Source organism: Pseudomonas sp. W22_MBD1_FP4, assembly GCF_052113765.1.
In the GTDB taxonomy this organism is placed as follows: Bacteria; Pseudomonadota; Gammaproteobacteria; order Pseudomonadales; family Pseudomonadaceae; genus Aquipseudomonas; species Aquipseudomonas sivasensis.
In genome coordinates this window covers 281,574-396,916 of sequence record NZ_JBGQOI010000001.1, presented here as the reverse complement: position 1 = coordinate 396,916, position 115,343 = coordinate 281,574, and the positions used below count along the sequence as shown (strand labels likewise).

At 58.0% G+C, this 115,343-nt stretch carries 96 protein-coding genes and 2 pseudogenes (2 of these 98 cut by a window edge); 42 read left to right on the top strand and 56 right to left on the bottom strand.

Features of this window, described 5'->3' with window-relative positions:
* Together arnA and arnC are read right to left on the bottom strand one after the other, a co-directional pair.
* Nucleotides 1–1,210, bottom strand: the 5' portion of a protein-coding gene (arnA, locus tag ACEN2T_RS01895) for a bifunctional UDP-4-amino-4-deoxy-L-arabinose formyltransferase/UDP-glucuronic acid oxidase ArnA (protein ID WP_442116194.1). The gene continues 782 nt to the left of window position 1, outside the view; 1,210 of the gene's 1,992 nt are visible here — the first part of the coding sequence; its start codon is at nt 1,208–1,210; its stop codon lies off the left edge, out of view.
* Nucleotides 1,207–2,238, bottom strand: a complete 1,032-nt coding sequence (gene arnC / locus ACEN2T_RS01890; protein ID WP_032885656.1) for an undecaprenyl-phosphate 4-deoxy-4-formamido-L-arabinose transferase — start codon at nt 2,236–2,238, stop codon at nt 1,207–1,209. The genes arnA and arnC overlap by 4 nt, the downstream gene beginning before the upstream one ends.
* Nucleotides 2,239–2,649: 411 nt before the next feature.
* Between arnC and ACEN2T_RS01885 the strand changes: the two genes are divergently transcribed.
* The gene (locus ACEN2T_RS01885; protein ID WP_442116193.1) at nt 2,650–3,462 is read left to right on the top strand and encodes a M949_RS01915 family surface polysaccharide biosynthesis protein; all 813 of its coding nucleotides are present in this window, start codon (nt 2,650–2,652) and stop codon (nt 3,460–3,462) included.
* 108 nt (nt 3,463–3,570) lie between these two features.
* Nucleotides 3,571–4,485 (top strand): site-specific integrase, encoded by a 915-nt coding sequence (locus ACEN2T_RS01880; RefSeq protein WP_032885654.1) that lies wholly within the window; start codon nt 3,571–3,573, stop codon nt 4,483–4,485.
* A 226-nt stretch (nt 4,486–4,711) separates the two neighbouring features.
* Here the strand turns inward: ACEN2T_RS01880 and ACEN2T_RS01875 are convergent, their stop codons facing one another.
* Together ACEN2T_RS01875 and ACEN2T_RS01870 are read right to left on the bottom strand one after the other, a co-directional pair.
* Nucleotides 4,712–5,569, bottom strand: coding sequence for an SDR family oxidoreductase (locus ACEN2T_RS01875; protein ID WP_442116192.1), 858 nt, complete (start codon nt 5,567–5,569; stop codon nt 4,712–4,714).
* A gap of 119 nt (nt 5,570–5,688) precedes the next feature.
* Nucleotides 5,689–6,897 carry a multidrug effflux MFS transporter gene (locus ACEN2T_RS01870; RefSeq protein WP_099602487.1) on the bottom strand — a complete coding sequence of 403 codons (1,209 nt, stop codon included), beginning with the start codon at nt 6,895–6,897 and terminating at the stop codon, nt 5,689–5,691.
* Between the two features lie 146 nt (nt 6,898–7,043).
* Between ACEN2T_RS01870 and ACEN2T_RS01865 the strand changes: the two are divergent.
* Together ACEN2T_RS01865 and ACEN2T_RS01860 are read left to right on the top strand one after the other, a co-directional pair.
* Nucleotides 7,044–7,799: pseudogene (locus tag ACEN2T_RS01865) on the top strand (MCP four helix bundle domain-containing protein); the annotation flags it as partial.
* Nucleotides 7,794–8,657: a methyl-accepting chemotaxis protein gene (locus tag ACEN2T_RS01860; protein ID WP_407692698.1), complete on the top strand. Its 864-nt coding sequence runs from the start codon at nt 7,794–7,796 to the stop codon at nt 8,655–8,657. The pseudogene ACEN2T_RS01865 and the gene ACEN2T_RS01860, both read left to right, overlap by 6 nt.
* A gap of 132 nt (nt 8,658–8,789) precedes the next feature.
* Here the strand turns inward: ACEN2T_RS01860 and ACEN2T_RS01855 are convergent, their stop codons facing one another.
* Nucleotides 8,790–9,239: a DUF4019 domain-containing protein gene (locus tag ACEN2T_RS01855; protein WP_442116191.1), complete on the bottom strand. Its 450-nt coding sequence runs from the start codon at nt 9,237–9,239 to the stop codon at nt 8,790–8,792.
* Between the two features lie 946 nt (nt 9,240–10,185).
* Here ACEN2T_RS01855 and ACEN2T_RS01850 point away from each other — a divergent pair.
* Nucleotides 10,186–11,001: a DUF1206 domain-containing protein gene (locus ACEN2T_RS01850; protein ID WP_032887308.1), complete on the top strand. Its 816-nt coding sequence runs from the start codon at nt 10,186–10,188 to the stop codon at nt 10,999–11,001.
* A gap of 108 nt (nt 11,002–11,109) precedes the next feature.
* Nucleotides 11,110–11,241 (top strand): DUF2256 domain-containing protein, encoded by a 132-nt coding sequence (locus ACEN2T_RS01845; protein ID WP_081797726.1) that lies wholly within the window; start codon nt 11,110–11,112, stop codon nt 11,239–11,241.
* A gap of 164 nt (nt 11,242–11,405) precedes the next feature.
* Here the strand turns inward: ACEN2T_RS01845 and ACEN2T_RS01840 are convergent, their stop codons facing one another.
* Together ACEN2T_RS01840 and ACEN2T_RS01835 are read right to left on the bottom strand one after the other, a co-directional pair.
* A complete protein-coding gene (locus ACEN2T_RS01840; RefSeq protein ID WP_442116190.1) occupies nt 11,406–12,464 on the bottom strand; it encodes an HD-GYP domain-containing protein in 1,059 nt (352 codons plus the stop codon).
* Nucleotides 12,449–15,346, bottom strand: a complete 2,898-nt coding sequence (locus ACEN2T_RS01835; protein WP_442116189.1) for an ATP-binding protein — start codon at nt 15,344–15,346, stop codon at nt 12,449–12,451. Before ACEN2T_RS01835 ends, ACEN2T_RS01840 begins: the two co-directional genes overlap by 16 nt.
* Before the next feature lie 239 nt (nt 15,347–15,585).
* Here ACEN2T_RS01835 and ACEN2T_RS01830 point away from each other — a divergent pair, with 239 nt between their 5' ends.
* Together ACEN2T_RS01830 and ACEN2T_RS01825 are read left to right on the top strand one after the other, a co-directional pair.
* The gene (locus ACEN2T_RS01830) at nt 15,586–18,591 is read left to right on the top strand and encodes a PAS domain S-box protein (protein ID WP_442116188.1); all 3,006 of its coding nucleotides are present in this window, start codon (nt 15,586–15,588) and stop codon (nt 18,589–18,591) included.
* Nucleotides 18,588–19,217: a response regulator gene (locus tag ACEN2T_RS01825; protein ID WP_442116187.1), complete on the top strand. Its 630-nt coding sequence runs from the start codon at nt 18,588–18,590 to the stop codon at nt 19,215–19,217. The genes ACEN2T_RS01830 and ACEN2T_RS01825 overlap by 4 nt, the downstream gene beginning before the upstream one ends.
* A 15-nt stretch (nt 19,218–19,232) precedes the next feature.
* On the opposite strand, the gene ACEN2T_RS01820 is transcribed toward ACEN2T_RS01825, so the two are convergent.
* The 10 genes and pseudogenes from ACEN2T_RS01820 to ACEN2T_RS01775 form a co-directional block, all read right to left on the bottom strand.
* Nucleotides 19,233–20,309, bottom strand: coding sequence for a protein-glutamate methylesterase/protein-glutamine glutaminase (locus ACEN2T_RS01820; RefSeq protein WP_442116186.1), 1,077 nt, complete (start codon nt 20,307–20,309; stop codon nt 19,233–19,235).
* A complete protein-coding gene (locus tag ACEN2T_RS01815; RefSeq protein ID WP_442116185.1) occupies nt 20,306–20,818 on the bottom strand; it encodes a chemotaxis protein CheD in 513 nt (170 codons plus the stop codon). Before ACEN2T_RS01815 ends, ACEN2T_RS01820 begins: the two co-directional genes overlap by 4 nt.
* Before the next feature lies 1 nt (nt 20,819).
* Complete coding sequence (locus ACEN2T_RS01810) at nt 20,820–21,623, bottom strand: CheR family methyltransferase (RefSeq protein WP_442116184.1); 804 nt, start codon at nt 21,621–21,623, stop codon at nt 20,820–20,822.
* The gene (locus tag ACEN2T_RS01805) at nt 21,620–22,147 is read right to left on the bottom strand and encodes a chemotaxis protein CheW (RefSeq protein WP_442116183.1); all 528 of its coding nucleotides are present in this window, start codon (nt 22,145–22,147) and stop codon (nt 21,620–21,622) included. The genes ACEN2T_RS01810 and ACEN2T_RS01805 overlap by 4 nt, the downstream gene beginning before the upstream one ends.
* Nucleotides 22,148–22,225: 78 nt before the next feature.
* On the bottom strand, nt 22,226–22,738 hold the full coding sequence (locus ACEN2T_RS01800) for a chemotaxis protein CheW (protein WP_442116182.1): 513 nt from the start codon (nt 22,736–22,738) through the stop codon (nt 22,226–22,228).
* A gap of 3 nt (nt 22,739–22,741) precedes the next feature.
* The gene (locus tag ACEN2T_RS01795; protein WP_442116181.1) at nt 22,742–24,865 is read right to left on the bottom strand and encodes a methyl-accepting chemotaxis protein; all 2,124 of its coding nucleotides are present in this window, start codon (nt 24,863–24,865) and stop codon (nt 22,742–22,744) included.
* A 23-nt stretch (nt 24,866–24,888) separates the two neighbouring features.
* Entirely contained in the window at nt 24,889–27,021 is a 2,133-nt protein-coding gene (locus ACEN2T_RS01790) for a chemotaxis protein CheA (protein WP_442116281.1), read from the bottom strand.
* A 16-nt stretch (nt 27,022–27,037) separates the two neighbouring features.
* Nucleotides 27,038–27,355, bottom strand: coding sequence for an STAS domain-containing protein (locus tag ACEN2T_RS01785; RefSeq protein WP_442116180.1), 318 nt, complete (start codon nt 27,353–27,355; stop codon nt 27,038–27,040).
* A gap of 30 nt (nt 27,356–27,385) precedes the next feature.
* The gene (locus ACEN2T_RS01780) at nt 27,386–27,754 is read right to left on the bottom strand and encodes a response regulator (protein WP_442116179.1); all 369 of its coding nucleotides are present in this window, start codon (nt 27,752–27,754) and stop codon (nt 27,386–27,388) included.
* An 11-nt stretch (nt 27,755–27,765) separates the two neighbouring features.
* A pseudogene (locus tag ACEN2T_RS01775) lies at nt 27,766–28,368 on the bottom strand (methyl-accepting chemotaxis protein); the annotation flags it as partial.
* A gap of 1,028 nt (nt 28,369–29,396) precedes the next feature.
* On the opposite strand from ACEN2T_RS01775, the gene ACEN2T_RS01770 reads away from it, so the two are divergent.
* The 5 genes from ACEN2T_RS01770 to ACEN2T_RS01750 all read left to right on the top strand — a co-directional run bounded on the left by ACEN2T_RS01770 (nt 29,397) and on the right by ACEN2T_RS01750 (nt 33,134).
* Complete coding sequence (locus ACEN2T_RS01770; protein ID WP_122757319.1) at nt 29,397–29,861, top strand: thiol-disulfide oxidoreductase DCC family protein; 465 nt, start codon at nt 29,397–29,399, stop codon at nt 29,859–29,861.
* Nucleotides 29,862–30,015: 154 nt separating this feature from the next.
* Nucleotides 30,016–30,576, top strand: coding sequence for a GTP cyclohydrolase I FolE (folE, locus tag ACEN2T_RS01765; RefSeq protein ID WP_032887313.1), 561 nt, complete (start codon nt 30,016–30,018; stop codon nt 30,574–30,576).
* A 36-nt stretch (nt 30,577–30,612) separates the two neighbouring features.
* Complete coding sequence (locus ACEN2T_RS01760; RefSeq protein ID WP_442116178.1) at nt 30,613–31,323, top strand: SDR family NAD(P)-dependent oxidoreductase; 711 nt, start codon at nt 30,613–30,615, stop codon at nt 31,321–31,323.
* Between the two features lie 469 nt (nt 31,324–31,792).
* On the top strand, nt 31,793–32,311 hold the full coding sequence (locus ACEN2T_RS01755; protein ID WP_122681001.1) for a cysteine hydrolase family protein: 519 nt from the start codon (nt 31,793–31,795) through the stop codon (nt 32,309–32,311).
* Between the two features lie 100 nt (nt 32,312–32,411).
* Entirely contained in the window at nt 32,412–33,134 is a 723-nt protein-coding gene (locus ACEN2T_RS01750) for a hypothetical protein (RefSeq protein WP_442116177.1), read from the top strand.
* 100 nt (nt 33,135–33,234) lie between these two features.
* Here the strand turns inward: ACEN2T_RS01750 and ACEN2T_RS01745 are convergent, their stop codons facing one another.
* Nucleotides 33,235–33,777, bottom strand: coding sequence for a cytochrome b/b6 domain-containing protein (locus tag ACEN2T_RS01745; protein ID WP_122757316.1), 543 nt, complete (start codon nt 33,775–33,777; stop codon nt 33,235–33,237).
* Nucleotides 33,778–33,978: 201 nt separating this feature from the next.
* Here ACEN2T_RS01745 and ACEN2T_RS01740 point away from each other — a divergent pair, with 201 nt between their 5' ends.
* The 7 genes from ACEN2T_RS01740 to ACEN2T_RS01710 are packed head-to-tail and all read left to right on the top strand — an operon-like array spanning nt 33,979 to nt 40,273.
* The gene (locus ACEN2T_RS01740) at nt 33,979–34,656 is read left to right on the top strand and encodes a thermostable hemolysin (protein ID WP_032887326.1); all 678 of its coding nucleotides are present in this window, start codon (nt 33,979–33,981) and stop codon (nt 34,654–34,656) included.
* A complete protein-coding gene (locus ACEN2T_RS01735; protein ID WP_442116176.1) occupies nt 34,646–36,127 on the top strand; it encodes an AMP-binding protein in 1,482 nt (493 codons plus the stop codon). Before ACEN2T_RS01740 ends, ACEN2T_RS01735 begins: the two co-directional genes overlap by 11 nt.
* Nucleotides 36,124–36,798: an iron-containing redox enzyme family protein gene (locus ACEN2T_RS01730; protein WP_122753329.1), complete on the top strand. Its 675-nt coding sequence runs from the start codon at nt 36,124–36,126 to the stop codon at nt 36,796–36,798. Before ACEN2T_RS01735 ends, ACEN2T_RS01730 begins: the two co-directional genes overlap by 4 nt.
* On the top strand, nt 36,785–37,594 hold the full coding sequence (locus ACEN2T_RS01725) for an SDR family oxidoreductase (RefSeq protein ID WP_032887333.1): 810 nt from the start codon (nt 36,785–36,787) through the stop codon (nt 37,592–37,594). The genes ACEN2T_RS01730 and ACEN2T_RS01725 overlap by 14 nt, the downstream gene beginning before the upstream one ends.
* Nucleotides 37,591–38,235, top strand: coding sequence for a tetratricopeptide repeat protein (locus tag ACEN2T_RS01720; RefSeq protein WP_095184773.1), 645 nt, complete (start codon nt 37,591–37,593; stop codon nt 38,233–38,235). Before ACEN2T_RS01725 ends, ACEN2T_RS01720 begins: the two co-directional genes overlap by 4 nt.
* 11 nt (nt 38,236–38,246) lie before the next feature.
* Entirely contained in the window at nt 38,247–38,909 is a 663-nt protein-coding gene (locus ACEN2T_RS01715; RefSeq protein ID WP_032887337.1) for a response regulator, read from the top strand.
* A complete protein-coding gene (locus tag ACEN2T_RS01710) occupies nt 38,906–40,273 on the top strand; it encodes an ATP-binding protein (RefSeq protein ID WP_442116175.1) in 1,368 nt (455 codons plus the stop codon). Before ACEN2T_RS01715 ends, ACEN2T_RS01710 begins: the two co-directional genes overlap by 4 nt.
* A gap of 105 nt (nt 40,274–40,378) precedes the next feature.
* Here ACEN2T_RS01710 and ACEN2T_RS01705 read toward each other — a convergent pair whose 3' ends face one another.
* Genes ACEN2T_RS01705 through ACEN2T_RS01695 form a run of 3 tightly spaced genes read right to left on the bottom strand, consistent with a single transcriptional unit; the run spans nt 40,379 to nt 43,386 of the window.
* A complete protein-coding gene (locus ACEN2T_RS01705) occupies nt 40,379–41,017 on the bottom strand; it encodes a dTMP kinase (RefSeq protein ID WP_122757313.1) in 639 nt (212 codons plus the stop codon).
* A 3-nt stretch (nt 41,018–41,020) separates the two neighbouring features.
* A complete protein-coding gene (locus tag ACEN2T_RS01700) occupies nt 41,021–42,406 on the bottom strand; it encodes an LLM class flavin-dependent oxidoreductase (protein ID WP_442116174.1) in 1,386 nt (461 codons plus the stop codon).
* Nucleotides 42,407–42,429: 23 nt separating this feature from the next.
* Nucleotides 42,430–43,386 (bottom strand): ABC transporter substrate-binding protein, encoded by a 957-nt coding sequence (locus ACEN2T_RS01695; protein ID WP_032887343.1) that lies wholly within the window; start codon nt 43,384–43,386, stop codon nt 42,430–42,432.
* A 299-nt stretch (nt 43,387–43,685) separates the two neighbouring features.
* Here ACEN2T_RS01695 and ACEN2T_RS01690 point away from each other — a divergent pair, with 299 nt between their 5' ends.
* Nucleotides 43,686–44,555, top strand: coding sequence for an isocitrate lyase/PEP mutase family protein (locus ACEN2T_RS01690; RefSeq protein ID WP_032887345.1), 870 nt, complete (start codon nt 43,686–43,688; stop codon nt 44,553–44,555).
* Between the two features lie 10 nt (nt 44,556–44,565).
* Here the strand turns inward: ACEN2T_RS01690 and ACEN2T_RS01685 are convergent, their stop codons facing one another.
* Nucleotides 44,566–45,669: an aryl-sulfate sulfotransferase gene (locus tag ACEN2T_RS01685; RefSeq protein ID WP_122681010.1), complete on the bottom strand. Its 1,104-nt coding sequence runs from the start codon at nt 45,667–45,669 to the stop codon at nt 44,566–44,568.
* 63 nt (nt 45,670–45,732) lie between these two features.
* Nucleotides 45,733–46,707: an ABC transporter substrate-binding protein gene (locus tag ACEN2T_RS01680; protein WP_442116173.1), complete on the bottom strand. Its 975-nt coding sequence runs from the start codon at nt 46,705–46,707 to the stop codon at nt 45,733–45,735.
* Between the two features lie 32 nt (nt 46,708–46,739).
* Between ACEN2T_RS01680 and ACEN2T_RS01675 the strand changes: the two genes are divergently transcribed.
* On the top strand, nt 46,740–47,849 hold the full coding sequence (locus ACEN2T_RS01675) for a GlxA family transcriptional regulator (RefSeq protein WP_442116172.1): 1,110 nt from the start codon (nt 46,740–46,742) through the stop codon (nt 47,847–47,849).
* A 184-nt stretch (nt 47,850–48,033) separates the two neighbouring features.
* Here the strand turns inward: ACEN2T_RS01675 and ACEN2T_RS01670 are convergent, their stop codons facing one another.
* Nucleotides 48,034–49,389: a methyl-accepting chemotaxis protein gene (locus ACEN2T_RS01670; protein WP_095184780.1), complete on the bottom strand. Its 1,356-nt coding sequence runs from the start codon at nt 49,387–49,389 to the stop codon at nt 48,034–48,036.
* Nucleotides 49,390–49,569: 180 nt separating this feature from the next.
* Between ACEN2T_RS01670 and ACEN2T_RS01665 the strand changes: the two genes are divergently transcribed.
* Together ACEN2T_RS01665 and ACEN2T_RS01660 are read left to right on the top strand one after the other, a co-directional pair.
* Nucleotides 49,570–49,950 (top strand): RidA family protein, encoded by a 381-nt coding sequence (locus ACEN2T_RS01665; RefSeq protein WP_122757308.1) that lies wholly within the window; start codon nt 49,570–49,572, stop codon nt 49,948–49,950.
* Nucleotides 49,951–50,019: 69 nt separating this feature from the next.
* Nucleotides 50,020–51,999 carry a peptidase U32 family protein gene (locus ACEN2T_RS01660; protein ID WP_032887361.1) on the top strand — a complete coding sequence of 660 codons (1,980 nt, stop codon included), beginning with the start codon at nt 50,020–50,022 and terminating at the stop codon, nt 51,997–51,999.
* Here the strand turns inward: ACEN2T_RS01660 and ACEN2T_RS01655 are convergent.
* Nucleotides 51,977–52,882, bottom strand: coding sequence for a DMT family transporter (locus tag ACEN2T_RS01655; RefSeq protein ID WP_095184782.1), 906 nt, complete (start codon nt 52,880–52,882; stop codon nt 51,977–51,979). The genes ACEN2T_RS01660 and ACEN2T_RS01655 overlap by 23 nt on opposite strands.
* A gap of 109 nt (nt 52,883–52,991) precedes the next feature.
* On the opposite strand from ACEN2T_RS01655, the gene ACEN2T_RS01650 reads away from it, so the two are divergent.
* Nucleotides 52,992–53,426, top strand: a complete 435-nt coding sequence (locus tag ACEN2T_RS01650; RefSeq protein ID WP_032887368.1) for an Lrp/AsnC family transcriptional regulator — start codon at nt 52,992–52,994, stop codon at nt 53,424–53,426.
* Here the strand turns inward: ACEN2T_RS01650 and ACEN2T_RS01645 are convergent.
* From ACEN2T_RS01645 to ACEN2T_RS01620, 6 genes are all read right to left on the bottom strand, one after another.
* Nucleotides 53,423–58,018 carry a hypothetical protein gene (locus tag ACEN2T_RS01645; protein ID WP_442116171.1) on the bottom strand — a complete coding sequence of 1,532 codons (4,596 nt, stop codon included), beginning with the start codon at nt 58,016–58,018 and terminating at the stop codon, nt 53,423–53,425. The two genes, ACEN2T_RS01650 and ACEN2T_RS01645, sit on opposite strands and share 4 nt — an antisense overlap.
* Before the next feature lie 147 nt (nt 58,019–58,165).
* Nucleotides 58,166–59,626, bottom strand: a complete 1,461-nt coding sequence (xylB, locus tag ACEN2T_RS01640; RefSeq protein WP_442116170.1) for a xylulokinase — start codon at nt 59,624–59,626, stop codon at nt 58,166–58,168.
* 16 nt (nt 59,627–59,642) lie between these two features.
* A complete protein-coding gene (locus ACEN2T_RS01635) occupies nt 59,643–60,635 on the bottom strand; it encodes a LacI family DNA-binding transcriptional regulator (RefSeq protein WP_099602468.1) in 993 nt (330 codons plus the stop codon).
* 21 nt (nt 60,636–60,656) lie between these two features.
* Nucleotides 60,657–61,589 carry an ABC transporter substrate-binding protein gene (locus ACEN2T_RS01630; protein WP_442116169.1) on the bottom strand — a complete coding sequence of 311 codons (933 nt, stop codon included), beginning with the start codon at nt 61,587–61,589 and terminating at the stop codon, nt 60,657–60,659.
* Nucleotides 61,590–61,623: 34 nt separating this feature from the next.
* Entirely contained in the window at nt 61,624–62,601 is a 978-nt protein-coding gene (locus ACEN2T_RS01625; RefSeq protein WP_032887379.1) for an ABC transporter permease subunit, read from the bottom strand.
* Nucleotides 62,594–64,126 carry a sugar ABC transporter ATP-binding protein gene (locus ACEN2T_RS01620; protein WP_095184789.1) on the bottom strand — a complete coding sequence of 511 codons (1,533 nt, stop codon included), beginning with the start codon at nt 64,124–64,126 and terminating at the stop codon, nt 62,594–62,596. Before ACEN2T_RS01620 ends, ACEN2T_RS01625 begins: the two co-directional genes overlap by 8 nt.
* 248 nt (nt 64,127–64,374) lie before the next feature.
* Between ACEN2T_RS01620 and ACEN2T_RS01615 the strand changes: the two genes are divergently transcribed.
* From ACEN2T_RS01615 to ACEN2T_RS01600, 4 genes are all read left to right on the top strand, one after another.
* Nucleotides 64,375–64,983, top strand: a complete 609-nt coding sequence (locus ACEN2T_RS01615) for a hypothetical protein (protein ID WP_241150156.1) — start codon at nt 64,375–64,377, stop codon at nt 64,981–64,983.
* Nucleotides 64,984–65,232: 249 nt separating this feature from the next.
* Nucleotides 65,233–66,591, top strand: coding sequence for a sensor histidine kinase (locus ACEN2T_RS01610; protein ID WP_442116168.1), 1,359 nt, complete (start codon nt 65,233–65,235; stop codon nt 66,589–66,591).
* Entirely contained in the window at nt 66,576–66,959 is a 384-nt protein-coding gene (locus ACEN2T_RS01605; RefSeq protein WP_032887385.1) for a response regulator, read from the top strand. Before ACEN2T_RS01610 ends, ACEN2T_RS01605 begins: the two co-directional genes overlap by 16 nt.
* Before the next feature lie 9 nt (nt 66,960–66,968).
* Entirely contained in the window at nt 66,969–68,216 is a 1,248-nt protein-coding gene (locus ACEN2T_RS01600; RefSeq protein ID WP_032887387.1) for an EAL domain-containing response regulator, read from the top strand.
* A gap of 5 nt (nt 68,217–68,221) precedes the next feature.
* Here the strand turns inward: ACEN2T_RS01600 and ACEN2T_RS01595 are convergent, their stop codons facing one another.
* The 3 genes from ACEN2T_RS01595 to ACEN2T_RS01585 form a co-directional block, all read right to left on the bottom strand.
* Nucleotides 68,222–68,356 (bottom strand): hypothetical protein, encoded by a 135-nt coding sequence (locus tag ACEN2T_RS01595; protein WP_256583459.1) that lies wholly within the window; start codon nt 68,354–68,356, stop codon nt 68,222–68,224.
* An 11-nt stretch (nt 68,357–68,367) separates the two neighbouring features.
* Nucleotides 68,368–68,580, bottom strand: coding sequence for a hypothetical protein (locus tag ACEN2T_RS01590; protein ID WP_032887388.1), 213 nt, complete (start codon nt 68,578–68,580; stop codon nt 68,368–68,370).
* Nucleotides 68,581–68,648: 68 nt separating this feature from the next.
* Entirely contained in the window at nt 68,649–69,194 is a 546-nt protein-coding gene (locus ACEN2T_RS01585) for a hypothetical protein (RefSeq protein WP_032887390.1), read from the bottom strand.
* A gap of 432 nt (nt 69,195–69,626) precedes the next feature.
* Here ACEN2T_RS01585 and ACEN2T_RS01580 point away from each other — a divergent pair, with 432 nt between their 5' ends.
* Both ACEN2T_RS01580 and ACEN2T_RS01575 read left to right on the top strand, forming a co-directional pair.
* Complete coding sequence (locus tag ACEN2T_RS01580; protein ID WP_032887392.1) at nt 69,627–71,036, top strand: circularly permuted type 2 ATP-grasp protein; 1,410 nt, start codon at nt 69,627–69,629, stop codon at nt 71,034–71,036.
* Nucleotides 71,037–71,039: 3 nt separating this feature from the next.
* The gene (locus tag ACEN2T_RS01575) at nt 71,040–71,990 is read left to right on the top strand and encodes an alpha-E domain-containing protein (RefSeq protein ID WP_032887395.1); all 951 of its coding nucleotides are present in this window, start codon (nt 71,040–71,042) and stop codon (nt 71,988–71,990) included.
* Between the two features lie 386 nt (nt 71,991–72,376).
* Here the strand turns inward: ACEN2T_RS01575 and ACEN2T_RS01570 are convergent, their stop codons facing one another.
* The 4 genes from ACEN2T_RS01570 to ACEN2T_RS01555 all read right to left on the bottom strand — a co-directional run bounded on the left by ACEN2T_RS01570 (nt 72,377) and on the right by ACEN2T_RS01555 (nt 81,437).
* Nucleotides 72,377–72,805, bottom strand: a complete 429-nt coding sequence (locus ACEN2T_RS01570; RefSeq protein ID WP_164558433.1) for a hypothetical protein — start codon at nt 72,803–72,805, stop codon at nt 72,377–72,379.
* Between the two features lie 108 nt (nt 72,806–72,913).
* On the bottom strand, nt 72,914–77,317 hold the full coding sequence (locus tag ACEN2T_RS01565) for a hypothetical protein (RefSeq protein WP_442116167.1): 4,404 nt from the start codon (nt 77,315–77,317) through the stop codon (nt 72,914–72,916).
* Nucleotides 77,318–77,535: 218 nt separating this feature from the next.
* Entirely contained in the window at nt 77,536–79,791 is a 2,256-nt protein-coding gene (locus tag ACEN2T_RS01560; protein WP_442116166.1) for an ATP-dependent DNA helicase, read from the bottom strand.
* The gene (locus tag ACEN2T_RS01555; protein WP_339481215.1) at nt 79,788–81,437 is read right to left on the bottom strand and encodes a VRR-NUC domain-containing protein; all 1,650 of its coding nucleotides are present in this window, start codon (nt 81,435–81,437) and stop codon (nt 79,788–79,790) included. The genes ACEN2T_RS01560 and ACEN2T_RS01555 overlap by 4 nt, the downstream gene beginning before the upstream one ends.
* Nucleotides 81,438–81,624: 187 nt before the next feature.
* Between ACEN2T_RS01555 and ACEN2T_RS01550 the strand changes: the two genes are divergently transcribed.
* Nucleotides 81,625–81,849 (top strand): YgdI/YgdR family lipoprotein, encoded by a 225-nt coding sequence (locus ACEN2T_RS01550; protein WP_122681023.1) that lies wholly within the window; start codon nt 81,625–81,627, stop codon nt 81,847–81,849.
* A 609-nt stretch (nt 81,850–82,458) separates the two neighbouring features.
* Here ACEN2T_RS01550 and ACEN2T_RS01545 read toward each other — a convergent pair.
* The 8 genes from ACEN2T_RS01545 to ACEN2T_RS01510 all read right to left on the bottom strand — a co-directional run bounded on the left by ACEN2T_RS01545 (nt 82,459) and on the right by ACEN2T_RS01510 (nt 93,111).
* Nucleotides 82,459–83,883, bottom strand: coding sequence for a polyurethane esterase (locus tag ACEN2T_RS01545; RefSeq protein ID WP_442116165.1), 1,425 nt, complete (start codon nt 83,881–83,883; stop codon nt 82,459–82,461).
* 40 nt (nt 83,884–83,923) lie between these two features.
* The gene (locus tag ACEN2T_RS01540) at nt 83,924–85,261 is read right to left on the bottom strand and encodes a TolC family outer membrane protein (RefSeq protein WP_179178992.1); all 1,338 of its coding nucleotides are present in this window, start codon (nt 85,259–85,261) and stop codon (nt 83,924–83,926) included.
* 2 nt (nt 85,262–85,263) lie between these two features.
* Nucleotides 85,264–86,565, bottom strand: a complete 1,302-nt coding sequence (locus tag ACEN2T_RS01535; RefSeq protein WP_122753309.1) for an HlyD family type I secretion periplasmic adaptor subunit — start codon at nt 86,563–86,565, stop codon at nt 85,264–85,266.
* Nucleotides 86,562–88,313, bottom strand: a complete 1,752-nt coding sequence (locus ACEN2T_RS01530) for a type I secretion system permease/ATPase (RefSeq protein WP_442116164.1) — start codon at nt 88,311–88,313, stop codon at nt 86,562–86,564. Before ACEN2T_RS01530 ends, ACEN2T_RS01535 begins: the two co-directional genes overlap by 4 nt.
* A 101-nt stretch (nt 88,314–88,414) precedes the next feature.
* Nucleotides 88,415–88,783 (bottom strand): AprI/Inh family metalloprotease inhibitor, encoded by a 369-nt coding sequence (locus ACEN2T_RS01525; RefSeq protein ID WP_032891485.1) that lies wholly within the window; start codon nt 88,781–88,783, stop codon nt 88,415–88,417.
* A 49-nt stretch (nt 88,784–88,832) separates the two neighbouring features.
* Nucleotides 88,833–90,266 carry a serralysin family metalloprotease gene (locus ACEN2T_RS01520; protein WP_032891484.1) on the bottom strand — a complete coding sequence of 478 codons (1,434 nt, stop codon included), beginning with the start codon at nt 90,264–90,266 and terminating at the stop codon, nt 88,833–88,835.
* 367 nt (nt 90,267–90,633) lie between these two features.
* Nucleotides 90,634–91,737: a DmpA family aminopeptidase gene (locus tag ACEN2T_RS01515; protein ID WP_179178994.1), complete on the bottom strand. Its 1,104-nt coding sequence runs from the start codon at nt 91,735–91,737 to the stop codon at nt 90,634–90,636.
* Nucleotides 91,738–91,746: 9 nt separating this feature from the next.
* Nucleotides 91,747–93,111: an APC family permease gene (locus ACEN2T_RS01510; protein WP_442116163.1), complete on the bottom strand. Its 1,365-nt coding sequence runs from the start codon at nt 93,109–93,111 to the stop codon at nt 91,747–91,749.
* 198 nt (nt 93,112–93,309) lie between these two features.
* Here ACEN2T_RS01510 and ACEN2T_RS01505 point away from each other — a divergent pair, with 198 nt between their 5' ends.
* On the top strand, nt 93,310–94,095 hold the full coding sequence (locus ACEN2T_RS01505) for a helix-turn-helix transcriptional regulator (RefSeq protein WP_032891481.1): 786 nt from the start codon (nt 93,310–93,312) through the stop codon (nt 94,093–94,095).
* Between the two features lie 63 nt (nt 94,096–94,158).
* Here ACEN2T_RS01505 and ACEN2T_RS01500 read toward each other — a convergent pair whose 3' ends face one another.
* The 5 genes from ACEN2T_RS01500 to ACEN2T_RS01480 all read right to left on the bottom strand — a co-directional run bounded on the left by ACEN2T_RS01500 (nt 94,159) and on the right by ACEN2T_RS01480 (nt 98,620).
* Nucleotides 94,159–94,623, bottom strand: a complete 465-nt coding sequence (locus tag ACEN2T_RS01500; RefSeq protein ID WP_442116162.1) for a M10 family metallopeptidase C-terminal domain-containing protein — start codon at nt 94,621–94,623, stop codon at nt 94,159–94,161.
* A 222-nt stretch (nt 94,624–94,845) separates the two neighbouring features.
* Nucleotides 94,846–95,925 (bottom strand): polyamine ABC transporter substrate-binding protein, encoded by a 1,080-nt coding sequence (locus ACEN2T_RS01495; protein ID WP_032891479.1) that lies wholly within the window; start codon nt 95,923–95,925, stop codon nt 94,846–94,848.
* A 60-nt stretch (nt 95,926–95,985) separates the two neighbouring features.
* Entirely contained in the window at nt 95,986–96,327 is a 342-nt protein-coding gene (locus tag ACEN2T_RS01490; RefSeq protein ID WP_032891477.1) for a cupin domain-containing protein, read from the bottom strand.
* Nucleotides 96,328–96,354: 27 nt separating this feature from the next.
* Nucleotides 96,355–97,761: an NAD(P)/FAD-dependent oxidoreductase gene (locus tag ACEN2T_RS01485; protein ID WP_442116161.1), complete on the bottom strand. Its 1,407-nt coding sequence runs from the start codon at nt 97,759–97,761 to the stop codon at nt 96,355–96,357.
* A gap of 49 nt (nt 97,762–97,810) precedes the next feature.
* On the bottom strand, nt 97,811–98,620 hold the full coding sequence (locus ACEN2T_RS01480; RefSeq protein WP_095184808.1) for a helix-turn-helix transcriptional regulator: 810 nt from the start codon (nt 98,618–98,620) through the stop codon (nt 97,811–97,813).
* Nucleotides 98,621–98,876: 256 nt separating this feature from the next.
* Between ACEN2T_RS01480 and ACEN2T_RS01475 the strand changes: the two genes are divergently transcribed.
* On the top strand, nt 98,877–99,149 hold the full coding sequence (locus ACEN2T_RS01475) for a DUF1652 domain-containing protein (protein WP_032891472.1): 273 nt from the start codon (nt 98,877–98,879) through the stop codon (nt 99,147–99,149).
* 11 nt (nt 99,150–99,160) lie between these two features.
* Here the strand turns inward: ACEN2T_RS01475 and ACEN2T_RS01470 are convergent, their stop codons facing one another.
* Nucleotides 99,161–101,608, bottom strand: a complete 2,448-nt coding sequence (locus ACEN2T_RS01470; RefSeq protein WP_442116160.1) for a UvrD-helicase domain-containing protein — start codon at nt 101,606–101,608, stop codon at nt 99,161–99,163.
* Nucleotides 101,609–101,827: 219 nt separating this feature from the next.
* Between ACEN2T_RS01470 and ACEN2T_RS01465 the strand changes: the two genes are divergently transcribed.
* Complete coding sequence (locus ACEN2T_RS01465) at nt 101,828–102,523, top strand: pirin family protein (RefSeq protein WP_099602454.1); 696 nt, start codon at nt 101,828–101,830, stop codon at nt 102,521–102,523.
* A 62-nt stretch (nt 102,524–102,585) separates the two neighbouring features.
* Here the strand turns inward: ACEN2T_RS01465 and pgm are convergent, their stop codons facing one another.
* The 4 genes from pgm to ACEN2T_RS01445 form a co-directional block, all read right to left on the bottom strand.
* Entirely contained in the window at nt 102,586–104,229 is a 1,644-nt protein-coding gene (gene pgm, locus ACEN2T_RS01460) for a phosphoglucomutase (alpha-D-glucose-1,6-bisphosphate-dependent) (protein ID WP_442116159.1), read from the bottom strand.
* A 96-nt stretch (nt 104,230–104,325) separates the two neighbouring features.
* Nucleotides 104,326–105,732 carry an aminotransferase-like domain-containing protein gene (locus ACEN2T_RS01455; protein ID WP_032891468.1) on the bottom strand — a complete coding sequence of 469 codons (1,407 nt, stop codon included), beginning with the start codon at nt 105,730–105,732 and terminating at the stop codon, nt 104,326–104,328.
* Nucleotides 105,729–107,147, bottom strand: coding sequence for a hypothetical protein (locus ACEN2T_RS01450; protein WP_442116158.1), 1,419 nt, complete (start codon nt 107,145–107,147; stop codon nt 105,729–105,731). The genes ACEN2T_RS01455 and ACEN2T_RS01450 overlap by 4 nt, the downstream gene beginning before the upstream one ends.
* A 707-nt stretch (nt 107,148–107,854) precedes the next feature.
* Complete coding sequence (locus ACEN2T_RS01445) at nt 107,855–108,877, bottom strand: zinc-dependent alcohol dehydrogenase family protein (protein ID WP_032891466.1); 1,023 nt, start codon at nt 108,875–108,877, stop codon at nt 107,855–107,857.
* Between the two features lie 247 nt (nt 108,878–109,124).
* Here ACEN2T_RS01445 and ACEN2T_RS01440 point away from each other — a divergent pair, with 247 nt between their 5' ends.
* The 7 genes from ACEN2T_RS01440 to ACEN2T_RS01410 form a co-directional block, all read left to right on the top strand.
* Nucleotides 109,125–110,039, top strand: coding sequence for a LysR substrate-binding domain-containing protein (locus tag ACEN2T_RS01440; RefSeq protein WP_010210548.1), 915 nt, complete (start codon nt 109,125–109,127; stop codon nt 110,037–110,039).
* Between the two features lie 348 nt (nt 110,040–110,387).
* A complete protein-coding gene (gene hxsD / locus ACEN2T_RS01435; protein WP_442116157.1) occupies nt 110,388–110,687 on the top strand; it encodes a His-Xaa-Ser system protein HxsD in 300 nt (99 codons plus the stop codon).
* Nucleotides 110,684–112,171, top strand: coding sequence for a His-Xaa-Ser system radical SAM maturase HxsB (hxsB, locus tag ACEN2T_RS01430; protein WP_442116156.1), 1,488 nt, complete (start codon nt 110,684–110,686; stop codon nt 112,169–112,171). Before hxsD ends, hxsB begins: the two co-directional genes overlap by 4 nt.
* Entirely contained in the window at nt 112,171–113,406 is a 1,236-nt protein-coding gene (hxsC, locus tag ACEN2T_RS01425) for a His-Xaa-Ser system radical SAM maturase HxsC (RefSeq protein ID WP_034103417.1), read from the top strand. The genes hxsB and hxsC overlap by 1 nt, the downstream gene beginning before the upstream one ends.
* Nucleotides 113,403–114,011: a His-Xaa-Ser repeat protein HxsA gene (gene hxsA, locus ACEN2T_RS01420; RefSeq protein WP_034103419.1), complete on the top strand. Its 609-nt coding sequence runs from the start codon at nt 113,403–113,405 to the stop codon at nt 114,009–114,011. The genes hxsC and hxsA overlap by 4 nt, the downstream gene beginning before the upstream one ends.
* Before the next feature lie 50 nt (nt 114,012–114,061).
* Entirely contained in the window at nt 114,062–114,475 is a 414-nt protein-coding gene (locus ACEN2T_RS01415) for a hypothetical protein (protein WP_029612449.1), read from the top strand.
* Nucleotides 114,476–114,757: 282 nt separating this feature from the next.
* A protein-coding gene (locus ACEN2T_RS01410; protein WP_034103424.1) for a DUF5710 domain-containing protein crosses the window boundary here: on the top strand, nt 114,758–115,343 show its 5' portion. Its footprint extends 92 nt past the window's final position; 586 of the gene's 678 nt are visible here — the first part of the coding sequence; its start codon is at nt 114,758–114,760; its stop codon lies beyond the right edge, outside the window.

Here is a 115,343-nt window from a genome sequence, read left to right as displayed (position 1 = left end):
TGCGGGTGTATTCGATCGGCGTGGCGATGGCCACCAGCGGCAGGACCACGTCGCACTTCTTGATGTGGTACTCGATCCACTCGGTGTGGATGCTGATATCGCCTTCGACGTAATGGAAGTTCGGGTGGCTGCGCAGGCGCTCAATGGCGTCGGAGCCAATGTCCAGGCCGTAGACTTCATAACGGTCGTCACGCAGCAGACGCTCGGACAGATGGTTACCGATAAAACCGTTCACGCCCAGGATCAGCACGCGGGTACGACGTGGCTTGCGGCCGGACTCGGCACCGCGCAGCACGGAGCCGTCGACCAGGCCCAGTTCGTTGGCCAGGGAAGGGCCGGCCAGGTACAGGCCGTTGTCGTTGCGCTGGCCGAACTTGACCACCAGGGAGTCTTCGCCACAGGCGATGCGCAGCGGGTTGACGCTGATCACCCGGCCCGGCGCCAGGCCTTCGTTGCCCTTGACCACCTCGGCTTGCCACACGATCAGCTTGTGTTCGCCCACGGCACAGAATGCGCCTGGATACGGTTGAGTCACGGCGCGAACCAGGTTGAACAGGGTTTCAGCCGGGTGTTTCCAGTCCAGCTTGCCGTCTGCGGCCGTGCGGCGACCGAAGTAAGTGGCTTGGCTTTCATCTTGTGCGGTTTCAGTCAGCTTGCCTTCGGCCAGTTGCGGCAGGACATCACGCAGCAGGTTGCTGGCGGCTTCACGCAGCTTGGCATGCAGGGTCAGGCCGGTGTCGCTACGCTCGATGGTGACTTTTTGCTGGGCGAGGATCGCGCCGGCATCCGCACGCTTGACCATGCGGTGCAGGGTCACGCCGGTTTCGGTTTCGCCGTTGACCAGCACCCAGTTGGCCGGGGCGCGGCCACGGTACTTGGGCAGCAACGAACCGTGCAGGTTGAACGCACCTTTACGGGCGGTGGCCAGCAGCGGCTCGCTCAGCAGGTTGCGGTAGTAGAAAGAGAAAATGTAATCCGGGTTCAGCTTGGCGATGCGCTCAATCCACAGAGGGTGGTTGGCGTCCTCTGGCGCATGCACCGGGATACCGTTGCGGGCGCACAGTTGGGCAACGGAGCCGTAGAAGTTGTTTTCCTTGGGGTCGTCGGCATGGGTAAACACAGCAGCAATTTCGTAGCCGGTATTGAGCAGCGCTTCAATGCCTGCACAACCAATATCGTGGTACGCGAATACAACAGCTTTTGAACTCATGACTGAACCTGATCGGCGGAAGTGGAAGTATGGGAAGACACCAGGCCGTCAACGACGACCACAGGAGCCGGTGCTGCCGGTTGGTTGCGCAGCACTTTTTCGATAAAGAAGCGTGGGCGGGCGCGCACATCGCTGTACATGCGGCCCAGGTATTCACCCAAGAGGCCCATGCCGATGAACTGGCCACCGGTGAAGACGAACAGCACCGCGAATAGCACGAACAGGCCGTCGCCCGCCCAGTCGGCACCGAAGGCCAGGCGCAGAACGATCAGCGCGAAGGCAAACAGCATGCCCAGGGCCGCCAGGCTGAAGCCGACAATAGACAGCAGGCGCAGCGGCGTGGTGGTCATGCAGGTCAGCAGGTCGAACATCAGGCTGATCAGGCGCATGGCGCTGTATTTGGACTCACCGTGTTCGCGCTCGGCGTGGTGCACCAGGATTTCCGTGGTGTGGCGGGCGAAGCCGTTGGCGAGGATCGGGATAAAGGTGCTGCGCTCGCGGCAGGCGAGCATGGCGTCGACGATGGTGCGGCGGTAAGCGCGCAGCATGCAGCCGTAGTCGGTCATGGCCACGCCGGTAGAGCGCTGCACGGCAAGGTTGATCAGGCGTGACGGCCAGCGGCGAAACGCCGAGTCCTGGCGATTGTTGCGCACGGTGGCGACAACGTCGTAGCCGAGGGCGGCTTGCTCCACCAGGCGCGGGATTTCTTCGGGAGGGTTCTGCAGGTCGGCATCGAGGGTAATCACCACTTCGCCCTGGCACTGTTCGAAACCCGCCATGATCGCGGCATGCTGGCCGTAGTTGCGGTTGAGGATCACAGCCACCACGTTGCTGCCGTCTTCTGCGGCAGCGTCTTCCAGCAGTTGGGCCGAGTTGTCACGGCTACCGTCATCCACCAGGATGATTTCGTATTCGTAGGCCAGTTGCCTGCACGCCGCGGTGGTGCGACGCAGCAATTCAGGCAGGCTTTCTTCTTCGTTGTAGACCGGGATAACGATCGACACGCGATGAATAGGGTAGGGTTTCAAAGATTTATGACCTCGGGGTTAGAGCAGCGTGGCGCGTTAAAACGCCCGCAATCATTGGATACAAACGCCGTGCAGCGGTTAGGAACCGCTAAAAATCGAATTCTAATCAAGAGGTTAGTTCAAAAATGTGAATGTCGCCTTAAGCTTCCGTATTTAAGATTAAGCTCAAAAATGTAGGAAAGGTATGAAGTGGAAGTCGAAAATTCGTTTATTTGACAGCCAGACAGCCAGGGTTCAGCTAAACATGAGGGCGCTAAGGGGGGGCTGGATCGCGGTGAAACAGGAGCGGCATGCAACGCATTTACTACAGCGTGGGCGAGCACAAACAGGCTTCGACCACGATTGAAGAATCTTCTCTGCAATGGCCCTCAAGTGCCGGTAAAGTAACGCGTCTCTTGCCAGGGTAATCGGATGAATAGCGTGCAGCGTTTACGCGGCCAGTTGCGGCCAGTATTGATGGGGTTGTTGATGAGCGTGGCGTGTGTCACGACCGTTCGCGCCGATGAAAGCGTGGCGTTGACCAGCCTCGATCAGGTGCCGGATGGCGTGGAAGTACGTGGCAAGCAGATCGCCGCTTACACCTGGGACGACCGCCAGGGCAAGAATCTGCTGGTGCTGGCTGAACAAGTCAGCGAGCGGGATGACGACGGCACCCAGTCGTCCTTTGTGTATGCCGCTCAGTACCTGATCGACGGTAACCGCCCCAAGCGCGTGTGGATGCTCTACGACGATGTGCAGCATTGCGAATTTGACGCGGCGTTACGTTTCGACCAAGCCGCGACCAAGGTCACCGACCTGTCTGGCGATGGCATCACCCAGGCCACTGTGGGCTATTCGCGCACCTGCACCAGCGACGTCAGCCCCAATGAGTTCAAGCTGATCATGCATGTGGGCAAGTCGCAGAAGTACCGTTTGCGCGGTGTCGACCGCTACGGCGCCGCCTGGTGGGATGAAGAGGCCGGGGCGTTGCGCGGGATGCCGCTGCCCAAGGATTGCAGCACCGCTGGGCAACAGGCGCTCGTCAGCCAGTACAAGGAGCAGGGCACCGAATTGCCGTTACCCGGCTGCTATGGCGATGAGAAGGATTTCGCCAATGCGCCCGAGGCGTATCTCACGTTCATGCGTCAGCATTGGTTCGCACTGATGCAAAAGCAGGACGCCGAATGGAGCCAGGCCCAGACCCAGCCCCAGGAACCCACGGAGGACGAAGAAACCGCCCCATGATTTGGTAAGAGGGCCTGTGCTGCGCTAGACTCGGCCCTCGCCAATTCACTAAATACCTTGATTTAACAATGGCTTGTTCGAGGTATTTAATCCAAAGGCTGATCTATTTTGACTGAGCATATCCGCAACCCGCTGACCCTCTACCTCACCCGCCTGGCCCCCTCCAGCCAACTCACCATGCGCTACGTGCTGCAGGACGCCGCCGACCGCCTGGGCTTCGAGGATATCAACCTTGAAGACATCGACTGGCACCTGCTGCAACCCGAACACGTCATCGCCCTGGTAGCCGCCCTGCGCGAAGACGGCTACGCGCCCAACACCTCATCGTTATATGTAAATGCGGTGCGCGGGGTGATGAATGAAGCGTGGCGCATGAGCCTGATCAGTCAGGAACATTTGTTGAGAATGCGCACGGTCAAGCCAGCGCCCGGTACGCGTCTTGGCCAGGGCCGTAACCTGCGGCGCACGCTGATCCGCGAAATGATGGAAGTCTGTGCCGCCGACCCCAGGCCACAAGGCCTGCGTGATGCAGCGGTCATCGGCATCCTCTACGGCTCGGGCATGCGCAAGTCGGAGTCGGTCAACCTGGATCTCGCGCAGATCAACGTTGAGGAGCGCAGCTTGCGGGTCATTGGCAAAGGCAACAAAGAGTTGATCAAGTACGCGCCGCAATGGGCATTTGCCAAGTTGCAGGCCTGGCTGGCGTTTCGGCGCGAGCAGTTAAAAGAGGGCGAGCAGGACGACAGCTTCCTGTTCAATCGCATCCGCCGGGGTAGCCATATCACCCGGGAACGCATTACTAAACACGCGATTTACTACATTGCCCGGCAGCGAGGGGAACAGGTTGGGGTGAAGATCATGCCCCATGACTTCCGTCGCTCGTTTATCACGCGGGTGATCGAGGAGCATGACCTATCGATCGCGCAGAAGCTGGCGCATCACACCAACATCCAGACCACCGCCAGCTATGACGTGCGTGACGACAACGAACGCCGCCGAGCCGTAGATCGGTTCGACCTGTAGTGAGCGGGCTTGCTCCGCGCCGGCTTGCATAGCAGCCCCCAAGTTTATTGGGTCTGCTTCGCAGCCCAGCGCGGGGCAAGCCCGCTCACCACAAAAGCCTGATCATCACAAAAGCCCGATCACCACAAAAAGCCCTGTCACCAGGAACAGAGAGGTCACCACAGGCGCTCAGTTCATCAAGGCGCTCGCCACAGGGAGGATGTTCAGCCTTCGAGCGCCTTCAAGGCTAGAGGATGGGTTTCCCCCCGGTAACCGCATAGCGTGAACCGGAGATGTAGCTGGCTTCATCCGAGGCAAGCAGCACATAAATCGGCGCCACTTCCACCGGTTGGCCAGGTCGGCCCAGTGGTGTTTCGCTGCCGAAGCTCTTCACGTCTTCATCGGTCATGGTCGCCACGATCAGCGGCGTCCAGATCGGTCCGGGGGCCACACTGTTGACGCGAATGCCCTTGCTGCCCAGCAACTGCGCCAAACCGCCGGTGAAGTTGGCAATCGCGCCCTTGGTGGCGGCGTAGGCCAGCAGGGTCGGTTTGGGCATGTCAGAGTTGACCGAACTGGTGTTGATGATCGAACTGCCAGCCTTCATATGGGGCAGGGCGGCCTTGCAGATGCGAAACATCGCCGTGATGTTGATATCGAAGGTCTTCACCCATTCCTCGTCCTCGATCTCTTCGAGGGTTTCGTGGGTCATCTGGAACGCAGCGTTATTGACCAGCACATCGATGCGACCGAACTGTTCGACGGTGCTGTCGACCAGTGCCTGGCACTGGACTTTCTGTGCAAGATCGCCGGGCAGTAACAGGCATTGGCGACCGGCCTCTTCCACCCAGCGTGCGGTTTCCTTGGCGTCTTCGTGCTCGTCCAGGTAGGCGATGGCAACGTCTGCACCTTCACGGGCAAACGCAATGGCAACCGCGCGACCGATGCCGCTGTCGGCCCCCGTGATCAGCGCGATTTTGTTGGCCAGCCGACCAGAGCCTTTATAGCTTTGCTCGCCACAATCGGGATACGGGTCCATTTTTCTCTGGGAGCCTGGGACCGATTGGGCTTGAGGGGCGAAAGGCGGGCGTGGGTAGTCAGTCATCTCAATCTCCATAGGTTCCTAAGGGTGCTATGGAGTTAGTAATTTCTTGGCCGGCGATAGTTGTGCTGGATCCTGCCCAGGGCCGACGAGTGGTTAACGCCGAGCCCTGTTGTTACCCCTCAGGAGGAGGGCGGGGCACTCGCCAAGTGGGCGGGCAAACGGCGCAATGTCCAGATCACCGTGAGCATCGCCGCGACGGCGCACATCGCAATGCCGATGATCATTGGCGCCGGGGTGTGGTCGGCAAAGACACCAACAAGGGTCATGGACACTGCCCCTGTGATCATCTGAATCGCGCCAAGCAAAGCGGATGCAGAACCCGCCACCGCGCCATGGTCCTCCAGGGCCAATACCCCCGAGGCAGGCAACAGCAAACCAAGGAAGCCGAAGCCGATAAACAGCAACGTCATCATCAGGACCAGGCTATCAACCCACAGCGTGGTGACCGCCAGCAGAAGCATCACTGCAGCCACCGCCGTAACTGACCAAAGTATCAACGGCACCAGACCGAAGCGTGCGCTCAGGCGCGCCGTCAGCTGGCTCATAGCGAAAAATGACGCCGCATTCAGGGCAAAACACAGGCTGAATTGCGTGGGTGTCAGGCCGAAATACTCGATGTACACAAAGGGCGCGCTGCCAATAAAAACAAAGAACGTTGCCAACCCAAAGCCGCAGACCACCGACAATCCGATAAACACAGGATCGCGCAGCAGAGCCCCATAACTGCTGAATGCAGTGCCCAGGGTTTTACCCATACGACGCTCGGGCGGGTGGGTTTCGGGCAATTGCACGGCCGTCATCACCAGGCACAACACGGCCACCACCGCCAGCACGGCGAACACTTCGCGCCAACTCCAGAGCGCAATCACCACACTGCCAGCCAGCGGGGCAAGAATTGGCGAGACACTCATCACCAGCATCAGCAATGACATCAGCCGCGCGGCTTCATGGCCGGTGTACAGATCGCGAACGATAGCCCGAGGGATCACCATGCCGGCGCACGCACCAAATGCTTGCAGGGCACGAAAGCCAATCAGCACTTCAATGGTCGGCGCCAGGGCGCAGCCGATACTGCCGATGGCAAAAATCAGCAGCCCGGCATAAATCGGCGGTTTGCGTCCGAATACATCGCTGATGGGGCCGTAGAACAGCTGGCATACCCCCACGATCACAAAGAACACGGTCAGGCTCATCTGTACGGCGGCCGGCGAGGCGTGCAGGCTCGCGCCAAGGGTTGGCAGCGCAGGTAGATAAATGTCGATGGCGAACGGGCCAACGGCCGTGATCAACCCCAGGAGCAGGGCCAAGTGGGCAATACTTCGAGACATGGGCATTTCCGGGCGGAGCAAAGGATGGCCAGCTTAAGGGATCCTCGCAGATCCGCAAACTTAGGCTTCACTAACCAGTGACTGCTGCCGATAACGTTAATAGAGGTTGGGTTCCCAACCCGCGGCCAAGGTATGGGGATACCCGCATGACGATCAAACTACGCTTGATGCTGTTGATAGCGACCGGGTTGCTTACCGCCCTGGTCATGAGCCTGGCCAGTTACCTGGGCAACACGCGGATGGGCGAGGCTGTGCAGGCCAACGAGGTCGCCATGACGGTACTGCGCAACCACATGGAAGCCGACATGATGCACGACGCCCTGCGCGCCGACGTGTTGTCGGCCATGTTGGTGGGCTTGGGGAAAAGCGCCAGTACCAAGGCCGAGGTGACGAGTTCGATCAAGGAACATTCAGAGCACTTCCGGGAGGTGCTGGGGGACAATCTCAAGTTGCCCCTGGATGACATCCTTAAAGCCAGTCTGGAAAAAATCAAACCCAGCCTCGATACCTATATAAGCGCCGGCGAACGTATCGTCGCGCTGGCGTTGGAAAATCCCGAAGCCGCTCGCGCAGAACTGGAGAGTTTCAACACTGCGTTCAGCCGTCTGGAAGACCAAATGGCGGCGCTGAGTGAGCTGATCGAAACCAATACCCAGCAGACCGGCGCAAGCACTCAGCACGCAATCAGTAATGCGAACTTCACCCTGGGCACGGTGTTGATTGCCAGCGTATTGCTGCTGTTGGCTCAGGGCCGCTGGGTCATCCTGAGCATCATGGGGCCGCTGCAGACCGCCAGCCGCATTGCGGCGAGTATCGCCAGGGGCAACTTGAGCGAGCCGATTGTTGAACCTAAGCGCAATGATGAAGCCGGTGCGCTGATTCTTAGCCTTGCCACCATGCAGCGCGACTTGCGCGGCATGATCGAAGTGGTGCGCAGCAACGCTCATGGCGTCAATGGCATGAGCGAGCAACTGAGCCACGGCTGCCATGAAGTCGCCGGCAGCAGCCAGCAGCAAAGCGCGGCCGCCAGCACCATGGCCGCTGCTGCGAGTGAAATGACGGCGAGCATCGAAGAAATCACCCGGCACGCCGGCCGCGCCCTGGACATGGCCAATCAGGCTGAAGCCTTGGCCAAGGACGGCGGTCGCGTCATTCACCAAGTGGTCAAGGACATGGACGGTATTGCCCGTTCAGCCCAGCAATCGGCTCAGGTGATCCGCACGCTGGACAAGGAGTCCGAGGCGATTTTCAGCATTATCCAAGTCATCAAAGGCATCGCCGACCAGACCAACTTATTGGCCCTCAACGCCGCGATTGAGGCTGCCCGCGCGGGAGAACAAGGCAGGGGATTTGCGGTGGTCGCCGATGAAGTGCGCAGCCTGGCGGGTCGCACCAGCGCTTCGACCCAGGAAATTGCCAGCATGGTCGGACGCATCCAGCAAAATACTCGGGAAGCGGTGACCAGCATGGAGGAGGGCGTCACTCAAGTGGATAAAGGCATGGCGGTGACCGCAGAAGTAGAACGGGCAATCCGCGAGATTCTGCAGGCCACGTTGAACACTACGGAGTTGGTGAACGACATTTCGCGCACCATCGGGGAACAAAGCCTGGCCAGCAATGAAATCTCCCATCAGGTGGAGATGATCGCTGGCATGTCGGAAAACAACAGCCGCGTGATCGGGCAAACTGCCTCAACTACGGATGAACTGGCCAATCTAGCAGGCAAACTGTCGCAATCTGTGGACCGTTTTCAGCTCTAACAGGGGTAGCGTAGGAATGACTCACATATAACTCAACTAAATAGATATTTAGTTGAGTTATATCATTATCGAATAATCGGGGCAGGGCCGGGCTAGGGGGATTTCTTAGTACCGTCACCGAAAACAATGCTCTTATGGACGAAATACCCGACGATTCCCCCAGTGCTTGTCGTCGTCGCGCATGATCACTTTCTCTTGAACAGAGGTCGTGGAAAATATCGAGGCAAACTCGATCACCGCATAATTTCCGGCAGGCGCGTCAGGTAGCTGATCGATAAAACCAATCGCAATAGGTTCTCGCTTCTGGAATGAACCCAGCCCCAGTCGCAGGCCTTTGAGGCTACTGGCCCACATCAACTTAGAGGTTTTGGCTTGCAGCACGGGACTGACTGCGGGCCAAGTCATTTCGGCTGTGCCCGCATCAAGTAACCCCAAAAATCCCACAGCTGTATCGAAAACACGCTGTTGCTGTTGCGGCGTTCCAGGATCGGTTGCAGTGACATTAGGCATGTTGTTGTTGAAGCTGACGTCGCAGCCACCGAGCATCGTGAGTATGAACACCATGACTGCAAGCGACTTCATGCAAAACCTCCAAGGCACTGACATCCGTTGGAACGAGTAAAGATGACGCTTAAGGGGGTTGCCATCAGCTAGGCGGAAAATGCTGGGGTGGTGTGTGAATTCTGCAGGCCTACGGCTGGCATTCAGAAACATATGGTTACGCATAATGTATATTATGTTAAACAGGATATTACGTAGAGATGCTCATCGGCCATATATCCCTCAACGTCTACTGTCCCTTTCCCAATTTTCTGCACTCACGTTGAATGGCGTCCATCAGGCATCAGTCAATTTCCAAAAAATGCCGATGCGATCGCCAAGCTGCAGGCTGTCACCGCTTCCAGCCGTCCATTTGTCAGCGTCTGGTACTGCCAACGATATTTTGCCTGGTTGGCACGTAGCTAGAATCTTGAGCAAAGCTTCTGGGGCTTGCTACGCCGAAACCACACACCTCGGGCGCCTTCTAAACTCACCAGTGTATTCGGCGTTCTGAACTGGGCATACGCACGAGTAACCAGAAAGTCAGGGCTGTCGGCCAACAGTTGATCAAAGCGCCGTAAGTGCTCGGTTTTTTTCATTCTGCAGCTGACGCTTGGGCTCTTGTATCAATGGGGCAACGCCCATGCGATTACGAAGAATCCCGGACATGCGCAACGAGGTAGCCTGGCCGATGGACGCTGCCGCCAATGGCGTTAAGGAAAACCGGTCGAAGCACCCTTCCCATCCCTTGCCCCAGCTTTCGTTGAGGGATGCACATTGCCCGAAGTCAACAGCAAGTGCCGGACGTTTGTATTCCTTACAGTGAGTGACACTCAAAACTGTAGGCCCAAAAGACCCGCGTGGGCGAGGCAATCTCGACTGCGGCCGGCGTTGGGGATTTTTAAATCACTTCACCCTTCGACTTGGTAATAGAACCCCACCCAGCGATAGGGGTCTGCTCTTGTATCAGATATCAGGAATACATCGAATGTCCGCGCAACATAGCCTGGTAATACTCGCTCGGGGAGGCTACGCCGCTCGGGGATTGCTTTATTTGATCATCGGTATCTTCGCACTGCTGGCAGCACAAGATTCGACGAAACCGAAGGACAGCCACAAAAGCCTGGAAGCACTGCTAAGCCAACCTTTTGGCTATTTTCTAGTTGGCCTTGTGGTGGCTGGCCTCCTCGCATTTGCGGCGTGGCGCATCCTGCAAGCTACACGCGATGTCGATCATCATGGCAAGAAATTCAAAGGGTTGGTGATTCGAGCTGGTCTGTTCGCGGGAGGTATGTTCAACGGCGCTCTAGCGTTTTTTGCGTTGGGCCTACTCATTAGCGGTATTAAAAGCTCGGGCGATTCTGGAGGGCAAACCAAAGACTGGTTAGCGCATCTCTTGTCATGGGATCACTCGAATGTGTTGGTATACCTGATCGCACTCGTTCCGCTTGGGGTTGGTATTGCTCACATCATCAAGGGATGGAAAGCGTCATTCGAGAGATATTTTGAGGCCGATGAAGACGTCATGCGATACGTCCGCCCGGTATCACGATTCGGACTAATCGCCCGTGGAGTCGTATTTTTAGAAATTGCGTTGTTACTGGCCATCAGTGGTTCCACTTATCAAGCCATGGATCCACCTGGTATGAAGGAATCGCTGGATGCGCTCCAAAATCTACCTGCTGGTTGGTTGATTTTGATGGTGATGGCCTTGGGGCTGATTGCCTTCTCGGTGTACAGCTTCTCTGAAGCCTTTTGGCGCAAGATCAACATGGATGTGCCGGGAGTACCGAGCAAGGATTGATGAGAAACGGAAGTCTCACGGCCATGGGGAGCCTTACTCGCACCAGGGCCACGATCTTGGCGGGTTATCCACGAGATCTATTGATCGCACCAGCCGGTAGTAATATCCGTGAAAAAGAGTGAGCTTCCCGTAAAAACCTGCGTGATCTGTGGTCTTCCCTTCACTTGGAGGAAGAAATGGGCGCGCTGCTGGGACGAGGTCCGTTATTGCTCGGAGCGCTGCCGGCGCAGCAAACGTTGACCAAAAAAGGGCCGTCACAGGCCCTCTTGTATTCAAGCTACATGAAACAATTTACGCCTACTCCCTCCTCCCTTCTGCGCAACGACACTTAGCTAGTAGCTCCGAGTTTTTGCCCGATCAAGTAATTTATCTGGCGGCCCTCCATTGAGATTTTAATCACGCACTCAATCGTCGTGAGTTGAAAGGCGTAACTGTTCGACCTCGTCAAATAAATTACAGAAGACATCTACTAACAAAGGATCAAAGTGGCTTCCAGCTTGCTCAATGATGTAACGCCTTGACTGCTCGACATCCCATGCCTGCTTGTAGGGACGGTGCATTCGCAGGGCGTCATAGACATCGCAGATTGCGACGATTCTTGCGGACAGTGGGATTTCCTCATGCTGTAACCCATTAGGGTAGCCAGTGCCATCCCAGCGCTCGTGATGTGCCAACGCAATTTCCGCGGCTAGATCTGTAACCGGAGAACCATTCAGATCATGCAGAATCTCGTAACCAATTTGTGAGTGTTGCTGCATAATTTCTCGCTCCGCAGGCGTAAGCGATCCACGCTTTTGTAAAATGGCATCTTCTATGCCTATTTTTCCGACATCATGCATCGGTGCCGCCATACGGATCAGTTCACACCATTGGGCAGGCATGCCGATGGCTTTGGCCAGCATCGCGGCAGAGTTTCCAATACGCCTGATATGACTACCGGTGTCGTCGTCACGATAACTGGCTGCTCGGCTCAAGCTACTGATGATTGCGTTGTAGCTGGACGCCAACTGGGCCGTACGCAACTCCACCTTGCGCTCCAGTTCGCAATTCGCATCGCGTAAGAGTCTTGCCGCCTGCGCCAACTCCAGGCAACTGCGCACTCTCAATAATACTTCGGGCAAGTCAATGGGTTTGGAAATAAAGTCATTGGCGCCTCTTTCAAGACCTTTGCGCCTGTTTTGCGGGTCATTCAAAGCCGTTACGATAATGATGGGTGACTCGGTACGGTTGCGTTCTTTGAGACGCTCAAGAATTTCAAAGCCATCCGGGTCCGGCATATCCAAATCCAGCAATACCAAGTCCCAATCACTTGAGAGCAACCAGTCGAGGCCTTCGGCAGAGTTGGAAAAGGTACTGATGTTATCAAGACCAAAGGCTCGCAAACACGACTCTAATAGCCGAAGATTAGTGGCAACATCATCAATAATAACGATTTTACTTTCAGATTTTATTTTGGAAAACATAAATCCGTAACTCCCATTGTTATCGCAAGAACCACACTACGAACATTGACTGGCTCCAACGGAGGTACCAATACGGCCTGACACTCCAGCTCTTTCGTTATTTCTTTACCTTTAGATGTGCCCACGGCGATGATTGACATCCGGTTCGGTACAATATTTTTCCGCAGATTTTTTATAAACGCACTCAACACACTCTCTGGAGCTTGCGTCGCCAAAATTAAGACATTCACCAAAGAGTACTGAAGGTTAAGTTCAGCCTGCAGTAGCGTGCTGACCTGCTCCAGTTCCACATAGCCAGTTAACGCCTTATAGATTAGCTCACCCTGCTCAAGATCATCGCTCACCAACAACACTTTCGGCAAGGCAGACTGTGTAGCGCCTGTTGCATCGACTGGCACCGAATATTCAGCCGAACATAACTCAATCCAAAAAGTGCTCCCTCGCTCCAGTTCACTTTTGAAGCCCATGCTACCGCGCATCAAGTGTGCCAAATCCCTACACAGCGCCAGCCCAATCCCAGTTCCCTGTATGGATGAGTTTTCCTTGCCAAGTCTCTGAAAAGGATTGAAAAGCTCACTCTGAAGAGCCGCACTAATCCCGATACCTGTATCTATTACATAGAGCTGAAATAGCGATTCATTATCAACTTTACGCGCACCTAGCGTAATATTTCCATGGGGTCGATTGTATTTAATGGCATTGGATAAAAGGTTTATAAGCACTTGTTTGAGCCGCCGTTTATCCGCCCATACCTCCCAAGAATCTGGTACATCCTCAATGTGCAGGGTCTGGCCATGGTCCAGAACTTGCTGTTGAACCATATCAGCACAACTATGCAACAAGGCCAGCACCGGTATCGGCTTCATACCCAGCAGCGGCTTTTCAGCCTGTAAACTGGAGAGGTCAAGAAGATCATCAACCAACTGCATCAAATGTTCACTGGCATCGATGATTTCATGCAGGTTAGTGGCATGTTGAGACGGTTCGGCGGGGAGTTGCATAAGGCCCAATTGGGCAAAACCATAAATAGCATTCAACGGAGTGCGCAGTTCATGACTCATACTAGAAATGAACTTGGATTTAGCGGTGCTCGCAGATTCCGCCTCCAGCGTCTTTTCCCTTAGATCCAATTGAGTTCGTTTGAGAGTCGTAATATCAACACAAGCGACTACCAACCCGTCGAAACTTTCGAGTTGAGATGGTTGCAACATACGCCCACGGCAAAGAATCCACATGAACTCACCCTGGACATCACTAATCCGAAATTCGATTTCAAGTGCCATGCTGACGCTACCTTGAGCAGCCAACAGAAATTGCGTGAAGGACTCTCGATCTTCAGGATGGATTTTCTCCAGTAACAGCTCGATGGGTACATCGTTCGACGAAAAACCGAAACGCAAACACAGAGCCCCCTTGAGAATAAAGCGCCGGCTATTTGGGGAATACTCCCAAAGCCCTTCGGCAAAACTCTCCATAACCAACTCCAGGCGCTGCTGTGTAGCGATGCGAGTAGACTCCGCCTTTGCTAACTGCCTGCCCATGCCCAGCGCCTGGTTGGACATGGACCACAACTCCGTGATATCCGAGGGGCTGCCCATAGGCTGCCAGTTGCCTTGGCCGATCTCCCTCATCATTCGGGACACTCCAAGGACAGGGGAATGCAACTGCTGGCTCAGCGCGCGGGTGCGCCACCACATAAAGGCAAAAAACACGACATAGAACAGCACAAGCCCAGCGATCATTACGTACCCGACTTCTCGGTAATGATTAGCGAGCATATTGGTTTCATGCATCACCGCCGCTTCGTCCACCACGGCCAATAGGTACCAACCCGTGGATGGAATCGCACTCCAGGCAACCGAATGAGGACGACCATTGAGTTGCAGTGCAACCGTACCGTTATCAGTATCGCGCATGCTCTTATTAAGGGCGTCAAGATTGGGACGGCTCGCGAGGTTGAAATCTTGAGACTGTAACTGTTCCCGGCCTACCGATTCGGCAGACGCCAGGTTCGTGGCCAATAGAGAAAAATCAACTTCACCGGCTTGCGGTACGGCCATGACATTGAGCTTGTCGCTGACCATCATCAGATAGCCACCCCAAGGCACCTTCAGCTTCTCGATCTGCTTCAAAATGCCGTCAACCGTGACATCTACACCAACTACCCCCTCCAGCGTTTGACCGTTATAGACCGGTGCGATAGCCGACATCATCCAACCATTACCGGCAGGGTCTAAGTACACCTCGGTCCAAACTACTTTTCGCGTGGGATTGTGTTGCGCATCTGCCATATAGTAAAAATTATATTGAGGGATATCCATGTCATGGGGATACTGCAATAACGTGTTGAACCAAGGATAAATGCGGTTGTAACTATCCCTGCCATTGAAGTAAATACTTGAAATTAATGGATTTTCTTCCTTTAACTGCTTCATCATGAAGTCTTGATTAGCTAGACGCGAAACCTTATAAAGGTCTTGTTTTTCCAGGGGGGTGATGTTTGAGTAAAATGAAGCGGGTGCCCCGTCATTATCCGCGCTATAGCGAACACCGTCAGGACTTACCGCTAACGAGGCTTCTGTGACAGGTGGGTCTTCGGCAAGCTCATACTCAGTCGACTTAGCGAATAGACTTACTGTCTTGTAGATCTGCTCTAGTTGGCCTTGTATCAATAGAGCATTCTGTTCAGCCGAAGCCTGAATATCTCGAGTAGCGTTTTGGTGAAGATATTCAATTTGAGAGTTACGAATGGAGTGGTTGGTGATGAAGTAGGTGGTGATTAGCACGCCTTCAACCAAAAACAGCGGCAATAGGCTAGTACTTACAAAAGCACGCCAGATCCATCTACGTAGACTGGTCGTTTGGGTTGCGGCTGCTTTCATCGGCACTCTCCTTGACCTCAGACGAATAGATGGTGGCACCGTGACACTATGCTGCTCTCATCTCCGTCATTTGTCCAAGAATCCCAAACATATGCGGTGATTTTTTCCAGTCGAAAACACATTCGGGGTTTAGCGCCTATCAAGCACCGGCTAGCAACCATATGACCATAGTCGAACAACCCGTACTGTCATGTATGCCTTACGCTATGCTCCGGACTGGCTCAGAAGGAGTAAGGCTAATGGATACGGCCATCGCGGAAGCGGGAGCGTTCATAGAAGACGCAGATGAAACCGGTGTTCTTCTGCTGGATAGCCAAGGGTTGCTACTTGCAATAGACGATTGCGCCATCGCCCTGCTGGGCGTGGGAGAGCCATCTGGCAACCACTCTCCAGCCTCTTTTCTCTCCCTCGCGCCCTCTACTTTCGACAATCACCTCAACCATGCAAGGCTCCAGGGCTGCTGGCACTTTAAGAGTGTTTCGATCAGTGGCCACGCCCTGAGCATCAAGCTTGACTACAAGGTCCAACGAGGAACGTTCATAGTAAAGATCCGCCCAACTGGCTCTATAAGGCTTGCCGAGGAGGATTATCGTCTGGCATTCGACTCCGCAGGTACCGGCCTGGCTATGCTACGAATGACTGGCGAATGGATCGCCGCAAACCAGATGCTCTGTCAGATGCTCGGATACACCGAAAAAGAACTTCGTGCGACCTCATTCCAACACTTGACACACCCCGACGATGCGTACGCTCACAAAGATGAATTACAAGAACTCATTCAAGGGCAGCGCGTAAGCCTGACCCTAGAAAAACGCTATATCCGCAAGGACGGCAGCATACTGTCGGCACGCTTGACGTTGGGTATCGCCCGCAACCACAAAGGAGAGCCGCTGTACTATGTTTCCCAGCTTGAGGACATCAGTGAACACCTCGCTTTGCGCCAGGCGTTGTTAAACAACGAAAAAAAATACCGCTCTCTAGCCCAAAACTCGCAAAACATTATTCTTAGGTACAACCGGCTCGGCCAACAAATTTACGCCAACCCTGAGTTCGAACGCGCTCGTGGGTTTCCCAAAACTCACATCTTTGAACACGTCGCAACCCAACCGGCGCCTCTAAATCAAATCGACGAGCGCTACCGCGCACAACTGCAGCACACTTTGTCCACCGGCACTGCCACAACATTTCTGCTGGAAAGCAAAGACCCCTACTCTGGCCGCTCCATCGATTTTCTATGCAGTTTGACCGCCGAGCATGATGACTCAGGAGAGCTCTCCGGGGTACTAGTCATGGCGCAAAATATCAGCACTTTGCGCATGCAAGAGCGCGCCGAGAATGCGCGTTCCGCGATTTTTCAGGGGATGATCACCCAGGGTGTCTTGGCTGATATTCAACCGCTGCTCAGTTCATATTTGCAGGTACTGATACCCGAGTTTCACAATGCCATTGTCTTCAAGACAATACCGGGCGACGAAAGCCACGATATGCCTGATCTAGGGCCTGTGACGATTGAAGGCTGTCTTGCAGCGGACGTTGAGAGCCATCCTGAGTTTTTCGACCGGCGTCGCTTGATAGGCAATTTGCAAACAGAAGCCGCACACCTGACATTCACCTTGCCAGCCGTGCGGGAAGGTTACCGAAGTTGTTGGCTGGAGCCGGTAGTCAATGCCGCCGGGCACACGGTGGGCATGATTTTTTTGTTTGTAAGTGGCGAGGCTGTGTTAAGCGAACAGGATCGCAAACATGCGCAAATAGCCAGCAATATCGGTGCTATTGCCTGGGAACGCTATTCAACTCTCAATATTCTCGCCCAAAGTGAACGCCGCTACCGCGAAGTCTTCGACCACTCGCAGGATATGCTTAGCCTGATGGGCATCGATGCCGACCAGCAGCTCGTTTGCCTGGAAGCAAATCCCCAACTGTGCCAGATATTAGCCAAGTCCCACGCACAGTTGATTGGCAAACCTTTGAATCAGTGCCTGGAAAGTGAGGCCGCAGAAATCGTAGAAGCCATCTGTCAACATTGCATCGCCGTAGGGGCTCCCATTGAACTGGATGCACAGGTGCCCTGCGGTGAGCGCTCGCTCGTCATTCACTTTAATCTGGTACCCGTGGCCGATATCAATGGCCGCTTGCACCGCATGGTTTGTATTGCCCGCAACATTACCGATATCCGCGAAACCCAACGCAACGAACGCGCCCGACAACAAGAAATTGGCACACTGGTCGAAAACTCCCCAGACGGCATCGCACGCCTGACTCCTTCTGGAAAGTTGCTGTTTATCAATCCGGCCCTGGAACACTGGCTTGATCGACCTCAAGTGGACCTGCTGCATAAAGATCTACTTGAGGTTTTGCCAAAAAGCCTTCAAAGCCAGCTATTTCATGCAGCAGTCATCGAGGCCGCGGAAAACGGCCACCCGGTGGAGCATGAGTATGTGCTCAATGACCATCGTCGCTTACGACGCGTCTATCACATCAGTCTCGTTCCGGAACACAATGTCCAAGGGCAAATCACCACCGTACTCGCGGTTGTTCGTGACATATCAGCATTAAGAGTGGCGGAACAAAGACTGGCATCGCTCAATAGTCAGTTGCGTCAATTGATGTCCAGCCGTGAAAGCGACCGAGAAGAGGAGCGCAAGCTGATCGCACAGGAGATACACGATGAACTGGGTCAGCATTTGACCGCAATCCGGATGGGCACTTCGCTGCTGCGCTTTCAGTACGGCGAACAACTCCCACTATTGAGTGAGCAAGTGACACGTTTACTGTCCCTGATCGACCAGACAGTGCAGGTGGTGAGGAACATATCGACCAACCTGCGCCCTTCCATTCTCAATATGGGAATCGCTGCATCATTAGAGTGGTTGACCGACACCTTCAAACAGCAATGGGCTATCGCCTGCGATTTGCACATTCGCCCCGAAAAAGTCGAGCTGGACGATGCCAGCGCCACTGCGGCGTTCCGCATCGCTCAGGAGTCACTGACCAATATCGCGCGGCATGCCGAGGCGACACGGGTCAGCGTCACCTTTGAACAAACAACCAGTGGCTGGATGTTGGAGGTCACCGACAATGGCAAAGGTTTCGATCAGCGTGTGCAACCCACAAAGACGCTCGGCCTGTTGGGCATGCGCGAGCGTGGCCTGAGCTTGGGTGGCACCACCAATATCTCCACTAGCATTGGCAACGGCACTACCGTGCAACTGCGTGTGCCCGATTCAAGGAAGCACAACTCATGATCCGACTGATGGTGGCCGACGATCACAGAATAATGCGTGAAGGGCTCAAGCAATTGTTTGCCTTGGTCAAGGATTTTTCCGTAGTGGCGGAAGCGGAAAATGGCTCCCAGGTCTTGGATCTACTTCGTAACATCCAGATCGACGTGCTACTGCTTGACATGACTATGCCCGGAACAAGTGGCGAGGACCTCATTGGCCGTGTCCACGCGCACTACCCCAAGCTGCCGATGCTGATCCTGAGCATGCACAACGAAGCCCATATCGCCCAGCGTGCTTTGCGCGCCGGTGCCTCAGGCTACATGACCAAGGACCGTGATCCGGAAACACTGTTAGCGGCGATTCGCAAGGTGGCCACCGGTGGTCGCTACCTCGACCCGCAACTTGCCGAACAGATCGCGCTACAGAGCACAGGTTTGTCCCCCGAAAGCCCATCGCAGAGTCTCTCCGCCCGGGAGTTCCAGATACTGCGCATGCTGGCCCAGGGCATGAGTGTCAACCAGATCGCAGAGCAACTGGTCATCAGCAATAAAACCGTGAGTACCCACAAGACTCGACTGATGGAAAAAATGTGCTTCACCACCAGTACTGACCTGGTGCGTTACGCCTTGAAGGAAGGATTAGTCTGAAACAGCGGTCCACGCTTAGCGATGATGCCCGCGAACACCGAGGATAGCCGCAGCGATCTGCTCCAGCGGCAACTCCCGTTCTACTGCTCCGAGCTTTAACGCCTCACGCGGCATTCCATACACCACACAAGACTCCTCATCCTGCCCAAGGGTCTTTGCGCCAGCATCACGCATTTCCTTCAAGCCACGTGCACCGTCATCGCCCATGCCGGTCATAATAATCCCCAGGGCATTGCTGCCCGCCCCGCGCGCCACCGAACGAAACAGCACGTCCACCGAGGGACGATGCCGGCTGACCGCAGGACCGTCCACGATATCCACTTGATACTGCGCGCCATTGCGCTTCAACAGCATATGACGGCCCCCGGGCGCGATCAGCGCGCGCCCCGGAATCACCCGATCGCCCTGCTCCGCCTCTCGAACTTCAATCTCACACACTTGATTGAGGCGTTCGGCAAAGGCGGCGGTAAATTTTTCCGGCATGTGCTGAACAATGACAATGCCCGGGCAAACCCGGGGCAACCCGCGCAGCACCTGCTCCAACGCTTGCGTGCCGCCAGTGGAAGTGCCGATGGCGACTATGCTTTCCGTGGTGCGGGCCATCGCTGCCACGCCGGCCGGTAAGATCGAGTCGGCACTGAGTCGAGGGGCAGCCTCAACAGCCGTTCGGGTACTCATTACCCGCTTCATATTGGCCTTGGCGGCAGCCTTGACCGCCTGGATCAGTTCGTCCGCGCTCTCGGTCAGGAACTGTCGCAAATTGGACTGCGGCTTGGTGACGATACTCACCGCCCCCGCCGACAGCGCCTGCAAGGTGGTCTTGGCGCCCTTCTCGGTCAGCGTCGAACAGATCACCACCGGCGTGGGGCGTTCGGCCATCAGCTTTCTTAGAAAAGTGATGCCGTCCATACGCGGCATCTCTACGTCGAGCACGATCACATCAGGCCATTGCTTGCTCATCTTTTCCATGGCGAACACCGGATCAACCGCGACACCGATGACCTCGATCCCGCTGGCCTGGCTCAAGCTAGCACTCAGTACCTGACGTACGACTGCGGAATCATCGACGATTAATACTTTAATATCCGTCATCTTGCGTTACTCCTGGGCGACTCGAACGGGTTCAACGTGCCGTCGGCATGCTTGAGTTGAACGCGCCCGGTGCCCACATCGAACACCAGGCTCCGATAACCTTGGCCACCGACGTGATAGACCTCACACACCAACCCATTGGCCTCGATCAGGCCTATGGCGGCATTCACGTTCCGTTGGCCAATGCTCAAGCCATCGGAACGCCTCACTCCGGGAAACATGTCTCCACCGCCGAACACGCTGACGGAAAACTGTTCGGGGGGAACCTGCGCCCGCACCATGAAGTTGAACAGCAGCGCTAACGCATCTGCCGCATAGCGGCCATTGAGACTACCTACGTCCTGTCTGCGTCGACGAGGCAGCATGTAGTGACACATCCCGCCCAATAGTCGTTGTGGATGCCAGAACACCAGCGCAACACAGGACCCCAGCACAGTACGCAACCGCAATTGTCGACCGCCAAACGCCACGTCACCAGGTTGCAGGAAGTGTTCGATCAACCGAGGCATGTCACACCGCCGACTTGCGATAGATGGACGGTTTGACCAACTGCACATCGTCGCTGATGCCATTCAGGCTTTCCGAATGGCTGACAATGAAATATCCGCCCGGCTTCAGGTGTTTCAGCAGACGTGTGACCACCTCGCACTTGGTTTGATTATCAAAATAAATCATCACGTTACGCAGGAAAATTACATCGAACCGACCAACAGCCGGCAGCGGATTGTTAAGGTTGATCGGATTGAAGGTAATGCGCGACGCTAAGGTCGGTTCAATCATGAAAATGCCGTTATTGCTGCCGACCCCCTTCAGGCAGTACTTAGTCAGCAAGGCTTCGGGAATGCCCCTGAGTGCGTCGAGCGAATAACGACCGCATCGGGCTTTTTCCAACACTCGGCTGCTGATATCTGAGGCGAGGATTTCCCACGGCCTAGCACCCAGGCTGTCGGCCAGCACCATGGCCAGGGTGTAAGGCTCCTCTCCGCTGGAGCAGGCACCACTCCAGATACGCACCGCCGCGTTACCGCGCAGCTCGGGCAGGATCACGTCCCGTAGAAACTCAAAATGCTTGGGCTCGCGGAAAAAATAAGTCTCGTTGGTGGTCAGCAAATCCACCGCCATCTGCAACTCGATGTCGTCCTTCATCAACAAGCGATAATAACTGCCGTACGTGGTCAAATTGAAAAATTGCACACGTTTGGCCAAGCGGCCACTGATCAGCTGCTTTTTGGCATCGGACATGCTGATGCCGGCCACCTGGTGAATCAGGCTGCGAAACTGCTGGAACTCGTTATCGGAAAGAATGACGTTCATGACGCAAGCCCCTGACCAGGGAGGTCCAGCGGTAGCAACGCCGACCAGTCATCGGTGCTGAGCATCTGTTCAATGTCCAGCAACAGAACGAAGCGGTCATTGAGTTTGCCGATGCCGACCATGAAGGTCGGGCTCAGTCGCCCCTGGAGCCTGGGTGCCGGCTCGATCTGTTCGGGAGGGATCTCCAGGACTTCGCTGACTGCATCGACAATGATCCCCACCAAGCCTGCGCCACCCGCCCCGCGCACCTCCAACATGACAATGCAGGTACGGGCGCTTTCCTGAGTCAGGCCGCTCCCGAAACACAATCCCAGGTCAAGTACGGGGATCGCCGCACCGCGCAAGCTGGTGACCCCGCGAATGCTCGGCGGCGCCATCGGCAGGGCTGTGATTGGACCGTACTCGACGATTTCCCGCACGCTCAGGGTGCCCACGGCAAACATCTCCTGGCCGATGCTGAACGTCAGGTACTGGGTTGGCACTGCCGACCCGGAGACGGGTAAACACGAGGTGGAAACAGACATGACTCACTCCTCGGGCTGCACCGTGAACGGCGACATCCCTCTCAAGACTCAACTTAGGTACCGGATGATGACCAGCGCTCAGTGCAACTGACTGGAGATTTCATTGACCGACAACACCTGCTCGATTTGAAGCACCGTCAGAAACTCACCTCGTACCTTGACCATGCCTCGGATGAAATCTTCTCGGATTCGGTTGCCAATTGCCGGAACCGGTTTAATCTCGGCCAGCTCGATCTCGATCACCTCACTCACCGAGTCGACGACAATGCCAAGCACGTGAGGCTCTCCTGCCTGCATCATCTCTAGGATCACAATGCAGGTCCTGCTGCCCTGCTGCGTGGTGCCTTTGCAAAAGCGCGCCTGCAGATCGATAACCGGCACCACAGAACCACGCAGGTTGATCACACCCCGGATAAAGTCCGGCATCATCGGCACCGTGGTGACCTGCCCGTACTCGATGATCTCGCGCACACACAAGGTGTCGATGGCGTAGACCTCCTTGGCGGACATGAACGTCAGGAACTGCAGGAACGAGTCGTCATTATCGCTGTGCGAGGTGAACTCGCTGCTGATCAGGGCTTCAGGTTCCATGGCTCAACTCCCAAAGCGAATGAAACCGCCCTCTTGGGCCTGCTCACCACACTGCAAGCCGCTGTGGCTTGAGAGCGAGGTACGGGGTACGGCCGAAGTTGCTCCGCGACCGCTGAGGGTAAAAAAGCCCATCAACTCTTGCAGCTGCTCGGCCTGGCTACTCATTTCCTCGGCGGTCGCCGCCAGCTCTTCAGAGGCAGAAGCGTTTTGCTGAGTAATCTGACTCATCTGGGACATGGCCGTGTTGATCTGCTCCGAACCAATGGATTGCTCTTCGGACGCAGCGGCAATCTCCTGCACCAGGTCGGATGTCTTGGTAATCGACGGGACGATTTCATCCAGCAGGTTGCCGGCCCGCTCAGCCAGGGCGACGCTGTTTTTTGCCACTTGGCCGATCTCCTGGGCCGCGATCTGGCTGCGCTCAGCGAGTTTGCGAACCTCGGCAGCGACCACCGCGAAACCCTTGCCATGTTCACCGGCGCGGGCGGCTTCGATGGCAGCGTTCAGCGCCAGCAGATTGGTCTGGTAGGCAATCGAGTCGACGATGCCAATCTTCTCGGCAATGGTTTTCATCGCTGAAACGGTGTCTTTCACCGCCTGCCCGCCTTCACTCGCCTCCTTGGTTGCCTTGCCCGCCATGCCATCGGTCACTTTCGCGTTCTCGGTGTTCTGTGCGATAGACGCCGACATCTGTTCCATGGAAGCGGATGTTTCCTCAACCGACGCTGCCTGCACCGACGCCGACTGGCTGATGCTTTGCGCCGTGGCGGAGATTTCTTCCGAGGCGCTGGACAGGGAATCGGCCGAGCTGCGCACCTCGCCAATGATTTGCGAGAGCTTGCTCACCGTTTCGTTGACTGCGTTTTTCAAGTCTTGCAGGCTGCCCTGGTAATCACCCTTGACACTGCGGGTCAGGTCGCCACTCGACAGCGCCACCATCACGCTCATCGACTCGTTGAGCGGGGCAACGATCGAGTCCAGCGTACTGTTGATCCCCGCGACAATACGTCGGAAATCACCTTGGTGACGAGAGCTGTCGGCACGGGTATCAAGCTTGCCAATTGTTGCGTCCGAGCTGAGCGTCTGGCTGTCGTCAACCAGCGACTGGATATTGCGCCGCAGTTGCTCGATGTTGTCGTTGATAAAGGCTTTTTTGCCAGGGAAGCGGGCCAGAGGCGCCGACAGGTCGCCTTCACCAAAGGCACGTATACAGGCCATGGCTTGCTTCTTCACGCTGATGTGGCCGTTGACCATGTCGTTGATGCCTTGCGCCATCAGCCCGTAGCTTCCGGCAAAGCGCGCTGCGTCGATCTGGACGTCGATGTCACCTTTGTCATGCTCTGCGGACATGTGGTTCATTTGAGTGATCAGTTGATTAAGCGTCGCGCTCAGTTGCTCCATGGAACCCAATAAGCCTGAATGCCCAACACCATTGGTGATGGCTACTCCATCCAACTGCCCGGCGACGATGCGTTCCGACAGTATCCGCACCTCTTCAGGTTCACCGCCCAGTGTGCGCAGCAGACTACGTCCCAGGAAAAACCCGAACAGCGCGATAAGCAGCAAAGTCAAACCGCCCACCAGGACAATGGTGTAGTAAGCGGTCTGCTCGGTCGCACCCGCAATCAACGCATTTTTTTGACCAAGTTCAAGGTTGTACTTGCGCATTTCACTCAAGGCTGAGTCGACTTTTTCTCGTGTAAGTTCAAGCTCGGGTAACAGGCGGCGCGCTGCCGGGTCGCCAGATTTAAGCGCGCTGTCGAAACGCTCAGCGCCTCGGTTGTAGTCGGCAATAATGCTGCGCAAGCCGCTGAGTAAAACCCCATCGTGCTCATCGGAGATCAACTCCTTCTGATAGCGATCCAGCGCCTGGTCAATGGACTCCCTATCGCCCTGCTGCAGAGTTAGAGCGCTCGGGTCGGACAGACTCTGCCATTGACGACTGTGGCTTTCTGCCAAGTTCACGGCTAATTGATCCAGCAAAACCAGGCTGGGAACTGTATTGAATTCAGCATAACCGGCAGTCGTCCTAACCCCGCCCATCAGATAGAGACTTACAGCGCTCAGAGTGAGGATGCCCAGCAGGGCGAATGCGACCAACAGCGAGATATTCTTTTTGACCGTCATGATGGTGTACTCCAGGGAGCGAACTATTGAGTCAATTCAGGGCTGAGCGTCGCGCCGTGTCTCTGCTGGCTGGCGACTTGCCCGAGAAGTTTGGGAATATCCAGGATCAACGCTACTGCTCCGTTCCCCAGGATGGTGAAGCCGCCCAATCCTTGAGCCGTACCGAAAAGCTTGCCCAATGGCTTGATAACGGTCTGGAATTCACCCAGCAACTGATCAACCACCAGCCCTACCCGGACCCCCGCGTAATGCACGACAACGATATTTTCGCGCCCATGGTTGGGCTCGTCGGTGGCAAACATCTCGCGCAGACGGACGACGGGCAGAACGTCCCCCCTGAGGTCCAGGAACTCTTTAGCTTCGAGGTCTTGCGGCGTCAGCTCGATGCATTCCTCGACCATGTCCAGCGGCACCACATAGGAGGCGTTACCCACACCAATCAGAAAGCCGTCGATGATGGCCAGCGTCAGCGGCAGACGGATGCGCACCGTGGTGCCCACCCCCTCCTCGCTTTCCAGGTTGACGCTGCCTCGCAGGGCGAGAATGTTTCGCTTCACCACATCCATGCCCACCCCTCGGCCGGACAGGTTGCTGACCTGATCGGCAGTGGAGAAGCCAGGTTCAAAAATCAGATTGAGAATGTCGCTGTCCGCCAGCGTCTGCCCTTCGACCAACAAACCACGTTCATTAGCTTTGGCCAGGATCCGTTGTTTATTAAGGCCGCCACCGTCATCGCTGACTTCGATCACGATGCTGCTTGCCTCGTGATAGGCATTGAGGCGAACGGTGCCCTGCTCCGGTTTGCCTCGCTCGCGTCGCAGTTGCAGAGGTTCGATGCCATGATCCATGGCATTGCGTACCAAGTGGGTCAAGGGGTCGCCAATACGCTCGACCACGGTTTTATCCAGCTCGGTTTCCGCACCAAGCACCTGCAATACAATGTCCTTGCCCAGTTCCTTGGATACATCCCGCACCACCCGCTGAAAGCGGTTGAACGTGCCGCCGATCTGCACCATGCGCAGGGTCAAGGCACAATCGCGCACTTCTTCGACGAGGCGCGACAGGGAGCTGGTCGCTTCAATCAAGGTGCCGATACCGCTGTGGATCGCCCCCAGATTGGCGCCCGCACCGGCGATGATCAGCTCTCCCACCAGATTGATCAGCTGATCCAGCTTGCCGGCATCGACCCGAATCAAGTTGCCTTCGGCAGTACGCGCCTCTTTGGCGCCCCGGGCCTTGGATTCGTCATTGCGCTCCAGCGCCTGATCCGCGGCCTCCTGAGGGGGCGAAACTTCCACCGACGCCAAAGGCACCATGCTTGCCAGCCAGTCTTCACGAGTGAGGGAGCCACAGGCGATCAGGGCTTCAAGCATGACCTCGGGGTCAGCGCCAAGGCGCGAAATCAGCGCTTGGAAGTCTGCAGGCTCGCTGTCAGGGGGCAGCACGCAGATTTGGCTGCCTTCACGAACAAAATCGAAAGCACCCTCAATGGTTGCCTGGTCTACATCAGTGATAAAACCCAGCTCAAAGCCCAAGTAGCAAGTCTCCGGGTCCATCGACGCGACGTCCGGCAGGCCATCGGTGATGCAAACAATCGCGCTGATTTGCCCGAAGCTGTTGAGGTAGCGTAGGAAAGACAAGGGGTCCATACCGTTACGCAGAACATCGTCACAGAACCTTAACGAGAGGTGCCAATTACCAGGGAACCCCTGCTCTTGGCAGTCGTCCGCTGCTACGGATTGAAGCGTGTCGGTAGGATGTATGAGATAGCTGTTCAAGCGCTCCACCAGCGCCGCTCCTTGGCGCTCATGCTCGATGGTCATACCTTGAAGGTCGCCATGACTGGCCAGCAGATTGATCAACTCGCACAGGTGGTCTCGCACTTGTAAGAACAAGGCACTCAGAGCCTCATCCACTTTCAATTCATTGCCACGCACCCGGTCCAGCACACTCTCCGCAACATGGGTGAACGCGACGATCGGCGTAAAACCGAACAGACCTGCGGACCCCTTGATGGTATGGGCGACACGAAACAGCGCGTTGATGGTGTCGATGTCATCCGGCGCTTGCTCAATCTGCAGCAATGCATCTTCCATCAGGAGCAAGAGTTCCTGACTTTCAGCGATGAAAGTCTGCAGTACGTCATCCATATTCATGGGCGAGCTCATGGCTTTATCCTCTGTGCTGACGGGCCGGGGCCGACTCATCGAACAAGCTGTACAACCCACTCAAGTCGAGGGCGTTGATCACCGCTGCGCTGGGATTGCTCAGAATCAGGCTGGAGCCTTGGCGCACAGACTCTTGCTTGATCATCACCAGCAGTTGCAAGCCGGCAGTGTCCAGTTCGTCGACGCCGCCCAGGTCCATTTCCACTTCCTGGGCCAGGGGAAATAACTCCAGCAACAGGTCTTTGCGTTCAGCGGCTGTGTAGATAGTCAGAGGTCCTTCAAGGACCAGAATCCGACGTAAGCAGGGCATGGTGTTTGACATGACAACCTCTATTCCAGGAACACTGGTCGGCTAAGGCATGATCAATTTGGAAACAGCACTGAGCATTTGAGACGGCTGGAACGGCTTAACCATCCAGGCTTTGGCACCGATAGCCTGCCCCTGCTGCTTCATCACATCCCCTGCTTCAGTGGTCAGCATGATCACTGGCGTGAATTTATAAGCCGGCAGCTGCTTGGCGGCTTTGACGAAGCTGAGGCCATCCATGTTCGGCATGTTCACGTCACTGACGATCAGGTGAATCTTGCGGCCATCGAGTTTGCTCAGTGCGTCACGACCATCAACGCCTTCGATGACTTCGTACCCGGCGCCCTTCAGGGTGATGCTCACCACCTGACGTATGGAGGCAGAGTCATCGACAATCAAAATGGTTTTGCTCATGGGGATACTCCCTAGAAAAAAGTGACATCGGATGAACTGCTGCTCACCAGCGGCTTGCCGTGATGGATCGCGTGCTGCTCTGGCATCGTGTAGGTACTTGCCAATTGGTCAAGCCAGGTCTGGGCAATGATGAGGTCCGGTGAGCCGCCGGCTTGAGTGATTTGCTGGCGCTCGGTGATATGCCCACGAAGCTTGCATAAGTCGTTGTTGACCAGGTTGAGCATCTGGCTGACGCGATCCTGGAACTGGAGGGCCACCAACACTCCCGCGATCTCGCTGGCAACGCTTTCGCTTTGTTGCTGAAGGCTGCTGCTGGTATCGACGATGGCCTGAGCGTTGTGCCGAAAATGCTCGATTACCTGGGACACCAATTGCTCTGAATGAGCCAAAGTCTGTGAGTCCTGCTGCGCCTGGTGCCGAGACAACTCAACAGTGCGAGAGATCGCCGCATTGACCGTGTTGACTGTCTCGCTGATTTTCAAGCCCGTCTCCCCCGACAGACTGGAGAGTTTGCGCACCTCGTCTGCCACCACGGCGAAACCGCGACCGGCATCACCTGCCCGGGCAGCCTCGATGGCGGCGTTAAGTGCCAGCAAGTTGGTCTGCTTTGCAATATCACCGACAAACTTGGCCATTTCCTGCAACTGAGAGGTGAAGTCGGACAGCATCAGTACTTCCTTGAGCTCCGATTCCTTGCGTAAGAGCGCGCTGCGCAGTGCCACCATGATCGAGTCCAGATCGCGCTGGCCCACCTCAAGGATTTCCAGCAACCGGCTTCCGGAATTCTGCCCGGCGCCATCAAAAGCAGAAGCGCAGATGTCTCCCGACAGCGTCGCAAAACGATCGCTCAGTTTTAGAATCGATTCTTCGCTGAGGGTCCGAGCGGCTTCGATCTGCTGCCCCCAAATCGGCAGGACCTGGGTGCACACTTCACCCAACCCTTCATCCGGCGAAACAACCGGAGGCCGGCTGGATTGCTCATGAATCTGCTGCTGTACAAGCCGTTGAGCACTCAACGCACGCTGGGCAAAGCCGCCAACCAGACAAGAGCCGAGTAATACCATTGCGCCGCTGGCGATGCTCAAGGCACTCAGATCACTATTGAACAGAATAGCGACGCAACCGAAGACACCACTTAAACCCGCAGGTAGCAGAGTCAAGACAGCGGAGGGGTAAATCGTCTGTCCTTTCACCTTGGTCTCTCCACTTCAGCGCAAGCCGGATCGGTCGGAATGTGCGCATCCTCAGGAGCGAACGCACAGCTTTTCCGTTACATGGAGAGATAGTGGCTTTATGATGGCTCCGCTTGTATCAGAGCTTCCCTATTTGCCAGTAGGGATTGCAGTTTCACGGTAGGAAAATCCCTACTCTTATGACCCTCGAAGAAATGCGTAAAAAAACAGCGATGAGCGTTCCTATCGCTGACATGAAAAATCAAACGGTGAATCGCCTTGGGTTCTCTAGACACCTTGCAAGCTCGTTAATGCCTTCCTATAGCCCTCCCTCTGGAAGCTTGATGCCGAAGGGGCGGACGATCCCTTCACAACACTGGGCGTGCCCATCACGCAGCTACAACACAGTGCCCATTGTCAGCCCGTTTCTTTCAGCCTATCTTGTATAAACCTATACAAGGTCATTTCCGATGTACAAGAAAATGAAGTGGCCGTTGACGCTGTATTTTGACGGTGAATGCCCTCTGTGCGCGCGAGAAATCAAGTTCCTGCGAGGACGCGCCGTAACGGATCGACTGCTTTTTGTGGACATCAGCAGCGGTGCATTCGATGCCGAGGCACTTGGGTTGACGTTCGAGCACATGCAGTCGTCCCTGCACGCTCGTTTCGCTGATGGCCGCTGGGTTACCGGCCTGGATGCCACTCTGTGGAGTTGGCGAGCGGCTGGCTTAGGTTTTTGGGCCACGCCACTGACGTGGCGTGCATTGCGCCCGCTGTTTGAATTCGGTTATCGCCTTTTCTGCCGTTTACGCCCCCATTTGGCGTGGTTACCTCATCCAGAGGGTGGCCGCCGCTGTGTCGATCAGCAGTGCGCGGTGCCGGCGTCAAAACCCGCATCAGACAAGCAGGCCATTTTGAAAAAAAAGCAGACCTAGAACGCTTTGCGTTGTCATGGTCCCGACGAAGAAGGTGGGTCATGGCTGATCTGGCGACCCCCGTGCCATCTGCGTCAGATCGTGCGCAGCAGATACGTTCCTACCGCCATGGATTGCCGACACTTAAACCGCAGCATGGCTGCGAGGAATCAAGATGAGCCCATCATTAGCCGAACACTACCGTGAAATTCTCGTCGGCGTAGGCGAGAACCCTGAGCGTGAAGGACTGCTGGACACCCCCAAGCGCGCAGCCAAAGCAATGCAGTACCTGTGCAATGGCTACACAATGAGCCTGGAAGAAGTGATCAATGGCGCATTGTTCGAATCGCAAAACGATGAAATGGTCATCGTGCGCGACATCGAACTGTATTCATTGTGTGAGCATCACATGCTGCCCTTCATCGGCAAGGCTCATGTGGCATACATCCCTACTGGAAGGGTATTGGGCCTGTCGAAAGTGGCCCGAGTGGTCGATATGTTCGCCCGCCGCTTACAGATCCAGGAAAACCTCACAAAACAAATTGCTGACGCCATTCAGCACATCACCGATGCGGCCGGCGTGGCAGTGGTCATTGAGGCTAAGCACATGTGCATGATGATGCGAGGCGTGGAGAAGCAAAACTCGGTGATGACATCTTCGGTGATGCTGGGAGCCTTTCGCGAGTCGTCCGCGTCGCGTCAGGAGTTTCTACAGCTGATTGGACGAATGGGTTAACACCAACAAAGCGAACCAGACCGCGGGAGCGCCTAGATGAACAGTCCCTTCAAGATGAACTCGCTTGGTGAGGGCTATCGTGCCCTCGTGATAGGTGCCAGTGGAGCGATCGGCTCGGCTTTTTGTGAGTTGCTCAATCAGGATCCAAGTTGCGCGTATGTGCGTGAGCTGGGGCGTAACAGTGTTCCATGCCTCGATCTGGAAGAGGCCGACAGTATTGCCAGCGCGGCCTCCGAATTAGCTCAAGAAGCCCCCTACCAATTAATTTTGCATGCCGCCGGTTTGCTCCATCGCGACGAAATCAAACCTGAAAAGAGCTACTCCGCTATTGAAGCGGATACGCTCCAGGCGATATTCCAGGTCAACACCATCGGGCCTGCGCTGGTTTTGCGTCACTTTTTGCCCTTGCTTGACCCACGAGGCGCGATGGCGATGCTCTCTGCCAAGGTGGGTAGCATCGGTGATAACCGTTTGGGCGGCTGGTACGCCTATCGCGCCTCCAAGGCGGCACTGAACATGATGATTAAAACGGCCGCCATCGAGCTGGCACGAACCCGGCCTCAGACGCGCTTGTTAAGTCTTCATCCCGGCACGGTTATTTCAGGCCTGTCACACCCCTTTCGAGGTGCCTCTGAAGCCAGGCCGGCAAACATTGCTGCGCATGAGCTGTTATCTCTGACTGACCGCTTAGGGCCTGCTGACAGCGGTAATTTCTTTGCCTATAACGGAGAACGCCTTCCTTGGTAGACAGGAAGTGAACCTTGAATCTCCAGGGGCCGACCGACAGGGCCGCGCACAGGGACGTATGCGAATCAGAGCAGCTGCTGCAATTTCGCGTTCCTTTAATGGCAAATGACTGCCCTCCTCTTTAGCTCCAATTTCCGCCTTTGAACTGAACCGTGCCTCCTGCACGTGGTTGTCGGCCTGTGGGTAACGACCATGGCACGTCAGGCATCAGATGGCCGCAGACTTGCACTGTCTAGTCGGCCAAACGCACTCAGCCTGGGATCCTGGCTTGTCAGCTCGCCGCGAGATTGTTAGTGTCGATCCATGACTCACTATTGCCTCACCTCGACTACCACCACCACGACCGCTGTATGCGGAGCGTGCGAGGTGTCGTGAGCCAATAGCCTACGAACTTCAAAGGCCCGCCAGCGATGGACAGGGCCTTTTTTATGCCCTTGTGTCGCTGGTTCAAACGCAAGGAGATGCACCCATGTACGCCCTATTGATACTCGATATCCAAGTCGGGCTTGTTCACGGCCCGGAAAAACCATGGCGCTGCGAAGCATTATTGGAAACAGTGAATAGCCTAATGGACAAAGCCCGCAGCGCTGGCGCTCCGATTTTTCTCGCGCGCCACGTCGGGCCCGCTGGATCGCCCATCGGCCCCGACAGTCCGTTGACGATGCTTGCGCAGGAACTCAACCTGGTGGGTACAGAGGTGGTATTCGAAAAGCGGCGGCCCAACGCCTTTGAAATGACTGAGCTGGCGGACAATTTGCGGTCTCGTGGAGTTACCGGTGTGGTCATCACCGGCATGAAAACTCAATACTGCGTCGACAGCACCTGCCGTGCTGCTCGTGATCTTGGCTTCGATGCGGTACTCGTTGCCGAAGGTCATACCTGTTCAGACACGCCAGTGATGAGCGCTAAGGACATCGTTGCTCATCACAATGCAACCCTTGATGGGCCGTTCTGCCGGCTGGTTCGGGCCGAAGAGTGGCGCTTCTAGCAGAGCCTCAATAACGGGAATGTGCGTGACTTGCGAGAATGATTTCTTCTTGTCACGCTCTGCTACATTCATCGGAGGCCACAATCAGGGATAGAAACAAGTGACCATTCGCCTAAACGTTCGCCTTCTTTTATTCGTGCGATTCGCGAGCATCGCAATCGCGCTCACTGCAGCGACTGCTGCCCACTCTGAGCAATACACAGTGGGCGGCAGATCGATTGAGCTGCCTTCGCCTCAAGGCTACTGCAAGATTGGCGAAACGCCCGGAGAGCAAAAGTTCGTTGAACTGACAGCCAAGGCCACTGGGCCGTCGAGCCGCATTTTGGCGTTGTTTTTGAGGTGCGAAGAGGTGGCAGAGTGGAGAAAAAACGCACCGTCCGAGTTAGTGAGCTCATCCGACTGGGTGGTGTTGGGCGTCATCCTGGACCGTGATGGTCAACTGCGGCCCATGGAGGGCGTGAGCCGTAAGGAGTTTGTCCGCACACTTGGAAGTGCAATGTCTAAAGATCCAACCCTCTTCTCGCGCACGAATGCTGACGCCCAGATTCGACTCAATAGCTTAGTAACCGGAGCGGACTTCAGGATGATGGGCACCCAGGTTCTAAAGGCGGACGACGAAGCCATCTATTTCATTCTGGGAAGTGAAATACTCGCCGACAATGGTGAGCACCGCCGCGTAATCGCTGTATCAGCGATCACCCTACTTAAGGGCGTGCGCATCGTTTATGGCAACTATCGTCAAGTGAACCCATCACAGAATGGCAACGCGCTCTTTGGCAAGACGAACGCGCTGGTTCATGCCGCTGTGCAAGCCAATCCCTGAAACGGACCTCAGCGCCCACGACGGAAATTAAAGACTGACTCACCCCTTTATTGAGTAGTGCGGCAACCGTTAAGTCGATAAGCGCTCAAGCCCCAGATCACTAACGTTTCGGTAGCATCCGCGTCAGGGTGTTGTCCCGCACCCAGTAGTGATGAAACAGCCCTGCAGCCGCATGCAAACCGATCAGCCAATAGCCGCTGCTACCGAGCAGCTCATGCCAATGTTTGAACTGCCTGGCCAAGTCTGGATCGGGCTGGACCAGCGCGGGTAAAAAGAACCCGAAGTAAGGCATCGGTTTACCTGCTGCAGACAACATTAACCAGGCAAGCACGGGCGTAGCGATCATCAGGCCATACAGGGCCAGATGCATCAGGTGCGATACCCCAGTCTGCCACGCCGGTAAGTGTGGCGTTATCGGTGGACGAGGTGTCAGGCGACCCAGCAGGCGTATCCAGACCAGAGCAAAAATGCTCAATCCGAAGACCCCATGCAACCCAAGGAACATCGCTTTCCACGGATTACCCCGTGGCAAAAGCCCTTTGATTTCGATACAGGCATACACGCCGACAAACAGTCCCAGCATCAACCAGTGCAAGGTGATCGACAGTTTTCCGTAACGATGGTCAGTTGAGTCTGGGGTCATGATGCGCCTCTTGAATAATTAACGCGGGCAAGTCATTCGCCCGGCCACGATCCGACGTGTCACCTAATCGAATGCCAGCACAGTGCCCATCAAGCCTTAAGGTAATCTGAAGGTGCGTTTGCATCGGCTTTTGCCACATTCAGACTTCGTTAAGAAATGCCCTCGATACTCTTCCCAAACCTAACGGGGAGACGTTGTCCAATGGCCGATTTCGACTGGCACATCGCATTACCACTCCACTTCGGCCAAGCCGGCTCTCCACCGCTGAGTATGGCTCGGGCCCTGCCCAGCGATGCGGCAAGGCCTCACTTCGAAACCTTTGTGCAGCAACGCTTTCGTCAGGCACACGGTGCTGACATTCGTCATTTCATGCCGCAACTGTTTGGCATGAGCGATGCGGCCGGAGAATTGTGCGCAGTCGCCGGCGTACGCCTGGCCAGCGAAGAACCCCTCTTTCTCGAACGCTATCTAGACGATTCGATTGATCCACTGATCGCCGCCGCTGCCGGCCGGCCGGTTGACCGCGCCTGCATCGTCGAGGTGGGCAACCTGGCTGCCAGTGACAACGGCAGCGCGCGTCTGAGCATCATCACCCTCACTTACATGCTGGCCCTGGGGGGGCTTGAGTGGGTGGCGTTCACGGGGAATATCGGGTTGGTCAACAGCTTCCATCGCCTCGGTTTAAAACCCGTGACGCTGTGCGCCGCCGACCCGGCGCGGCTCGGCGATGACCGCCACAGCTGGGGCAGTTATTACGAAAGCAAGCCCTGGGTGCATGTCGGCAATATCCGCGCGGGCTTTATCCATTTGCGCAACATCGGGTTATTCAATCGCCTGGGCTTGCCCACGTCACTCCTGGAGGCCACTCATGTCGCCTGAAGTCGAGCATTTCAAGAGAACCCTGCGCAGCCATGCTGAGCGCAACACAAACACCATTTCTTTATGGGGCGATGAGCTGAAGCTGGACTACGCCACGTTGTATGCCGAGATCGTGTATCGCCAGGAACGCCTGCGTGACGAGAGCGTCAAGGTGGTCGCGCTGGCTTTGGATAACGGCGTCGAGGCGCTGATATGGGATCTGGCCGCGCTGTTCGAAGGGCTGACGTGCCTAACGCTGCCACCGTTCTTCACGCCCTCCCAGCGCAAGCATTGCCTGGACCAAAGCCAAGCAGAACTGTTGATCGCAGAAGTCGAGTTGGAGTCTGAACTGCAAACAGCGGGTTTCGAGAAAACCGGCGAATTCTGGCGCAAGACTGTTCACGGCCCATCGCTGATGCCTGAGGGCACCGCGAAACTGACGTTTACGTCGGGCACTACCGGCACCCCCAAAGGCGTGTGCCTCAGCGCCGAGAGCATTGTGTGCGTCGCGCGTGAGTTGTATGAGGCGAGCCGGCCCAACGATCCGCAGCACCACCTTGCTGTTCTGCCCCTTGCGATCCTGTTGGAAAACATCGGCTGTTATGCCGCGCTGTATGCGGGCGCAACCCTGAGCCTGCCCAGTCAGGCAACCCTGGGTATTCAGGGCGCCAGCGGCGTTGATGTACCGCGACTGCTCGGCTGCCTGGCCTCTCGCGCCCCCGACAGCCTGATTCTCGTGCCACAGCTGCTGTTACTGCTGGTGAGTGCTGCCGAACAGAACGCCTTCAATCCAAAGACGCTGCATTTTGCAGCCGTGGGCGGCGCGCGCGTTTCACACGAACTTCTGGACCGTGCGCAACGCGTTGGCATGCCGGTTTACGAAGGTTACGGGCTGTCGGAATGCGCATCGGTGGTGTGCCTCAATCGCCCAGAGGCGCGCCGCGCAGGCAGTGTCGGAAAACCGCTGCCGCACGTAGAGGTGCGTCTGGCCGAGGACGGCGAAGTACTGATTAAGGGCGCTACTTTGCTGGGTTATCTGGGCGAGCCGCCTCACGCCCATGAATGGTGGTCCAGTGGCGACATCGGCGAATTTGACGATGAAGGTTTCCTCTACCTGAAGGGGCGCAAGAAACATCAATTCGTGACCAGTTTCGGGCGCAACGTGAACCCTGAATGGGTTGAGGCCGAACTGACACAGCGCCGCCACATCGCCCAAGCATTCGTGTATGGCGAAGCCATGCCAAGCAACCATGCATTGTTGTGGCCTCATCGACCCGATTGCACCGATGAGGCGTTGGCGGCGGCAGTCGCCGAGGCCAACGAGGCGTTGCCCCATTACGCCCAAGTCCATCACTGGACCCGCCTGCCCCACCCATTCACGCCCGCCAATGGCCTGCTGACCGCCAACGGCAGACCCCGCCGCGACGCCATTGTCGAGCTTTACCAGACACAACTGACTGCTCCCCTACGCACCGAGGAATCTGAATCATGAGTTTTTTTGACACGCTGCAACTGGCCACGCAAAAAGAACGGGCCGAATTGTTCAACCTTCCGGTCATTCGTGATGCCCTTGAGGGAAGGGTCAGCCTGGAAAGCTATCGGGCCTTTCTGACTCAGGCTTACTACCACGTACGCCACACCGTACCGTTGATGATGGCCTGTGGTGCACGCCTCCCGTCGCGCCTGGAGTGGCTGCGCAAAGCGGTCTGCGAATACATCGAAGACGAATACGGCCATGAACAATGGGTACTCAACGACATCCATGCCTGCGGCGGCGACAAGGGCGCAGTGCGTGACGGGCGTCCGTCCTTGCCCATTGAGCTGATGATCAGCTTCCTCTATGACCTCATCGCCCGGGATAACCCAGTAGGCCTGTTCGGTATGGTCAACGTGCTTGAAGGTACCAGCATCGCCTTGGCGACCCATGCTGCAGGCGCTATTCGCGAACGCCTTGAGTTACCGGAAACGGCGTTCAGCTACCTCAGTTCCCATGGCTCGCTCGATATTGAACATATGCAAACTTATCGCCGATTGATGGACACACTGGACGACCCGAGCGATCAGGCTGCGGTCATACACGCCTCCAAGGTCGTCTACACCCTCTACACCGACATGTTTCGTGGCTTGCCGCGTGACGGGGAGCGTTTGCATGCGCCTGTCTGAGGCCCGTGCGGTATTGACCGGCGCCAGCGGCGGTATCGGTCTGGCGATCGCTCATGCCCTGTGCGCCAGCGGCGCCTCTGTGTTGGTGGTATCGAGGAACCGAGAGTCATTGGTGCCGTTGCTTGATCAGTATCCGAACCAGGTGTTGTGGGTGGGTGCCGACCTCACGTTTCTGGCAGATCGTCGTAAGGTGCTGGCGGCGGCCGAGGCCATGGGCGGGGTCAACTTGCTGATAAACGCTGCCGGGATCAACCACTTCGCCATGCTTGAGCAACTGGCAGACAGCGACATCAATGCAATGCTGGCGGTAAACATCAGCGCGCCGATCTGCCTGACCAAAATCCTGCTGCCGCTGCTCAAGCAAGCCCCAAGCGCGATGGTCGTCAACGTTGGCTCCACGTACGGCTCTATCGGCTATCCCGGATATGCCAGCTATTGCGCGAGCAAGTTTGCGTTGCGTGGATTTTCCGAAGCCTTGCGCCGAGAACTGGCAGACACCCGTGTTGGCGTTTTATACGTCGCGCCCCGGGCCACCCGCACCCCCATGAATAGTCCGGCTGCGCAAGCGTTGAATGATGCCCTCAAATCCAATGTCGACGACCCGGAAACCGTCGCATCCGCAGTGATCCGCGCAATTGCCGGCGACCACCGCGACTTGTACCTCGGATGGCAAGAGCGATTTTTTGTGCGCCTCAACAGCCTGCTGCCCAACTTGGTGGACCGAGGCTTGCGCAAACAGTTACCTCTGGTCCGTCGCCTCAGTGAAAAAAACGACAGTGAGCACCCTAAACCATGAAAAAAATTCTCTGTGGCCTGTTGCTCGGCGCTATGAGCCATAACGTCTGGGCCCTTGACGCTGCTGACCAGCAGCGCCTCGCTAATATTCAGCAAAGCTGGGCACATATCCAATACGAACTGCCCGCAGACCAGCGTACTGCTGCGTTTGAACAGCTCGCCACGCAGGCCGACGCCTTTACTCAAGAACGCCAGTCAGTCGCCGAGGCATGGATATGGTCCGGCATTGTCACCAGCAGTTGGGCCGGCGCCCAGGGTGGGCTCGGTGCCCTGAGCAAGGTCAAGCTGGCAAAGGCCGATCTTGAAAAAGCCATCGCCCTGGACCCCAAAGCCTTGCAAGGCTCGGCTTATACCAGCCTTGCTGCGTTGTACGATCGCGTGCCGGGCTGGCCCATTGGGTTCGGCGACTCGGACAAAGCAGAGGTGTTACTCAAGCAAGCCTTGCAACTGAACCCGAACGGCATCGATAGTCTGTACTTCTGGGGTGATCACCTCTACCGTCAAAAGCGCTATACCGACGCCCACGCAGCACTGCAAAAAGCACTGCTGGCCGCCCCAAGGCCAGGCCGCGAAACCGCTGACGCTGGACGGCGTAAGGAAATCGAAGCGTTGCTGCAGGATATAACCAAGAAACTCGGCTGACAGGAGTCCGTGTGCGCATATTATTGATCGAGGATGACGTCGCTCTGGGCGAGGGTATTCACCAGGCGCTGGTACGAGAAAGCTATACCGTCGACTGGTTACAGGATGGCAGTAGCGCCTTGCATGCTCTGCTCAGTGAAACGTTTGATCTGGCCGTACTCGACCTTGGCTTGCCGCGCATGGATGGACTCGAAGTGCTGCGCCGCTTGCGTGACAGTGGCTCCAATCTGCCGGTGTTGATCCTGACCGCTCGGGACGCCACAGAGGACCGCATCGCAGGGCTCGACGCCGGTGCCGACGACTATTTGATCAAACCGTTCGACCTGGCAGAACTCAAGGCACGCCTCAGGGCGTTGCTGCGACGCAGTGCGGGCCGCGCCCAGGTGTTGATTGAGCACGCAGGCATCAGCCTGAACCCGGGAACTCAACAAGTCAGCTATCAGGGCGAAGCGGTCGCCCTGACACCCAAGGAGTATCAGTTACTCCATGAGTTGCTTTCTCCGCCGGGTCGGGTGATGACGCGCGACCAACTGATGCAGTTACTCTACGGCTGGAACGAAGAGGCAGAAAGCAACACGCTGGAGGTGCATATCCATCACTTGCGCAAGAAGTTTTCGAGCCAGCTGATCCGCACGATCCGTGGGGTCGGTTACCTGGTGGAAGAGCGCCCATGACGTCTATTCGGCGACGTACGCTCAGGTTGATTCTGGGTCTGTTGTTCCTCGGGCTGTTGCTCATGACCGTTGTCAATCTCCACGACAGCAATCATGAAATCGACGAGGTATACGACGCTCAGCTGGCGCAGAACGCACGTCTGCTGCAGGGCGTGATGCGCATGCCAATGGCGAGCAACGAGCACGCAAAGCTGTATGAGGCGTTCAACCAGGCATTGGGGCTCGCCGCGCCCAGAGTGGATGGCCACCCGTATGAAAGCAAAATCGCTTTTCAGGTGTGGAACGCGGATGGCACGTTGCTGGTGCACACCTCCAGTGCGCCGTCCTTTAGTTCGCCTCCGGTCAAACCGGGTTTCAGTGACATCACGGATATCAACAACCGAACCTGGCGCGCATTTGTGTTGGATGATGCCCAATACAATCTGAAAATTTGGGTGGGAGAGCGTGACGATGTGCGTGCCGACCTGGTGGATCGCATCGTCCGCCATACGGTTTTACCTAACCTGATAGGTAGCCTGCTGCTTGCCGCGGTGATCTGGTTGGCCATTGGCTGGGGGCTCAAACCGTTGAGCAATATGGCTGAAACCTTGCGAGCGAGGCATTCAGGTTCTCTCGAACCCTTGCAGTTGAATCCGCTGCCTACTGAGCTGGAGCCCATGCAGGCCGCCCTGAATCGTGTGCTGGCACAGATCCAGGAGGTGATGGGCCGTGAGCGACGCTTTATCGCGGATGCCGCCCATGAAATGCGCACACCGCTCGCCGTGCTCAAGGTCCACGCAGAAAACCTCGTGGAGGCCGTCAGTGAGGAAGAACGGCGCGAATCCCTCAATTACCTGATCGTAGGTGTGGACCGTACCACTCGCCTGGTCAATCAACTCCTGACCATGGCCCGTATCGAACCGCAACCCCAAACTCATGAGGCGCAGAGCATCGATCTAGTGGCGACGATTCGGGGCGGTCTGGTGCAAATGACACCCTGGCTGCTGAGCAAGGGGCTTGAACTCGTGTTCGAACCCATGGAAGAGGTCTGCCTTGTTAAGGTCGATGCAGCCGTCATACATATTGCCTTGAACAACTTGGTCACCAATGCCGCCAACTTTTCCCCTCCCCAAGGAGTGATTACCGTGCGGTTGATGAAAAACCAGGATCACTACGAATTATGTGTTGAGGACGAGGGGCCAGGCATTGATGAAGCAGAATGTGATCGACTTTTTGAGCGCTTCTACAGTCGTGGAAATGATCAAGGCGCTGGGCTGGGGCTGACCATCGTCCGGTCCATCGCAAGTCGTTTGGGAGGGAGCGTGCGTTTAGAAAACCGTGAATGCGGAGGATTGCGCGCAACATTCGAGATCTTGAGGTTCTAAAAAACCATGGCATTCGAAGTAGCCGGACAGCGCATTTTTTAAAGGCTGTTGCTGTATGCCTGGGGTAAATCGTCACTGTCTGGCTGATATCCGATAGCGCATCCCTTAACCCTGATTGGGTAGAGGCGAAGCATCACGAAGGACTCTCTGGATATGAGCAACCACCTGCATGGTTGCCTCTTCGATCGTTCCTTCATTGCGGCAGAGCACCCAGTCATGATCGGCAGCCGCCTGCTCAAACGCCTCGGTGCTAGCAACATGTTCCTCCAGCGCATGCATGACCGTACTGCTCAACCCACGCGTTCGTGCTGCCGCTCGCGCCCATGAAATCTCAGGCGCGGTGACAACCCCAACGTGCAGGTCTGGCACTTGCACGTTGCGGTCACGGTTCAGCTGGAGAATCTCTGCAAACGGCACCAGCCGGCGAAACGCCGCTTCTGACGGGTACCAGCGATCCATCAGGATGATGCTGCCCGGCGGCTGTTCCGGCAGCACCTGTTGGGAAATCCACCGGCGGCTATCAGCAAAGCGCTCGCACACCGTCAGCTCCAACTCCCTGCTGGGGTTTCTGACGAATTGATTAACCAGGGCCATGGTTTCAGCCCTGTAGGGATCGCTTTTTTTCTCGCTCAGCCGGATCACTGTGTGGTGGTCGACCCTCAGGGCTTTCGTCACGGCCTCCAACAGTGTGGTCTTGCCGACGCCCTTGGGACCATCCAGAGAAACAAACAACGCACGCTTCATTTTTCACATATCAACGGGTACGGATGACCACTCTAACCCGGTTGCTGGGTCCACCGTAAACGTCGACCCGCGACGCTCAAACCGGGGGATCTCCAATCCCAGGCTTTCACGCAAGGTTGTCCCTTCATACGCGGTGCGGTAGACACCACGCGCCTGCAACAACGGTATGACTTCCTGGGTGAAACGATGGAATTGCTCGGGGTGCCCGATGTAGATATTGAACCCATCCACGGCTCGCGCCTCGAACCATTCGGCCATTTTCTGCGCGACGGTTTCAGCCGTACCCACGAATGCACCGGGACGCAGTTGTCGGCCGAACTCTACGGCCTGGCGCAGCGTGAAGCCTTTCTCGCGCGCCTGGTCTGCAATGCGTTTGGCAGCGGTAAAGAAGCTGCTGCGCGCAGCCTCCAGGCTTTGCTGGGGAAACGGTGCATCGAGGTCGTACTGGCTGAAATCATGCCAGCCGAAATTGCGCCCGAACTCCTTCAGGGCGAGCTCAAAGCTGTGATCGGTCTGATGATAGTGCTGCTCGATTTCCCGAGCGTGCTCGTCAGTGTCGCCAACATAAATTTCAGCGCCCGGCATGACCAGCAATTGCTCCGGGTCGCGCCCCTGTTGCGCCGCCCTGCCCTTTATATCCTGATAAAAAGCCTGGCCCTGCTCGATACTGGCGGCATGGGTGAAGATCACATCCGCCGTCGCAGCCCCCAGGTCGCGTCCCTGCTGCGAATCACCGGCCTGGAAGATCACCGGTTGGCCTTGCGCTGAACGTTGGATATTCAACGGGCCGACCACCGAAAAGTGTTCGCCCTGGTGATTCAGGCTATGCAGTTTGCTCGGATCGAGAAACTGACCGGTCGCCCGGTCGCGCACGAATGCATCGTCCTCGTAGGAGTTCCACAACCCCTGCACCACCTGGACGTGTTCCGCCGCGCGGCCGTAGCGTGTGTCGTAGTCGTAATGTTCGTCGCGGCTGTAATTGCCCGCCGTGCCGGCGTCGCCGCTGGTGACCACATTCCAACCCGCACGGCCTTTGCTGATCAGGTCCAGTGACGCCAGGCGCCGCGCGACGTTATACGGCGAGTTATAAGAGGTAGTCAGCGTGCCCACCAGGCCAATGTGTCGAGTGCTCACGGCGAGCGCCGATAACAGCGTCAGCGGTTCCAGTCGATTCAGGTAATGGGACGGTGAGCCCGGCGTAATGAACTGGCTGTCGACGATAAATATCAAGTCAAACAGCGCCGCCTCGGCTTGGCGCGCGATGTCGATATACCAGTCGACGTTGACGCTCGCATCGACCGGCAATTGAGGGTCGAGCCACAGGTTGTGTCGGCCTGGACCGCCGCTGCCCATGGTCAAGGCACCCAGTTTGAGCTGTCGTTTGGTCATTTGCAGAGGATTCCTTGAGGCGTTCACGGCTGTTTAGTAGCGACGGCGGGCTGCAAAGACGCCGCGAACGAGTCATCAAACAAGCTGGCAGCAGGGAAAGACTTGACCAGTCCCTGGCCGGCAAAAAAGTCCACGGTCTTTTGCGCTTCGACGGGAGATTGGGCCGTTACGGGCTCGACGGTGGTGCGCGCGCGGGCAAACCAGGCACGGGCGATTTCAGCATCCGCGCGGGTGCGTTTGGCCCACGCGTCGGCGTAGGCGTCTGTGTTGGCCGGCGCTTGGCGAGCCCAGTCGCGTGCTTTCTTCAGGCGCTGGAGAAAATCACTGATGGGCGCCCGTTTGGCGTCCACAGCACTGGCGTTGGCGGCAATGAAACTCTGGGCTGGAATCAGCCCTTGCGCCGTGGCCAGCACCCGCGCGCCTTGGCGTTCCTGCTGTGTCACATAGGGTTCCCAGGTCGCGATGACGTCAACCGAGCCGCCTTCCAGCGCATGGGAGGCATCCAACGCGCTCAGGTAACGCAACTCCAGGGCGTCCCGCTGCACGCCGGCTTTGTCCAGCGCCGTCAGCAACAACTGCTGGCTCCAGGAGCCTTTCCAGATGGCCGCGCGCTTGCCTGCAAGGTCCGCAAGACTCTTGATCGGCGAATCCTTCGCAACCAGAATCGCCACGCCGTCGAGATTTTGCCGACTGACGGCAATCACCTTGATTGGCGCGCCCAATGCGCCCAGGAACAGCACAGGCGCATCCCCCAGCAGGCCGATGTCGAGGCTGCCGACGTTGAGCGCTTCGGCAACTGGCGAGCCGGCGGTGAATTGCTTCCATTCAAGGGTATAGGGAAGATCGTCCAGCACCCCCGCCGCTTCCATGACGGCTTGGGCGTTGTAGCTTTGGTCGCCGACCACCAGCGTTTGCGCGTTCGCGGTCAGGCTCAGCAGTGCGGCGGCTAACCCGGCCGCCAGTTTTGAAAGGTAACGCACGTTCGTCTCCAGATGCCTTGTCAGGCAGATCAAGTCGATCCGCGCGTGCGGTCTCGGTAGTGTTCACAGGAATAATCTGCCTCATACGATGAGGCCCATCCAGCCACCTGTAAAATACTGATAACGCATAACGTAATTCTATAATAATGCCACCTACGCATTTTAACGCCAGCGTGCAACATCTGTTTGGCGCATACCCCATGCTCAAACGTCATAATCCCCGGCCTGCCTGCATGGTAATCTCGCGCGACCACGAATAGACATATGTCGTCACATGACGATCAGAGCCAGGAAAGAACATGCCCAAAAAATCTCACTCGACGCTGCGCCGTGACTTCCGCGAATTGCTTGCCAAGCCGAGCTGCGTTGAAACTGCTTCCGTATTTGACCCCATGTCCGCCCGTATCGCGGCGGACCTGGGGTTTGAGGTGGGTATCCTGGGAGGGTCAGTCGCGTCGTTGCAGGTATTGGCGGCGCCCGATTTTGCGTTGATCACGCTGAGTGAGTTCGTTGAGCAGGCCACGCGCATTGGGCGTGTCGCTCAACTGCCGTTTATCGCCGACGCCGACCACGGTTACGGCAATGCCCTCAACGTGATGCGCACCGTCGAAGAGCTTGAGCGCGCCGGCGTGGCCGCATTAACGATTGAAGACACCCTGCTGCCGGCGCAATTCGGGCGCAAATCCACCGACCTGATTTCCATCGAGGAAGGCATTGGCAAAGTCCGCGCCGCCCTGGAAGCCCGTGTCGATCCTGAACTCTCAATCATCGCTCGGACCAATGCGGGTGTGTTGCCCACCGAAGCGGTGATCGAGCGCACCCTGGCCTATCAAAAAGCCGGTGCGGATGGAATCTGCATGGTGGGCGTGAGTGACTTCGAGCATCTGGAAAAAATCGCAGAAAACCTCACCGTTCCACTGATGCTGGTGACCTACGGCAATCCCAAGCTCAACGACGCCCAGCGCCTCGCGAGCCTGGGCGTGCGCGTGGTGGTTGCCGGGCATGGCGCCTATTTCGCGGCGATCAAAGCCACTTACGACAGCTTGCGTGCCCAGCGCCAATTAACCCATAGCACCTCTAATCTCAGCGCGACCGAACTGACGCACACTTACACGCTCCCGGAAAACTACGTGGCGTGGGCTGAAGAGTTCATGGACGTCAAAGAGTAATCCTCCCCCCTCACAGCCAGGCAATGTCCTCGCGCTGGTAACGGTGCGCACGGAAGATCGCGTTGTTTTCTCCCGGCAGGTAACGCCGGGAGGCTGCATCGGGATAGGCGGCGAAGTGCGGATTGATGTACTCCCACACCACTTCGCCGGCTGGCGTGACTTCGAACAGACGGCCAAAGTTGGCTTCGGTCACCAGCGTGTTGCCATTGTGCAGACGCTGGGCGCCGCCCATGAATGGCGTGAAGAAGGCATAACCCGGCGTGTCCGCGTACTGCCATTCGATACGCTGTGTGTGCGGGTCGATCTCCAGGATGCGCGAGTGCGGCATGCTCACATGTGGGCGTGAAATGCCGTTGTCGAACACCAGCACATTGCCGTTTTCCAGCTCAGTCGGGCAATGCTGCTGCGCGACCAGATCGTGGCCCAGGCGCCACAACACTTCGCCACTGCCACGCTGGATAGCAATCACCGAAGAGACACTGCGCAAACTGAGAATGACCTTACCGTCACTGCCCGGCGAGACCGCGTTGGTCATCGGCCAGTGGTAACGCTCGAATGTGTCGTGCAGCGGGTAATCCTCGGGCCGCAAATGCTCCCAACTGCGCCACTCCCAGACCACCTGCCCTTGGCGGTCAACCTCCTTGACCACGTCCGCATAAATCACGCCACCCGCCGCCTCGCTGCCGGGAATGCCGCCGACCACTCGGCTGGCCAACTCCGCACTCAAGGGTTCCACCGTGGTGTACAGCAGGTGGCCGTTGTCCAGCCATTGAGCGTCGTGATGGTGCAGCAAATCGGTGTATTCCCACACCACCTCGCCTTGGGGGGTGACCTCGCTGAAGGCACCGCCGTGCCACACCGACCAACCGGGAAACAGCTCCGGGGAATCCGGGTGATTGCCGTTGTAGCCCAGGTTGCCGTTGCCCAGGATCACAGCGTCGCGGCCGGGGCGCTGAGGCAGCTTCCAGCGGTGCACGACCTCGCCGTCGATGTCGATCAGGAACACATTGCCCTCGGCGGTTTGCGGTGCGAACAAGGTGTAGCCACCCGCGCTGCGGGCGTGGTCGACGGTGATAAGGCCGGTCTTCTGGCGTTTGAGGGTGGTGCTGTGCATGAGATTTCTCCGGGTGCAGGAATCCCTGCCGAGGCTACGTCGACAAGGTCAGAAATAAGCGAATCAGTGGGGGGTCGGTAAAAGGCTGTTGAAGCGCGGGTCGAAGATTTGCCCGACGTCCAGCGCACGGGGAATCACCCGCTCGGCGGCGAACAGGTCCGCCAGACGCTGTTGCAAGGCAATGACGGCAGGATCAATCGGCACGTACTGCAAGGTTTGATGGGCGAGCATGTCGCGCACCAGAGCGATTGGCAGCCGCGTGGTCTGGGCAAACACCTCGGCCCAGGCATCCGGATGCGCCGTGGCCCAGGCTTGGGCGCGGGCGAGCCTGGTCAGCAAGTCACCGGCCTGCGCCGTACGCTCAGGGTCGGCCAGAGCCTTGAGGCTCGCCACCGTAAAATTCTGCCCGGTTTCCGGCCATTCGCTGCCGTCCAGCAGTACCCGCGCGCCTCGCGAAGTGGCTTGGCCAACAAAGGGATACCACACTGCCCAGGCATCGAGCCGGCCACTGGCAAAGGCGTTTTGTGCATCGACGGGGCTGGCATAGATCATGTTCAGGTCCCGCGTTGTGAGCCCGGCCTGATGCAGCGCTGCCAGGAACAGGTAGTGCCCGCTGGTGCCTTTGGCGACGGCGACCCGTTTGCCCTTGAGATCGGCGACTCGCTGGACAGTGGTCCCCTCAGGTAACAACAGCGCGTTATTGTTCTGCGCCCCGCTCGCCACGCCAATGATGCGGATATCAAAACCGCCAGCCTGGGCAAAAACCGGCGGCGCGTTGCCGACCACACCCAGGTCGATGGCTCCGGCGCTCAGGGCTTCCAGCAGCGTGGTACCTGCGGTGAATGGATGCCACACCAGCGTTCCCGACAGCCCCGCATCCTCCCCCGCCGCGTGCAGCATGGCTTGGGTCAAGCCGCTTTGGTCACCCACATGCAGCGCAGCCGACACCGGTTGCACGATCAACACCGCAGCCCAGCACACCAGCCCGGCCAAGCGTTGTCGTACAGCGTACTTGGCAGCACCCGGTTTTAACGTCATTGTCTTTCCCTCATTTTTGCGTTGAATCCAGTATGTCGAGGCTCGCCGTGCCGCTCCATGCCAAACACCCCTCCTTTACTGCCACGTCGGACATCGCTGTGCGCACGGTGGTGGTGCTAGCGTTCGATGACTTGCTGCTGCTCAACGCCGCTGGACCGCTGGAGGTGTTTGCCGCGATTCCACGCCTGCTGGGCGGCGCGTTTGCCACACAGGCGCCGTATCGGTTGCTGCTTGCCTCACCGTTTGGAGGCCAGGTCAGCTCGGTGTCGGGGATCAGCGCCAGCACCCAGTCACTGGAACAAATTGATCAACAAGCGCCCGACATTGATACGCTGATCGTCGCGGGCGGCCCCGGCATGGACGCCCTGGAAGCCAACGAGCATGCCTGCGCCTGGCTGCGCGGCCGCGCCCCGGCGATCCGTCGCCTCTGTTCAATCGGCACCGGCGCCTTCGCATTGGCCGCCGCCGGTTTGCTCGATGGACGCAACGTAGTGACCCACTGGAAGTTCGCCGAAGCATTGCAGGCACGTTACCCCAAGGTCATCTGCCAGACCGACGCGTTGTACCTGCATGACCGCAACCTGTGGACGTGCGGCGGCGCCACCGCAGGCATCGACTTGGCGTTGGGACTGGTCGAGCAGGATCTGGGGGCCGACGCGGCGCTGTCATTGGCGCGCTATTTCACCGTGTTCCTGTGGCGCTCGGCCGAGCAACCGCAGTTGAGCGCTTCGCTCAAAGCCCAGTCCACCGCTCTGCGCACTGATCCCGATGTACGCCTGGCGCGCTTGCATGCGTGGATTGCGGGCAATTTGAACGGTGATCTACGCGTGGAGCGCTTGGCCGAGCAATTCGGCATGAGCCCGCGTCACTTTGCGCGAGCCTATGTCGCCGCCACGGGCGATACGCCCGCACAGGCGGTGGAGAGTTTGCGCTTGGAAGCCGCCTGCCGGGTTTTGGCCACCACGAGTGAACCCATCAAGCGGATCGCGCAAACGGTTGGTTTCGGCCGTGAAGAGCGCATGCGGCGTGCCTTCCAAAAACAACTGGGCACCAGCCCGCTGGGTTATCGCAACCAAATGAAGGCAGCAACCCGCCAGGCACCGTTTCCGATGGGGATCGCGCTGCAGGGTTTGGCGCATTGAGTTCAGCTAAGCCCAGCGCTCAAGGACGCCCCCACAAAAAAATCCGCCGTAAAACGTGAGCGCTGGCTTGCCCGCGATAGCGGCCGCTCGGTGTACCTATCCACTATCTAGGTAACGGCGGCTCACTTTTGGAAAAGAGCCCCCAAAAGCAAGCCTGATACCAAGATCAACAGCAAGCCAGCGATTAGCCAACCCAACCTATGGCAGTCTTGGGAATCACCTCCGACTCATCCAGCTTCGACGCAAACATACTCACCGCCTGCACCGCATCGCTGGTGCTGGTGCGAATCTGCAAGATCACCGAACCCGCCTGGTCCGCCAACTGGACGCCGCGTTGTGCGCCTTCCTGGGTGGCGTTCATGCTGGTCACCGCGTCGCGGGTTTCCGAGAGGATCATGCCGATCATCTCGGCGATTTCCGCTGTGGAGCGACTGGTACGCCCGGCCAGTTGCCTGACCTCATCGGCCACCACCGCAAAGCCACGGCCTTGGTCGCCGGCCCTTGCGGCCTCGATGGCGGCGTTGAGCGCCAGCAGGTTGGTCTGGTCGGCGATGCCGCGAATGGTGTTGACGATGGCGGTAATTTGCTCGGAACGATCGCCCAACTGCCCGACCAGGCGCGCGGATGAGCCGATGTTTTCGGCAATCCGGCGCATCTCCGTGGCGGTTTCCTGGATAACCTGGGTGCCGTGCTCGGCAAACCGTTCGGTCTCGGACGAGATGTGGTAAGCACGGGAGGCGCCACGGGAGTCTTCTTCGAACTTCTCTACACGTTCGGTGATGTCGCTGGCGAACTTGACGATCTTGATCAGCTTGCCGTCGCCGTCGTAGACCGGGTTGTAACTCGCTTCGAGCCACACGACCCGGCCATGTTTACCAAGGCGTTTGAATTGCCCGGTGAAGAATTCGCCATTGTTCAAGCGCCGCCAAAAGTCCGCGTACTCATGGCTGTTGATCAGGGCCGGTTCGCAAAACAGGCGGTGGTGTTTGCCTTTGAGCTCGGCCAACGAATACCCCATGACGTTCTGGAAGTTGTCGTTGGCGTCCAGTACCTGCCCGTTCAAATCGAATTCGATAACGGCCATCGCCCGGTCCAACGCCGTCAGTTTGCTGCGCGTAGCGGCTTCCTGTTCAACCTTGGCAGTGACGTCCAACGCGTACTTGACCACTTTCAACACCTGGCCACGCTCATCCAGCACCGGGTTGTAGCTGGCCTCAAGCCAGATAGTCCTGCCTTGGGAGTCCACCCGCTTAAACGTACCTGACACGAACTTTCCGGCCTTGAGGTCAGCCCAGAACTGGCCATAGGCCGAGCTGCTGGTCAGCGCTGGCAAGCAGAAATCACGATGGGATTTGCCGAGCAGTTGCTCACGGCTGTAACCCAGCGTCCTCAGGAAGTTGTCGTTAGCACTCAACACCTTGCCATTGAGGTCAAATTCGACCACGGCCATGGAGCGTTCGAGTGCAGTAAACAGTCCTTTGTATTCGGTGACTTCGGCCGTCCTGGCCGCCAGTTCTGTTTTAACTGCTTTATTGAACATGACGTACCCTCAACCGTGCGAAGAAGCTGTCTGTAACTGGCTATCGGCGGCTGAATACGCGACTTTACGCGGGTTTTAATGTTTATTTTCTGGCGTCAAAAAGCCGCGCATTGCGGTTTGCCCGCGCGGCTGTTTTCGGGGACCATGGGCGCCTTTTCAACCTGCCAACGAGAGGCGCCCATGACCAACCACGACCTGTCCTACACCCCCGATCCTGATGCTGACTCCATCTCATCCGACGTAATTGGCTTCAACGGTATCCTGGTCTCCACCCAGATCCCGACCCGCGCCGACGGCAGCCTGGAGCTGGGCGATATCTCCCTGCAATGCGAATGCACCCTGCAAGCGCTGAAAGTCGCGCTGGAAAAGGCCGGTAGCTCCATGGATCGGGTAATGCACCTGACCATTTATCTGACGGATATGGCCGATCGTGCGGCCTTTAATGAAGTCTACAAACGCTTCTTTGCCAAGCCCTGGCCCGTGCGTGCGGCGGTTGGCGTTGCTGCATTGGCGGTAGAAGGCATGCGCGTGGAAGTGACCGCGATGGCCGCCCAGGCCTGAGTTGATGCCGGTCAGGCATTTCACAGCTACAATGCGCGCCTCAACCGTGACAAGCCTGACTAAAAAACTATGTCCATGCCCAAGCATCACCTGGAATTGCTCAGCCCTGCCCGCGATGTCGCCATCGCGCGGGAGGCGATCCTGCATGGCGCCGACGCCATCTACATCGGCGGCCCAAGTTTCGGCGCCCGTCATAACGCGTGTAATGACGTGAGCGATATCGCTCAGTTGGTAGAGTTCGCTCACCGTTACCATGCGCGCGTCTTCACAACGATCAACACGATCTTGCATGACAACGAACTGGAACCCGCGCGCAAGCTGATCCATCAGCTCTACGACGCCGGTGTTGACGCGTTGATCGTGCAAGACCTGGGTGTGATGGAGCTGGATATTCCGCCCATCGAGCTGCACGCCAGCACCCAAACCGATATCCGCACCCTGGCCCGCGCGAAGTTTCTCGACCAGGCCGGTTTCTCGCAGTTGGTCTTGGCCCGTGAGCTGAACCTGCAGGAAATCCGCGCCATCGCCGACGAGACCGATGCCGCCATCGAGTTCTTTATCCACGGCGCCCTGTGCGTGGCGTTCTCCGGGCAGTGCAACATCTCCCACGCGCAAAATGGCCGCAGCGCCAACCGTGGCGATTGCTCCCAGGCTTGCCGCCTGCCGTACACCTTGAAAGACGATCAGGGCCGCGTCGTGGCCTTTGAAAAGCACCTGCTGTCGATGAAAGACAACAACCAGAGCGCCAACATCCGCGCCCTCGTCGAAGCCGGTGTGCGTTCGTTCAAGATCGAAGGCCGCTACAAGGACATGGGCTATGTGAAGAACATCACCGCCTATTACCGCCAGCGCCTCGACGACGTGCTTGAAGACCGCACAGACCTGGCCCGCGCTTCCAGCGGCCGCACCGTGCACTTTTTCCTGCCTGACCCGGAAAAAACCTTCCACCGTGGCAGCACCGACTATTTCGTCAGCGACCGCAAGATCGACATCGGCGCCTTCGACACGCCGACCTTCACCGGCCTGCCGGTCGGTACGGTGGAAAAAGCCGGCAAGCGCGATCTGCAAGTGGTCACCCATGAGCCGTTGTCCAACGGTGACGGGCTGAACGTGCTGGTCAAACGCGAAGTGGTGGGTTTTCGCGCCAACATCGCCGAACCCAAGGGCGAGTTCGAGGAAGACGGCCAGAAGCGCTATCGCTACCGCGTCGAGCCGAACGAAATGCCGGCCGGTCTGCACCAGTTGCGCCCGCACCATCCGCTGAACCGCAACCTGGACCATAACTGGCAACAAGCGCTGCTCAAGACCTCGGCGGAGCGCCGTATCGGCCTGTCGTGGGTCGCGCGCCTGCGTGAAGACCAGCTGGAAATTACCGCTACCAGTGAAGAAGGCATCAGCGCCAGCGTCACCCTGCCCGGCCCGTTCGGCGCGGCCAACAAGCCGGAGCAGGCGCTGGATACCCTGCGCGACCTGCTTGGCCAACTCGGGACTACCGAGTATCACGCGACGAATATCGAGCTGGACGCGCCACAGGCGTTCTTCGTCCCCAACTCGCAGCTCAAGGCATTGCGCCGCGAAGTGATCGAAACGCTGACTGCGGCCCGTGTCGCGGCTCACCCCCGTGGTGGACGCAAGGCCGAGACCACGCCGCCGCCGGTTTACCCGGAAGCGCACCTGTCGTTCCTGGCTAACGTCTACAACCAGAAGGCCCGCGACTTCTATCATCGTCACGGCGTCCAGATGATCGACGCTGCCTTTGAAGCCCATGAAGAAACCGGCGAAGTACCGGTGATGATCACCAAGCACTGCCTGCGCTTCTCGTTCAACCTCTGCCCTAAACAGGCCAAGGGTGTGACGGGCGTGAAAACCAAGGTCGCGCCGATGCAATTGATCCATGGCGACGAAGTGCTGACGCTGAAGTTCGACTGCAAGCCGTGCGAGATGCATGTGGTGGGCAAGATCAAGGGGCATATCCTTGGCTTGCCGCAGCCGGGCAGCGTGGTGGAGCATTTCAACCCGGATAAGATCATCTTTCAGGGCACGCACTAACCCTGCGGGAGCGGGGCCACCACCAGCCCCGCTGCAACCCGGCAGCCGCCAGCAGAATAGCCGCCACCCCCAGCCATTGCAGCCAACCAAGGCGGTGGCCAAAGGCAATCCAATCGACGACGATCGCCGCTATCGGGTAGATAAACGACAGCGCGCCGGTGATGGCCGTCGGCAGTTTCTGGATCGCCCCGTACAGCAACACATACATCAACCCGGTATGCACAACGCCCAGGGCCACCAATGCCGACCAGGCATTACTCGCCTGCGGCAGGCTATTCCAAGGCACCAGCGGTGCCAGTAGCAGCGCACCGGTAATCACTTGGATCAACGCCATCAAATGCGGCGGCACGTCCTTCAAGCGCTTGATGATCAATGCCGCTACGGCATACAAAAACGCCGCGCCCAACGCCAGGACGATTCCCGTCAAATAGTCCCCACCACCGCTCTGCTGCTCACCATGGGCAGTGACAATCGCCAGCATCCCCATAAACGCCACACTCAGCCAAGCCAGTTTCTGTAGGGTGATTTTTTCACCGAGAAACAGCGCCGCCAGCATGACCAACAGGAACGGCTGAACGTTGTACACCGCCGTACTGATGGCGATGGATGCGCGGGAATAGGATTCAAATAACAGTAACCAATTACCGACGATGGCCACACCGCTGAGCATCGCCAGCCCGAGCCGGGCCCAACTGAGCAGGTCCAGGCGCAGATAACCCAGCACCGCGCAGACCAGCAGTAACGTGAGCCCACCGATCACACAGCGCCAGAACACCACCTCAATCACCGACACGCCCGACACCAGCACAAACCAGCCAATGGTGCCCGAGATGAGCATGGCGGCAACCATTTCCCAAGAACCGCGACGGATCGATGTATCCATGATTGGAGCTCCTCAAGTGAGGCTCAATTATGGCAATCTGCGCGTGATCGGCTCCAGCGACTAAAAAAGGCAAGCACCGGAAATCACCTTTTCTTATTAGGCGAACACCATGATTGACACCATCGACCAGCAACTGATCGCCGCCTTGATGGACGACTCGCGTTTGTCGCTCAAGGCCCTGGCGGGTATTACCGGACTGTCCTCGCCCAGCGTTGGCGAACGCTTGCGTCGCCTGGAAGAACGCGGCGTGCTGACCCACTACACCGTGGACATTGACCCCAAGCATTTTGGCTATTTGCTGCAAGCCATCGTGCGCATCCGTCCTCTGCCCGGCCAGTTGCAGGAAGTGGAACGCCAGATCCAGGCGATCCCCGAGTTCACCGAGTGCGACAAGGTGACGGGCGAAGACTGCTTTATCGCCCGTCTGCATGTACGCACCATGGACCATCTCGACAGCCTGCTTGACCGCCTCAACGCCTATGCCGAAACCAACACGGCCATCGTCAAGAAAACCCCGGTAAAGCGGCGTTTACCGCCCCTCTAGGGTGCGCAGGGCGCCAGCCGTCGCCAAGGTTTGGCGCTGCCTGTGATGACCCAGTTCAAATCCGGCCGTTGGTTTTGCGTCCAGTGCGCCACCTCATAGTTGTAGCGGTCATACGAGACTTTCTCGTTGTTGACCGAATAGGCTTTGCTCGCCACCCACGGCGGCGCGCAATCCCCGGCTTGCTCCGGTGGGCTGATAATCACCGAATGACTGGCGCTGGCCGTGCGGTTGGCGACGTCGGTCACGGTCAGCCCGATGCTTCGCGCGCCCGCAGTGGTGGGCGCAGTGAACGTTGGGCTGACCATGACCGAAGCAGCCGGGGTAAAGCCCTCTGCCTGCCATGCGTAGCGTAACGAGAGCCCACTTGAGCCGGTCGCCGACAACGCCAGGGATTTGCCCGCTTCGACCGTGGTAGGCCCACTGATCTGGGCGACGGGCCTGGCGGACGGTACGACGCTCACCGTCTTGCGCAGGTTCAGGCTGGCGTTCTTGCTGTCTGTGACGGTCAATGACACCGTGGCCGGGGTCACCACGCTGACCTGGGCCGCACGCAGTGTCAGCGACGGGCCATCGACCAGCGTACCCTCCAGTGGCGGCGAAATGGACCACGCGTACTTCAGTTCGCCGCCCGGCGGGTTCGAGGCTGCGTCGGTAGTGAACAGGATGGATGCACCGGCTTCTACGTCGTCGGTGCTGATGATTTTACCCACCGGCGGTAGCGGATCAGGCTCTGGATCTGGCTCAGAGCCGCTGGCCTTGACCAACACCGCGACGGCTTTTTTGACACTGTTGCGGGCCGCGTCAGAAACCGTCACCGCCACGGTGACCACTTGATCGGTGGTGACTTGCGGCGCGGTCCAGGTCTGATCGGCACTGTTGGGCGTGGCGCCGATCAATGAGCCTTTGACCCACGCGTAGTTCAAGGGATTGCCAACGGGCGAAGTAAACGCGGCCTGGTAACGAATGCTTTGGCCACTTACGACTTCCAGAGGGCCGTTCAGTTGACCTTGGGGTGGATTGGCGCCGGACGGCTCTCCAACAACCACGCGAGGCTCGTTGTAAATCACCGTTCGAGGACCGCCGTCGCTGACCGTGGCCTGAACCACCAACCCACCGTTATTACTCGACTTGACCGCCTTCACTCGGGCTGTGGGCTGCTTGGGGTCGGCATCCAACAATTCGAAGCTGGCGGTGTTCACCCACCAGCGATAGCTCAGATCCCGGTCTTCAGGGTTATCAATGATCACCCGGGGCTCAAAGATGTCCCCCACGTTGACATGGTTAGGCAAGATCATGCGGCCGATCAAAGGAGGATATTCATACGCCTTGATCTGGATGGTTTTGTTCGGCAGCGATGCGAAGCCCACACCATCTCGGACCAACACCCTGACGTAACCATTCTTGTTAGCCATCAACTTAGGCGCCTTGAGGGTGATCTCCCGCTGATCGCTAGGGCCTATTACCGTCAAGGCGCCTTCGGGCGGCGATGTTACGGTCCACACGTAGGTCAGTTCACGATTGTGCGGGTTGCCGATTTCGACGTGCTGGGTGAAGGCCTGATCGCTCGGAACGTGCGTTTCGCCGACGATGGTTCCCCCGACCAACTGGGTATCTTTTTTGACGATTACGGTTTTGTGCAAATTCAGCGTTGCGCCGTTGCTGTCGCGTACGTCCAGGGCCAACTCAAGCGTCGTGTCAGCCGCGACCGGCGGTGCCGTGAGGGTCACGCTCGCGGTATTGCCCACCTGGCCCGTAAACCCAGGTGGGATCCGCCAGTCATACATCAAGGGCAAGTTGCCGGGGGAGTTGACCAAGGCCGTAAAGATCGCGGTGGTTTTTTCCACCACCTCCGCCGGAGCGTTCAGCTCGCCTTCGGGCCCGCCTTGTCCCTGGTTGCGCACCACGACCACATGCTCTTCACGGGCCTGGAGCTGCCCGTCATCGACCCGAAGGGCCAAGGTGTACGGCGTCGGCGTGGTCACCGTCGGCGCGTTGAATTGCAGCAACGCACCGTTGGTGTGTGCGCCGAGTTCGGGCGGTGCTTCCCACGTGTAAATCAGCGGGTTGGCGCCTGGGTTGATGGAACTCGAACCCGCGCCGTCCAGTTGCACGCTGTCACCACTGCTGGCCTCGGTGGGTCCGCTGATCACAATCATCGGTGGCATGGGCGGAGCGGTGCCGGGTTGCCCTTCACTGTCCATCACGTGGCCGACCACTTTCAAGGTGTCCGCGCCCGCATGGGCCAGCAGCAAACTAGCGTCCTGGGCAACGTTGCCGAAGCGGGTGTAAGTGACGGAGTTGGTCGGGATTTTTGTTTTGGTGATCAGACTCCCCCCCACGTTGGCCAGGAAATTACCGTAATCCACCGACGGGTTTACGGTGAAGTCGCTTGCAAGGGACAGCCCCACGGCCCCTTGGTAGTCAATGAACCCTTCCTTGAGACGGACCCAGGGCGTGCTGTCGTCGGCACAGGCCTGTAACGCCACTGGCTGATCATCGCCGTTGTTGCGCACACACAGCTCCGGGGTATCCATGGCGTGCAGGCGTCCACTGCCATCGAGCAACCAGCGCGCCGCATTGGGCTCATGACAAGCCTCCTGCGCCACCAACCTGAGGGGGTTGGCCGCGTCCTTGACCACGCAGTTTTTGGATTCGAACTCGATCGGGCGCAGGCGCCCCGCCGCCGCTGGCGCAGGCCAGTCCATGCGTAGTTGCGCCAGCAAATTGTGCAGCTGTTGCTGCAAGCCGACAGTCACCGGCGCGTCGCGGTTGACCCTTGCCCAGTGGTCCACCGCCGCCAGACGCTGCTGCAAAGTCCTTGCGTCGTCACAGGTCTTGATCAGCCGCCAGTTCATCGGCGCCACCAATCCGCTCCAGACGGCCGGTGCACGTCGCGCAGAGCTACCGCTCGCAGGCACGATGAGACGGTACAGATTGCCTTGGTAACTCACCGGCTGGCCGGGCACGGAGTACACCTGCGCGGGGTCCCATGGCGCTACGTTTTCGCAAGCGTCCCCGAGGGTGCGCGGATACACCCGCACGCTGGCAACGATGGTGTCCACGGCCCCTGTGGCGTTCTTGACGGTGAGGCGAAAGCGATAGTCGGTGGGCACCTGGACTTCAGGGAAATGTGCAACGGCCATGTCCGACTGGCTGTTGTCGATCACAGCCGCCGGCGCACCTTCAAGCTGTGACCATTCGAATTGCAGCGCGTCCACGCCAGGATTGCGTGACGCCTTGGCATTGAGCGTGGCGCGCTCACCGGAAAACGGCAGGTCTTTTTGCCCCAACTCCACGAAGCCACTGGCGATGGGCGCCCCTGTTGGATCGGGAGGTGGGAAAAAGCCGGCGATTACCGAATGCCAGTTGTTGATGGAACGTACATTGTCATTCACGCCCTCCACCCCGGTGGGTAATCCCTGGTACGTCAATTGCGGATTGGAATAGACACCAATACGTACCGAGGACGGTGTGGCACCGCCGCAATACCCCATGAGGGTGTGCCAGTAAGGCAAGACGCTACGCTGGCAATAACCACGGGAATACGGATAGGGCGTCCCGGCATCTTCATGGTGTGCGCCCAATAAATGACCGACTTCATGGGCGTAGGTCTGGGCGCTGTGCATGGTCGCGTAGGCATGGCTTTGTCTCAGCGATGTGGGCCCTGCGGTGGACGCGAGGCCGCCATCGGTATCCAGCATTGCGATGACCACATGGGCCTTTAGTTGGGTGCGAATATCACTGCTTAACGTCCCGACCGGGCTCAGCAACCGATTCATGCAGGGCAAATCGCCCAGGCATTGCTTGGATGGCTGGTTGTAGTCGATGTGCGCCACCCCTGCATTTTCAAACACCCCGGTCACCCCGCTGAGCTGGGCCACCGTCTTGAAATACTCGAAGTGCTTGATGCCTTGTGCGACGGGATCAACTAACGCATCGCGAACATCGTTGCTATAGACCGTCAGGACACGTATCGGCTGCTGCACCGTGTCGCCGTTGCGCGCAACTGCCTGCACATCGCGTGCGTTCAGGGTGTCGACAAGTGGGGGGTCAGGAAGGTCGGCGTCTTGCCTGCGCGAGACGGCAACCTGGCCATTCTCCATGGGTAAAATTTCATAACTGACCCCGTCCACGATAACGGTGCCGGTGACACGCTCATCATGGGCCACCAGGATCGCCAGGTTCTTGGGGTCTATGGCCAGGTCATGGGACAGGTCAGTACCGGGAGAGATGTAACGACGCCCGGATGCGGAAGGTTGCACCTCACCCACCCACACCGTGGCACCGGACTGCTGGGAAACTCGAAGTTTCTTGACCCTGACCGTCACGCTCCGATCCAACGGAATGTCCAGCCACTGCTGTGTATCAAGCAACAATTTTGCGTTACCACGGCCCAGGCTGGCGGGCTGGCCCAGCACGGTTTTCGGGGCACCACTGTCAAGGATGATCAGGGAGGGAGCATCGTCAGCCCGGGCGGTGCCGGTCGCAACAGTCACCCACACAAAGGCAATTAATACCAAGGCAGGTAATGCAAGGCGAAGCGCCCCTTTCTGCCACGTTGCAAGGGTGGAAGGAATTTTTTCGGAGCGCATCGTGCTTCTCCCTGAGTAGTCAATTACCCAGTTGCAGCAGCTGATTCCACTCGCTCCGAGACTGCGCCGGCGAAATGCCCGTGGCACAGTAAACTCGCAACTGACGCCAGATTTAACTGTAGTTCAATATGCGCGACAGGCAGCCCTTCAATCACGCAACGCCTTGGCGGCGGGCAATAACTGCTTGAATTTGGCATAGCGCATTTCCAGTAACCCATGCTGAGCCAAATCAGGCTGATAACGCGCCTTCACCGGCATACCCGCCTGCAACAACTCCGCGCCCTGCCCCATCGCCAGAAACCCCAGCTTCGCCGCCCCAATACACGCACTCAGCTCGCTGCCGTGCAGGGTATGGACTTCCCGCTGGAGGATGTTGGCCAACAGTTGGGCCCAGTACTCGCTGCGCGCACCACCGCCCACCAGCGCACAGGCGCCAACACTGGCACCGGCGGATTGCACGGCGCGCAACGCATCCAGCAGGCCAAAGCCCACGCCCTCCATCACTGCATAACCGAGCATGGCGGGGTTGCAGTCGTGACCGAGGTTCATAAACCCACCCCGCAATAATGGATCGTTATGGGGCGTGCGCTCACCGGCCAGGTAAGGCAGAAACAGCGGCGTATCCAACGGCACCGGCTGTCCGATCGGGAATTGCGCCTGCACCTGATTCAACAGCGTTTGCTCATCTGCCGTCCCGGTGAGCCGAGTGATCCAGCGCAGGCAACTGGCGCCGGCGAGCATGGCGCCCATGGTGTACCAGCGGTTGGGCAGCGCATGGCAGAAACTGTGCACAGCGCTGGCAGGGTTACCGGCAGCGTGATCGGTGATCGCGACCAGGGCCGCGCTGGTACCAAGGGTGATAAACGCATCACCGGCATTGATCGCCCCCATACCCACTGCGGCCACCGGGTTATCGCCGCCACCACCGGCGATCACCACGTTTGTCGGCAAGCCCAGGCCACTGAGCGTCACGCACGCACTCGCGGCGCCACCTTCCACCAACCGGGGCATCTGCGCAGGCGTGAGGCCCGTTGCATGCAGCATCGGGGCGAACCACTCACGTTGCGCCACGTCCAGCCACAGCGTACCCGCCGCATCGGACATCTCGCTGATCCGCTCGCCACTGAGCCGCAAACGCAGGTAGTCCTTGGGCGACAGCACACAGTCAATCGCCTTGAATACCTCAGGTTCGTGCTGTTGCAGCCACAGCAACTTGGGTGCAGTCAGCCCGGCCATGGGCAAACTGCCCGTGACCTCGGCAAAGGTCGGCCCCAACTGTTCGGCTTCGGCCACGGCGCGGGAGTCGTCCCACAGGATCGCCGGGTACAGCACGCGGTCGTCCTCCCCGAGTAAAACCGCACCGTGCATCTGCCCGGACAGCCCGATACAGGCCACTCGGGCGAACGCTTCATGCTGGCGCAATTGGTCCAAGGCCTGCAGGCACGCCTGCCACCAATCTTCCGGAGCCTGCTCGGACCAACCGCTGTGGCGCCGTGACACGCTCAAGCGCACGCCGGCATGGGCCAGTACAGCACCGCCGGTGTCCATGAGGATGGCCTTGAGTTCCGAAGTGCCGAGGTCGATTCCGAGGGAAACAGGACTGTTCATACGTGCGTTATTCCAATCAATCACAGCCGCAGGAGTTACGTAATTGCAGGGTGGGTGCCAGTCGTACGCTCTGGGGTGGCGCGCCGGGCGCAGCCATGCGCTGCAGCAGCAACTCGACCGCGCGTGCGCCGAGGGCCTTGACCGGTTGCGCGATCAGGCTCAGACGCGGCACAAATAAATCCGCCCAATCGAAATCATCGAACCCCACCAGGGCCATTTGCCCCGGCACCTCGATCTGCGCCTCCCGCAGTGCCTGCATGGCACCAAGGGTCATCAGGTTATTGCCGGCCATGATCGCCGTGGGCGGCGCAGCCAAGCCCAGCAACTGAACGGTGGCCTGGCGTGCCGGCTCAGTATTGGAGCCGCCGTCGACCAGCAGTTGCGGATCAAACACCAACCCCGCCGCTTGCAAAGCGGCTTTGTACCCCGCCACTCGCTCATCCGTGGTGCTGAATCCGGCACGTCCGGCGATGAAACCGATACGGCGATGCCCATGGGCAATCAGGTGTTCAATCAGGGCCTGGGTCGGTTGGGCATTCTCCACCCCGACTTGATCGAAGTGCTCACTCATCATGCGATCCACCAACACCGCTGGAATCTCGTTGGCCTGCAAATACGCCAGGGCCATCGAGCCGTTGGACGGCGCCAGGACAATCCCATCGACCCGTCGATGATGCAGCGCCGTGACCACCCGCAATTCCTGCTCCGGGTCATCATGGGTATCGACAAACAGCATCATGTAGCCGTGTTTGGCGCACTCGGTTTCAATCGCGTGCACGGTTTCGCTGAAGTAATGGTTGGACAACGCCGAGATCGCCACGCCAAGGGTGTTGGTACTGGAGCGGGCCAGCGAGCGCGCCAGGGTATTAGGGATATATCCCAAGGCCTGGATCGCCCGCTGCACTGCCTGCACCGTGGCCGGGCTGACTTTGCGGGTGCCGTTCAACACGTGGGACACGGTCGACGTCGACACCCCCGCCCTGCTTGCCACGTCATCCATGGTGACCACGGCGCCGTTCCTCTCAATAGATCAATGTTTACTGGACCAACCGCTGTACGTACCGACGTTGTCGCGGGTGATCAGTTTGGGGGTCAGCAGGGTAACCGCTTCGGCCGGGGCTTTGTCATTGAGAATGTCATTGCCCACGTTCACGGCAGTCTGGGCCATGGCCCATGGGTCCTGGCTGGCGGACGCCTGGATCTGGGTGTCGGTCTTCAGGGCGTTCTCGATATCCGGCGCGCCGTCCACTGAGGTAATGATGATGCCGCTGCGCTTGAGCTGTTTGGCCGCCAGGTCGCTGCCGATGGCTTGCGGGTCGTTGATTGCGAACAGGCCGTCAATTTTGGCGAAGCGCGTCAGGTAACCCTGCATCACGTTCAAGCCGCCCTCGCGGGAGCCTTTGCCGTCCTGGTCGTAGGAGAGCACCTTGATCTCTGGCGCCCCGGCCAGTGCAGCCTTGCAGCCTTTGACTCGATCGGTCACAGCGGTCACTTGCGGGCCGTTCTGGATAATCACATTGCCTTTGCCCGAAAGCTTGTCCACCAGGTACTGGCAAGCGAGCTTGCCGGCTTCGACGTTGTCGGTCTGCACGGTGGCATTCACGCCTTTGGCGTCCACATCCACAGCGACCACGACGATACCGGCGTCGCGGGCTTTCTTGATCGCCGAGGCCATGGCGGAAGGGTCGACGGCGTTGATCAGGATGAGGTCGACCTTGGACGAAATGAAGTTATCGATCTGCGAAAACTGCTTGCTCAGGTCATAGTCGGCCGACACCGAGGTGACCTTGACGTTGGGATTCAACTCCTTGGCGCGGGCGGTTGCGCCGTCGGCCAGGGTCACGAAATACGGGTTACCCAACGAGCCCATGCTGATGCCGAGGGCTTTGAGCTCCCGGGCCTCCACGGCTTGCGACATCAGGGCGGCCAAGGCAATGACAGGAAACAGGTGTTTAAGCTTCATGGGAGTCTCTCTTGTGATTGTTGTATGAGTGAAATCAGGTCCGCGCACCGGACTGGCGATAACGATCCAGCGCCACGGCGCCAATGATCACGATGCCCTTGATGATGTACTGCCAGATATCCGACACGCCCAGCAGCACCAGGCCATTGGTGAGCACCGCGATAATCAGCGCGCCGATCAGCGTGCCTCCAATGGTGCCCACGCCGCCGGTAAAACTGGTGCCGCCGAGGATCACCGCCGCAATCGCATCCAGCTCATAGGATTGCCCGAGTTGCAGGCCATTGGCGGCAAACAGGCGCGAGGCGCTCATCACCGCGCCAAGCCCGGCCAACGCACCGGACATGGCGTAGACAAACAGCAGCACTTTCCACACCTTGATCCCGGACAGCCGCGCGGCTTCTGGGTTGCCGCCCACCGAGTAGATCTGCACGCCCATCACGGTGCGGCGCAGGATGAACCACGACAACGCCACCACTGCCACGGCGATCACCACCAGCCACGGCACACCAAGAATCGAATCGTTACCGATAAACGCAAAGGGCAGGTCGGGGTTGAACACGGTTTTGTCATCCGCCAGCAACCGTGCGAGGCCGCGCATCGCGGTGAGTGCACCGAGTGTGACGATAAACGGCGGCAGGCGCATAAAGGCGATCAGCCCGCCGTTGACCAGGCCCAGCAACAGGCCAAAGCCAATCCCGGCGGCAATCCCGAACATACCGAACTGCGGCGACATTGACGCCTGCAATGCCACCACGGCGGACGCCGCTAGAATCGCCCCCACCGACAGGTCGATGCCCGCCGTGAGGATCACGAAGGTCATACCCGCCGCGAGCACCACGTTGACCGAGGCCTGTTGGGTGATGATCGACAGGTTTTGCACCGTCAGGAAGTTCTCGCTGGCCAGGGCGAAGCCCACCAGCAGCAATATCAGCACCGGCAACATGCCGACCGTGCGCATCAGTTCGCGCACGCGCTCTGCCTTGCCTGTTGTTGCAATCATCGAATCAGCCATGGGCAACCACCTGATCGCCACCGGTGGCGAGGTCAATAATACGTTCCTGGGAAATAGCGTGGCCGGAAGCCCCGCCGACTTCGGCCACCAACTGGCCTTCGCGCATGATCAGCACCCGGTCGCAGGTCCCGATGATTTCCGGCAGTTCGCTGGAAATCACCACAATGCCCACGCCGGCCTGGGCCAGTTGATTGATGATGCGGTAAATCTCGGACTTGGAGCCGATGTCTACGCCCCGCGTCGGTTCGTCGAGGATGAGCACATGGGGCTTGACCTCCAACAGCCGTGCCAGCAACACCTTTTGCTGGTTGCCGCCGGACAACGCGCCGACATTGACCTTGCCCGACGCGACGCGAATCGACAGGGACTTGATAGCGTCATTCGAGCGCTGCGCCGCATGACCGCGATCCAGCAAGCCGCCGGCATGGGCGTCCGGCACGCAGGCGCAGACGTTGATGTTGTCGGCCACGCTCATATCCAGGAACAGGCCCTGGGCCTTGCGGTCTTCGGTGAGGTACACCACGCCGGCGCGAATCGCGTCCGCCGGGGTGCGCAGTTGGGTGACGGTCTTGCCCACCACTTCCAGTGTGCCGCTGGTGCGAGGGTCGGCAGCGAAGATCAGCCGCGCCAGCTCGGTGCGCCCTGCCCCCACCAGTCCGGCGATGCCCAGCACTTCACCGGCGTGTAAATCGAAACTGCAGTTGCGCACGCGTTTGCCATCGGCCATGTCGCGCACGCGCATCACCACGTTGCCGGGGTTGTAGGCGGCGTGTTCTTTCTTATAGAAGCCGGACAAGTCACGGCCCACCATCATCTTCACCAGCACCTCGGCCGACAGCGCATCGCGGGTGAGTTCGCCGATGTACTGGCCATCGCGCAACACCGAGACGCGGTCCGACAGTTCATAGATCTCGGCCATTCGGTGGCTGATATAGATGATCGCCAACCCTTGGCTGCGCAGTTGCTTGATCAGCGCGAACAGCCGGTCGGTCTCGCGGGACGAGAGTGGCGTAGTGGGTTCGTCCATCACCAGGATTTTGGCGTGGGCGTGCAAGGCGCGGGCGATTTCCACCAGTTGGCGCTCGGCAATCGACAGGCTGCTGACCTGAGTTGCCGGCGTGAACTCAGCTCCCAGGCGTTGCAGCACTTCGACGCAGCCGGCCTGCATGCCCTTGCGGTCGATGGTCCAGCCTCGGCGCAGTTCACGGCCCAGGTAGATGTTCTCGGCCACGCTCAGGTTCGGGCACAGGCTCAGCTCTTGATAGATCACGGCGATGCCGAGGGCTTTGGCGGTGGCGGGGTTGTAAGTGGCGATGGCTTGGCCGCTGATGCGAATTTCGCCGCCGGGGTCGGCCTGGTAGGCGCCGGAGAGGATTTTCATCAGCGTCGATTTGCCGGCGCCGTTCTCCCCCATCAAGGCGTGGATTTCGCCGGGGTAGACCTTCAGGCCGACACTTTTGAGCACGCGCAAACCGCTGAAGGTTTTACTGATGCCCTGCATCTCAAGCAAGGGTTCAAGGCTCATGGCTGAGCTCCTGGTTTTATTATTTTTGTGGTTAAGCGAGGCCGACTCTAATCCAGATACATTTTCGTACGCAAGCGCTTGCTTAGGCATTTTTGTCATTGAAGAAACGTTTCACCAAGCTGTTTGGTGAAATTTTGCGGGTCGCAGGATGGATTTGGTTACAACCCTATGCCCGTAGGGTAAGGGGCAAAGACAGATGACCTGACTAGAATGCGCGCCCCTCATTCACGCGGAAAAAATCGAAGACCATGCCCCTTTCCAGCGCCGTCGTTTATATCTGGTTTCCCGTATTTGCTAAGCAAGAGACAAACGTCGGCCACGCCGCCCTGTACATCGGCGACCCACATATCGGAAAAAATATAGAGCGCAATTACTACGCGTATGCAAATAGAGAGGCACGGCATGTCGACAGGGGGGCGATCGAGCATGTCAATACCAACTACGTGAGTTGGTGGCCGGAAAGTGACGCGCAGTGGTTAGGCAAGCAGCCGCAAGGACGCAACCTGTTCCTGGAGTCGGACATAAGCGCCGAAGGCAGCCCTCCCCATCTGGTCTATACAATTTCCGGGCTGGACGTGGCGAACATGCGGGCCGAGTGGTTCAAAATACGCAACAAAACCAACGCCCATTACGATTTGTTCCGCAAAAACTGCTCCACCATCGTTTTGCGGATACTCACAGCGGGCGGAGCCCTGAAGAACTTACCCACTGCCAAGCACCTGTGGTTTTCCAACAACCTTTACGTCACGCCGAAAAACATCGCGCAGATTTGCAACGAACTGCGCAATCTCAACATGGCCGTTAAGGCCAGAAGCAGCAATTGCCCACAAAGAGAATTCATGTTCGGTCTGCGCTGAGGTAAACCAGCGCTGGCGCAGGTCGTTTATCCATGAGTGAAACGATTCATTAACGACAAGCCTCAAAGGCACTCATATGAGTGCCTTCCAATCCGAAGAGATAGACCAAGACATCAAATCGCCATAATGTCTGCTATTGTCCAAGGACCTCATCTCCTCCTCGTCGCTTCATCGCGATCTTCTGTGAGCATGCTCTGCGCCCTCGCCCACTGACGATGGCGGGCCTTACGTTCACGGAACCCCACCACGATGGATAAAAGCTCAACCGACCACCCCAGCGAACCGCAGTCACGCGCTAAAAAAATCGTCGAATTCAAACGCCAGAAAACCCTGCTCAAGACCGGCGCCCTGCAAGACGCCATCTTCAATAGCGCTTATTTCTCCAGCATCGCTACCGATGAAAAAGGCGTGATCCAGATCTTCAATGTCGGCGCCGAACGCATGCTCGGTTATGCCGCTGTCGATGTGGTCAACCGCATCACCCCCGCTGACATTTCCGACCCTGCCGAGCTGATCACCCGCGCGGCGGCCCTCAGCGAGGAACTGGATACGCCGATCACCCCAGGGTTCGAAGCGCTGGTGTTCAAGGCCTCGCGCGGCATCGAGGACATCTACGAGCTGACCTATATCCGCAAGGACGGCAGTCGGCTATCGGCGATGGTCTCGGTGACGGCGTTGCGCAATCGCAATGACACGATCATCGGCTACCTGCTGATCGGTACCGACAACACTGCGCGCAAACAGGAAGAAGCCGAGCGCAAAGGCTTTGAGCGCGCCCTGGAAGAAAAGAACCTGGAGCTGGAACACGCCAACCACATGAAGTCCGAGTTCCTCGCGACCATGTCCCACGAATTGCGTACGCCGCTGAACGCGGTGATCGGCTTTTCCGAGGCGCTGAAGGACGGGCTGGTGGGCGACATGACTGATGTCCAGCGCGAGTACATCGGTGACATTTTCACCAGTGGGCAGCACTTGCTCTCGCTGATCAACGACATCCTTGACCTGTCCAAGGTCGAGGCCGGGATGATGGACCTGGAACTGGAGCCGGTGGAGCTGGCCGGTTTATTGGCCAACAGCCTGTTGATCGTGCGCGAAAAAGCCGCCCTGCAGCGTATCCAACTCAAACTCGACAGCCAGGACGACCTGGGCACGCTGATCCTGGACCTACGCAAGACCAAGCAAATCGTCTACAACCTGCTGGCCAATGCGGTGAAGTTCAGCGCCCACGGCAGCGACGTGACCCTGGCGGTGCGTGAGGTCAGTCGCGATGAGGTGGGGCTGGTCGCCGGCGATTGGCCGGTGCATGGCTTTGCCCTGCAACCCAGCGCGCACCGCCGCTTTCTTGAGTTGAGCGTCAGCGACAGCGGTATCGGGATTGCCCCGGATGACATGGGCAAGCTGTTCAAGGCGTTCAGCCAGATCGACAGCAGCCTGGCACGCAAATTCGAAGGCACCGGCCTGGGCCTGGCGATGGTCAAGCAGCTCACCGATCTACAGGGCGGCAGCGTTGCCGTGGCCAGCCGCGAAGGCCTGGGCGCACGCTTTGTGGTGTGGCTGCCGCTGCATCGCGCCGCCGCTACTGTGGAGGCCACATGGCCAACATCCTGATTGTCGAAGACAACGAAGCCAACATGCGTCTTGCGCGCTTACTGCTGGTCAACGCCGGCCACATTGTGCTGTGGGCCGCCGACGCCGAGAGCGGCCTGACCATGGCCCGCGAACACCAGCCGGCTCTGATTTTGATGGACATTCAATTGCCAGGCATGGATGGCCTGGCAGCCACTCGCCTGCTCAAGCAAGACCCTCACACGGCTCACATCCCGGTGATCGCCCTCACCGCCATGGCGATGAAGGAAGACCGGGAAAAAGCCCGACTCGCCGGATGCGACGCCTACGTGAGCAAACCCCTGCGCTACAAGGAGCTGTACCAGGAGATCGACACCCTGCTGAACCCAACCCTCACACCTCCTGAATGAGTCCTCTCCATGGCCAGCTCACCCGCAACGCTGTTGATCGTTGACGACGAACCCCAGGTTCGCAAGCTATTGGAAACCCTGCTGCAACACGAGGGCTACCTGACCCTGAGCGCCTGCAGCGGTGAAGAAGCGTTGCAGTTGGTGGCGCAGCAACCACCGGATCTGATCCTGTTGGACATCATGATGCCGGGCATGGACGGCTATGAAGTCGCCACCCAGCTCAAGGGCAACCCGGCCACGGCGAACATCCCGATCATCATGCTTTCGGCCTTGAGCGACATCAGCGCTCGGGTCAGCGGTTTGGAAACCGGCGCCGAAGAGTTCCTCAGCAAGCCGGTGGAGCACTTGGAACTCTGGCTGCGAGTGCGCAACCTGCTGCGGCTCAAAGCCCATGGTGACCAGTTCAAACAACGCAGCGAGCAGTTGGAGCAACGGTTGCACCAGCACACCGTGCATACCACCCAGGGCAATGTGCATGATCTGGTCCGCGTAGACATGGAGAAGGCCCTGCGTGAGGCCATTGAGCGGGGCGAATTCGCCCTGCACTACCAGCCCAAGGTCGAGTTGGCCAACGGCAATATCTGCGCACTGGAAGCCTTGCTTCGTTGGGACCGGCCCGATTATGGCGCGGTGTCCCCGGCGGTCTTCGTGCCGATCCTGGAAAGCCTGGGCCTGATCGTACCGGTGGGGCGTTGGGTGATCGAGCAGGTGTGCCAGCAGATTGCCGAGTGGCAACGCAGTGACATCGGCGCGGTAGAAGTGTCGGTCAACGTGTCCGGCCATCAGTTAATCGAGGGCGACCTGATTGCCGATATCGCCCATAGCCTGGAGAGCACCGGGGTTGAGGCGCACTGGCTGGAAGTGGAACTGACCGAAGGCTCGCTGATGGAAAACACCCAGCACACCATCGCCAGCCTGCAACGCTTGCGCGCCATGGGCGTGAAGATCTCCATTGATGACTTCGGCACCGGCTATTCAAGCCTGGCGTACCTGCGCAGGTTTCCCATCGATACGCTGAAAATCGACATCGCGTTCATCCGCGAGGTCACTACCAACCCGCAGGATGCGGCGATCACCCGCACCATCATTGAACTGGCGCACAGTCTGAAATTGCGCGTAGTGGCCGAGGGCGTGGAAACCCAGGCGCAACTGGCGTTTTTGAAGGAGGCCGGCTGTGATCAGATTCAAGGGTATCTGTTCAGCCGGCCGTTGCCGGTGGTAACGCTGGAGCGGCTATTGCTGGAGCGTCTTAAGTAACGGGCTCAGTCCTGATCTTCGGTGTTGCCCAGATCGGCTGCTTCATCCAGATCATTAAGCGGGACTTCGGCATCATCCATCAGTGACCCGGGATCTTCATTGCCTGGGTCGTTAAGTTCTTCGTCGAGTTCTTTAGACATGACTTTTTCCTCTAACCGCCTTGGGTGTCGATATCTGCATCCGTTTCAGGCTTGGGCTCGCGCTCGGGCTTGAAATCAGGGCTGTAGTCGTTGTCCTTCGCCTTGGGATCGCTCTTGGCCTTGGGGTCCTTGGGGGCGTCAGCGCTGGTGCCGGGGGCCGGTTCGCCGCGGTCAATCGCCGGATCGTTACGGTTACTGACTTGTGGATCGTTGGATGTGCTCATGGGTCACCTCTCACTGGGATCTGTAAGGTTAAGGCGCCGCGCTGCGCGTTGAAGTTCCGTCCAATTGCCTAGCGGATCGGATTGTCGACCTGGATATAAAACGCATAGATGCCCAGCAGCAACCAGAACACCATGAACAGCCACGGAGCGCGCATGGAGAACAGCAGCGACTTGCGGTAGCCCTTATGGGAAGACTCCATCTCGGAAAACAGCGGTGATTCGTCATAGGCCATGCCCATTATCGGTTCGCTGCGCAGCAACTCACTCTGCTTGAAGTGCCAGTGATCGATGATGTCATACGCAGCGCGGATGCCCGGCCAGGCGTTCAAGGAACTGAGAATCCCGAGCGCAGCGAGGAAAACCGGCACCACCAGGGTAAACAACTTGCCCCACTCGGGGTTGAGGTTGCCCATGCCGGAGACAAAGGCAATCACCAGAAACGACTGCGCGGTGAGATAGGCGTCGGTACGGTTGGCCAGGATTGAGGTTTCGTACTGAATTTCTCGACGGTAAAAGTCCAGGCGGTCCTTGGGCGAGCCGAAAATCTTGGCGGTGTGCTCGCTGTGATCGTCCAGGCTCGATTCGGGTGTGTCGGGTGAAATGATTCTGGGCACGGGCGTGCTCCACAAGGATTCGAGTTTCGTTAGAAGAACCGGGCGCGAATGAAGTTCAAGTTTGTTCATGCACCACACCAGGGCGCGCATTGCCTCTTTATGGTGAATGGGCTCCGTCAGGAAGGGCTCGCTGCTGGGAGGGGATGACTCGGCCAGCAGGCTTTATGGCGTTTGGGCGGGCTGTGGCGAGCAGGTTTGCCCGCTCGCCACAGCAAACCCAGTCACCTCAAGGGCATTCCGGCACACGCATTGCTTAACCCATTCATCTGCCCGGATACAGGAGCAATCGTTACCGCCCGACCCAGAGCCGACCCCATAAGAAAGTAAGGACCAGGCCTGCTGGCACTCTGCGCCACAGGCTCATAAAAACATGCGTTTTTTGAAGCGGCAGTGCCACCCCCACGCAACCCTGGGCACTGACAAGGTACTGGAATGGCTCTATCTTTCTTTGACGAAATGAATGACGCAAATGGCGTATGCCGTGCGCACTATCAGGATTTCTCCCGCTGGCTGGCCAACACGCCGCCGGAACTGCTGGCCCAGCGTCGCCGCGAAGCCGACCTGCTGTTTCACCGCGCCGGGATCACCTTTACCCTCTATGGTGACGAGCAGGACACCGAGCGCCTGATTCCCTTCGACATCATCCCCCGCAGCATCCCCGCCAGTGAGTGGAGCGTGATCGAACGCGGCTGTATCCAGCGGGTCAATGCGCTGAACATGTTCCTCGCCGATATCTACCACGACCAACGCATCATCAAGGCCGGGATCATTCCCGCCGACCAGGTGCTGGGCAACGAGGGTTATCAGAAGGCCATGGTTGGGCTGGACCTGCACCGCGATATTTACTCGCATATTTCCGGCGTCGACCTGGTGCGCGACGGCGACGGCACTTACTACGTGCTCGAAGACAACCTGCGTACCCCCAGCGGCGTGAGCTACATGCTCGAAGACCGCAAGATGATGATGCGCCTGTTCCCCGAGGTGTTCGCCAAGCAGCGAATCGCACCGGTGGACCACTACCCCAACCTGTTGCTCAAAACCCTCAAAAGCTCAAGCCGCCTGGACAACCCCAATGTGGTGGTGCTGACCCCCGGCCGCTTCAACAGCGCATTCTTCGAACATGCCTTCCTCGCCCGGGAAATGGGCGTGGAACTGGTGGAAGGCGCCGACCTGTTCGTGCACGACCTCAAGGTGTTCATGCGCACCACCGACGGCCCGAAAGCCGTGGACGTGATCTACCGGCGCATTGACGACGCCTTCCTCGATCCACAGGCCTTCAATCCGGACTCGATGCTCGGCGTGCCCGGCCTGGTGGCCGCCTATTGCGCCGGCAACGTGGTGCTGGCCAACGCCATCGGCACCGGCGTGGCGGACGATAAGTCGATCTACCCGTACGTGCCGGAAATGATCCGTTTCTACCTGGACGAGGAACCGATCCTGCAGAACGTACCGACCTTCCAGTGCCGCAAACCCGATGAGTTGTCCCACGTGCTGGCACACCTGCCGGAACTGGTGGTCAAGGAAACCCAAGGCTCCGGCGGCTACGGCATGCTGGTCGGCCCCGCTTCTACTGCCGCCGAGATCGAGGACTTCCGTCAACGCATCAAAGCGCGGCCTCACGCCTACATCGCCCAACCGACCCTGAGCCTGTCCACCTGCCCGACCTTTGTCGAAAACGGCATTGCGCCCCGGCATATCGATCTGCGGCCGTTCGTGCTCTCGGGTAAGGAAACCCGCCTGGTGCCCGGTGGCCTCACGCGGGTGGCACTGCGTGAAGGCTCGTTGATCGTCAACTCGTCGCAAGGCGGCGGAACCAAGGACACCTGGGTGGTGGAGGGCTGAATCATGTTGAGTAGAACCGCCGCAGATCTGTACTGGATGTCCCGCTACCTGGAGCGCGCCGAGAACCTGGCGCGCATGCTGGAAGTCAGTTATTCGCTGTCGTTGATGCCCCAGGCCGGACGCAGCGATGGCCTAGACGAACTGGCCATGTCGCTGCTCAGCAGCGGCACGCTGGAGAGTTATCTGGAGCGCCATAAGCAACTGGACGCCGAGCGCATGCTGCACTTCTTCGCCCTCGACGAAGAAAACCCCGCCAGTATCTACAACTGCCTGCGCGCCGCACGGGGCAACGCCCACGCCGTGCGCGGACGCATCACCGCCGACATGTGGGAAAACCTCAACGCCACCTGGCTGGAAATGCGCAGCATCGCCGCCGGCGGCCTGGCGCGGCACGGCATCAGCCACTTCTGTGACTGGGTCAAGCAGCGTTCCCACCTGTTCCGCGGCGCGACCTCCGGCACCATCATGCGCAACGACGCCTATCGGTTCATCCGCCTCGGCACCTTTATAGAACGTGCGGACAACACCCTGCGCCTGCTGGATGCGCGCTACGAAATGTTCGGCGAAGAGTCCGAAGAAGTCAGCGACCTCTCGGCACGCGGCTATTACCAGTGGAGCGCCCTGCTCCGCGCATTGTCGTCATTCGAGGCGTACACCGAGCTGTACCCGAATGCGCTGAATGCTCGGTCGGTGTCGGAGTTGCTGCTGTTGCGCAGTGATGTACCGCGTTCACTGCATGCGTGTATCGAGGAGTTGAGTCATATCCTCGCAGACTTGCCCGGTAGTTATGGGCGTACGGCGCAACGCCTGGCCGCCGAGTTTGAAGCGCGGCTGAGGTATACGGGGATTGATGAGATTCTGGAGGATGGGCTGCATAGTCGGCTGACGGAGTTTATTGAGACGGTGAGGGAGTTGGCGGGGGCGGTTCATAGTTCTTATTTAGAAGTTGTTTGAGTGAGTTTCGGCCAGTTGCCTGTTTATTCGGGTGATTGGCCCGCTTGGGTTCCGCTTTTGTGTTGGGGAGAAGCGAGGTCTTACCTGCATTAATAAATAGATGCAGTCTATGCTCGAACTGCCCCTCCTCTGCCACTGCCCACACCTTACAGAGCTGGCCAATCATGCTGGTAGAGCGCGACCAATACGCACTTACCGAGCGTCGGGTGTGCCGATCATGGCGATGATCCGCCATGAGAGGACGTGATACTTAAGGCATTCTGTATGATCGCCTAACATATATAGCGGTTGTATTGGGACTGGGACACGCTCGTCATATATGATTCTTTAATGGTGCGTATTTTTACGCCTACACAAATACGCACCATCCTCTTTACTGCAAGAGCTCACAACTTAATTATATTTATATTGTCAAGGGAAAAAGTTGTGTCAGCTCCAAAATTAGGACTCATAAGTGTAATTTTTAGACGAAGATTGCTTGAATTTACTCTTGGACTAAAATCGAAAGAATGAGTCGCCCAAGAGCTCCCACCACTAAAATTAGTTCTTTGAACGCCTACAACGCCTTCCGTCGCGACCTCAACATAGCATCCCGTATTAGAGGTACTGGCGAAGTCGATGGTAATTGTATATGGCTCTCCGGCAACCAAATCACCATAGTTAAAAAACTTAACTATACCGCATGGAAACTGCGCGCTTCCGCTTCCCTGCCAGTACCTTCGTGGATCACTACCAATAATCGAACCGGAGCTGGAGAAATTCTCCCAACCATTCATGCCTTCACTCTCAAAGTCAGTACTGTCAACAATATTCATATCTTTATCTCACATATAGGTATATTGGAGTAATGGGCAGGGTGCCCGGAATTGATAGTGCGCACTTTTCGACTCTAAAAATATGCACCTCTACTTCGCCTCAACTATTTAAAGTTTGATTATCTTTATATTATCTATAGAAAGAACGGTACCACCTCCATAATTAGAATTCATAAGTGTAATTTTTAGACGAAGATTGCTTGAATTTACTCTTGGACTAAAATCGAAAGAATGAGTCGCCCAAGAGCTCCCACCACTAAAATTAGTTCTTTGAACTCCTACAACACCTTCCGTCGCGACCTCAACATAGCAGCCCGTATTAGAAGTGCTGGCAAAGTCGATAGTAATTCTATATGGATACCCAGCAGCCAAATAACCATAGTTAAAAAATTTAACTATTCCGCACGGAAACTGTCCACTTCCGTTACCCTGCCAGTATCTTCCGGAACCACTGCCAACAATTGAACCGGAGCTGGAGTAATTAATCCAGTTATTCATACTTCCATTATTAAAATCAGTACTATCAACAACATTTACGCTTTTGACTGTATAAACCGTCCTTGGAAAACTAACCGCACCTGCTTCATCCGCATTCGGATCATATGCCACCTTGAAATCAACCCATATTTGATTTCCATTCGGGCAACTTTTGAGCCAGCTTAACAATACAAAGTGATCGATACCTGAAGCAGATGGGTGTGCATATCCCGTCCATACATTATAGGGGTTAGGATTTGCGCCCCCACAGTGGAAAGTCAGCCAAACCTTCTTGCCAGCGACCTGCAATGGCCAAGGTGTAATAGCAAGAGAAGCATTTGCTGTCATCGCGGCGATATCCAGCGTCCCGTTATGGGCGACACCATTGATCAAAGGTCTTGGCAAGTTAGCGTCGGGTATCGGCGTCACAGTCACTGTAACCACTTGCGATGAACGCACCACTCCCGCACGCGTCACATCATATTTAAGCGTGAACGTCTTATTGGTATTGCCAATGTTCGCGGCAATCGCAGCTGCGGGAATAGCAAATGTCACCACGCCACTGGTCAACCCGGACTTGGCTGCGATAACTGGCGAACCCGCACCGGCAGTCCCCACCATCGTGACCTTGATGCTGTCAGTGGTATACATCGGCGCATATCTCACCTCCACCGTGCCGCCATTTAATACATTCAATGGCGCCAAAGATACAGATGCGCCCGTACCGGTAGCCTGGGTCAAATTAGGTACTGGGAACTGCGCCGGCAGTGTATTGACGTTGTATTCCACCACTGGAAATACAATAGCGTCAGCCTCCGTTAGGCCAGTGCCTAACGCCGCTTTGAAATGCAGCGTCAATTTGGTGTTGTGCCCTAACTCTTTCAAGTACGACGCATAAGTTATTCCACTTTGCCACCACCCCTGGCTGAACCAAGTAGAATTGACATTTGAAGCACCACCATTCCAGTGAGTGCGGTTGTGCGCCTCTCCTCCATTCTTGAAACCTCTGAACTCAATCCAAACCGGAGAACTAGTCGCAATGAAGGGCCAGTTGCCGACCCGGAGCGTTCTATTAGCCGTACCGCTTGACAGGTCTAATACCTTGGTAGTTTGGTTCGCCTCAATCATTTGGATCACGGTTTTTGCCAACTCGGCTTGAGGTATCGGCGTCACCGTCACTGTTACCACCTGCGATGAACGCACCACTCCCGCACGCGTCACTTCATATTTAAGCGTGAACATCTTATTGATATTGCCAATGTTCGCGGCAATCGCAGTTGCAGGAATAGCAAATGTCACTACGCCACTGGTCAACCCGGGCTTGGCTGCAATAACTGGCGAACCCGCACCGGCAGCCCCCACCATCGTGACCTTGATGCTGTCGGTCGTGTACATCGGCGTGTATTCCACCGAGACTGTGCCGCCGCTTTGTGCATTCAAGGGCGCCAGGGTCAACACCGCCCCCGTACCGGTTGCCTGGGTTAATTTTGGGACAGGAAATTCGGCTGGCAAGGTGTTGACCCGGTACTCCATTATCGGAAAAGTCAGGGCCTCAGCTTCGGCCTTACTGCTACTCACCGCCGCTTTGAACTCCATCTTAAGCACAGTGCCATGACCCAACCCTTGCAGGTAGGACCGCGGCAAATTGGGTTCTATTTTCCCATTAGCGATCCAGGTCGAGTTAACCGCCGAAGCCCCGGCCCCGTTGTACACCAAACGATCATGGTCAACGTTGCTGGCTGTTTTGCCCAGCAACCTCAACCACACGGGGTAAGGTGCCGTGATAAATGGCCAGATGCCGACAGTGCCTCTGGCGTCTCCAGTAAAGGCGCTCAGGTCCAGTACCTGGGTCTCGGCATTGGCCTGGTTGATTTGCAAAACTGTCTTTACCAACTCGGCGAGCGGTATCGCCTTGACCGTTACCGTCAATATGTCTGAATGAACCGTTGCACCTGCGCGCGTCACCCCGTATTGGAATGTCACGGTGGTGTCCTGGTTACGAATGTTGGCGTGAATCGCCGCTTTGGTGATATCGAACTCCACCTTCTGCAGCGCTTCATTACCGGGTTTGGCCGGAATGGTCGGCGAGCCACCATTGCCTGCACCGATCATGGTGACCTGAATGGAGTCGGTACCCCGCATACCAAGGTAGGTCACCACCAGTTTGGTGCCGTTCTGTACCTTGAGCGGTTCCAGCGTGGCGGTCCCTGGGCCGGTCACCTGTGCTTCCAGCAAGGTCGGCGACGGCAGCTCGCCCACACCCTGGCTTACCAGGACCTCGGTAATTTGTGAGTAACGCGGAACTTCATCGCCGCGCTTGAGCGTGTAGAACACCGTCACCGTTTCATTCAGGTTGCTGGTGACGTAGTAGCTTTCGATGTAATGCTCGGTGGTGGCACCGTCTACGGGCACCTGCACCGGCACCTCGATACGCGCCTTCGGCCCGACCCAGTGCATCCTGATCCAGTCATCGCGTTTTGTTTCTGCAAATGGTGCAAACACTTTGGCATAGGCGCCAATATCATCCGGATTCAACTGACCACTGATTGCCTTATCGATAATCGGCGCGGGCATCGTGCGTTGAAGCTGGCCCACAACAACTTGCAACCGCAAGGATTCCTGCGGACGACTGCCAGGACGTGTGTGGGCGTAGAACACTTCCACCAGGTGTCCGTCAAAACGCGAAAGCTCGTCAGGGTATACGATGAACTCCATGTCCCCGTCGGGATTGGCTGGAATATCGTCGACTTCGCGACCTACCCGATGCTCGATGGTGATATCGGGGCTGCTGACCCGGAAAATCACTTCCAGATAGCCGTTTGCCGGCCAAATGGGTTGCAAGGGGAAATACACGGTTGCAGCGAAGTCAGGCTCGATGTGGCCGCCCAGGTCCTCCTTGATCTGCGGCGCCGGCCATCTGACGATTTCGCCGACCACATCCAGGTAAAGCTTTTGAGAGGGCTGCTCAATCGTCCCTTGTTGAAACACGATATGCACGCTGACGGAGCCGTCGGCGATGGCAGCCACCAGCGCATTAGGCACATTGAATGTGTAGAGCCCTGCCGAATTCAGCGACCTGGTTTCTGTATAAGGAATTGAGTTCCCTTCGCGGTCCACACCCGCCCAGATCAGCGTCAGTATTGAATAGGCGGCGACCTCTGCGCTGGTGATCCACGCTTGGATTTGTGCATCCAAACTGCCCAGTTCGGCCAGGTCAATCTCCGTGTCGGTGCCGGTGCCTGGAAATGCTAGCCACGGCGCTTCCGGGCGGATCTGATTCAGGTGCACATCAATCAGCGTTGTCGCCGACCAACGTGCCCATTCATCCGGCTGGTTACCCCCGGCGTCGCGGACCTGATACCCCACTCTTGTGTCCCGGCTGTTGCCTGCGGCACTGATAGTGGCGTAGTCAACGGTCAGCGTAATATCACGGCCTACTTCATTAGGCTGCACACGATGGAGTACCCGCTGAGACCCCCAGACCAGAATGATCAGGTCGTAGGCATGCATGTGAATCCAATGGCGGATGATGATATTGACCCCTGCCAATGCATCGACTTCGCTGACGCCATTCAACAATATGGAGGGTGGAACCACATACACCAGCCCCTGGTGGCCGGGCAATATGCTATTGGGGTCACGGTCCCCGGGGCGCGTCAGGCTAACCCGGTACTTGCGCTCTTCGGTAAACGACTCATTGCCACTGGCACGTCTTAATTTGCCGAATACCGGGTTGGCCCAATATTGGACGACTTTGTGGAGAGGGACGGTCAAAGGGATACGGTCCAGGTGTTCCTCACCCTCGCGAATCTGGGTAGACGCTACGGGAACATTGCGGTTGCCCCAATAGAGATACGCAACGCTACCGGGGTTGACACCGTCTTTGGGGTTTCTGAGGTAAACAACGAAATCACCCTCCGTATGCCGAAGGCCGATACCACCGTGGGCGCCGTCAGGATCGCCTTCGAAGGGAGACTCCAAAAGCGACACTTCAATGGGGGGTAAGAGGGCTTTAGGGGTTTTTTTCCGGGTCATGGCAAAAGTACTCGCAGGGCGCCGTGAGGGAGGCTTACCTGCATCAAACTCTTCAAACCCTGGGTTGCCTACTGTCAGAACTAACAGGTAGCGACGGGTGGTAATGACCCGATGATTGAACAGTGCGCTCGCTATCGGCACCTGTTAATTCTGAATGAGCACGTAGTTGTGAGCGCTCCTTACTATGCTTGGCGCCAACCATACGCCGGGTCTAACCATCAGCCGACTACCCACCATTTCGGCAACAACTGACGCACCCGCCCTTCCCCAAACCGATCATCCATCAACATCACCACTCCCCGATCGTGCTGGCTGCGGATCACCCTGCCCGCCGCCTGCACCACCTTTTGAATACCGGGATACAGGTACGTGTAGTCGTACCCCGCGCCAAAAATCGCGGCCATCCGCAGCTTCATCTGCTCGTTCACCGGGTTGAGTTGCGGCAGCCCCAGGGTGGCGATAAACGCGCCGATCAAGCGTGCACCGGGTAAGTCGATGCCTTCTCCGAAAGCACCACCGAGTACGGCAAAGCCGATCCCCTGGCTGTGTTCGGTGAACTGGTCGAGAAACGCCTGTCGCTCGGTTTCGGCCATGCCCCGCGATTGCTGCCACAGGGTGATGTGCGGGTGTCGTTCGGCGAGCAGTTGAGCCACCTGCTGCAGGTAATCGAAGCTTGAAAAAAACGCCAGGTAGTTACCCGGTTGCTGCCCGAACTGGCGGGCTATCAGCTCGACAATGGGGGCCAGCGAGGCCTCGCGATGCACGTAGCGGGTGGAAATTTCATCGATAATCCGCACCTGCAATTGCTCGGCCTTGAACGGTGATTCCACATCGATCCAGGCAGTGTCCGTCGGCAGGCCGAGCAGGTCGGCGTAATAGTGCCGAGGGCTAAGGGTCGCCGAAAACAGCACGCTGCTGCGGGCGGCGGTGAGCCGGGGGCGGATGAATTCGGCGGGCACCACGTTGCGCAGGCACAGGGTGGAACTGCTGCGTTTGCCGCTGAGCTGACGCTTGTGGATGTCGAAGATGAAGTGTTCATTGAACAGCTCGGCGACTTTGGCAAATTGCAGCGCTTCAAAGTAGAAAGCTTGCAGGTCACCGCTGAGGGCTTCGGGGTGGTCGTTGAAGTAATCGCCCAAGGCGCTGGTGCACAGGCTCAAGGCCTGGAGCAGCTTTTCCGGACGCGCGGCGTAGGCCTGGTACGGCGCGAGCTGGTCTTTGTGAAGGGCATTCCATTCGCGATTGAGGCGCTGCAAGGGTTTCTTCAGGGGCTCGGGCGCAGTGTCGCGCAGGCCCTTGAGGCTGTACTGGTCGAGGCTTGCGCTGTACATGGAGCGTGCGCGTTCTACCAGGTTATGGGCTTCGTCCACCAGCACCGCGACGCGCCATTGGTTGAGTTGGGCCAGGCCGAAGAGCATGGCGCCGAAGTCGAAATAGTAGTTGTAGTCGGCGACGATCAAGTCGGCCCAGCGTGCCATTTCCTGGCTGAGGTAATAAGGGCATACGTCATGGGCCAGGGCGACCGCGCGCAGGTTGCGCTGGTCGAGCAGGCTTACCTTGGAGGCGGCAATGCGCGCGGCGGGCAAACGGTCGTAGAAACCCTTGGCCAAAGGACAGGAATCACCATGGCAGGCTTTGTCCAGGTGTTCGCAGGCTTTGTCCCGCGCCACCAATTCGAGCACACGCAATTGCAAGCCGGTGCTGCTGGTGAACAGCACCTGCGATGCGTCGAGGGCAAGTTTGCGGCCCGGGGTCTTGGCGGTGAGGAAGTACACCTTGTCCAGTTGCTGCGGCGCAAAGGCCTTGAGCAGCGGGAAGATCGTGCCGATGGTCTTGCCGATGCCAGTGGGCGCCTGGGCCATCAGGCATCGTCCGGTGCTGGCGGCTTTGTATACCGTCTCCGCTAATGTGCGTTGGCCGGGGCGAAAGTCGGCATGGGGGAAACTCAAGGCTTGCGCGGCGGTGTTGCGCGCTTCGCGGTGCTGCATTTCCTGTTGAGCCCAGCCGAGGAATAGCGCGCATTGCTGGTTGAAGAACCTCTCCAGATCAGGCGCGTGGAAGCGTTGATTGAGCAGGGTCTCACCCTCGCCGACGATATCGAAGTACACCAGCGCCAGGTCGATTTCCGTCAACCCTAGCTTCTGGCACATCAGCCAGCCATACACTTTGACCTGGGCCCAGTGCAATTGCCGGTGGTTGGCGGGCTGGGCATCAAGGTCGCCGCGGTAGGTTTTGACTTCTTCCAGGCGATTGGCATCGGGGTCGTAGCCATCTGCCCTGCCCCGTACCTTGAGTTGTTGGTACTCGCCTTCCAGTGCTACTTCGTTTTGGTAGTGCGCACTGCGGCGCGACGCGACTGTGCGGTGGCCCACGATACCTTCCTGGGCGCTGGGTGACGGGGTAAAGCGCAGGTCCAGGTCGCCGACCTTGGCCGTGAACTCACACAATGCGCGCACGGCCACGTTGTAGCTCAAGCCGGTTGCTCCGCCCAGCGCACGTAGCAGACGGTGACCGGCATCTGGTTCTCGCCACAGAACTCCAGCCAGCGCAGTTGGTTGTCCTGCAGACGGTCGCCCGGACCTTTGACTTCGATCATGCGGTAGGATTTTTGCGCAGGCCAGAACTGGATCAGGTCCGGCATGCCCGCGCGGTTGGCGCGGATGTCCAGGAGCAGGCGTTCAAACCAGTAGCGCAGGTGTTCGGCGGGCAAGCATTCCAGGGCCTGCTCTAACAGGTCTTCACTGAGCAGATTCCAGAATACGAAGGGCGATTGAATGCCCCACTTGGCGGCGTAGCGCTGGCGAATGAGGGCCTTGTACCGATCATCCTGCAGTTGCTCGAAACACGCGGCGAACAATGGTGCGCGGCGCTGGTGGAAGTCTTCGCTGTGCAAGTCGGCCGGGCCACGCTGGAACGGGTGGAAAAACGCTCCCGGCAGCGGTGCGAAGATCGCGTCCCAGCACAGCAACCCGAACAGCGAATTGATCAGGCCGTTTTCCACGTAATGCACCGGCGCATCGGGCGCGCTCAAATGAGCCTGGACGCAGTACTCCACCGACATCAAGGGTTCCGGCAGTGCCAGTTCCAGGTCCAGGCGCATGACTTCCCGTGGTCTGAGCCTGGGCAGCTTGGGCTCACCCAGCTTGCGACGCAGGCGCGGCATGACGCGCAGCAGGTGTTGCTGTTCGGCGGCACTTTCCGGTGCCTGTTGCGCGGCACTCGCCAGAACCAAGGCCTGGGCGTAGTCCTCCTGGCGCTCCAGCACGCGGATCAATCGCGCACGGGCGCCGGGGTAGGCGCAGGCACGGTAGATTTGCTCGGCCAAGGCCAACTCGGCGCTGCGCTCACAATACTGCCCCATCTGGAACAGCAGCTTGGCCCGGCGTTTTTCCAGCCAGGGGTTGTCGGTCGTCAGCGTGGCCACTTGCGCCAGCACGTCGTGCAGCGCGGTGCCGGTTTCAAACGCGTGCTGGCATTGGTGCAGGAACAGCACGCCGTGCACGTCGTCACGGCTGCGCAAACCCCGGGATTCAGCGCAGAACGCCACTTTTTCGTAGGTGTAGATGCCGAGGTCTGCCAGCACGAATTCCGACCAGTCCTGGTGCAGATTGCCGAAGAACATCAAGCGCAGCCGGTCACACAAGTCCATCACGGTGAGGCTGTACAGCGGTTCGGCAAGCTGCGGGCACCACTGGGCAAAGCTGCGGGTTTCACTGAACTGCGCTGCCAGCCCCTCAAGCCAGTCGGCCTTCTTGCCTTTGGGTTGGTCGATCCACGGCTTGAACGTGCTGAGGATTTCGCCTTTTTGCAGCAAGGCGAACACCTCTTCAAAGGCCAACAGGCATTGATCGTCAACCCAACCCAATTGCCGCAATGGCGTTGCAGCCGCGTGGGTACAACCGACCTCCTGATAGCTGAGTTTCCCCGCGCGAAAGTGCACGCCCTTGCGCATTACCATGCGCACCAACAACGCCTGGGACGGCTGCGGCAAGCTGTCGAATTGCTGAATGAAATGCTGTTCGTCAGGGTCCAGCAGATCGGCATAGCGCTGCCCCAGCCATTGCAGGACCTGGCGGAAGTTGTGCAGGTAATAGAGCGGGTCGTCGAGGGGGTTGGTCATGGCGCAAGCGAGTCAAATACTGGTTATGCATACAGAGTGCCGGTCCCGATGCTCTGTTGCAATCGGTAATAGATAAATGGCTCACGCAACTTTTTGTATAAAAGTGATCAGATGGTGGAGTCGATGGCGTAACATTTGCGGCCCGCAGCCGCACGCTGCGGGACTTTTCAGGGTTAAGGTAAGGGTTATGAACATGAAGAATTTGGGTCTGCCACTGGTTGCACTCACATTTCTGGTATTGGCCGGTTGCGCGACGCAAACCGTAGTGACACTGCAAAATGGCACGCAGTATTTGACCAAAGACACCCCAAACGCCAAGACCGCCGATGGTTTTTATGAGTTCACCGACATCGCCGGCAAACGCATCCGTGTCAAAGCTGACGATGTGGCGACGGTGCGCAAGGAAAAGTGAAGTGGTTCTTCAGTCGATATCTTTATTGACTGAGCCACCGCCATCGGGGGCAAGCCCCCTCCCACAGGGTTGACCGCGTTCCAATTTGACCAATAGCGTCCGCTGCCCACTGATGCGCAAGGAAGACTGATTCTCCGCTGCCAACATTGATCAATTGTGGGAGGGGGCTTGCTCCCGATGGCGATCTTCCAGTCAACATCTCCATTGACTGAACCAACGCCATCGGGGCAAGCAAGCCCCCTCCCACAGGGTTGACCGCGTTCCAATTTGGCCAATAGCGTCCGCTGCCCACTGATGCGCAAGGAAGACGGATTCTCCGCTGCCAACACTGCCCAAATGTGGGAGGGGGCTTGCCCCCGATGGCGGGCTTCCAGTCAACATCTCCATTGACTGAGCCACCGCCATCGGGGGAAAGCTCCCTCCCACAGGGTTGACCGCGTTCCAATTTGACCAATAGCGTCCGCTGCCCACTGATGCGCAAGGAAGACTGATTCTCCGCTGCCAACACTGCCCAAATGTGGGAGGGGGCTTGCTCCCGATGGCGATCTTCCAGTCAACATCTCCATTGACTGAACCACCGCTATCGGGAGCAACCCCCCTCCCACCGTTTTAACTGATGACAATCCCCTCCCCCGACAACCCAACCACTCCCACCAGCGTCACTGAATCCCCGCCAAAACTGATCACGGTATCCCCGCCCACCACCTTGGCGTGATCACGATAATCGCCACTGCTCTGCACGTCCGTAAACACCAATTTGTCCGTTGGCTGATAGCCAATAATCCGGTCCTGGCCAAACTGCCCGCTGAATAAAAACATGTTGTGCCCACTGCCGTCGCGGATCGTGTCGTTACCCTTGCCGGCCTCGATAAAGTCCGCGCCCTTGCCGCCCTGGATCAAGTCATTGCCAGCGCTGCCAATGATGAAGGTGTTGCCTTTGTGGGGCTCGGCGTTGCGATTGAGGTCCTGCACCCACGTGTTGGCCCGCGCAGGGTCCGACAGGTTGGCGACAATAATCGTCGAGTCGCGAGTCATCACTTCATAGAACCCGGACTCCAGAACACGCGTCATGCCGTCGCCATATCCGGTGGGCAAATGGGAGATCCAAGTCGGCAGGTTGGTGATGGAAAACGGCAGCACGTTCCACAGCGTCGAGGCGTAATGGTCGTTGAAGCTGACGATATTGTCGGTGGTCGATTCATGGGGCTTGTCATGCACGCCCAACGACGACCAGTTGACGGATGAGCCGTCCAGCGCACGGAAAACCGGATCGTTTTCATAGCCGACATTGAGCACCTTGTCGCCGCTGCTCTGGGTCGGCGAGGCGTAGGCCACATAGTTGGCGTCCTTGAAGAAGCCCGCCCATTTACCGTTGCTCAAGTCCGCCATGCTGTTCACCGCAAGGCCACCCAGGCTGTGGCCGCTGACTACCACGTCGTGGCCGCTGAGGCCGTGGGCACTGGCGTAGTCGGCGATGTTCTTGAGCAAACCGCCGAAGGCTTCGCCGGCGTAGTTTTTCGCGTAATCCTTAGGCCCCAGGGCCGCGAGCAGATCGCTGACCAGATCGCCGATGGAGTCGCTGATCAGGCTTTCCCGCGGGCCTGAAGTACCACGAAAACCGATGCCGATTTCCAGCAGTTTGCCGGCGTCATCGTACTTGCCGAGCACTTCGACCTGGGCCGTGGTGTAGCCCGGTTTTTCGCCAAAGAAGGTGCCCCTGGCGTCGACCTTGCCGGTATAGCCCAGGGCGCTGGCGCTGATAGGTGTCCAGCCGGCGTGTTGCACGGCCTCCAGGGCGGCTTTTTCCGAGTCGGGGTTCCAGGGAATGCCGGGGATCACGCCCTGGGAATCACTGCTGCCCAACAGCGCGCCGACCAGGGTGGCCGGCAAGCCAAGGCCCAGACCGTTGTGCTGATAACCCACGGCAAAGCCGTTATCCAGGTTGTGGTAGGTGTACAGCGTGATCGCCATGGCATCGGCGAACAACGCTTTGGAGCCTTCGGCGCCCAGGTTTTTATAGTCGAATACACCCATGGTACTGCCTCTCTTTTGTTGGAGTTGTCGAGAAAGCTGGTTAACGCTGTGCGGGCCCGAACGCTTCGTCCACCTTGGCCAGATCGGTGTCGCGCAAGTTGCCGGCGTAGTAATGCAATTTGGTCCAGGCCATCAAATAGTCGTAGCGAGCCTGGGCGAGGTCGCGTCGGGTGCTGTACAGCTGCTGTTCGGCATTCAATGCATCGAGATTGACCCGTTCACCGCCGAGGATGCTCTGCTTGGTCGACACCACCAGCGCCTCCGCCGAAGCCAGCGCCTTTTGGTACGCACGCAGCTTGCTCACGCCCGACAAACAGGCACTGAACTGCCGACGCAGTTCGATCAGGGTTTCCCGGGTCTTGCCCTCCAGCTCGTACTCTGCCTGCTCCATGGCGCGACTGGCCTGGCGAGTAGAGGCCGATATGCCGCCACCCGCGTAGAGCGGCAGGCTGACTTCCACGCCAATGGTGTTGGTGTCATAGCGCTGGTTGTAGGTGTTGCCGCTGTCGGACTCCTGCTGGCGTGAACTCGCGTAGGCCGTGACCTTGGGCAAATGCCCGGCGCGATTGCGCTCCACTTCGTAGCGCGCCACCTCCAGGGCCTGGCGTTGAGACGCGAGGGTGGGGTTATTACTGATTGCCAGTTCATGCCAAGTGTCGTAATTGGCCGGGGTCAGGGCGAATGCGGCGAAATCCTGGTTAAGCGGCGCCAAGTCGTGGATGTTGACGCTCTGCACGCCGATCAAGGCGCCCAATTCCCTTAACGACGCGTCTTGTTCGTCCAGCGCTTCGATCTCTTCGGCGGTGGCCAGCTCGTAGCGCGACTCGGCTTCGAGAATGTCGGTACGGGTGCCCTCACCCTGCTGGAATAGATGCTGGTTCTGCTGAAACTGCTGCTCGAAGGCCTTTTTCTTGGCGCGGGCGATGTCGATCTGGTCCTGGGCGAACAGCGCTTGGGTGTAGTAGGTCAACACCCGCACCAGCAGCGCCTGGCTCTTGTCACGAAAACTTTCGTCGGCAAACAACGCCTGGGCCACGCCTTTGCGGTAGTTGGCATAAGCCTCGTAGTCAAACAGCGGTTGTTGCAGGCTGAAGGTGGAACCGTAGCTGTTGTAGTTGCGGTCGTCGTGATAATTGCCGCCGCGCCCGTCGGGCAAGGTGGCCTGGGAGTTGTTGCGGCCCTTGTTGTAGTTGTACGACAGCTTGGGCAGCAAGCCAGCACGGCCGATGGTGCGGTTTTCCAGGCCGGCGTCGCGCTCCTTGATCGCGCCAAGAAACACTGGGTCGTTGCGCAAGGCTTGCTCGTAGACATCAAACGGGCCCATGGCAGCCTGGGCACTGGCGCAGCAGAACAATAAGGCGATAAACACAGGTTTCATGTTCATTCCTCGGTCAACGCTGAGCCGGCGCGATCCAGCAGCGGTTTGAACAGGTAATTGAGCAGCGAGCGCTCGCCTGTACGCACGAACATCTCGGCGGGCATCCCCGGCTTGATCACCAGACCCTGGAGTTTTTCCAACGCTGCCTCGCTCACCGTGGTACGCAGCACGTAATAGGGCGCACCGGTTTTCTCATCAAGCATTTGGTCGGCAGAAATCAGGCTGACCTCCCCCGGCACGCGCGGCGTACGGCTCTGGTTGAACGCGGTGAAGAGAATATCCACCGGCAAGTGCGTGCCGACCTTGTCCACCAGATGCACCGGTAGATGCCCTTCCACCTCCAGGCGTGTGCCTTGGGGCACGATCTCCAGCAGGGTTTCACCGGCACGCACCACAGCGCCTTCGGTGTGCACGCCGAGGTTGACCGCGATGCCGTCGGCCGGCGCGTTGATTTCGCTGTGTTGCAGGTCGAACCCGGCAGAGGTCAGTTGTTGCTCAAGGGTCAGGCTGCGCAGTTGCGCGTCGGCCAATTGGCTGCGCACTTCCTTCTGATACTCCTCGCTGTGCTGCTGCAACTTGAGACGCGACTCGACGATGCCCTGCTCTACCCGGCCGCTTTCCCCGGTGTTTTGCGCCAGGTCTTGTTGCACTTGGGACAATTGGCGCTGGTACTCCATCAGCCGATTGCGCGGGATGTAGCCGTTGTCGGCCAAGGGTTGCAGGTTGCTCAGTTGATCACGCAGGGATTGGGCCTGGGCGGTCAAGTCGCTGCGGGCACGACGCATGCCGCCGAGTTGCGCGGTGGCGCCGTCGATATTCGCGCGAATGCCGGCTTGCTCGCGGGCGAAGGCCTCGCGGCGGCTGCTGAACAACTGACGCTGGCCTTCGAGCACCAAGGCCAAGGCAGGCTCGGGATTGCTGCTCAGCTCGGCGGGAAAGGTGATGGAGGATTGATTGTCGCGCTCGCTCTGCCAACGCGCCACACTGGCCCAGGCCATACGGTACTGGGCTTGCAGCGATTGCACGTCGGCCTGGTTCTGGGTCTGGTCGAGACGGAACAGCGGCTGGCCCTGTTTCACCAGCTCGCCTTCACGCACCAGAATACGGCTGACCACGCCGGGGCTGAGGGTTTGCACAGCCTTGCGCTTGCCGGACACCACCACCGTGCCTTGCACGGGAATCCCTTGATCCAGCGGCGCGAGGCTGGCCCACAGAAAGAAACCACCGGCACCGACCACTGTCAGCAGCCAGCCCATGCGGGCGAAAAAACCCGCGTCGCGTTGTTCGAAAGTCATGCTGCTCATGCGCCTGGATTCCTTCCGGCTTGATACTGACGACTGAAACTCACACCCGGTTTGTCCTTCGGCGGTTCCTGCTGGCCGGACAACGCCCTAAGCACGTCCTGGCTTGGCCCGAACGCCTGCAAACGGCCTTCGTTGAGCACCAGTAACTTGTCGGCCTGGGCCAATGCCGACGACCTGTGAGTGACCAGCACCACGCTGCTGCCCTGGGCTTTCATCTGCACAATGGCAGTGGCCAAGGCCGCTTCGCCCACGGTGTCGAGATTGGAGTTGGGTTCATCCAGCACAATCAACCGTGGCCCGCCATACAGCGCACGGGCCAGGGCCACGCGCTGCTTCTGCCCGCCGGACAGGCCGCCGCCGTTATCCCCCAGCACCGTGTCGTAGCCTTGGGGCAGGCGCAGGATCAGTTCATGCACGCCGGCTTGTTGTGCGGCCTTGACGACAAGCTCAGGGTCCGCCTCGCGAAAGCGCGCAATGTTGTCGGCGATGCTGCCGCTGAACAGTTCGATGTCTTGGGGCAGATAGCCAATGTGCGGGCCGAGGTCGTCGCGGTCCCAGCGGTGTATGTCCGCGCCATCCAGGCGCACGGTGCCGGCCAGGGTCGGCCACACGCCCACCAGCACACGGGCCAGTGTGGATTTTCCGGAGCCCGAGGCACCGAGCACGCCAAGCACTTCGCCCGCTCCCAAGGTAAAGCTGACTTGATGCAACGTCGCCACGCGCTTACCCGGCGGGCCGGCACTGACCTGCTCGAAGCTGACTTGGCCCTTGGGTGCGGGCAGTTTCATCTGCTCCACTTCCGGAGGGAACTCGCGCAGTAATTCGTCCAGCCGCTGGTAGGCCAGCTTGGCCGAACTCCATTGCTTCCACACCGCAATCAACTGGTCGATGGGGCTGAGCACACGGCCCATCAGGATCGAACCGGCGATCATCATGCCTGCTGTCATATCGCCCCGGATCACCAGCAGTGCGCCGAGACCGAGTACCAGTGATTGCAAGCATAGCCGCAAGGATTTGCTCAACGAGGTGATCACCGAACCGGTGTCACTGGCCTTGTTCTGCAGGCCGAGGAACTGCGCATGCACCGCAAACCAGCGCTTGCGCAGCGCGCCGAGCATGCCCATGGCCTGGATGGTTTCGGCGTTGTGCAAATGGCTGGTGGCCAGTTGCGTCGACTGTTGGGAGAAACCACTGGCCTCACCCAATGGCTTCTTCGTCAGGTATTCGTTGAGGCACGCGAGGCCGATCAACAGCACAGCCCCGGCGGTGGCCAGCACCCCAAGCCAGACGTTGAACAGGAAAATCACAAACAGGTAGATCGGAAACCACGGCGCATCAAAAAACGCGAACAGCGCCGGCCCCGTGATGAATTGGCGGATATGGGTCAGGTCGCCCAGGGATTGCCCGGCATGCCCCTGGCCGCGTTGCAGATTGCGTTCGAATGCGGCCTTGTACACGCGTAAGTTGAAACGCCGTTCCAACTGACTGCCGATACGGATCACGATGAAACTACGGATCACTTCCAGGGTGCCAATAAACGCAAAGAAGCCCACGACCATCAGCGTCAACATCACCAGGGTGGTTTCGTTCTGGGAGGACAGCACGCGGTCGTACACTTGCAACATGTAAATCGACGGCACCAGCATCAGCAGGTTAATTAATGCCGTGAAGCAGCCAACGCTGATCAAGATGCTCTTGTATTCACCCAGCGCCTTGAATAAGGGCGCTACCGCAAAGGGCTTGGCCATATGTTCTGATCTTCCTTGAGCCAAATTTCGCGCATAAGTTGCCCGAACCCTGATAAAGGCCGGCCAACTAATAAAATCGAGTTATAAAGTTATAGCGATAACTAAGGCATTCGTTTTAATTCAACCACGACGCCCGCCTGGGTGCGGGCTTGATACTCCCCGTCTTTCTGGCGATTCAAATGAGTGATCCCGCTGCCTTCGGCATTGAATAGCCAGATACCGTCCGGAGTGGGCGACCATGTCAGGGGGGTATCGCCCAGCCATTGGGCGGCACAGGCCACATCACCGCTCAACGCGTTGGCCTGTTCGAGCAGGTCGAGGGCGCACACCTGATCCTGCTGGTGCAGTTGCCAATGCCCGGCCAATTGAGCGCTGGAAGGTAAAACAAGACTGCTCGCCATTGCGTGGGCTCCTGCCGACACGAACATCACCTGCAATACGCAGGCGATAAAGTTGAAAAAACGCTGCATCTTCACGCTCCATCCTGGAGGCGCGACGCCGAAACGCCGCGCCTTTGTATCACGCCACGATGTCGCTGACGGCTGCCTGGCCTACGGTGGTGACGAGGAAATCCGCCACGCCGTGCCCGGAGAAGTCGACGGCCAACGTACCCAGATTGGTACCGGCTGCGTAGGTCAATACCGCGTCGCCGGCATGCCCGGTGAACGCGTTGACGAAGGTCAGGCCAGCACCTTTGGTGATGCCGCTGAGGTCGATCTTGTCCGAACCCGAGGTGAAGTCAAAGATCTTGTCCGCCGCCCCTGGCTTGGAGTCGGAACTGGCACCGAACACAAAGGTGTCATTGCCGGCGCCGCCCCACAGTTGGTCCGCACCGCCAGCACCGTAGATCAGGTCGTTGCCGGCCCCACCCTTGATAATGTTGGCGGCGTTGTTGCCGATGATCAGGTCATTACCCGCACCCCCGAAGGCGTTTTCGACCGTCACGCCCTTGGCGATGGACACGTTGCCCACCAGGCCGCCTACGTCGGAGAACGAGGCTTCATTGAGGTTGATCTTCTGGTTCTGAGTGAAACCGGAGAAGTCCAGGGTGTCGTTGCCGCCACCGTCCCACACCGAGAACACCAGCTTGTCGGCGTTGGAGGTAGCGCTGAGGAAATCACGCCCGGTGTTGGAATTGAAGCCGTAGGTGGTGTCGCCGGCGCGTGTGTTGTAGTTGGCGCCGTATAGCTTCTGGATTGCTGCGATGTCGTCGATCAGCGGGCCGGAAGCGTAGGCCTCGACGCCGCCTTTGCTGAAGTTTTGGTTGGTGTTGCTCTCGCTCCAGTAACTCATGAGGCTGTAGCCGCGCGTGTCCTGTCCATAGGTCGCGTCTTTGTAAGTCGGCGCGCCTTCGCCGGCGTTGTAGTCGCCAGGGTGAGCCAGGCCGAGGGTGTGGCCGATTTCGTGGGTCAGGGTCTGCCGGCCGTAGTTGTTCAGGTCCGGAGTCTTGTTGGGCGTGTAGCTGTTGTTGGTCAGGTACCACGAGGTGCCGTCGTAGCCTGCACCGGTGCCGGGCAGGTAGGCGAACGCCGCTGCGCCATCCTGGCCGCTGCTGTAGTTGCCGAATGTCATGTGGCCGTCACCGCCGGTGGCTTTCTCGGTGAAGGTGACGTTGGCCACGTCCGACCAGGATTGCATGGCCAGTGCGGCCTGCGCTTTCTGCTGGGCGTTGAACTGGCTGAAGCCCGAGATGCCATGTTTGTTCATGGTGCTCGACGACGCCGAGGTCAGAAAGGTGTAGGTCAGGTCGATCTTGCCGTTGCCGTCAAAGTCCCGGTACGCGGCGCCGTCGCGCAGCAGCTGGGTGGCGGCCTGGTCGACGGTGTAGGACGGTTTGCCGTTGATCGTGAGGTTGCCGCCACGGTCATACAGATGGCTGAAGCTATCGATTTGCGAGTAAGCGGTGCTGGCTTGCGCCGCCGACACGATAGCCTTGTCTTTTACTTTGGACATAAACGTACTTCCTTGTTTGCAAGTGCATCAGTCTTTGATCGATAGGAACCTCGCGGGCGAGATCGTCCTATCACTCGCCTCTTTTGAAGGCGTAAGAAAACTGACACAACTTGAAATCTTTCGTCTACATCTATTTCCGCCGTAAAAAAGTAGCAAACTGCCAACTAGTGAAACTTTTGTGCAGGGTTTATTGGGGCAACTTGGTTTTGTCCGACAAAAAGCAGCGGGCACGTATTTAAATATTAAATAGCACCAATGCCGCCCAAGTTGAGCGGCACAGTTAATAATTGGATCCACTATATTGCCACGGTGTCATTGGCAACATTAAACAGCCATTACTTCAACTAATAATAGGCGTTGTCCCCCATTACCGGGACACACTCCACCCCGTATCGTGTAATGCCTGTAACAGCGTCTCACCCATCAAACCCGGGACTTGCACGCCATCGTCGGTGTTCATGGTTTCACCCGCCAGAATGGCGTTGATGATTGCCTCTTCCACCGCCTCTGCTGCGGCGCTGAACAGCGGCGAAATGTGGTCGTTATTGACCATCTGCAACGCACTGCTGAACGGCAGGCCCTTGCGGCCGTAATCCGCGGCAGGCAGGTCCTGGTTCCCGGTGGCGAAAGCCAGGAACAGATCGCCACTGGAATCTTCGGTGCCGCCGCCGGTACGGGCGATGCCGATGGAGGCGCGTTGCGCCAGACGCTGGCATTGATGCGGCAGCAACGGCGCGTCGGTGGCCAGGATCACCACAATGGAGCCCATGCCCGGCGTACCGCGCTCGGTGAAGGGCGATGGGATGTCCATCAACCGGCGTCCTACCGGATAGCCATCCACCCGCAGCTCCTGGCGCTTGCCATGGTTGGCCTGGACCAGCACGCCGACGGTCCAACCGCCCTGCTCCGCCGGCAAACGCCGCGAAGCCGTGCCGATACCGCCCTTGAACTCATGGCAGATCATTCCGGTGCCGCCCCCTACCGCGCCCTCTTGTACCGGGCCGGCTTCGGCGTTTACGACGGCTTCGCGCACATGTTCGGGTTTCACATGTTGGCCCCAGATATCGTTGAGCAGGCCGTCGTAGGTCTCCATCACCACCGGCATGCACCAGTACACCGCCGGGTCCGCGAGGCGCTCGCGCTCCAAGGCGATCAAGGTGTCGCGCACAATGCCGATGCTGTGGGTGTTGGTGATGGCCAGCGGTGTGGTCAGCAGCCCTGCTTCACTGATCCACTCCAGGCCCGTGGCATCGCCATTGCCATTGAGCACGTGGTAGCCGGCGAAGCAGGGTTGCTGGCGCGCTTCCCCGGCGCGCGGCTGGATCACCGTCACACCGGTGCGCACTTGCTTGCCGTCGATACGGGTGTTGAGGGTACTGTGGCCCACCCGCACGCCCGGTACATCGGTGATGGCATTCAACTCACCGGGTGTGCCCAGCCCCAAAGTGATGCCCAATTGACGTGCGCGCATAACCGCTCCTTACAATTTCTGGAAGACCGGACTCGACCGGCCGCTGATGCAATAGAAAATCACCGACAAGGCCAGCAAGCCGAGGATGATCATGATGTCGCGCACAGACGCCGCATAGATCAAGGTCACCAGCAAGTAACCTGCACCGATGACAGCCAACAACGCCGGCAACGGCCACAGCGGCATGCGATACGGGTGTTCGCGGTCGCGCAGCAACACGCGGCTCATCAACGCGCTCAACGCCACTACCAGGTACACCAGCATGATCAGCAACACGCTGAATGAGGTGAGGTCCGCCAGGTTGGAACTGAAGCTGAGCAGCGCCGACGGGATCGCCAGGAACAGCGTCGCCAACCAGGGCGAATCCCAGCGCGGGTGAATGCGGGTGAATAGTGTGTTGATGGTCGGCGTCCACAGCGCATCGCGCCCGCTGCTGAATACCACGCGGCCGATCTGGATCACGATGGCGACAATCGCGTTGAACACCGAGAGGAAGATCCCGGCACTGACCAAGCGCGACAAGGTTTCATTGCCGTGGCTGGTGAGCAAGTAGCCAATGGGGTCTGGGCTGCTGATCATTGCGCTCAGGGACGGCGCGCCGATCAGCAGTGCGGTGATCGGTACCAGTTCGATCACCACCACCAAGCCCAGGGACCACAACACGGCCTTGTGCACGCCTTTGCCGCCGCACTTCATGTCTTCGGCCAGCAGCACCGCGGGGCCGTAGCCATTGTAGGAAAACAAACCTATGCCCACTGCACCGATCACCAAGGCCCACGGCGCGAGATGCAGCACGCCGTTTTCGACGATCTGGGGCTGGAACAACACACTCGCCGGCTGCACCGGGTTACCAAACCCGATAAATACGATCACCAGTAGCGCCGCCACTTCCAGCAGCAAACAGGTGCCGGTAATCCAGGCATTGAGCTTGATATTGAGAATGCCCAGGGCGTAGCTGCACACCACAATCACCAGGGCGACGGTTTGCGAGTCGAACGTCGTGCCCAAAGCGTTGTTGAGATAGGTCGCGGCCCCGGTGGCCAATACCGGCGGGATGAATAGCAACATCACCAGCACTGTGAGAAAGGTCGCATAGTCAGCCATGCCACCGAACACACGCTTGGCGTACACATATTCACCACCGGCACTGTTGTGGGCGCGACCCAGTTCGGCATAACAAAACGCGAACATCAGCGCGAGCAGGCCGGCCATCACAAACGCCAGGAACACACCACTGCCCGCCTGCTGGATGGCAAAGGGCGCGATCACAAACACGGAACTGGCCGGCGTCACTGCGGAAACGGTGATGGCCACTACATCGAAAACGCTAAGGGTAGGTTTCAACACGCCGTCAGGCGTGGGGGAAGTGCTCATATCGTTATCCTCTGTCGTTGTTCTTGGTGTGAGGCAGAAACGAAAAATGATGTTTTTCGGGATATGTTTCCCGTTGGATGATGAAGACGTTATCGCCCAGGAGCTTGTCAGCCAATTCCCCTATTGGCGTACTCCCCTTGACGGTTCCCGGCAAAAGCCGAACCCTTGAGCGATCTTTTGCTGGCGGGAGCCTGTGATATGAGCCTGTTCCGTGAGGTCGGCATGCACGCTGGCTTGGGCCGTACCGTCGCGCACATCGGTACCCAGGGTTTCTGGAAACAGTTGGTGCTGTTGTTGCACCAATGCCTGCCCTTCGATAACGCGTTGGCGATTTTCTACCCGTTGGAGGGCGCGCCCCAAGCCCTTGAGGAATACGACGCCCAGCCCAGCAGCAAACCGGCGTCGATGCTGACGTACCTCAATGGCCTGTATTTGCTCGATCCGTTTTTCCAGGCGTGTCGCGAAGGTTACTCCAGCGGTGTATACCGCCTGGAAGAAGTGGCGCCGGACCATTTCCGACAGAGTGAATACTTCCTCAATTACTTCCATGACAACGTGCTGGAAGACGAGGTGCAATTGATCCTGCAACTGCCGGGGATGGGGACATTGTCACTGTCGTTGGGAATGCAGCGGCGGTTCAGTGCAGAAGACACTGGGCTGATGACGATGATGGCGGCGTGGGTACTGCCGCTGATGCAGCAGCATTGGCAGCAAAGCACCCAGCGCGCCCCGGCCATGGACAGCCAGATCAGGGATGCCTTGAGCCAGTTCGGCTGTGGCGTGCTGTCGGACCGAGAGCTGGAAATCGCCCGCCTGGTGCTGCGCGGGTTTTCCTCCAAGGCCATGGCTGAGCGCCTGAATATCTCGCCGGACACGGTGAAAGTGCACCGTCGGCATTTGTACGCAAAGCTGGATATCTCATCGCAGCCGGAGCTGTTTTCGTTATTTATCCAGTCGCTGGGGCATGATCTGGAAAATCCGTAGAACGATATCGACGTAAAACGGCCGGGCAGCACACGCTGCCTGACCATTTTGCGGTGAGTGGATTTAACTAAAGAATTTAACGTGATCGGCCAACAACTTTACATTATCAATACGGATGGAGAAGTTAGGCCCCTGCGCATTGACTTTCATATCCAGCGTACTCCAACCAAAAGGGCTGTGCTTTAACTGTACATCGCCTACTTTAGCGGGTGCACGAGGCCGAATATGAATTATCTTTATCTTGTTATTCTTCACCATGTCAGACAAATCAACTTTATCCTCCCTTGGATTGAAGTTGAAAATAGTATCCGGATCATTGCTCGTAGAGTCTGTTAAGTGTTCGTACTTGAAGGTATTCGCACCTCGCGCGCCGACCAACTGGTCACTGCCCCCGCCACCGACAAGCACCGAAGCCTCGTCGGGCCTGGCGTTCAGGCGTTCGCGAGCGTCTGTGCCACGCAATACAGGAAGGCTGTTTTCGGGACGAGTCCACGTTCCGCCATTTGGCAAACTTTGTACTGAAGACATATGAGGTACCTTTTCATGTAATGATCAATAAAGAAGCTTCGTGAATTGCGGACGAGAACTTCTCACACTGATACCTCCCTTCCAACTCGAACTGTTTTTCCTGTCGTTTCCGAAAAACAGCAAAACATCCCTTAGTCTAATAATTCAACTGAACGTTGCTGGCCACGCTTCGTAGACCAGCAACACTTTCAAATATATTTTGCAGTACTCGACAGCGTTTGATCAGCGGCCCATACGAATCGTATTCCACACCCGCGTGCGAATCCGGTCGATATTCAGCGGCATTGATTCCAGCGCGAACAACTTGCCCATCATGGCTTCGCTTGGGTAGATCTTGGTGTCCGCCTTGATCTCAGGATCGACCAGGCTGTCCGCAGCGCTGTTGCCATTGGCGTAATGCACGGAGTTAGTAATGTCCGCCATCACTTGGGGCTCAAGCAGGTAGTTCATGAACGCGTAGCCAGCCTTTTCATCGGGGGCATCCGCAGGCATGGCCACCATGTCGAACCAGATAGCGGCACCTTCCTTGGGGATCTGGTAACCGATTTTCACGCCGTTCTTGGCTTCCTTGGCGCGACTCTCGGCTTGCAGCACATCGCCGGAGAAGCCGACGGCCACGCAGATGTCGCCGTTGGCCAGGTCGCCGGTGTATTTCGAGGAATGGAAATACGCCACGTAAGGCCGCACTTTCATCAGCAAGGCCTCAGCCTTTTTGTAGTCTTCGGGCTTCTTGCTGTGGGGCGGCAAACCCAGGTAATTGAGGGCGATAGGCAACAGCTCCGGGCCATTGTCGAGGATGGCTACACCGCACTTGCTGAGTTTTTCCATGTATTCGGGCTTGAAAATCAAGTCCCAGGAGTCCACCGGGGCGTTATCCCCCAGCACGGCCTTGACCTTGTCGATGTTGTAGCCGATGCCGGTGCTGCCCCACAGGTACGGGAAGCCATGGGCATTACCCGGATCGTTGTTTTCCAGGGTTTTGAGCAGCACCGGGTTGAGGTTTTTCCAGTTGGGCAACTGGCTCTTGTCGAGCTTTTTGAGCGCGCCGCCCTGGATCTGCCGGGCCATGAAATGGTTGGACGGAAACACCACGTCGTAACCCGAGTTGCCGGTCATGAGCTTGCCGTCGAGGGTTTCGTTGCTGTCGTACACGTCGTAGCTGAAACCGATCCCGGTCTGCTTCTGGAAGTTCTTCGTGGTGTCTGGCGCAATGTAGCTGGACCAGTTGTAGATTTTCACCGTCTCGGCGGCCTGGCTAATAGAGGCCACCAACATCAAGGGCAACAGGGCAATGGCTTTCATGGTTCGATTTCCTGGCGGTTTTAGGGCTGTTTTTATGGCAGGCGATCAAGGATCAAAGCGTTACAGAATCAGTACGTAGGTCTTGCGCACGGTTTCCTGGATATCCCAGATTCCGGTGCTGTTGGCCGGCAACATCAGTGCGTCGCCGGCTTGTATGTGGACGATTTCACCGTTGTCGGGGGTGAAGGTGCAGCGGCCCTGGATAAAGTGACAAAACTCCTGGGATTTGATCTGCCGACGCCAACGACCCGGCGTGCATGCCCAGATGCCGGTTTCGACGCCGTCGCTGCGCTCTACGCTCAAGGTCGAGGCCACCGCAATCGGCTCGCCCAGGGGCACGGCCACGGGTGACGAGTCCGGCAGGTGGGCATTCAGCGTGTCTTTGAAGTGCGTGATGCTCATGGGTTTTTCCCGTGTAAGTGAAACGACTCAGTGCATGAACCCTTCCATGAATCCGGCCAAGCCGGTCGCCAGCTTGCGGCGCCAAGGGGCGGTGTTGGGATTGGCCAGGACTTGGTCTTCATGGACAAAACTGCGAATGATCGCGTTGTAACCCAGCCAACGGCAGGGTTCCGGTTCCCAGGCCTTGAGCGCATCAAGGCCGCGCTCGCGGATAACCCAAGGTTGATAGGTCAGTGGCGTGTCGCGACGGAGGATCAAATCCGCCAGAGTGCGGCCACCCAGATTGGTGGCTCCAACGCCCTCCCCGCCATAACCGCCGGACAGCGCGATGCCGGTGGTGTGATCACAGAGCATGTGCGGTCGAAAATTGCGCGACATACCAAGGTTGCCGCCCCACGAATGGGTAATCCGCACGTTCTTGAGCTGTGGGAAGAGTTCGCCGAACAGATAGCGACGTAGCTCCACTTCGCTATCGGTCAAATCGAAGTTGTGGCGAAGTTTGCCGGCGAACTGGTAACCGCCGCGGGCCCCGAACACCAGTCGGTTGTCCGCCGTGCGCTGACCATAAGTGACCTGACGGCTACTTTCGCCAAATGCCTGGCCGTGGCGCAGGCCAATCTCGTCCCAGGTGCTGGCGGGCAGCGGCTCGGTGGCGACGATCAGGCTTTGCACCGGCAACTGGTAGCGGCCCAAAGGCGGCAAGGTGTTCGCGTATCCCTCGACGGCGGGCACTACCCAAGCGGCGCGGACACTGGCCTTATCAGTGCACAGGCTGCCGGACTGCCACTGGGTGACCGGACTTTTTTCGTAAATCGTAACGCCCATGCGCTCCACTGCCCGCGCCAGGCCGCGCACTAGCTTGGCCGGGTGGATCGTGGCGACGTGAGGTGCATAGATACCGCCATAGGGTTTGGCAATGCGGATCTGTTCGGCCAACTGCTGTGGGCTCAGCCAGCGATAATCGGCTTCGGTGAGGCCTTGGGCGTAGAGCTTGTCCAGGTAGGCACGCAGGCTGCCCTCCTGCTCGGGGTAACGGGCAGCGCAGTAAAGCGCGCCACCCTTGCGGTAGTCGCAGTCGATGCCTTCGCGGGCCAACACGTGGGCGACTTCATCCGGAATGCTGTGCAGCAGGTCGAATGAGGCCCGGCGTTGTTCAGGTGCCAGGCCGGCCAGCAGGCGATCTTCACCCAGCAGGTTGCCCATCAGCCAGCCGCCGTTGCGGCCCGATGCACCGAAGCCGGCAGTTTGAGCCTCGATAATCGCAATCTTCAGCTCGGGCGCCTGGCGTTTGAGGTAGTAGGCGGTCCAAAGCCCGGTGTAGCCAGCGCCGATAATCGCCACATCGACGTCCAAGTCGTGTTCCAGGGTCGGCCGCGCCACCAGCGGGTCGTCCAGTTGGTCCATCCATAAACTGATGTTGCGCCATGCCGGCATGCCAAGCTCCCCAACCACGTTTCGATGGGGCTGATCCTAGGGCCGGCGGTTATTCGTTGTCTTGCGCGCGTGCACGCAGGGAAATTTGTTTGACGTAGGCCTTGGGCGACTGGCCGGTGTGCTGGCGGAAGGCACTGTAGAACGCCGACAACGAATTGAAACCGGCGGCAAAGGCCAGGTCGTCGACCTTGATCGGCGGGCGCGCGTTATCCAGCGCGGCGAGCAAATGCTGCAGGCGCGCCTGGTTGACGTAGCGATAGAAGCTTTGACCCAGCACTTGGTTGAGCAGGTAGGAAATCTGATTGCGGCTGTAACCGCACTCCTTGGCGACTCGCTGCAGGTCCAGTTCCGGGTCCAGATAAGGCTGCTTGTGCTCGAAATACTGCTGCAGGTCATTGGCCATATGCCCCAGTTGCTGGGGCGACAGGCCCAAGCGGCTGACGCTGGGGCGCTGGGCCTGGGACGGTTGTTCGTGCACCAGTGACGCGTATTCATTGACGCGCCAGATCAGCCCATCGCGCACGGTGATGGCCTCGCTGGTACGGAATGACACCAGCCCATGGCCACCACGCAGAGTGATGCGGTACTGGATAAAGGCGGTATCGCCGTCGGCGCGGATGCGGTCGGTGTGTTCAATCGCTTCGTCAGCTTCGCGTGGCATGCTGGCTTGCAGGTAATCGCGCAGCTCGGCGTAACCGACTACGCGGTTCTGGAAAAAGTCGTGGTACTGGATGTCCGGGTGGTAGTAGGACATCACCCCGTCCAGATCGCGATGGCGCCAGCACAGGTGATGGCGTAATACCAGGTCGCCCGTGGCTTGAGTATGCAGGCAATCATCGTCGGGAGCGATGTCAGGCATGGTGAGCTCTGCAGCGGGAAAACCGTGGAGATTGCCGAAATTCGGTGGTGCGTTCAATGGCTAGGTGCAACTTCGGACTAATGGCCTCTTGCCCATTTCTGAGCAGGACATGACCCACATCAACCGTTAGGAAAACAACCGCCGAACGGGATGAAAAAAGTCACCTCCGGTTAAGAGCGAATGCTATTTTTAAGCTCTACAACGCCAAGACCAGTGACGGTCATGGCCCCCTGCCGCGAGCTAAAGGAAGCGCTCAATGAACAAGGTGGGCAACATGAATAAAGTGACGTTCCCCAACGCCTGCCAACTGATGCGCTGGCATTTTCATCCAATGGGCTTCGAGGGCAGCATGGACGCGCCCGGCAGCATGATCGCCCGCCTGTTTGACCGCGTCAGCGGCGAAACCCTGATTGCCATCGCCGGCATCCCTTGTGCCACGGTCATGAATGCCGCTGACGTAGAGCGGATTATCGAGGCGGTGGAGGATGAACTGGCGTCGTTTGTGCCACCGCTGTCACTGCGGGCCTGAGTGATCAGCCATCAGCCGCGCTGATCGTCAAAAAACGCTTTCTTTCCATCTACATGCTCCGAGGCCTTCGGCATATTCACGGCCTGGCCTTCGGGCTTCTCCACATACCAAAAGCAATGGCTGACCGCCCGGGTAATGCCGACGTAAGCCAGGCGCAGCGCTTCGTCTTTTTGTGCCGTGTCATAGGGTTCGCTGTCGCCAGACTTGCCCAGACCGGCCATACGATAGACCTGGTTTTTGTAGGGGGAACGGGTGAGGTGTTGGCAATCCCCAAGCAGGAATACGGCGTCCGCCTGTAAGCCTTTGGCACTGTGATAGGTCAGCTGTTTCAGCCTGCGAGCTTGAATCGGCAAGCTAGAATCCACATTAACTACAGACTTAATATGCTCTTGAATCAGTAACTTATCGCTACTTTTTCGATACAGCATTAATACCGACTCGCCCTTCTGATAATGCTCCAGCAACTGACGGCCCAGCGCCGCGTCGTCACGCTCCAGCACCTTGACCGGCTGCAACGCCTTGGGCGCGCCGCTGGCTTTGGCCTTCTTTCCGGGGATCGCCGGCGCGGTGCGCACGATGTGCTCGGCAGCATCGATAATGTGTTGGTGGCTGCGGTAATTCTCGCCCAGCATCACCCGCGTGGTGCTCGGCGACGGGAATTCCTGATTGAACTCCATGAAATACTTGGGTGAACTGCCCCGCCAGCCATAGATCGATTGCCAGTCATCGCCCACACACAACAGCGAAGAATGCTGGGCGCCACGGCCCACGTGCATCGCGGGGCCACGGCTACGGATTTCTCGCAGGCTGGCGCGGATCCACGAGACAATCTGCGGCGACACGTCCTGGAACTCATCGATCATCAGATGCGACAGCGGCCGTAACAGCGGGTCGCTGAGCAGCTTGAGGTTTTCCGGAGTGTTTTCACCGAACAACGAGAACATGCGGTTGTAGGTCATGATCGGCGGTGACTGGTCAAGCAGATGGTCTTCCAGGGCCTTCCAGAAAATGCTCAGCGCCTCGAAGAAGAAGCGGTCCGGATCGTCCTTGGCGAAAGTCATCTGACCCACGGCGGTGGGAACGTCCAACCCAAGGTTTTCAATAAAGCCGGCCGCCATGACAAAACTGTCGAGCAACGGGGCACCAGCCAGTTCACCTTTAACCTTGTAATCAAACCCGGGGCCGGAGGACGCATCCCCAGCCAAGCTGCTTAAAAGACGCTTGGATGATTCATAATTATCCAACCAAATTAGAGGCTTACGACAGAAAGCTTGAAATAAGGTTCGCTTCACTGCCCACTCCGCACGCAGTGACAGCTTGGCGTTGGGCCGACTGAGCTGGGCGTTTTCCCGCGAATCGAAACCCAGTACTACCCACGCGTCCAGCTCAGGGATATAGCCATGGCAATGGAACTGCGCGCCATTGATCTCAATGGTCTGGCGACTAGGCTCAATGCCTTTGATCGGCCAGGCACCTGCGCGAAACCATAGATCTTCGATTGCATCGCACAGTTCTTCATCTCGTTTAGCTGCCAGTTCGGTTACCGCCACGCGCCTTTGCACATCTGGGTGGTCACGTTCCAGCTCCTTGAGCTGCAAGCCATGCCGAGCCAGGGGCGCGATCAACGCTTGAAAGCGCGGGTGCTGCCCGTAAAGTCGGTGGTAGCAGGCATTCATTTGTTGGCGCTGGGCGTCGTTGATTCGCAGGTCGAACGGATTACTGTCGGCATCCTCGAAACCTGAGCTCAGGTTCTCAAATGCTTGCAGGCGCTCAAAACCCGGCAGGCTGCGGACCATCGGCAGGATGCGCGAGTGAAAGGTGCGCACCACCGCCTGGGCTTCTTTCATGCCAAGCGGTCGATCCCACAAGCTGAGAATATCCATAAGCTTGTTGATGAAATCCTTGCGCGACTCGCGGGTGAAGGTCACCACGGTCATCGAACTCAATTCAAAGCCCAGGTAATGGGTAAGCAACAATATGCGCAGGACCAGCGAGGTGGACTTACCCGCACCGGCCCCGGCGATCACTGAGGTGGACGGCGTGTCACTGAAGATCATCTTCCATTGCGCCGCACTGGGCTGGGCATGGGCCGGCAGCAAGCGAGCCACGTCGGCCTTGATGCGTTTCTTCACGTCCGCCGTCAAGGGCAATCGCCAATCATCGAACAAACTGTCATCGACACCGGGCGCACGATGCTCTTCGGGACGAAAGTCGCGTATCAACAGGACTTGTCGACCTTCCTCGATACCATCGGCCTTGCCCTCACGATAGCCATACTCCACACCCGCTTCGTGACCGCTGCGAAAACCATCGGCCTGACCGTGCAACCAGGAAAACCGGTGCTGTGCGCGCAAACGGGTCAAGCCATGGCCAAACAGGCGTGCAGCCAGGCGTTTCAACAGAGGCATTTGCGCCAATGGGAGCAGTTCGGGGGGCAGATCAGGCTTTTGTTGCGGCACGCGGACTCCTGCGGTGAGCTGGTTTGTGACAAGTGCGCCATGGTCGCCGGAATCGGCGCTCAGTTCCAGGCAATTGCTTTGCTGTCATGCAGTTAGCCGATGAAGTGAAAGTCAAAACACCGCTAACCAATCGCTTTACCTGATAGGAATCAGGCATTTTTTACGCTTTTTATCGATCATGGCCTACGGGATCATAAGCGCCATCAACAGGAGACGATCATGCTTGAACTTCGACCTTTCAACTCCCTGGGCGGCGCCCACCATGGCTGGCTTGATGCCCATCACCACTTCTCGTTCGCCGAATACCACGACCCCAAGCGCATGCACTGGGGCAACCTTCGCGTGTGGAACGACGACATTATCGCGCCAGGTACGGGCTTTCCACAGCATTCGCACCGTGACATGGAAATCATCACCTATGTGCGCGAAGGCGCCATCAGTCACGCCGACAACCTGGGCAATAAGGGCCGGACTGAAGCCGGCGACGTGCAGGTTATGAGCGCAGGCACTGGGATCGCCCATAGCGAATACAACCTGGAAGCGACGCCTACCAAGATTTTTCAAATCTGGATCATCCCGAACGAGGCCGGTTTGCCGCCCTCTTGGGGCGCAAAGCCATTTCCGAAAGGTGACCGCGAAGGGTTTGTCACCCTGGCCAGTGGCAAAGCCGGTGACAGCGAAAGCCTGCGCATTCGTGCTGATGCACGCTTGGTAGCAGCCAACCTGAAAGCCGGGGAAACGGCAGAGTATCGCTTGGACAGTGGCCGCCGTGCCTATCTGGTGCCAGCCACGGGAGTGATTGAAGTCAATGGCTTGCGTGCGCAAGCGCGGGACGGTGTTGCGATTGAAGATGAGCGGGTGTTGCGGGTCACGGCGATTGAAGACAGCGAGATCGTACTGGTCGATCTGGCCTGAGTTGAGTCTTCGTCCCGATAAATGTGGGAGGTGGAATGTCCCCTCCCACATGGTTTTCGGTGTTACTGGGAAATGGCGCCGTCTACCAGTACCTGGGCCTCTTCTACCAGCTGTTTGAGGTGATCTTCGCCGATAAAGCTCTCTGCGTAGATCTTGTAGATGTCTTCGGTACCCGATGGCCGTGCGGCGAACCAGCCGTTTTCGGTCATTACTTTCAGACCGCCAATGGCTTGATCGTTGCCCGGCGCGTGGCTGAGGATCTGCTGGATGCTTTCCCCAGCCAGTTCGGTGGAGGTCACCTGCTGTGGGGACAGCTTGCCCAGCAAGGCCTTCTGCGCCGGGGTGGCCTTGGCGTCGACGCGAATGGCGAACGGCTCGCCAAGGGCGTCAGTCAAACCACGGTAGATCTGGCTCGGGTCCTGGCCTTCGCGCGAGGTCATTTCCGCAGCCAGTAGCGCTGGGATCAGACCGTCTTTGTCGGTGCTCCACACCGTACCGTCTTTGCGCAGGAACGACGCACCGGCGCTTTCTTCGCCGCCAAAACCCAGCGACCCTTCGAACAAGCCATCGGCAAACCACTTGAAGCCTACCGGCACTTCATACAGCCGACGGCCAATGCGCGCGGCCACACGATCAATCAGGCCGCTGCTGACCACGGTCTTGCCCACGGCTGCATCCGCGCGCCAGTCGGGACGGTTCTGGAACAGATAATCGATGGACACGGCCAGGTAGTTATTCGGCGCCAACAGGCCGCCGGAGGGGGTAACAATACCGTGGCGGTCGTGGTCCGGGTCGCAGGCGAAAGCGACGTCGAAACGCTCCTTTAGCCCGATCAAACCCTGCATGGCGTAGCTGGAGGACGGATCCATGCGGATCTGGCCGTCCCAGTCGACGCTCATGAAGCGGAAGGTGGAATCGACTTCAGTGTTCACCACGTCCAGGTTCAGGCGGTAGTGCTCGGCAATCGCCGACCAATAGCGCACTCCTGCTCCGCCCAATGGATCCACGCCCAGGCGCAGATCAGCGCTGCGGATAGCGTCCATGTCGATCACATTGACCAAGTCGGCCACGTAGCTGTTGAGGTAGTCGTGACGATGGGTGGTGTCAGCCTTGAGTGCCTGGGCGTGGGTGATGCGTTTGACCCCGGCCAGCTTATTGGCCAGCAACTCGTTGGCTTTGGCTTCGATCCACTTGGTGACGTGGGTATCAGCCGGGCCACCATTGGGCGGGTTGTACTTGTAACCACCACTTTGCGGCGGGTTGTGGGACGGCGTAATGACGATGCCGTCCGCCAGCCCGCTGGTACGGCCACGGTTGTAGCAGATGATGGCGTGGGAAATCGCCGGGGTCGGCGTGTATTCATCACCCTCCGCCAGCATTACATGGACGCCGTTGGCCGCCAGGACTTCCAAAGCGCTCGCGCCGGCAGGCGTCGACAGCGCATGGGTGTCGAGCCCGACAAACAGTGGACCGTTGATGCCTTGGGCTTCGCGATACAGGCAGATGGCCTGGCTGATGGCGAGTACGTGCCATTCGTTAAAGCTCAGCTCGAAGGAGCTACCACGGTGCCCCGAAGTACCGAAGGCCACACGTTGGGTGGAGATCGCTGCATCAGGCTGGCCGGTGTAATAGGCCGTAACCAGTCGCGGGATATCCACCAGCAACTGGGCCGGCGCCGGTTTGCCCGCAAAAGGACTGATTGTCATGCATAAACCTCGGATAGAAGGATCTGGAAAAATGGCAGTTTACTGAGAGTTCGACTACGGCGCGACGGTATCGATCCTACAACCGTAAGAGAAATTTCACCCAGTCTGCGCCTGCCGCAGTGCGTCACTCAACGCTGCCAGTGCAATATCCAGATTAGGCTGCCCGTGAAAGGTGTGACTCAAGCGCAGGTTTTGTTGATGCAATCCGCTGACACTGAACAACTCGCCGGGCGAGATCACTACCTGCCGACCCAGCAACCGCTGGAATGCCTGACGCATGTCCACCGCACGGCTGGAGGCCAGCCAAAAGGCGGCGCCGGCGGCAGGCATCCGATAGGTCACCTGGTCGCCCAGGTGCTGCTCCAGGCGCTGACTCATTTGCACGGCCTGCTCGCTCAACTGCTGGCGCAGTACGCGCAGGTGCTGGTCCAGTCGCCCGCTTTGGTACAGGCGGGCAATCGCTCGCTGACGGATCGACGATAAGCGGAATGAGCGCAACAAGAATTGACGCTGTAGCTCGTTGCTCATGCGTCGGGACAGCAGATACCCATAAGGAGCTTCAGAACCAAGCACCTTCTCGAACGAAGAAAATACAATCAGCCGCTCAGGGTTCACTAATTCGCGCAATGCCGTGTGCGGCGCTTCGAAACCCAGCTCACCGAAGGTGTCGTTTTCCAGCAACCAGCAACCGTGTTGTTCCAGCAGTTGTGCAACGTAAAGACGCTCGTCAATGGACATAGCCACCCCTGACGGCAGGCTGACCGAAGACGAGAGCAACACCAACTGCACCGACTCATCGCGTAGCAGTCTGGCCAACGTGTTCCGGTCAATACCGCCCTCCTTCGTCCAGGGCAACTCGATGATGCGCACCCCAGCGCCCTGCAACAACCGCAGGATCACCCAATCACAGGGTGACTCCACGATGACGGTAGTGCCCCGCAGGCCCAGCACTTCGATCAGAATATCCAGCACACCACGAAGGTCGGCACCGATATACACATCGTCGGCATGCCAGCAGCGCGTAGCTGAAGAGGTATAACGTGCCGCCAGCGCCGCACGTAACTCCCACACACCACATGGCTGGGACCATGGCTGCAACTGCGGCGGATACTGGCGCACCAACTCCCGCTCGAGTCGCAGCAGCGTTTCATCCAGCGCCCCCAGCAAGGCCGGCTCGTCACCACTGAAGACCGCCATGCCAGGGCGCCGAGCGGCAGCGTACAAGCGGTCGAGCAAATCCCCTCCCGCCCACGGCATCGGGTTTGCGGACATTGGCCAGGCGTAATAACCGGACTTGGCCACCGAATAGACCCTGCCCTCCTTCTCCAGCAGTGCATAGGCATACTGAATCGTCGAAATCGACACATTCAGGCGCCCGGCCAACTGCCGCAGGGACGGCAGTTTTACCCGGGTGTCGGTGCTGACTTCGTTGATCAGACTGATCATGTAGCGATAGACCGCCTGATACGCGAAATCCGCCTGACGCTCGCCACGCAGCGTCATCGACCGAACAATGGCACGGCCTGAGCCGCACTTTGGACCGCACCGTCTTGGCGTACGTCTTTCGCACTGACCACCTGCCGTTTGCGGTACAGATGCTGCAACAAGGGCAAGGGCAAGCCGCTGGTGTCCATTATCCACTGCTGCAGCATCTCGGCGCAGGGCTTGTCTTGCAGGACTTTGTGCAATTCGGGCAGTGCCACCAGCATGCCCGGATGGCATTGGCGCAAGTAACCCTCCAAGCGCTGGCCGTGATCAAGAAAGGGAGAGAACAGCATGCAGATCAGCTGAGTTTCATCCAGGCCAAAAAATTGCTGGGCGTAGGTGCTCGACAGCATCCGCCCTTCAGGGGTCCCGGCCTGAGCCAGCACATCTTCGGGCATACGCAGGCGACGCATGTAGGCATCGGCCTGTTGGATAAAGCCGTCGACACCGTCTTCATAATCCAGTTCATGCAGAAACTCGGCCTGCAGCCCGCGCAGATGCGCCATCAGCAACGGATTGGAATAGGCCGGATGGCTGAAGTGAAAGCCCAGCGGGTCTGGAACGTAAGCCATGAACTCAGTCAACAAGGGGGCCGACGCCATGTCGACATCTTCCAGCAGATCGGCGATGCCGATGTAGGCCAAGTGACGGTGCCCGGCTTTGCTGGGATTATCGTTGGCGGTGTATTCCTCACCGAATACATCACGGTAGTAACCGGTGCTGCACTCGTCCATGCGCGCAAACAGCGCGTTGAGCGACAGCGAGCTGCTCTTGGGAACAGCGATACCCGCACTTTGAGCAGTTTGCTTGAACCAGGCTAAAAACTGACTCTGCTTACGCGGTGAATCACCGCTGACCAGCGCATGGACGCCGCCGTTGTAAGTGGTGACGCGCTGGTAAAAATCACCGACCGCCAAGTAGGTGTCGTTGCACAACGTAGCGCGACAGTCCCCGGCACTCACGTGGCCCACCATCAACATATTGCGCTGGCTGACCTCCCGCCCGATCGCTGACGCGGGGCGCAGATGGTTGAAGGGCTGCACTTCCCGATTTTCCACCATCAATAACTCCACGCGCGGGTCGTCGTGGAGAAACAGCCGGCCGTAGCCGCGATTGAGGGTATCGAGTTGGCCCTCGGTCATGCCTGCGTGCCGTAACGTCGCGACCCTGAGATGAAAGGTACGGGGTGCCCGACCGGCAATGGTCAACTGGGCGGCGCGCAGCAATGCCAGGGAGTAACTGCTGACTTCACCGCCACCATGGGCCACCAGCACTTTGAAATCCCCAACCTGCTCCATGCCCCCTGCTGCAACAACGATTCGCTGCACCAATAACTGCAGGGCGGTACGGCCTGCGCGAGTGAAGTGCCCAATCAAACGTTGCAGAACTTGCTGGTAGACATGATTCATAGCCTGTTCGTGAATAGTGCTCATAGTTCTACTACCTGAGTTGAAATATCAGTTTCAAGCAACTGCTGACAGTGTTTGCTCGACCTATTTTGCGTGTAGGAAAATCGCGCACCGCATTGTGCGCCGATGATTAAACACTAGCACCGCGCAACAAAACGACAGGGATCGCCAGGGGTTTATCCCTCACCCTTAAAAACCCATAACCAAATGAATCTAAAGGTAAATCCAGAAAAACAAACTAGACTTAGGACTCTTCCGACAAGTTCCTACACATTTTTAATCAGCCTTTTAAAGAGGCGTCCGACAAATAGACTCAAACAACTTTCCCTTTTGCAGGGCAGGTACGACTTATGAAGGCTCCTTCCGTCACGAGCCCGTGTGCGCGCCACACTCATAGTTCGAATAAGTATCTGCAGAGTTTTCATAGATTCAATCATTGCTCAATCCTTGAGATGAAAGTGAAGACGCAATTATCAAGGCTGGAATAATGATTAATAGATACAGAAGCCCGCCTAAAACCAGTTCAGATGAGCGCGGGATGTCGCGTACGGGACGCACAAACAACAACGCCGCACTGGGATTCAGCGCGGCGTCAGGGAGGAAGAGCAGGATTTGGGGGCTAAAGTGCCGAATCGGCACCTTCTGGGGCGAGCGGGTTAAGCCCTGTCAAATGGCGTATTTGCCCCATTCACTCAGGCACCGGAACACTCATTTACGAATACTCCTACAGCTCAAACAGCCGCAACCTGCAAAGCAACTCGCTCGCGGCACGGGCATTCGTCCATATAACGGTGCGCTTCCACGAACTGGTTGAACGGAAACACCGTGGTTTTCAGTGGAAGCAGCACGCGGTCGGCGGTGAGTTGGTTGATATCACGCAACGCACGTTGCAATGCCACTTGGTCCTGAATGATGCCCAGCTCCGGTTTACCGGTGAAATTACCGATGCAGTGCACGAAGAACTGAATGTTCTTCTGGAACGCCGCACACGCGGGGAATGGCGTCTGGTTGCCGCCCTGCAAGCCATACAGCACCAAGCTGCCACGGGGCGCCAGCACATCGCCGAGCAATGACATCTGCGGGCCACCCAAGCCATCGAACACCACGTCAACGCCACGGTTGTCGGTGAACTTGTTGATTTGCATCAGCAGGTCCTGCTCTTCGGTGACGATCACCTTCTCGGCCCCGAGGGACAGCAGGTACTCACGCTCAGCGCTGTCCTTGGTTGCGGCAATCACCCGCACACCCAGGGCCTTACCCAGCTGGACAAAGGAAGGGCCTGCGCAATGGCTCGCATCGGTGACCAGGGCAAATTGCCCCGGTTTGACCCGAGCCAGATCCATATAAGCAAAGTAAGCAATCAACAGCGGCGTGTAATGCACGCTCGCTTCAATAGGGCTCAGCACGTCCGGGTAGCGAGTCAGGGCTGAACGGGGCATGACGATTTGTTCGCCATACACCGGGTAATCATTGGGGCTCTCGGCCGGAAAACTGGCCACCTTATCGCCCACAACCAAGTCGTCCACGCCCTCGCCAAGGGCGACGACCACCCCAGCCATCTCGTGGCCAAGGCCAGATGGAAGACGGGCGTGGGAAGACGCCAGGTTCTGGCGCCACAAAATGTCATACCAACTGATGCCAATCGCCTCGACACGCACCTGCACTTCGCCCGGTGCAGGCTGCGCGGCTGCATGCTCTTCGCATTTGAGCACCTCGGCCGGACCAAACTTGTGAAAACGGATCGTGCGGGACATCGCAAACCTCGTCAAAGTAACCTCTAATGCCATGAACTTTATCTGGGCTTTGCGGGTAAGACCACAGGTCGCCATTAATAGTCGACATGCCTGTCATCGATTCCACGCCTGAGGAATAGACCCCAACTATCGTAGGAAAACTCAATTATCCTGTGCAGAGTACCAGCCTTTCCCCGTAAGATTAATGCTGGTCATCGTTTCCATGTGGCCGCTCACGTCAAGCTAGCTGACTCTTCCAGGACACAAGATGAACCGTAACGACCTGCGTCGTGTCGACCTTAACCTCTTGATCGTATTCGAAACCTTGATGCATGAGCGCAGTGTGACCCGTGCCGCCGAGAAACTCTTTCTCGGCCAGCCAGCCATCAGCGCGGCATTGTCGCGGCTGCGTGGTCTGTTTGACGACCCGCTGTTTGTACGCACCGGGCGCAGCATGGAGCCATCGGCCCGAGCGGTGGAAATCTTCGCCCTGCTCTCGCCGGCCCTCGACTCAATCTCAACCGCCGTCAGCCGCGCCGCCGAGTTCGACCCGGCAACCAGCACCGCCGTGTTCCGCATCGGCCTGTCCGACGATGTCGAATTCGCCCTACTGCCTCAACTGCTCAAACGCCTGCGAGCTGAAGCCCCAGGCATCGTGCTGGTGGTGCGTCGCGTCAACTACATCCTGATGCCGGGCCTGCTGGCCTCTGGCGAAATCTCCATCGGCGTCAGCTACACCGCCGACCTGCCGGCCAACGCCAAGCGCAAAGTGTTGCGCCGCAGCCTGCCCAAACTGCTGCGCGCCGACAGCGTACCCGGCTCCTTGAGCCTGGACGACTTCTGCGCCCGCCCCCATGCCTTGGTATCGTTTGCCGGTGACTTGAGCGGGTTTATCGATGAAGAGCTGGAAAAGCTCGACCGCAAGCGCCATGTGGTGCTTGCCGTGCCGCAGTTCAACGGTCTGGGCACCCTGCTGGCGGGCACCGATATCCTCGCGACCGTACCGGATTATGCGGCTGAAGCGCTGACATCCGCCGGCGGCTTGCGCGCCGAAGACCCACCGTTGCCGGTGCGCTCGTTTGAACTGCACATGGCCTGGCGTGGGTCGCAGGACAATGATCCGGGGGAGCGGTGGTTGCGGTCGCGGATACAGATGTTTTTTGGCGACCCTGAGAGTCTTTAGGCGTCGTCTGGCAGGCTGTTAATCTGATCATTTTTTGCCTTTCCACAAACCATGTAGCTCCATTCACTTCCAGTGGATTGCGACATTGGGGGCATATTTGAGGGCATGCTTTGGATGGTTTGAAAAGGATGCCCCCAGCCTGAGGCCAAGCAGGCTATGGATGAGGATGGTTGGACTGAGGGAGATATGAACCCTCGGCCCTACCCCCGTATCAATGGCCGAGCCGTAGTGAGCGCACCACCCACCACGCTGGACAAATGCGTGCAAATGTAAAAAATTATGATGGCACAATGCCTCGGAAACCGGCAATATCCACACGTTCCCAACGGATTTGAAGGAGCGGTTCCGATGACATGGCCTGTCACGCTGAAACTCGACAGCGAAGCCTACCCGCTCAGCGTGGTGCAACGCGCCGCTTATTCCCTTGCCGACACTGTCGCGATCCAGGCCGGTATTGAAACCAATCAGATAAGTCTCACGGCCCACCCCGCTGAAGCAAGGCTAACGCTTTCCCCGGAGCAGACTCACTCGCTGATCCTCCAGCATCTGAACGACTTCGCCCTACGCGACCATATCAACCGCGAAACAGTAGGGTTGCGCGAAGTCCTGGCCCGAGCCGCGCTCGCTGGATGTGGGGTTTCGCAGTGACACTGATTGCGACAGACGCCAAGCACTACCGCTTGCTGCCTTTTCGATTCATGCGCATGAACACGGGACATGACCGTGACATCCTACTCACCTCCGATACCGGTGAGTACATGCACGTGAACGACGCGCAATTACGAGCCCTCAGTTACTTCGACGTTCCAGCAAGTACGCCTTTTTACAAGGACCTGCTGGCCCGCCACTTCATCTATGAACCATGCCGCCACGACCCGTTCCCTGAAATGGCCGCGCAGTATCGCAGCCGCAAGGACTTCATTTTCCAGGGCCCTGCACTGCACTTGTTCGTGGTTACATTGCGCTGCAACCACACCTGCCAGTACTGCCAAGTGTCGCGGGCCCCTCTGGGAGGATCCGGCCACGACCTGTCGGAAGCGGATGCACAGTCGGCGGTCGATCGCCTGTTCGAATCGAACGCTCCCGCCCTGACTGTGGAGTTTCAGGGTGGCGAGCCACTTCTGGCCTTCGAGCGCGTCCGCCAGATTGTCGAATGGATCGTTGAACGGAACGTGGTCGAACAACGGGATATCCAGTTCGTCGTCACCACCACGCTGCACCACCTGACGGAGGAAATACTCGACTTCGCAGAACAAAATCGCATCCAGTTTTCGACTTCGCTCGATGGGCCGGCGCCCTTGCACAATGCCAACCGCCCTACCCCGTCAAGAGACTCTTACGAGCGCACTGTAAAAGGCATCCAGTGGGTCCGTGAGCGCCTTGGCCATGATGCAGTTTCCGCGCTGACCACGCTGACTTCAAGAAGCCTCGAACAACCTGAAGCGATCATCGATGAGTATGTAAGCCAGGGCTTCTCCAGCATCTCGCTTCGGCCTCTGAGCCCTTATGGGTTTGCCACCAAGAGTGCCCATCGACTTGATTACCCTATTGAGCGATACCTGGCCTTCTACAAGAAGGCACTGGCCTATTTGCTGCATATCAACCAACAGGGCGTATACCTCTCAGAGAGTTATACGAGCCTGTTGCTGAAGAATATCCTGACACCCTTCTCCTCCGGCTATGTAGACCTGCGCTCTCCTGCTGGCGCAGGCACTGCGGCGCTGGTTTACAACTATGACGGTTACGTCTATCCCTCGGACGAAGCCCGAATGTTGCTGGAGATGGGTGAAGACGGCTTGAGGCTCGGCACCGTGCAGCAACCCTTGTCTGAGTTACTCGCATCGCCCGTTATGAATGCGTTGCTCGCCAGTGGTGTAGCAGAGGCGCTGCCGGGCTGCTCCGACTGCGCACTTGTCCCGTACTGTGGTGCTGACCCCGTCGAACACTATGCCCGCCAAGCTGACCCGATCGGACACCGAGTGTTCAGCAGCTTCTGCAAGAAGAACATGGGGCTGCTGAAGCATCTTTTCGGCCTACTTTGCGATGGCGACGACAACGTGCAGAGGGTGCTGCTGTCTTGGTTGAACAGGCGCTCTTACAACGATGTCCGGTTCCCGGGTTACAGGGGCTGATGGCGATGCTGCGCAAAGATACCCACTTCGAAATCCATCACCTGAATGAGCCGAAACTGCTCAAGGTCATCACTCTGGATGAGTTCATCGAACAAGGCCTGGCTGTTTGTGCCGGAAGCGCTGAGTTCGGTGACCTCGTGCTTTTGCTGCCAAACGAACAACGGCTACGGAGCCCGCATCTGCTCTCATTGCCAGTGGGTGGATTCCTGATCCCGGAACCATTGATCGGCGACTTCGACAGCGCGCGGCTACACCTGCACACCCCCAAAGATGCGGATGTCGTGCAGTCCGGCGATGTCATTGCCATCACACCAGGCAACGCGTTGGTGCGAGTGCTCTATCGACGAGGCTCAGACAGCAACCTGCTGTTCATGACCGATCGTTGCAACAGCCTCTGTCTGATGTGCTCGCAGCCGCCCAAAGATATCGATGACCGTTGGCACATCGAGGAGAACCTACGGCTGATCGACCTGATGGACCCGGGCGAGGAAAATCTGGGAATCAGCGGCGGAGAACCAACGCTTTATCGCGACGGCCTGCTCGAAATCCTGGCCAAGTGCAAAGCCGTTTTGCCGCAGAAATCCATTCATGTGCTCAGCAACGGGCGTCTGTTCCAAGACCCGAGCTGGATCGCAGCGCTCTCTGCCATCGGCCACCCTCAGTTGAGCTGGGGCATCCCGCTGTATGCCGACAATGCCGAAGACCATGACCATGTGGTGCAGGCTCCAGGCGCGTTCAGCGAAACCCTGCAAGGTCTTTACAACCTGGCGCGCGCCAACCAGATCATCGAGATACGCGTGGTGCTCAATCGCCTGACCACGCCACGCTTGCCCGAGCTCGCCCACTACGTGTTCAGGAACCTGCCCTTCGTGCGGCATGTTGCGCTGATGGGTATCGAAAGTACCGGCCTGGCCAGGAAGAACTACGAAGAACTGTGGATTGACCCGCTGGACTATCAAGAGTCGTTGAGCCAGGCCGTGTATTTCCTGTTCAACCGCGGAGTGCCGGTTTCGATCTACAACTTGCCCCTGTGCCTGATCCCGGCCCACCTCTCGCGTTTCGCCCGCCAGAGCATCTCGGACTGGAAGAACCTGTTCATCGATACCTGCCAGCAATGCGCTGCCGTCAAACATTGCTCTGGCTTCTTCAAATCCCACACCGACCGCTGGGAGAGCCGCGGCGTACAACTACTATCGACCGAGGCCTTTAGCGCCTATGCAAGGAGTGCACAGTGAAATTGCTCGACCGCTGGAAAGTCCTGATCAGTGGGATCAGCTTGCTGCCAATGGCAGGTACCACCCTGGCACAGGCGGGCCATCTGTCGCTCGCCGATGCCAACTGGCAACCCAACGACAAGCTACAGCCCCCGGTATTTGCCGATACGCTCAATGCGCCAGACACCGTCAACATATATGCGGCACATCGCTCGCACAGTTCACACCGGTCCCACAGTTCGCACAGTTCTCACTACAGCGGCTCGGGTGGCTATAGCGCACCTCGCTACTACAGCCCTCCCGCTACCAGTACCCGAAGCTACAGCGCGCCGAGTGCTTCGAGCAGCACCTCAAGCAGCAACAGCCTTTATCAGTCGTCTGGCACTACCAGCGGGACAAGTTCGAGCACTTCGAGGAGCCGCGCGACCAATGAGCAGAAAAGCAACCTGGTCACCCGTGTGCAGACCGCGCTGATGGTGCGCCAGTATTACCAAGGCACCATTGATGGGGTGATGGGCAAGGCGACACGTGGTGCGTTGATGGCCTTTCAGATGGACAGTGGGCTGACCGTGAATGGCCGGATGGATACGCCATCGTTGAATGCGTTGGGTATCAAGATTCCATAAGTCGCTTCAGGTTAAAGCTAGCGTCCAGTCAGCAACGAAGGAATTATCCCATGCAGCACATCATTCAAGTCGACAACACTCTCTGGGCATTGATCAGCCGCCTGCAAGGCAAGGAACTGCAAACACCGTCGCGTAGCGCCCGTTTCCGTATCACGACCGTTGATGCAAATCGCGTTGTGATTGAGACCGGATCGGAAGACTCGCAGTTGGCGCTGACTCGAGCAGCTTTCCAGCAAACGTTGGACTACCTCGCCGGTAACAATCATTTCGGCCAAGCACAAGCTGTGGAAATCAGCTCCAACCATACGTACGAAAAAGCCGGCCCACTTTGCCAGGCGGCTCGTTACAGAGCAGAAGGCAAGCCGGGCCGTACCAACATCACCTACATTCTGCCGATTCTGGAGCAGTGCCAGGCAGTCGGCATCCGGTCAACCACCCCAAACAGCACTTGGCTGCTGCCCTGAACCGAGTTATAGGCCTCCTTTTAAGGCCTAAACTTGGTCGACCTCAGATAACAGCCATAGTCGGTTAGCAGGCAATATATACAGACTGATTGAAGACCCAACCATTGAGCGCAGTTATGAATTAACCTCTGACCAAGACAGACCAGCGGGCTATTGCAGCACATCCCGCCATCAGCCTGGCTTTGTCGCTCTTTTTTTAGAACTCGAAGGTCCCCAACAAGGCTAGAAGGCTCTAGCATGGGATCTGACGCCTACTGATGAGCAATACGTACGGATACAGAAATGGCAAGGATTGATCTGAAAGTCCCCTTCTCAGAAAAAGATGAAGCGAAATCACTCGGTGCCAAGTGGGACCCGGGCCTGAAGACTTGGTACATCCCCGAGGGTGTCGACATCGGCCCCTTGGCTCAATGGCTACCCGTAACAGAGCACGCAGACCTCGAGCACGGACCTGAATTTAGTGTCAGAGCACCGTATTACTACATCATAGAGTCAGTGTCCGACTGCTGGGACTGTTCTAATTTGACCCGCGTGTTTTCGTTCAAGCTGCCCGAGCAACACGAAGAGTTCGATTACTACGAGGATGAGGACGAAGATTTCGCGCTCACAAGCAACCTCGGCGAATGGAAGTGCCATGGGTATCGCGGAACGATCTCCAATATCGCCAGCCTCTCTCCCGGGGTCGCGAAGCAGATCCATCACTTCACTAACAAGTTCAAGCAGGCCTACAGCAAAACGGTAGGCAGCCGTTACCTGATGAATCACTGCGAAAACTGCGGAGCCAAGCTCGGCGATTTTTTCATGCACAGCGAACCTGGTGGAGCTTTCTTCCCAACCTCACCACAAGAAGCTCAGCGGATGACTCTAA

Bases quoted from the DNA above. Each gene is read 5' to 3' on its own strand.
- ACEN2T_RS01885 (WP_442116193.1), top strand. From the start codon at position 2,650: ATGAATAGCGTGCAGCGTTTACGCGGCCAGTTGCGGCCAGTATTGATG.
- ACEN2T_RS01875 (WP_442116192.1), bottom strand. From the start codon at position 5,569: ATGACTGACTACCCACGCCCGCCTTTCGCCCCTCAAGCCCAATCGGTC.
- ACEN2T_RS01870 (WP_099602487.1), bottom strand. From the start codon at position 6,897: ATGTCTCGAAGTATTGCCCACTTGGCCCTGCTCCTGGGGTTGATCACG.
- ACEN2T_RS01860 (WP_407692698.1), top strand. From the start codon at position 7,794: ATGCAGCGCGACTTGCGCGGCATGATCGAAGTGGTGCGCAGCAACGCT.
- ACEN2T_RS01855 (WP_442116191.1), bottom strand. From the start codon at position 9,239: ATGAAGTCGCTTGCAGTCATGGTGTTCATACTCACGATGCTCGGTGGC.
- ACEN2T_RS01850 (WP_032887308.1), top strand. From the start codon at position 10,186: ATGTCCGCGCAACATAGCCTGGTAATACTCGCTCGGGGAGGCTACGCC.
- ACEN2T_RS01840 (WP_442116190.1), bottom strand. From the start codon at position 12,464: ATGTTTTCCAAAATAAAATCTGAAAGTAAAATCGTTATTATTGATGAT.
- ACEN2T_RS01835 (WP_442116189.1), bottom strand. From the start codon at position 15,346: ATGAAAGCAGCCGCAACCCAAACGACCAGTCTACGTAGATGGATCTGG.
- ACEN2T_RS01830 (WP_442116188.1), top strand. From the start codon at position 15,586: ATGGATACGGCCATCGCGGAAGCGGGAGCGTTCATAGAAGACGCAGAT.
- ACEN2T_RS01825 (WP_442116187.1), top strand. From the start codon at position 18,588: ATGATCCGACTGATGGTGGCCGACGATCACAGAATAATGCGTGAAGGG.
- ACEN2T_RS01820 (WP_442116186.1), bottom strand. From the start codon at position 20,309: ATGACGGATATTAAAGTATTAATCGTCGATGATTCCGCAGTCGTACGT.
- ACEN2T_RS01815 (WP_442116185.1), bottom strand. From the start codon at position 20,818: ATGCCTCGGTTGATCGAACACTTCCTGCAACCTGGTGACGTGGCGTTT.
- ACEN2T_RS01810 (WP_442116184.1), bottom strand. From the start codon at position 21,623: ATGAACGTCATTCTTTCCGATAACGAGTTCCAGCAGTTTCGCAGCCTG.
- ACEN2T_RS01805 (WP_442116183.1), bottom strand. From the start codon at position 22,147: ATGTCTGTTTCCACCTCGTGTTTACCCGTCTCCGGGTCGGCAGTGCCA.
- ACEN2T_RS01800 (WP_442116182.1), bottom strand. From the start codon at position 22,738: ATGGAACCTGAAGCCCTGATCAGCAGCGAGTTCACCTCGCACAGCGAT.
- ACEN2T_RS01795 (WP_442116181.1), bottom strand. From the start codon at position 24,865: ATGACGGTCAAAAAGAATATCTCGCTGTTGGTCGCATTCGCCCTGCTG.
- ACEN2T_RS01790 (WP_442116281.1), bottom strand. From the start codon at position 27,021: ATGAATATGGATGACGTACTGCAGACTTTCATCGCTGAAAGTCAGGAA.
- ACEN2T_RS01785 (WP_442116180.1), bottom strand. From the start codon at position 27,355: ATGTCAAACACCATGCCCTGCTTACGTCGGATTCTGGTCCTTGAAGGA.
- ACEN2T_RS01780 (WP_442116179.1), bottom strand. From the start codon at position 27,754: ATGAGCAAAACCATTTTGATTGTCGATGACTCTGCCTCCATACGTCAG.
- ACEN2T_RS01770 (WP_122757319.1), top strand. From the start codon at position 29,397: ATGTACAAGAAAATGAAGTGGCCGTTGACGCTGTATTTTGACGGTGAA.
- folE (WP_032887313.1), top strand. From the start codon at position 30,016: ATGAGCCCATCATTAGCCGAACACTACCGTGAAATTCTCGTCGGCGTA.
- ACEN2T_RS01760 (WP_442116178.1), top strand. From the start codon at position 30,613: ATGAACAGTCCCTTCAAGATGAACTCGCTTGGTGAGGGCTATCGTGCC.
- ACEN2T_RS01755 (WP_122681001.1), top strand. From the start codon at position 31,793: ATGTACGCCCTATTGATACTCGATATCCAAGTCGGGCTTGTTCACGGC.
- ACEN2T_RS01745 (WP_122757316.1), bottom strand. From the start codon at position 33,777: ATGACCCCAGACTCAACTGACCATCGTTACGGAAAACTGTCGATCACC.
- ACEN2T_RS01740 (WP_032887326.1), top strand. From the start codon at position 33,979: ATGGCCGATTTCGACTGGCACATCGCATTACCACTCCACTTCGGCCAA.
- ACEN2T_RS01735 (WP_442116176.1), top strand. From the start codon at position 34,646: ATGTCGCCTGAAGTCGAGCATTTCAAGAGAACCCTGCGCAGCCATGCT.
- ACEN2T_RS01730 (WP_122753329.1), top strand. From the start codon at position 36,124: ATGAGTTTTTTTGACACGCTGCAACTGGCCACGCAAAAAGAACGGGCC.
- ACEN2T_RS01725 (WP_032887333.1), top strand. From the start codon at position 36,785: ATGCGCCTGTCTGAGGCCCGTGCGGTATTGACCGGCGCCAGCGGCGGT.
- ACEN2T_RS01720 (WP_095184773.1), top strand. From the start codon at position 37,591: ATGAAAAAAATTCTCTGTGGCCTGTTGCTCGGCGCTATGAGCCATAAC.
- ACEN2T_RS01710 (WP_442116175.1), top strand. From the start codon at position 38,906: ATGACGTCTATTCGGCGACGTACGCTCAGGTTGATTCTGGGTCTGTTG.
- ACEN2T_RS01705 (WP_122757313.1), bottom strand. From the start codon at position 41,017: ATGAAGCGTGCGTTGTTTGTTTCTCTGGATGGTCCCAAGGGCGTCGGC.
- ACEN2T_RS01700 (WP_442116174.1), bottom strand. From the start codon at position 42,406: ATGACCAAACGACAGCTCAAACTGGGTGCCTTGACCATGGGCAGCGGC.
- ACEN2T_RS01690 (WP_032887345.1), top strand. From the start codon at position 43,686: ATGCCCAAAAAATCTCACTCGACGCTGCGCCGTGACTTCCGCGAATTG.
- ACEN2T_RS01685 (WP_122681010.1), bottom strand. From the start codon at position 45,669: ATGCACAGCACCACCCTCAAACGCCAGAAGACCGGCCTTATCACCGTC.
- ACEN2T_RS01680 (WP_442116173.1), bottom strand. From the start codon at position 46,707: ATGACGTTAAAACCGGGTGCTGCCAAGTACGCTGTACGACAACGCTTG.
- ACEN2T_RS01675 (WP_442116172.1), top strand. From the start codon at position 46,740: ATGTCGAGGCTCGCCGTGCCGCTCCATGCCAAACACCCCTCCTTTACT.
- ACEN2T_RS01670 (WP_095184780.1), bottom strand. From the start codon at position 49,389: ATGTTCAATAAAGCAGTTAAAACAGAACTGGCGGCCAGGACGGCCGAA.
- ACEN2T_RS01665 (WP_122757308.1), top strand. From the start codon at position 49,570: ATGACCAACCACGACCTGTCCTACACCCCCGATCCTGATGCTGACTCC.
- ACEN2T_RS01660 (WP_032887361.1), top strand. From the start codon at position 50,020: ATGTCCATGCCCAAGCATCACCTGGAATTGCTCAGCCCTGCCCGCGAT.
- ACEN2T_RS01655 (WP_095184782.1), bottom strand. From the start codon at position 52,882: ATGGATACATCGATCCGTCGCGGTTCTTGGGAAATGGTTGCCGCCATG.
- ACEN2T_RS01650 (WP_032887368.1), top strand. From the start codon at position 52,992: ATGATTGACACCATCGACCAGCAACTGATCGCCGCCTTGATGGACGAC.
- ACEN2T_RS01645 (WP_442116171.1), bottom strand. From the start codon at position 58,018: ATGCGCTCCGAAAAAATTCCTTCCACCCTTGCAACGTGGCAGAAAGGG.
- xylB (WP_442116170.1), bottom strand. From the start codon at position 59,626: ATGAACAGTCCTGTTTCCCTCGGAATCGACCTCGGCACTTCGGAACTC.
- ACEN2T_RS01630 (WP_442116169.1), bottom strand. From the start codon at position 61,589: ATGAAGCTTAAACACCTGTTTCCTGTCATTGCCTTGGCCGCCCTGATG.
- ACEN2T_RS01625 (WP_032887379.1), bottom strand. From the start codon at position 62,601: ATGGCTGATTCGATGATTGCAACAACAGGCAAGGCAGAGCGCGTGCGC.
- ACEN2T_RS01620 (WP_095184789.1), bottom strand. From the start codon at position 64,126: ATGAGCCTTGAACCCTTGCTTGAGATGCAGGGCATCAGTAAAACCTTC.
- ACEN2T_RS01615 (WP_241150156.1), top strand. From the start codon at position 64,375: ATGCCCCTTTCCAGCGCCGTCGTTTATATCTGGTTTCCCGTATTTGCT.
- ACEN2T_RS01610 (WP_442116168.1), top strand. From the start codon at position 65,233: ATGGATAAAAGCTCAACCGACCACCCCAGCGAACCGCAGTCACGCGCT.
- ACEN2T_RS01605 (WP_032887385.1), top strand. From the start codon at position 66,576: ATGGCCAACATCCTGATTGTCGAAGACAACGAAGCCAACATGCGTCTT.
- ACEN2T_RS01600 (WP_032887387.1), top strand. From the start codon at position 66,969: ATGGCCAGCTCACCCGCAACGCTGTTGATCGTTGACGACGAACCCCAG.
- ACEN2T_RS01595 (WP_256583459.1), bottom strand. From the start codon at position 68,356: ATGTCTAAAGAACTCGACGAAGAACTTAACGACCCAGGCAATGAAGAT.
- ACEN2T_RS01590 (WP_032887388.1), bottom strand. From the start codon at position 68,580: ATGAGCACATCCAACGATCCACAAGTCAGTAACCGTAACGATCCGGCG.
- ACEN2T_RS01580 (WP_032887392.1), top strand. From the start codon at position 69,627: ATGGCTCTATCTTTCTTTGACGAAATGAATGACGCAAATGGCGTATGC.
- ACEN2T_RS01575 (WP_032887395.1), top strand. From the start codon at position 71,040: ATGTTGAGTAGAACCGCCGCAGATCTGTACTGGATGTCCCGCTACCTG.
- ACEN2T_RS01570 (WP_164558433.1), bottom strand. From the start codon at position 72,805: ATGAATATTGTTGACAGTACTGACTTTGAGAGTGAAGGCATGAATGGT.
- ACEN2T_RS01565 (WP_442116167.1), bottom strand. From the start codon at position 77,317: ATGACCCGGAAAAAAACCCCTAAAGCCCTCTTACCCCCCATTGAAGTG.
- ACEN2T_RS01555 (WP_339481215.1), bottom strand. From the start codon at position 81,437: ATGACCAACCCCCTCGACGACCCGCTCTATTACCTGCACAACTTCCGC.
- ACEN2T_RS01550 (WP_122681023.1), top strand. From the start codon at position 81,625: ATGAACATGAAGAATTTGGGTCTGCCACTGGTTGCACTCACATTTCTG.
- ACEN2T_RS01545 (WP_442116165.1), bottom strand. From the start codon at position 83,883: ATGGGTGTATTCGACTATAAAAACCTGGGCGCCGAAGGCTCCAAAGCG.
- ACEN2T_RS01540 (WP_179178992.1), bottom strand. From the start codon at position 85,261: ATGAAACCTGTGTTTATCGCCTTATTGTTCTGCTGCGCCAGTGCCCAG.
- ACEN2T_RS01535 (WP_122753309.1), bottom strand. From the start codon at position 86,565: ATGAGCAGCATGACTTTCGAACAACGCGACGCGGGTTTTTTCGCCCGC.
- ACEN2T_RS01530 (WP_442116164.1), bottom strand. From the start codon at position 88,313: ATGGCCAAGCCCTTTGCGGTAGCGCCCTTATTCAAGGCGCTGGGTGAA.
- ACEN2T_RS01525 (WP_032891485.1), bottom strand. From the start codon at position 88,783: ATGCAGCGTTTTTTCAACTTTATCGCCTGCGTATTGCAGGTGATGTTC.
- ACEN2T_RS01520 (WP_032891484.1), bottom strand. From the start codon at position 90,266: ATGTCCAAAGTAAAAGACAAGGCTATCGTGTCGGCGGCGCAAGCCAGC.
- ACEN2T_RS01515 (WP_179178994.1), bottom strand. From the start codon at position 91,737: ATGCGCGCACGTCAATTGGGCATCACTTTGGGGCTGGGCACACCCGGT.
- ACEN2T_RS01510 (WP_442116163.1), bottom strand. From the start codon at position 93,111: ATGAGCACTTCCCCCACGCCTGACGGCGTGTTGAAACCTACCCTTAGC.
- ACEN2T_RS01505 (WP_032891481.1), top strand. From the start codon at position 93,310: ATGAGCCTGTTCCGTGAGGTCGGCATGCACGCTGGCTTGGGCCGTACC.
- ACEN2T_RS01500 (WP_442116162.1), bottom strand. From the start codon at position 94,623: ATGTCTTCAGTACAAAGTTTGCCAAATGGCGGAACGTGGACTCGTCCC.
- ACEN2T_RS01495 (WP_032891479.1), bottom strand. From the start codon at position 95,925: ATGAAAGCCATTGCCCTGTTGCCCTTGATGTTGGTGGCCTCTATTAGC.
- ACEN2T_RS01490 (WP_032891477.1), bottom strand. From the start codon at position 96,327: ATGAGCATCACGCACTTCAAAGACACGCTGAATGCCCACCTGCCGGAC.
- ACEN2T_RS01485 (WP_442116161.1), bottom strand. From the start codon at position 97,761: ATGCCGGCATGGCGCAACATCAGTTTATGGATGGACCAACTGGACGAC.
- ACEN2T_RS01480 (WP_095184808.1), bottom strand. From the start codon at position 98,620: ATGCCTGACATCGCTCCCGACGATGATTGCCTGCATACTCAAGCCACG.
- ACEN2T_RS01475 (WP_032891472.1), top strand. From the start codon at position 98,877: ATGAACAAGGTGGGCAACATGAATAAAGTGACGTTCCCCAACGCCTGC.
- ACEN2T_RS01465 (WP_099602454.1), top strand. From the start codon at position 101,828: ATGCTTGAACTTCGACCTTTCAACTCCCTGGGCGGCGCCCACCATGGC.
- pgm (WP_442116159.1), bottom strand. From the start codon at position 104,229: ATGACAATCAGTCCTTTTGCGGGCAAACCGGCGCCGGCCCAGTTGCTG.
- ACEN2T_RS01455 (WP_032891468.1), bottom strand. From the start codon at position 105,732: ATGACGCTGCGTGGCGAGCGTCAGGCGGATTTCGCGTATCAGGCGGTC.
- ACEN2T_RS01450 (WP_442116158.1), bottom strand. From the start codon at position 107,147: ATGAGCACTATTCACGAACAGGCTATGAATCATGTCTACCAGCAAGTT.
- ACEN2T_RS01445 (WP_032891466.1), bottom strand. From the start codon at position 108,877: ATGTCCCGCACGATCCGTTTTCACAAGTTTGGTCCGGCCGAGGTGCTC.
- ACEN2T_RS01440 (WP_010210548.1), top strand. From the start codon at position 109,125: ATGAACCGTAACGACCTGCGTCGTGTCGACCTTAACCTCTTGATCGTA.
- hxsD (WP_442116157.1), top strand. From the start codon at position 110,388: ATGACATGGCCTGTCACGCTGAAACTCGACAGCGAAGCCTACCCGCTC.
- hxsC (WP_034103417.1), top strand. From the start codon at position 112,171: ATGGCGATGCTGCGCAAAGATACCCACTTCGAAATCCATCACCTGAAT.
- ACEN2T_RS01415 (WP_029612449.1), top strand. From the start codon at position 114,062: ATGCAGCACATCATTCAAGTCGACAACACTCTCTGGGCATTGATCAGC.